This window comes from Streptomyces sp. NBC_01116 (genome assembly GCF_041435495.1).
Classification (GTDB): Bacteria; Actinomycetota; Actinomycetes; order Streptomycetales; family Streptomycetaceae; genus Streptomyces.
In genome coordinates this window covers 2062440-2176680 of sequence record NZ_CP108644.1, presented here as the reverse complement: position 1 = coordinate 2176680, position 114241 = coordinate 2062440, and the positions used below count along the sequence as shown (strand labels likewise).

The following is a 114241-nucleotide window of genomic DNA, read 5'->3' as shown; positions in this document are numbered from 1 at the left end:
TCCGTGATCACCAACTGCGAGGCGATGGCGGCGTTGGAGCGGCCCTGGGCCACCAGCCCCATCACCTCCCGCTCGCGCGGGGTGAGGCCGCCCATCGGCTCGTCCCGCGAACGGCGCGACAGGAGCTGGGAGATGACCTGCGGATCCATCGCCGTGCCGCCCGCCGCCACCCGCCGTACCGCGTCGATGAACTGGTCCGCGTCGAAGACCCGGTCCTTCAGCAGATAGCCGATGCCGCCGTTGCCGTCGGCCAGCAGCTCCCGCGCGTACAACTGCTCCACGTGCTGAGAGAGCACCAGTACCGGAAGCCCCGGCCGCGCCCGGCGGGCGGCCAGGGCGCACTGGAGGCCCTCGTCGGTGTGGGACGGCGGGAGCCGGACGTCGACGACGGCGACGTCCGGCTCCAACTCCGCGAGTGCCTTGGTCAGTTCCGGCCCGGTCTCCACAGCCGCGGCGATCTCGAAGTCGTACGCCTCCAGCATGCGCACCAGGCCGTCGCGCAGCAGGAAGAGATCTTCGGCTAGGACAACTCGCAAGGAATCTCCATGGTCACCATGGTGGGACCGCCCGCGGGACTGCTGACGGCCAGGATGCCGTCGAATGTACCCAGTCGCCGTTCGATTCCGCTCAGCCCCGAGCCCGATCCGACGACCGCGCCGCCCCTGCCGTCGTCCGTCACGGAGATCCGCAGCATCCCCTCCGCGTGGTGCACGTCCACGTGGATCCGCTCCGCCTCCGCGTGCTTCACCGTGTTCGTCAGGGCCTCGCTGACCGCGAAGTACGCCGCCGACTCCACCGGGGCCTGTGCCCGCCCCGACAGCTCCACCGTCACCTCGGAGGCGACCGGCAGCCGCAGGGCCAGCGCCTTGACCGCGTCGCCGAGACCCCGCTCCGCCAGGACCGGCGGGTGGATGCCCCGGACCAGGTCCCGCAGTTCGGTGAGGGCCTCGGCGGAGGACTCCCGGGCCATCGCCAGCATCCTCTTCGCCTGCGCCGGGTCCTTCTCGATCAGCGCCTCGATCGTGCCCAGGTTCATGCCCATCGCGACCAGCCGCGCCTGCGCCCCGTCGTGCAGGTCCCGTTCGATGCGGCGCAGCTCGGACGCGGCGGTGTCCACGGCCTCGTGCCGGGTCTCGGTCAGCCGCTCGACGCGCTGGGCCAGCCTCTCGTCCCGGCTCGGCCCCAGCAGCGTACGGGCGAGCAGGAAGTGCGCCCGCAGCAGCGGTCCGGAGGCCCGCATCCCCAGGTGGAAGAGCACGACCCCCAGCGCCAGGGCCGAGATGCCCGTCGCCTGGCTGTCCACCGGCACGAACCCGTACCAGTACGGATCGTCCCGGAACACCCGCCACAGCCCCGCCGCCAGGACGAGGCCCTCCACCGGGTAGATCATCAGGGCCGCCGCCAGGACCGCCAGCACCGTGCCGGCCGTCATGTCCATCAGCAGCCACAGCAGGTCCCGCCAGGTCGCCGGGTCCTTCAGCATCAGCGTGGTGCGCTCCACCTGACCGGTGACACCCGTCCGCAGATCCTTCGGGAACGGCCGGTACGGGACCGGAATCCGTACGTATGACCACGTCGCCGCCCACAGCCGCCGCTGGTTGGCGTGCTTGCGGACCGCCTCCAGCACGACCGGGGTGGTGAACACGCCGACGCCCAGCAGGACGAAGACGATCGAGAGCACCGCGAGCACGAACAGAGTGATGGACGCCGCCAGCCCGGCCACCGACAGGAACAGTCCGCGCCCCGCCGCCGTCGCCGCCGGCCGCAGCCGTCCAGAGAACACCTTCATCGCGGGTCTCTCCCCCTCACCGGAGCCGGGCCGGTCCCGGTCCGGGTGCCAGTCTCACCCGGCCCCGCCCCGCCGCGTCAGCCGGTCCACCACCCGGCGGGGGTGTACCTGGCACCACCCCCCGACCCGCCCCCTACGCCTCCGCGACCGGGGGTTCCGGCGGCTGGGGCGGGCCGTGTCCGATTCCTAGATTCGAAGCGTCCCGATCACTTACCCGACGCTTACCTCCGGGGGAGAAACGCATGAGGCGCAATCTCGCCGCACGCATCGGCGTGTGGAGCACCCACCATCGCAGGACGGCCGTACTCGGCTGGCTGCTCTTCGTCGTGCTCGCCACGGGCATCGGCGGGGCCACCGGCATGGTCGAGATGACCGACGCGGAGAACGGCGCGGGCGAGTCCGCCCGCGCCGAGCAGATCCTCCTCGACGCCGGACTCGACAAGCCCGCGGGCGAACTCGTCATGGTCTCCGCCCCCGCCGCCGGCGACTGGAAGCCGGCCGCCGACGCCCTCGCCGACGCCCTGCGGGAGACCGGCGAAGCACAGAACATCGCCCCGCCCGTCGCCTCCGAGGACGGCAAGGACGCCCTGATCGCCTTCGAGATGAAGGGCGAGGCCGCCACCTCCTCCGATCGCGTCCAACCCGTCCTGGACGCGGTCGCCGCCGTGGGCGAGGACCACCCGGGCGCCGAGATCCACCAGTTCGGCGAGGCCAGCGCGGGCAAGTGGCTCGGCGACCTGCTGGCCGAGGACTTCAGGAAGGCCGAGTTCACCGCCGTACCCCTGGCCCTCGGCATCCTCCTCGTCGCCTTCGGCGCGGTCGTCGCCGCCCTGCTCCCGGTCGGGCTCGCCCTCACCGCGTGCATGGCCGCCTTCGGCCTCCTGTCCATCGCCAGCCACCAACTGCACCTGTTCCAGACCACGTACTCGGTGATGTTCCTGATGGGCTTCGCCGTCGGCGTCGACTACTGCCTCTTCTACCTGCGCCGCGAACGCGACGAACGCGCCGCCGGACGGGACGCCGAGACCGCCCTGCGCATCGCGGCCGCCACCAGCGGCCGGGCGGTGCTCGTCTCCGGCCTCACCGTGATGGTCGCGATGGGCGGCATGTTCCTCTCCGGGCTCCTGCTGTTCAAGGGCTTCGCGCTCGCCACGATCATCGTCGTGTTCATCGCCATGCTCGGCTCGGTCACCGTCCTGCCCGCCCTGCTCTCCTGGCTCGGCGACCGGATCGACGCGGGCCGCGTCCCGCTGCTGAACCGCCGTGCCCAGCACGGCCGGGCCGGCAGCGGCCGCATCGTCGGCCGGGTCCTGGGCCCCGTACTCGCCCGGCCCCGCGCCTTCGCCGTCGCCGCCGTCGTCCTGCTGCTCGCCCTCGCCGCGCCCGCCCTCGGCATGAAGACCGAATCGCTCGGCCTGGAGAAGCAGTTCGGCTCCGACTCGCAGCTCTCCATCGCCCACAGCCGCATCACCGAGAGCTTCCCCGGCGGCCCCGCCCCCGCCCTCGTCGTCGTCACCGCGCCCGACATCGCCGCCCCCGGGGTGACCGCGGCCCTCGACGGATTCGAGGACGTCACCGTCCACCGCGCCGAGAACGTCGCCGAGATCGAGATCCCCCTCCCGGGCGGCACCGCCGACCTCACCGAACTGCGCGAGAAGCGCCTGCCCGCCGCGTTCGACGGCACCGGGGCGAAGACCCACGTCACCGGGGAGACCGCCGGATCGGTCGACTTCAACGACCAGCTCCGGCGCGGCATCGTCCCGGTCTTCGCCTTCATCACGGCGGTCACCTTCCTGCTGATGCTGTTCTGCTTCCGCAGCTACGTCATCGCCGTGACGTCCATCGTCCTCAACCTGCTCTCGGTGGCCGCCTCCTACGGTGTGATGACCGCCGTCTTCCAGCACGGCTGGGGCGCGTCGCTCATCGGCTCGGAGGGGGTCGGCGCGATCGAGGCGTGGATGCCGCTGTTCGTCCTCGTCGTCCTGTTCGGCCTGTCGATGGACTACCACGTGTTCGTCGTCTCCCGGATCCGGGAGGCGCGCGGCGGCGGCCTGGACAACCGGGCCGCGATCGAGACCGGCATCCGGCGCACCGCCGGGGCGGTCACCGGAGCGGCGGCCATCATGGTGGCGGTGTTCGCGGTGTTCGGCACCCTGTCCATGCAGGACATGCAGCAGATGGGCGTCGGCCTCGCGGTCGCGGTGCTGCTGGACGCCACCGTCGTACGGATGGTGCTGCTGCCCTCCGTGATGCTGCTTCTGGGCGAGCGCAACTGGCGCACCCCGCGCGGCCTTTCGCGCCTGCCGGGCCTGGAGGAGGAGAACCATGAGGGATATGGCGAGCAGGCCGCACCGGTGAGCACCTCCGCCCCGGTGAGTCCCCCCGCTCCGGCGGGCCGGAGGCTCTGAGACGCCCGGACGGCCCCGGACCACGGTGAGGAGGAACCGTGGTCCGGGGCCGCCGGACGTTCCGGGTGGGCCGAGCGGGTCAGGGCGTGTACTTGTACCCGACCCGCCGGACCGTCTGGATCGAACGGCGGTACTCCGCACCGAGCTTGCGGCGCAGCCGGGCGACATGGACGTCGACGGTGCGCCCGTCGCCCACGTGCCCGTATCCCCACACCGTCGTCACCAACTGGTCGCGGGTGTGCACCCGGTGCGGATGCGCCACCAGATGGGACAGCAGCTCGAACTCCAGGTACGTGAGGTCGAGGGCGACGCCGTCGACCGAAGCCGTACGCCGGGTGGCGTCGATCCGGACCGGACCGGCGGGCGCCCCCTCGTCGGCCGCCCGGTCGGGCTCCGGCTGCTGGGGGAACGGCGAGCCGCCCGGCCGGAGCCGGGAGGCCGCGACGGCTCCCGCGAGCGCCGGCTGCTGGTCGGCCGGCACGAGCACCAGGTAGCCGATCATCGGCGGCTGACCGGGCAGGGTGGGCAGGGTGTGCTGCGGGGCGGGCAGCCAGGTGGCCCCGGGCGGGAGGAAGTCCGCCACGTCGGCCGGTGCGGCGACCTCGTCACGGTCGACCGCGCGCAGCCGGTGCCGGTTCGGGTGGGCGGGGAGGGAGCGGGCGGTGGGACGGGCCGCAGCGGCCGCCGGGGGCGCCGCGGTGGCGGCGGACGCGGCGGAGAAGGGACGGGTGTTCGCCATGAGGGTCAGCTCTTTCGCGCGAGGAGTCGTCAGGGACGGACTTGCGTCGTGCGCGCGGACCGAAGGCCGGGGTGAGCGGCTTTAGTGGGCCTGCGCGTTCCACGCGCGGCAACACACCCGGTCGAAATCATGGTGCTGACGGGAAGGCCAGAACGGTTCGAGGTCGCTGCGACCCGACGCGATGTGCTGGTAGCTGGCCATGTGCTCCATTGAAGCAGACATCGCGGCCGTGCATCAGACTCCTCTCACCCGTCGATACGGACCCTTTGCGTAACCTTCCTCACGCCCGGCCGTACGCCCGGCCTCATGCCCGGCCGTCACCGCCCACGCGGAAGGGGCCCGCCGGCGAACCGGCGGGCCCCTCGTCACGTGGTCGGCGTCGGGATCAGACCTGGCCGGCCTTCTCCAGCGCGGTGCAGCAGGTGTCGACCATCAGCCGTGTGACGACGTACGGGTCGACGTTGGCGTTGGGCCGGCGGTCCTCGATGTAACCCTTCCGGTCCTGCTCGACCTGCCACGGGATACGGACCGAGGCGCCGCGGTTGGAGACGCCGTAGCTGTACTCGTTCCACGGGGCGGTCTCGTGCAGGCCGGTGAGCCGGTCGTCGATGCCCGCGCCGTAGTTCTTCACGTGGTCCAGCGGCTTGGAGCCCTCGCCCAGCGACTCGCACGCGGTGATGATCGCGTCGTAGCCCTCGCGCATGGCGCGGGTGGAGAAGTTGGTGTGCGCGCCGGCTCCGTTCCAGTCGCCCTTGACCGGCTTCGGGTCCAGGGTGGCGGACACGTCGAAGTCCTCGGCGGTGCGGTAGAGCAGCCAACGGGCCACCCACAGCTGGTCGGAGACCTCCAGCGGGGACAGCGGGCCCACCTGGAACTCCCACTGGCCGGGCATGACCTCGGCGTTGATGCCGGAGATGCCGAGCCCCGCCGTCAGGCAGTTGTCGAGGTGCTTCTCCACGATGTCGCGGCCGAAGATCTCGTCAGCGCCGACGCCGCAGTAGTAGCCGCCCTGCGCGGCCGGGAAGCCGCCCTCGGGGAAGCCGAGCGGCCGGTGGCCGTCGAAGAAGGTGTACTCCTGCTCGATGCCGAAGATCGGGTCCTGGCCCGCGAACCGCTCGGCGAGCGGGCGCAGCGCGGCACGCGTGTTGGACTCGTGAGGCGTCATGTCGATGTTGAAGACCTCGCACAGGACGAGGATGTCCGCGCCGCCGCGGATCGGGTCCGGACAGGTGAAGACGGGCTTCAGCACCCGGTCGGACGCGTGGCCCTCGGCCTGGTTGGTGCTGGAGCCGTCGAAGCCCCAGATGGGCAGATCCGCCACGTCTCCCGACGGAGCACCGTCCATGATCTTCGTCTTGGAGCGAAGCTTGGCGGTCGGCTCGGTGCCGTCGATCCAGATGTACTCAGCCTTGAACGTCACGGACGCCATCCTTTGCGGGTGCAGCGGTCTATGCGGCGCAGCTTGGCAAGACGCGATTTCCCGTCCGTTGCCCTGATGTGAACCCCGTGTTACCGAGGTTTCCTTCGTTGGAGGAGAGCCGCGTCGGGACCGTCGTCCGCCGCTCGTCGAATCCCTCCGCGTCGTATACGGGGTTCACGTGCACCACTGTCCGCCGCGCCCGGCACACTGGCTCCATGGACTCAGCTCCCGGCACCACCGCACCCCTGCGCATCGGCCTCCTCGGCACCGGCCCCTGGGCACGCGAGACCCAGGCCCCCGCGCTGGCCGCCCATCCCGGCGTCGAGCTGAGCGGGGTGTGGGGCCGCCGGGCCGAGGCGGCCGACGCCCTCGCCGCCGCCCACGGCACTCGCGCGTACACGGGCGAGACGGGCATCGACGCGCTGCTGGAGGCGAGCGACGCGGTGGCCTTCGCGCTGCCGCCGGACGTCCAGGCCCCGCTCGCGGTCCGGGCCGCGGAGGCGGGCTGCCACCTCCTGATGGACAAGCCGGTCGCCACGACGGTGGAGGGGGCCCGTGCGGTCGCCGTGGCGGCGGAGAAGGCGACAGTGGCCTCGGTCGTCTTCTGCACGCTCCGGTTCGCGCCCGAGACCGCCGCGTGGATCGCCGAACAGGCCGCGGCGGGCGGCTGGTTCACCGCCCGCGCCCAGTGGCTGGGATCGCTCTACGCCGAGGGTTCGACCAGCGAGTACGCGGACTCCCCGTGGCGGCGCGAGAAGGGCGGCCTGTGGGACGTCGGCCCGCACGCGCTCTCCGTGCTGATCCCGGTCCTGGGCGACGTCGAGCACCTGACCGCCGCCCCGGGGCCGTCCGGCACCACCCACCTGATCCTGCGCCACACCTCCGGCGCCTCCAGCACGGTGACCCTCGGGCTGGGCGCCCCGCCCGGCGCTGCGGGCGTCGAGATCGAGTTCCGGGGCGAGCGGGGCACGGCGTCGGCCCCCGGCTGGGACGGCGCCCGGACCGCGTTCCGGGGGGCGGTGGACGCCCTGGCCGAAGCGGTACGCACGGGGGTGCCGCACGCCTGCGACGCGCGGTTCGGCCTCCGCCTCACGGAGCTGCTGGTGGCGGCGGAGACGCAGGCGCGGGCGGACTGACCGGCAAAGACGCGGGCACACCGGACTGACCGGCGGAGACACGGGCGCGGGCGGACTGACCGGATAGAGACGCAGGCGCGGGCCGGCTGACCGGTAAAGACGCGGGCACACCGGACTGACCGGCGGAGACACGGGCGCGGGCGGACTGACCGGATAGAGACGTAGGCGCGGGCCGGCTGACCGGCAAGGCCACGGGCGCTGGCGCAGCCGGGCCGACCGGCGGGGGCGCGGGTCTCGGCCGTGCTGCACCCCGCGCCCCCGTCGGCTCACCCCGGCGGCAGGGCCCGGCACAGGGCCTCCAACGCCTCCGGGTAGGCGGACTCGGCGGGCGTCGCGTACCCGACGACGAGCCCGTCCCGGAGGTCCTCCGCCTGCCCCGCCCGGCCCGCGCCCGGGTGCAGGTAGTCGGCGAGGCCCTCCACCGCCAGCCCCTGCCAGGCCGCCGCCCGGACCGCCGAACGCTCGGTGCCGGGCGGCAGCTCCAGCACCGCGTGCAGACCGGCCGCGATCCCGGTGACCCGGACGTGCGGGGCCCGCCGCTCCAGGGCCGTCACCAGCTGGTCCCGGCGGCGGCGGTGGCGCTGCCGCATCCGGCGGACCTGCCGGTCGTACGCCCCCGACTCGACGAAGTCCGCGAGCGTCAGCTGCTCGGTGGCGCTGGAGAACTGCTCCCGCTCGCCCTTCGCCGCGACGACGGGGCCGACGAGCCGCTGCGGCAGCACCAGCCAGCCGATCCGGAGGGCGGGGGACAGGCTCTTGCTCACCGACCCGACCAGCACCACGTGCTCGGGGTCGAGCCCCTGGACGGCGCCCACGGGCTGGCGGTCGTAGCGGAACTCCCCGTCGTAGTCGTCCTCCACGACGAGCCCGCCGGTGGCCCGGGCCCAGTCGACGACGGCCGCCCGCCGCGCGGGGTGCAGCGGCCCGCCGGTGGGGAACTGGTGGGCGGGCGTGAGGAGTACGGCACGGTCGTGGCGGGTGAGCCCGTCGACCCGGGCGCCGTCCGCGTCCACGCCGAGCGGCCGGGTGCCGACGCCGTGGGAGGCGAGCAGCGCGCGGTGGAAGGGCAGGCCGTACCCCTCCGCCGCCCAGGGACCGCCCACCACCTCCGCCAGCAGCCGCAGCCCGTGCGCCGCCCCCGAGCACACCACGATCCGCTCCGGCGCGGCCCGCACCCCGCGCACCCGGGCCAGATAACCGGCCAGGGCCCGCCGCAGCTCGGGCCGCCCGTGCGGATCGCCGGGCCCGAACGCGTCGTCGGGGGCGGCGGCGAGAGCGCGCCGCGCCGAGGCCAGCCAGGCGGTGCGCGGGAAGACCGAGGGGTCCGGCTGCCCCTGGACCAGGTCAAGGACCGGGCGGGCGGCGCGCTCGGGGGTGCGCGGCCGGTGGACGGGGGTGACCGGGACGGCCCGCTCGGCGACCCGCGTCCCCGAGCCCTGCCGGGCGGCCAGCCATCCCTCCGCGACCAGCTCGGCGTACGCGTCGGCGACGGTGTTGCGGGCGAGGCCCAGATCGGCGGCGAGGGAACGGTAGGGCGGCAGCCGGGCGCCGGGGGCGAGCCGTCCGCTGCGCACGGCCTCGCGCAGCGCCGCCATCAGCAGGGCCCGGCGGTTGCCCGTGCCGGAGAGTTCCAGCGGCAGATCGCTGCCCAGGATCTCCGCCGAATTGACCCATGAATCCGTCATCGAAATGCACCCCGTACCCAGTCGCCTGTCGCCCTAGATTCGTACCCATGACGACGACGGAGATCAAGACGAACGACCGCACCACCACCCCGGCCACCACCGTCCGGAGCAACAGCGCCACCGGCCGGCTCGACTTCGCGAAGAGCGCCCCGAAGGTCTTCCGGGCCGTGATCGGCCTGGACGCGGCGGCCCGCGCGGGCCTGGACCCGACGCTGGTCGAGCTGGTCCAGATCCGCGCCTCGCACCTGAACCGCTGCGCGTACTGCCTGCACATGCACACCACGGACGCGCGCAAGGCGGGCGAGAGCGAGGAGCGCCTGCACATGGTCGCGGTGTGGCAGGAGGCGGACCACTTCTTCACCGGGCGGGAGCAGGCCGCCCTGGCCCTCACGGACGCGGTCACCCGGATCGGGGACGCCGGCGTACCGGACGAGGTCTACGACCGGGCGGCGGCCCACTTCGACGAGGAGGAGCTGGCCCACCTGCTGGCCCTGATCCTCACGATCAACACCTGGAACCGCATCGCCCTGGCCACCGCCAGGCGCGCGGGCACGGACGAACGCTGACGCCGTGCCGCTGGAAGCCGGGGCGGCGGCCGGGATCAACCGCCGCCCGGACGCGTTCCTGGACCGGCTGCCGGGCGGCTCCCGGCGCGGGGACGGCGTCCGCTACCGCCCCAACGCGTCCCGCACCGCTTCCTCGCTCCGCGCCACCACGGCCGTACCGTCCTCGGCGGTGATGATCGGCCGCTGGATCAGCTTCGGGTGCTCCGACAGCGCGACGATCCACCGCTCCCGCGAGCCGGCCTCCCGCGGCCAGTCCTTCAGCCCCAGCTCCTTCGCCGCCGCCTCCCGCGTCCGCGTGATGTCCCAGGGCTCCAGACCGAGCCGGTCCAGCACGGCCCGGATCTCCTCGGGCGAGGGCACGTCCTCCAAGTAGCGGCGGACGGTGTACTCGGCCCCTTCCGCGTCGAGCAGGGTGAGCGCGCCGCGGCACTTCGAACAGGCCGGATTGATCCAGATCTCCATGGGGCCGAGGTTACGCGAGGGACTGCCGAAATAGGCTCTGGCCAGGGGCGATTGTCAGTGGGGGGCAGTAAAATGGAGGGAGTTCGTGAGGGTTCCACCACGCTGCCAGGAGGATGCCGAATGGCTGTTGCCACGGTCACGACCGAGCCGCTCGACCGACAGCTCCCGATGCCCTTCCACCCGCCGCTCCCCACCCCGCCGCCGAAGAAGCGACTGCCCGCGGGCCGCCCCCGCGAGTGGTACGTCTCCCACAACCGCCGGCTCAAGGCCATGCGCCTGGCCATCGCCCTGCTCGACAGCGGGGTCTACCAGCCCTCCAGCGCCGGCAACCACCGGATAAGGATCACGGCCGAGCGTCTGGGCATCCACCCGCCGTCCGACACCACCTGCCGCATGGTCCGCGCCCTGATCCGCTACGGACGCTGACCGGACCAGCTCCGGACCCGAGTGGACCGGACCGGCGTAGACCGGACCGGACCGCCGATCGACCTGTACCTCCGGCCTGTTCGTCGGGCCGGAGGTCGCGGGTGTCCCCGGTCGGGGCGGCCCGTGTCGGTCGGACGGCGGTGCGGCCGGGGTGCGTCAGAGGTGGCGCCGGGGTGCGTCAGAGGTGGCGCCCCATCACCTCGGACAGGCGCGTCAGCTCGTCGCCACCGTGGCCCAGGCCGATCGCGCGGCGGGTCAGGCCCTCCGCGGCACGCATGACGCTCGCGTCGATGCCGTGGGCCTCGGAGGCGTGGACGGCACCGAGCACGGGGGCTCCTGACACATCGCACCTCCTCGGTCGTCCGTCGTGCCGGCCGTCCCCCTCGGACCGCCCGGCCCCGCGCTCACAGGTTCTCCCGCGGGCCGCGAGCCGCCAAGTACCCACAAAAAGGTGGCTACTCTCCGGAGGGCGGGACACTCAGGCCTGGTCGCCCTTGCGCGGGCGCAGCATGACGGCCGCCACGGCCGCCGTGACGACCAGGCCGAGCGTCGCGGTCGCCGCCACCGCGGCGAAGCCGCGGTCGTAGGCGTGGCGGGCGGCGGCCAGCACGGCGTCCGCGGTCGCCGGCGGCAGGTGCGCCATGAGTTCCTGGGCCGAGGTGAACGACTCTCCCACCGTCTCCTGCCGGCCGGCGCCGAGGCCGGGCACCGTCGGGACGGCGGTGCCGTACACGAGGGTCATGACGCTGCCGAGGACCGCGACGCCGAGGCCCGCGCCGAGTTCGAAGGAGGTCTCCTGGACGGCGGCGGCCTCCCCCGAGCGTTCGGGCCGGGCCGCGCCCATGATGACGTCGGCGCCCAGCGTCATCACGATGCCCGCGCCGAATCCCGCGACGAGCAGGGCCGGGAGCAGTGTTCCGTACCGGCCCGGGTCGCCGAGGACGGCGATGACCGCGTACGCGAGGGCGAACAGCAGCAGCGCCGCGGTGAGCGTCACGCGGTTGCCCCAACGGCTCGCCGACGCGGGCGCGGTGACGGCGCCGACGGCGTTGGCCGCGGCCAACGGCATCAGGGCGAGTCCGGCGTGCAGGGGCTGGTAGCCGCCCACCTGCTGGAGCCACTGGGTGAGGAAGAACAGCAGGGCGACGTAGCCGCCGAAACAGCCGATCACGCAGAGGACGGCGGCGGAGAAGCGCCGCTCGGAGAAGAGCGAGAGGTCCAACAGTGGTTCTTCCAGGCGTTGTTGACGGCGCACGAAGAGGAGCAGCAGTGCCGTGCCGCCGAGCGCCGTGACCAGGAAGGCGCCGTTGATCCCCGCGTGTTCGCCGGCCTGCTTCAGGGCGTACACGACACCGGCCAGGCCGACGACGGAGAGCACCACGCTCAGCAGGTCCCAGCGTCGGGGCACGGGGTTCCTCGACTCCGGGATCACGCGCGCCCCCACGACGAGGAGGACGGCGGCGACGGGCACGTTCACCAGGAAGACGGCCCCCCAGCCCCACCGTTCGGAGACCAGCCCGCCGATCAGCGGCCCGACCGTCGCCCCGACGCTGTGCGCGGAGGTCCACACACCGATCGCGAAGGCCCGCTCGCGGCTGTCGGTGAAGGTGACCCTGATGATCGCCACCGTCGAAGCCATGATCATCGCCGCGCTGACGCCCAGGGCCGCGCGTGCGGGGATGAGTTGCGCGGTGCTCACCGCGAAGGAGCACGCCAGCGAGGACAGCCCGAAGGCGAGAAGGCCGCTGAGCACCATCCGGCGCCGGCCGATCCGGTCGCCCAGGGTTCCGCAGGTGACCAGCGTGGCGGCGAGCGCCAGGGAGTACACGTCGACGATCCACAGCACCTGCGCCGCACCGGGCCGGAGGTCCCGGCTCACGCTCGGCATGGCGACGTGCAGCACGGTGAGGTCGACCCCGGACAGGAAGAGGCTGCCCGCCACCACGACCAGCACCGCCCACCGGCGCCGTGACGAGGAGGGCGGCCGGCCGGTCTCCGCCGCCGGGCCTTCCGCTGCGGGCGCTTGACTGTTCGGCATGCGGCCAGTCCAGTGGGTACCCACACATGGTGCAAGTACGGTCTTTTCTGTCCCCTACTGCCTGTTCGTATACCGATGGAGGTCAGCGGTGCGCACGACGACCAAGGAGAACCCGGAGTACTGCGCGGTCGAGTCCGCCATGGAGGTGCTCGGGGGCCGCTGGAAGCTGGCCATCCTCAAGACGCTCGTTCCGGGGACTCTGCGCTTCGGCGAGATCCGGCGCGCGCTCCCGGCCATCACCCAGCGCATGCTGACCCGCCAGCTCCGGGAGCTGGAGGCCGACGGTCTGGTGACGCGGACGGTGTACCGGGAAGTCCCGCCGCGTGTGGAGTACACCCTGACCGACGCCGGGCAGCGGCTGGACGCGATCATGGACCAGCTCGACACCTGGGGCCGGTGGTACCAGGAGACGGTCCACCGGCCGGAGTCGGCCGCGGACGTGCCCTGAGACCCGAGGACGGCTGTCCCACCGGGGCCGACAAACGCCTCGAACACCGTGCCGGTTCCCTCTACTGTGACCGGGTGACAACCCAGGTGATCGTGCTCAACGGCGGCTCCAGCTCCGGCAAGTCCGGCATCGTCCGCTGCCTCCAGGCGGAACTGCCGGACCCGTGGCTCGCCGCCGCGATCGACGCTTTCGTCGATGCGATGCCCGCGTCCCTGCGCACGTCGGACGCGGGCATCGCGTTCGCCGAGGACGGCGGCGTGAGCGTCGGGCCGGAGTTCCGGAAGCTGGAGGCCGCGTGGCGCGAGGGTGTCGCGGCGATGGTCCGGGCGGGCGCCCGGGTCATCGTCGACGACGTGTTCCTCGGCGGCCCCGCCTCCCAGGAACCGTGGCGGAGGGCGCTGGCCGGACTGGACGTGCTGTGGGTCGGCGTCCGGTGCTCGGGCGCGGTCGCCGAGGCCCGCGAGACCGCCCGGGGGGACCGCCCCCGGGGCATGGCGGCGGCGCAGGCGGAGACGGTCCACCGGGGCGTGGTGTACGACCTGGAGGTGGACACCACGCACGCGGAGTCCCTGGCCTGCGCGAGAACGATCGCCGCCCACCTCACGTGACCGGCCCGGTCGGCCCGGCCCCACCTCACCCGCACATACCGGCCCCGCACCACCGCACCCGTACACACCGCACCCGTACACACCGGCCCGCGCACGGGCCGCCGAAACAGTGGAGAGCGATGACCGACCTGTGGACCGGCGAGCGAGTACGCCTGCGAGGCGTCGAACCGCAGGACTGGGAGGGCTTCCGGGCCCTGGCCCTGCACACCGTGGACGCCCGCAACGCCGATGTGGTCGAGCCGCCCCGCTCGGACGAGAGCTTCCGCGCCTGGGCCACCGAGCGCGCCGGCCGCCCTCCGAACCCGGCCGCGTACCAACTGGTCATCGAGACCCGCTTCGAGCACGCCTTCGTCGGAGCGGTGTCGGTCGGCGAGACGGACGCCCGGGCGGGCCGCTTCCGTACGGGCATCGAGGTCACCCGGGAACACCGCCGCCAGGGGTACGCGGCCGAGGCCTCCGAACTGGTCCTCACCTACATGTTCGCCGAACAGCGCAGCCACAAGTGCGAGGTGGAGGTCTACGCCTTCAACGACGCCTCCCTGGCCCTCTACCGCAAGCTCGGCTTCGTGGAGGAGGGGCGCCTGCGCCAGCACGAGTTCTTCGCGGGCGCGTACCACGACGTGGTCCTGCTGGGCATCACGGCGGACGAGTACTGGGCGGGGCGGGCGCGGCCTTCGCTGCGGTGAGGGCGGGTGGGGCGACCCGGTCCTGACGAGGGCCGCCCCCGAGCCGGATCCCGCGCGACTGATGGCCGTGGTGGTAGGTGAGCAGCCGGGGCGGCGGTTTGGGGAGGAAGGACGTGGTCTTCTCCGGGACGCGCACGCCCTGGGCGGCCAGCCGCCAGATGTCGTCCTCGGTGGGCGGGGCCAGCAGGACGAGCGTGCCGGAGGCGACGGAGCCGGGTTCGCCGTCGCCGTCGTGCAGATGGCGGACCGGCCGGGCCCCGGCGGGCGGACGCCAGACCCCCTCGATGAACAGGCACTGCAACACCGCCGCGTCCAGCCGCCGCCAGGCGCCGGGACGCCCGGCCAGCGCGCGGAGCAGGGGTTCCGGGCGCGGCCGGGTGAGGGAGTAGCGGCGGCCGTCCCCGACGAGGATCAGCTCCCCGGGCCGCGGGGGCCGGCGCGTCGCCGGGTCCAGCTCCGCCACGTCCGCCACGTCGGCGGCCCGCGCCGCGGCCTCCCGGGGCGTCAGGTCCGGCAGGTAGCGGTGGATGGCCCGCAGCCCGAGCGGGGTGCGGGCGCTGTCGACGACGAGGGCCGGCAGCCGGTCCCAGGGCCCGGGGCGCCCGCCGCGCCGCCGCCGCAGCTCCCACGCCGCGGCGTACCGGTGGTGGCCGTCCGCGATCAGGACGCTGCGGGTAGCCAGATCCGCGGCCAGTTCCCGCTGCTGCCCCGGATCGTGCAGCCGCCACAGGGTGTGCCGGATTCCGTCCGCCCCGGTCACGACGGTGTCCGGGGCCGACGCGGTGGCCCGCCGCAGCACCGCGTCGGTGGCCGGGGCGTCGCGGCAGACCAGCAGGACCGGCTCGGGATTGCCGCCGACGAGCGCGGTGATCCGGTGCTGGGCCCGCACCTTGGCGGCCAGCACGTGCTCGTGCGGCAGCACCGCGGCGTGCGAGGCCGCCAGGTCCAGCGCACCGACCACCCCGCGCTGGAGCAGCGCGTCACCGCGGTGCTGCTCCAGCACGTAGAAGGCGGGTGTGCGGTCGCGGGACAGGGCGGAGGCCGAGCGCCGGATGCCCCGGAAGGGGTGCAGGACCGTGCCGGGCGGGACCGCCCCGCCCGCCGGGCCGGGGGCGGCGCGGTGCGTCGGCCGTGCGGGCGGGCTCGGATGCGTGCTCACGTCAGGGACGCCCGCGTCGCTGTCCGCGCAGTGCGGTGAACGCGTCGTCGATGTGCTTCAGCACGCTCGCCACGTGCGGCAGGCCGAGCGGGTCGTCGGACGCCAGTGCCTCCTCCTGCTCCTCGGCGGTGTCGCCGTACAGCATGCTGGTGGCCGCCTTGAAGCGCAGGGCGCCCTCGTCGTCGCCGAGGTGGTGTCCGGCCAGGACCAGCACGCCGTACGCGTCCAGGAGATGGCGCTGGAGGGAGGGGGAGTCGGTGACGCCGAGCGTGGCCAGCCGCTCCCGGAGCGGCTCGAAGTCGGGGTAGACGTAGAACCCTCCGGTGGGCGGGCGGCAGAGCGCCCCGGCGGCGGTGACGATCCGGTGGACCTCCCGGGCCAGCACCCCGTGCAGCCGGGCACAGGCGGCGAGCCGGGCGCGGATCTCCGGGGGCTCGTCGAAGGCGTACGCCGCGACCTCCTGCATCGGGCCGGCCAGGGTCGACCAGACCTCGCTGGCCACCGAGACCACGCCGTCGCGGATCCGCTCGCCCCACGCGTCGCCCGGCAGCCGGCAGGCGCCGATCCGCCAGCCCCCCAGCGCCAGGGACTTGGAGAGGCCGGTGGTGACGACCGTGCGGTGCGGGGCCACTTCCGCCGGGCTGAGGAACGGGGTGGCCGGATCGTGCACGATGTCCCGGTAGATCTCGTCCGAGACGATGACGAGGTCCAGCTCCTCGGCGACCGCGCAGAGCTCGCGCACCAGCTCCGGCGGGGCGAGGGTGCCCGTCGGGTTGTCCGGCAGGGTCAGGATCACGGTGCGCGGGTCACCTCCCGACGCACGGGCGGCGCGGACGGTCTCGCGCAGGGCGACCGGGTCGGGCACGCCGCCGCACACGGCCGGGATCGGCACGCCGTACGCCTTCCGGCCCGCGAGCCGGGCCTGCGGCGCGTAGGAGTTCCAGGCCGGGCGGGGCAGCAGCACATCGCCGGGCAGCACGTGCTGAAGGGCCATCAGCAGGGGTTTGCTGCCGGGGCCGACGACGATCTGGTCGGCGGTGGTGGGCAGCCCGCGCCGCTCGAAGTAGCCGGCGAGGGCACGGCGGACGTCGGGGCTTCCGGCCACCGGGCCGTAGGCGTTGCGGTGCGCGCCGCGGGCCAGGGCTTCGGCGAGGGGGCCGAAGGCGGGCAGCCGCGACTCGCCGAAGCCCAGGTGCACGATGTCCTCGCCGGCCGCGCGGCGTTCGGCCACCAGCTGGTTGAGGGCGAGGTTGGGCGAGGTGCGCCAGGCCGGTGTCTCAGGCATGGACCAGCTCCTGCTCCAGGATCCGCGCGTCCAGGTCCGCGGAGAAGGGGAGCGGCGAGCCCTTGACGGCCGCGGCGATGTCGGCCGGGGTGTCGGCGGCGAGCCGGAGGTCGTCCAGCCAGGCGGCGCTGTCCGAGTAGTGCGCGCGGAACGGGCGGCCCACGAGCCGGGGGTCGCGGGCCTGGAGCAACCGCAGCTGGAAGAAGCGGCCCTGCGCCGTCTCCTCGACCCCGTCGACCAGGACCTTCCCGGGCGTGGCGGACATGACGGGCCCCCGCACGGTGCGTGCCAGACCGGGGAGCGTGCGGTAGGCGGTGCGGAAGATCTCGTGCGCACGGGCGAGCGGCACCTTGAAGTAGTCGTACGGGCCGGTGTCCCGCTCCACGAACGTGTAGTAGGGCACGGCGCCGACGGCCAGTTCGGCCCGCCACAGGGCGCTCCACGCCTCCGCGTCGTCGTTGACGTGCGCGACCATGGGCGCCTGGCAGTAGGCGAGCGCGCCGGTGGAACGGATCCGGGCCACGGCCCGGCGCGCCGTCTCGGACTCCAGCTCGCGCGGGTGCGTGAAGTGCATCATGACGGCGAGGTTGCGGCCGGAGGCGACGACCTGCTCGAACAGCCGCAGGACCTCGTCGGCGTCCGCGTCGGTGGTGAAGCGCTGCGGCCAGTACGCGACGGACTTCGTGCCGATCCGCACGGTGCGCACGGTGTCCACGGCGAGCAGCGGCTCCAGGTGGCTGCGGAGCCGGTCCGTCGACATGATCATCGGGTCGCCGCCGGTCACCAGGACGTCGTCCACCTCGGGGTGGTGGCCCAGGTACTCGACGAGACCGCCGGGGTCGGGGGCGGCGAAGCGGAGGTCGGCGTCGCCGACGAACTGGGCCCAGCGGAAGCAGTAGGTGCAGTAGGAGTGGCAGGTCTGGCCCTGGCCGGGGAAGTACAGGACCGTCTCGCGGTACTTGTGCTGGATGCCGGGGACCTGGTCGCCGTCGAGGGTCGGTACGTTGAGCTGCTTCTGGCCGGAGGGGTGCGGGTTGAGCCCGCTGCGGATCTGCTGCACGGCCAGGCGCAGCTCCTTCTTGCGGGTGGGGTCGTCGACGAGAGGGGCCAGCCGCTGCTCGTCCTCGCCCGTCAGCATGCCGCTCTGCGGGAACACCATCTGGAAGATCGGGTCGTCCGGAACATTGTCCCAGTCGACGAGTTCCGACAGGACGTATTCGTTGACGCGGAAGGGCAGCACGCTCGACAGGACGCGGATGGAACGAGCGATGTTCCCGGGGATTCCGAACCGGTCGGCGATTTCGTCGACATGGCGTGCACCGAATGCTCGGAAGCGCTCTTTTTCCCATACGGTGGGGGATATCGAGGGCATGCGACTTCCTCCTGCTGGGGTGGTGAGAAGGTTGGTGACTTATCCACCCTAGAAGCCGGCGGCCGACCACCGGTAGGAGAATCGGTGGTCGGCCGATAGGCGCTCGCGATGCCCGAATAACGAATCGCGCGGGGTTTCGCGCGGCGGGGCGTGCGAGACCTCGCGCGGAGCCCGCCCGAGGAGGTCAGGCGTTCGCGCCCTGCCGGTCCACCTCGGCCAGCGCCCTGGGCGTGACGGTCCGCAGGAACGGGACGATGATCACCAGGGTGGCGACGGTGAAGACCATGAAGGCGGCCCGGATGCCGAACCACTCGGCGAGCACGCCCACGAGTCCGGCCCCCACCGGCATGGCCCCCCAGCTGAAGAGGCGGGCCGCGGCGTTGTAGCGGCCGAGCATGCCGCCGTCGACGAGCCGCTGGCTGATGGTGCGGGAGTTGACCGTCCAGAGGATGCCGCCCATACCGCCGAGGAAGGCGCCGGTGGCGACGACCCACAGATCGGTGGAGAAGACGGGCGTGGCCACCATGGCGGCGGTGCCGAGCAGATCGGCGAACATCGACCACCGGCGGCCCAGCAGCCGGTTGATGGTGGTGACGGTGAGCGCGCCGAGCAGGCCGCCGGCGCCCAGAGCGCTGAGCAGGATGCCGTAACCGCGGGCGTCGAGGCCCATGTGGGCCGTGGCGATCAGCGGCATCAGGGCCAGCCAGGCACCCCAGCAGGCGGAGAGCACGGTCAGGGAGAGCGCCATCAGCCGCAGCAGACGCTGCTGCCACAGGAAGCGGACGCCCTCGGCGATGCGCTGGTTGACCGTGCCCGCCGGCTTGGCGTCGTCGCGCTGCGGCTTGAAGCGGCCGACCAGGAAGACCAGGATCGCCGTGCCGATCAGATAGCCCACACCGGTCCAGCCGAGCGCGATGCTCGCCCCGGCGGCGACGAGGAGGCCGCCGACGAAGGGGCCGCAGAACTCGTTGCACGCGGTCTCGGCCCCGGCCACCCAGGCGTTGGCCCGTTCCTGGCCCGCGCGCGGCACGGCGGCCGGCACGAGAGTGGCGGCCGAGGTCAGGGCGACCACCTCGGCGACGCCCAGGGCCAGGCCGGCCGCGTACAGGGCGGTGATGGTCACGGTGCCGGACGTGCTGAGGAGGAGCAGGACGCCCACGACGGCCATCCGCACGCCGTCCGCGAGCCACAGCAGCAGCCGCCGGTCGAAGCGGTCCACCAGCACGCCGACGTGCAGGGCCACCAGCAGCCAGGGGAGGGTCAGCGTGAGGCCGACGCCCGCCACCTGGGCGGGGGAGTCGGTCAGCCGGGTCGCCATCAGCGGCAGCACCACCTTGGTGACGCCGTCGGCGAGGTTGGTGATCGCGGTGAAGCTCACCAGGACGGCGGTGTTGCGCCCGCCTCGGTCCTTGCTCTCCGCGCCGTCAGGGCGGGGCCGCTCGTCGGTGGATGTGTCGACCGCCACGCTGCCGGACGGGTGGGTTGCCGGCGTCTCGTCCATGCCTAACCTCCGAAGGTCTTTAGGTGGTCAGTATGGCATTGATAGGCTGAGGCGACATCCACAACGGCGATTCACCTATCAAGATGATTCAATGGTCGATAGGCATCGTTGATCGGAAGTTGACCGGAAGGTGGCACGCCATGATCGAGACCCCTGTCGCCGCCCGGCTGATCGAGGAGTTCCTCAACACGGTCGACCTGGAGAGCGGCGAGGACGACGTCCAGGAGCCGGCCGACCTCGCCCGCTGGCTGGCCGGGCACCTGCCGACCGGGGACGAACCCCGCCTCACCGCCGCCGAGCACCGCGCCTTCCTCGACCTGCGGGCCGGCTTCCGCGAGGCGCTGGGCGAGACGGACCCGGTGGCCCCGCACCCGCTGGCGCTCGCCGACGCCGTGCTGGCCGAGGTGCCCGTCCTGGTCACGCTGACCGGAGCGCGCCCCGGCGGACAGGCCCTGGTCCCCGACCCCGCGCTGCCGCCCGCCCGGCGGGCGATGGCGCTGCTGGCCGTCGCCTGGGCGGAGCTGGTGCTGACCGGGCAGATCCACCGCCTCAAGAGGTGCGCGGAGCACACCTGCCGCGGCGCGTTCTGGGACGCGTCCAAGAACCACAGCCGCCGCTGGTGCTCGATGCGGCTGTGCGGCAACCGCACGAAGTCCCGGCGCTACACGGCCCGCATGCGCGACCAGTGACACCGCGTGCGCACGCGATCCTGAACGCATGCGTTGCGTATACGTACAGGCTCGCGTGCGCATGCGAAAACCATGACACCGCCGGCCGCACGCCGGTGCCGCGTCGCCCGCTGCGCTCTTCTCCTTTCCCTATGGCCCCATAGGGGATTCGCATAGCCGCTTCGGCCATCGCGCGCCCGAATGAACGGGCCGATCGAATGCGTTGACCGCCCGTGAACGTCTCTCCATAAAATGGCGGTGCTCGTTCGGTCCGAACATTCAAGCGACATTCGAGGAGCCCGCATGCCGGAACCACTTGCTGTCGTCACCGGCGGAACGCGAGGAATCGGACTGGCTCTCAGCCGACGGCTGATCGGCATGGGCCACCGGGTCGTCGCCTTCTACGCCCACGACCGGGAGTCCGCCGAGAAGGCCGAGGTGGACAACCCCGGACTCACCGCCCTCCAGGTCGACCTGGCCGACGGCCCGGCGGTGGCCGACGCCGCCGCCCGGGTCCTGGCGGAGCACGGCGCACCCGCGGTCCTGGTCAACAACGCCGGACGCAACATCGACCGCCCCTTCCTGGAGATGAGCGACGAGGACTGGACCACGGTCCTCGACACCAACCTCACCGGCCCGTTCCGGCTGACCCGGGCCCTCGCACCGGCGATGATCGACGCCGGCGGCGGCTCGATCGTCAACGTCGGCGCGACCACCGGCATCCGGCCCCGCGTCGACGGCATCAACTACTGCGCCAGCAAGGCCGGCCTGCTCCAGTTCACCAAGTGCCTGGCCCTGGAGCTCGCCCCCGCCGTCCGGGTCAACTGCCTGATCCCCGGCATGATCGACACCGAGGAACTGCGCACCCGCTGGCGCCTGGACGACCCGGAGCGCATGGCGCAGACCCTCGACGAGATCCCCACCCGCCGCATGGGAACGGTCGAGGACGTCGCCGACGGCCTCGCCTTCCTCGTCGGCCCGGCAGCCACCTACGTCAATGGTCAGAAACTGATCATCGACGGTGGCCAGTTCATGTGGTGAACGCGCCCATGCCCGAGCAGATCCTCGACCAGGCACGCGCGGCCCTCGACGCCGCCCCGCCGACCGGTGACCCCGCCTACACCCGCTACTGCCACGAACTGGCCGCCCACCTCACCGAGGGCTGGGCCGACATCCGGGCCGCCAACCGTGTCGACATCGACCGCGCCGAGGCCCGCGGCCTTCCGCCCACCCTGGTCGACCGGCTGCGCCTCACCGACGACCACCTCGCGGCCATGGTCGCCCTCACCGGGACCATCGCCCGCGAACTCCCCGTCGTCCTCGCCGACCCACCGGAGATACCGGCCGGCGACTGGGGCGTCCTGCGCCGGGTCCGCAAGCCGCTCGGCGTCGCCTTCATGATCTACGAGGCGCGGCCCACCGTGACCGTCGACGGGGCGCTGCTCCCGGTCTCCGTCGGCAACGCGGTCCTGCTGCGCGGCGGCAAGGAGAGCGCGGCCACCGACGCCCGGCTCGCCGAGACCGCCAAGGCGGCGCTCAGGGCGGCAGGGCTGCCGACGGGCCTCGTCACGGTCCTGGACGACCCCGACCGCTCCCTGATGAAGGGGATCCTGGCCCGCCCCGACCAGGTCGACGTCCTCATCCCGCGCGGCAGCCCCTCCCTGATCGACTACTGCCGCAGCTCCAGCTCCATCCCGCTGATCGCCAGCGGCGGCGGCGTCAACCACCTGTACGTGCACCGCAGCGCCGACCTCGAACTGGCCGCCCGCGCCACGCTGAACAGCAAGATCCCCGAACCGGCCGGCTGCACCTCGGTGGAGATGGTCCTCGTCGACGAGGAGATCGCCGAGGACTACCTGGCCGCCCTGCTCGGCGCGTGCGAACGGGACGCCGCGGACCTCACCGTGCGTCTCGATCCCTCCGTACCGGCCCCGGCCCCGGTCGCGGGCGGGTCCTGGCGCACCGAACCACTGGAACCGTACGACCTGGGGCGGGAGTTCCTCGACCCCGTGATCGGACTGCGTCCGGTCTCCGGCCCGGCGGCCGCCGCCGCGTTCGTCCGCACCCACGGCTCACAGCACACCGAGGGCATCATCGCCCGGGACGGCGAGGTCGCCCGGGAGTTCGCCCGCCGGATCGACGCGGCCATGGTCGTCGTCAACGGGTCCCTGCGTCTGCACGACGGACCCAAGCTCGGCCTCGGCGCCGAGATCGCCATCGCCACCGGCCGGCTGCACGTCCGCGGTCCGGTCACGCTCGGGGCGCTGGTCACCAGCTCCTGGGTGGTCGAGGCCGACGGCCAACTGCGGGACTGACCCGGGCCGGCCCGGCCGGCCACCACCGCACCACCCTCGGCGCACCCCGTCAACGCCCGGCGCCCCGCACCGCGTACACCCCGTCCACGCCACCACCCGCGTACACGCCCGTCCGGATTCCCCCCCCCGCACCGAGTGCTGGGCCCGTCCACGCCACCCGCGTACACGCCCGTCCGGATTCCGCGCCCCGTGCGCCACCCGCCTTACCGATCTTCGAGAGGTTGTCATGACCCAGTCCCACACGACCGAGGCCCTCGCACCGATCACCGAGCGGCTCGACCGAGCGGCGGTCGGCGACACCGTCAAACGCGTCGTCATCGCGGAGTCGCGCCTGCCCATCGGCCCGGAGGCCATCGACGACGCCGAACCGCTCGTCGGCAAGCTGCTGCGGGTCAACTCCCTCGGCTTCGTCGGCATGCTGGTCCGCATCGAGGACGAGCTGGGCATCACGCTGCCCGACGACCTCTTCGTCGGCCGCTCCTTCCAGACCGTCGGCGACCTGATCGACGTCGTCCTCTCCGGAGCCGAGGACGCCCGATGACCGCCACCCTGCCCACCCGCTGGCGCAGCACCCTGCCGTACCTCTCCGCGCCGCTGCCGCCCGACCTCACCCCCGAGACCACCGGCCGTACCGGCGTCGGCGTCAACCTGCCGATGGAACTCGTACGGCAGAGCGTCCTGGAGCGCGAGTACTGGGACATCCCCGCCGAGGTCCTCGCCGCCTACAGCAGGTTCCGGCCGACGCCCCTGTGGCGGGCCACCGGCTTCGAGCAGGCCATCGGCTCCCGGGTGCCCGTCTACATGAAGTACGAGGGCGGCAACATCTCCGGCAGCCACAAGCTCAACACCGCGCTCGCGCAGGCCTATTACTACAAGAAGGCCGGAGTGAAGGAGCTGGTCACCGGCACCGGGGCCGGCCAGTGGGGCACCGCGATGGCGGCGGCCTGCGCGCTGTTCGGCCTGCGCTGCCGGGTCTTCATGGTCGACTCCAGCCTGCGGCGCAAGCCCTACCGCGGAGTCCTCATGCGCATGCTCGGAGCGGAGATCCACCCCAGCCCGAGCGGTCTCACCCAGGTCTCCGGAACCCGGGCCGAGGGCGTCGGCAACAGCCTGGCCATGGCCATCGGCGAAGCGGTCGAATACGCCTCGACCCACGACGACGTGGCCTTCTGCATCGGCAGCGGCGAGACCTACAGCATCCTCCACCAGTCCGTCATCGGCCTGGAGGCGCAGGCGCAGCTCGCGGAGCTGGACGCCGGCATCGACATGGTGGTCGGCGCGGTCGGCGCCGGCTCCAACTTCGGCGGCATCGCCCTGCCCTTCCACGCCGAGGCCGTCGCCACCGGGACCAGGCCGCCCAGGCTGGTCGCCGCCGAATCCTCGACCGCCCCCAAACTCACCCGGGGGGTGTACGCCTACGACAAGACCGACGCCACCGGCACCGGCCCGCTGGAGGCGATGTACACCGTCGGCAGCGACTACCCGATCCCGGACGCGCACTCCGCCGGTCTGCGGTTCCACGGAGCCGCCAAGCTCATCTCCGCGATGCGCCACAGCGGCGACGTGGACGCCACCGCCGTCACCCAGCAGGAGGCCCTGGACGCCGGCCGCCTGCTCACCCGGCACGAGACCGTGCTGCCCGCTCCCGAGTCCGGGCACGCGCTGGCCGCGGCCGCCAAGCTCGCCACCTCCGGAGCGGACGGCATGCGGGCCGAGCGGGGCGTCCTGGTCTGCGTCAGCGGCAGCGGCTACCTCGACCTGGCCGCCTACGAGCAGCTCCTCAACGACGAACTGAGCGACGAGGCCCCGAGCGAACAGGCCCTGCTGGCCGCCGTGTCCGGACTCAGCCCCGCCCTCGGCGGCGCGCCCCTCGGCATCGGCCCGCTCCTCGCGGGCGCCGCGGCCGGACCGGCGGGAGGTCCGCGATGAGCGCCGTCACCGAGAGCGCGACCGCCGCTTGGACCGCGGCGGACCTCGCACCGCCCGCCCCCGGCGCGGCCGTTCCGCCGGTCCTGTCCGGCGAACGGGCCGGACGGCTCGACTGCGTCCAGTCGAACCTGGCCCAGCTCGCCGACGACCTGCACGGCGACGACGCCCACCTCGCCCTCGGCGCGGTCCCGCGCTTCCGGCCCCGGCCCGGCCCGCACGGACTGCCCACCGTCGAACCGGCACTGGAGGACCAGCTCGCCGCGACGGCCCCGGCCGGGCTCGCCGAGACCGCCCGGTGGACCGGGGTCCAGCCCGCCGAACTGGCCGGACTCGCCCGGACACACGGCCGCCTGTACGTGGTCGCGGACTCCTTCGCCATGCCGTGGCTCCCTTACCACGGCCGACGGCACATGGAGCACAGCTACCTGGTCGCCCCGCACGGCGACCGGGCACTGGTCGTCGACGCCTACGCCAGCCACACCCCGTGGGGCGTGGCCGCGCCCGGCCGGTGGGTGACGGACTGGTCGGTGCTGCCGGTCTCCTCGCTCGTGGTGCGCTTCGACGCGGTGCCGGCCGGCCCGGTCGAGCCCGGCCCCGGGGACTTCGGCGGAGCCGAGGAGTACGTGGCCGCCTACGCCGCCCACCCCGACCGGGCGGCCGCCCTGGAGCAGCTGACCACCGAGACCTGGCTGCTGGCCCGGTCGCGCGCCCTGCACGTGGCGTTCCTCGCCACCCGGGGCCCCGTGGGCGATCCGGTCACCGCGCACGTGCTGCGCCTGGCCCGCCTCGCCGAGCAGGCGTTCCTCGCCTACCGGCGGGTCCAGCGCGCCCGCCCCGAACCCGCCGGACTGCTGCCCGCCGTGGCCGCCGCCCTCCACGCCGACCGGGAGCTCTTCGACACCCCGGACCCCGTGCTCGCCGCCGTGACCGAGGTGGTCGCCGAGGTCGTCGGCGTCCCCGCCGAGAAGGTGCGCGAGGCCCCGTCGCTGAGCGAACTGCGCGGCTTCGGCTCCTTCCAGGTCGTCGAGGTCGTCGAGGCACTGGAGGAGCGGTTCGACGTCGAGTTCGACCCCGATGACCTGCTGCCCGAGACCCTGCACCGGCTCGACGGGCTCCGCACCCTGGTCGCCGCCGCCGGCGGAACGGCCGGCTGACACATCACCGCACGGCCCCCGCGTACCTCTCCCCCAGCCCCTAGGAGCATCGTGATGGACACCCGATTCACCGAACTGCTGGCGCCCTTCCTCAAGTACCTCCACGGCCAGGAACTCGACCGGGACTCGGACCTGCGTGAACTGGGCCTGGACTCCATGCAGTCGATCGAGCTGCTCTTCGCCATCGAGGACACCTTCGGCATCGCGCTCGCCGACGACGACCTCAACGACGCCACCTTCGCCACCGCCGGATCCCTGTGGAGCGCGATCGAGGCCGCGCGGGACTCCGGTTCCGCGGCGTCGGAGGCGGCATGAGCACCGTGCTCCCGGCCGAACCGGCCGCCACCAGCGACCTGTTCGCGGGACAGAGCCCCCTGGAGCGGGCCCGCTACGTCGCCGGGATCGCCGCCGACCACGCCCCCCGGCACGACGAGGCCGCCGACTTCCCGGTGGAGGCGCTGGCCGCCCTGCGCGAGACCCGGCTGCTGGGCCTGACCGTCCCCGTCGAGTACGGCGGCCTCGGCGCGAACGTCGACGAACTCCTCGACGTATGCGTCGCACTGGGCCGGGCCGACATGTCCGTCGCCATGATCCTCGGCATGCACTGCCAGCAGGTGGCCGCCGTCGTCGGGCACGCCACCCAGAGCCTGCGGACCGCGCTGCTCCCCGGGATCGCGGCCGGGCGCGTCTACCTGGCGTCCGTCACCACCGAGGCGGGCAAGGGCGGCCACCTGCTGACCGCCGGCTCGCGGACCGACCGGTCCGGCACGGATCTGGTCGTCGACCGGTTCGCGCCGATCGTCACGGGCGGCGCGCACGCCGACGGCTTCCTCATCACCGTGCAGCCGCCGGAGGCGACCTCCCCGAGTCAGGTCTCCCTCGTCTACGCCGGCCGGGACCAGCTCTCCGTCGAGGAGAGCGGCGACTGGCAGCCGATGGGCATGCGGGCCAGCCACAGCGTGGCCCTGCGGCTCCGGGGACAGGTGCCCGCGGACCAGGTCGTCGGCGGGAGCGGCCAGTTCTCCCGGATCGCCGTCGAGGTCTTCGGCCCCCTCGCCCACCTGGCGTGGTCCGCCGCCTGGCTCGGCACGGCCGCCGGAGCCCTGTCGCGGGTGGTGACCCTCCTGCGCACCCCGGCCGGCCGGGGCCGCTTCGACCTCGGCTCCGAACTGCTCCTGGGACGGCTCTCCGCCGCCCGCCAGAAGATCGACACCGTGCACGCCCTGCTGCGCCACACCGAGCAGGCCGTCGCCGCCGCCCCCGACGTCTCCGCGCCCCGGGTGCAACTGCTCTTGAACGCACTGAAGATCACCGCTTCCCAGGAGTGCCACGCGGCCGTCGACCTGCTCGTCGAGACCGTCGGACTGCGCCACGGCTACCTCAAGGACTCCTCCACCCGGCTGGAGGCGGCCCTGCGCGACCTGCGCTCCGCGCCACTGAACTACAGCAACGACCGCCTCCACCAGGCGGACGGCCGGCTCACGTTGATGGACCCGGAGGTGCGCCTTGTCCGATAGCCCGCCGGACCACCCGGCCGAGGACGCCGCCAAGGGCCCGCCCGGCGGCAGGGCCACCCGCCCCCGGCTCGCCCTCGCCGGCCGAGCCGTGCCGTCCGCGCCGCCCGTGGGCGCGGCGGAGCCCCCCGGGCTGCCCGCCGGAGCGGACGGCCGGACGCTCTGGGCCGCCCTCGGCGCCGCCGGCCGGCTCCGCTCCGCCTTCGTCGGCGGCGACCCGGCGGCGGGCGTCGACGTACCGGTGCTGAGCCGGCTGATGGCCGACGCGGACGCGGTCTCCGGCATCGGCACCACGCTCGCCCTGTGCGTCCAGATCGCCACCGCCGTACCGCTGCTCACCCTCGGCGGCGAACAGGCCGCGCTCGTCCTGGACGAGGCGCTGGCCGGGCGTTCGGTCCTCGCCCTCGCCGCCACCGACGAGGGCTCCGGCTCGGACCTCACCGGGCTCTCCACCACCGTGACGATCGAGCAGGGCGGGCTCACGGTGAGCGGCGTCAAACGCTGGATCACCAACGCCACCCACGCCGACCACTTCCTGGTGCTGGCCCGGCATCGCGAGGGAAGCCACTTCACCAACTTCACCTGGGTCCTGGTGCCCGCCACCGCCGAGGGCGTGAGCGTCGAGCCGGCCGACTCGGAGCTGTTCGACGGCTCCGGCACGGGCCACCTGCGCCTCGACGGCGTACGGCTGCCGCGCACCCACCTCGTCGGCCGGGTCGGCCGCGGGATGACGTCCTTCGCCGCCCATATCGCCGTGGAACGGCTCACGGGCACGCTCTGGGCCGTCGCCCTCTGCCGGCGCCAGCTCCAGCAGGCCCGGAAGTCCCTCCAGGAGCGGAGGTTCGGCGACGGGACGCTCTGGTCCCTGGAGAGCGTCCGGCAGCGCTTCGCCGACTGCCTCGTCCGCGCCCACCAGCTGGACGCGCTCACCGAACGGCTGGCCGAACGCGTCGCCCGCCGCCACGACACCGCCGCGGCTTCCGTGCTGAAGGCCTCCGCCGCCCAGACCGTCGCGCATGTGCTCGGCATCTGCGCCCAGTTGCAGGGCTCCGAGGGCTTCGCCACCGGCGGCGCCCAGTGGACCCGGGCCCAGGCCGCGCTGTGGAGCATCGGCGGCGGAGCCACCGAGGTCGTCCTGTCCGCGGTCGCCGGGGCCGCCGAACCGCTCCTCGCGGAGCTGGCGCCGTGACCCCGGCCCGCGCCGCCGCGACGGACGCCGTCGAGTGCGAGCCCGGCATCTGGTTCATGACCCGGCAGGGCACGGCCCCGGCCCCGGGACACCCCGACGACCTCGCGGACGCCTCCGGCCTGGCCGACTGGCGGGCGGCGGAGTTCCTCGCCGGCCGGGCCCTGCTGCGCGAGCTGCTGGCCGCCACCGTGCCGGAGGCCGCCGACGACCGCGTGACCCTCGGCCGCAACGGGAAACCGGGGCTGGCCACCCGCCCCGACCTCGGCATCAGCATCGCCCACGACCGGGGGCACGTCGCCGCCTGCGTCGCCGTCGGCCGGGCCGTCGGCATCGATGTCCAGCTGCCCGCCGAGAAGCTGAGCGACGGTCTGGTGCGCAAGTGCGTACGCCGGGGCCGCGAACGGCTCGACGCGTTGCCGCACGACGACCGGGCCCGGGAGTTCGCCTGGATCTGGACCGTGCAGGAGGCCTGCGTCAAGGCGGAGGGCAGCGGCCTGGCGGGCGGCCCCTGGACCGTGGACGTCACCGTGGGAGAGACGTCCGGCCGATGGAAGGGCTTCCGGTGGCGCAGCCTGCGCGACCGGTCCGACATCCCTCTGAGCTGCGCATGGGAGCTGCTGTGAGCACCGCGACGAACACCGCGACGGACACCACCGTATGGTCCGGGAGTGCCTCGGGCGAAGGCGGCGCCCCGGCCGGAGCCCCCGAACTGAGCTGCTACACCGCCGGGTTGGTGGCGTACCTGGAGGCGGAGCGGCCCGACGCCGCGGAGCTCCTGGCCGACGCCGTCGCCCTCGCCGTCCGCACCGACCTGCCGGCCGGGCGCCTCGCCTTCCGCCACCACCGGCGCATCGACACCGGCGGACCGGACGGCCCGCTCGCCCACCGGGGGGCCGCCGCGTGGCCCGAGGCGCTGGCCGGACTCCGGCACGAGAGCGCCCTGCGCGGACGGGTGCTGGCCGTCGCCAACACCCGCCACGTTCCCTGGTCGCCCGCCTACGGCCGCTCGGCCGTCTCCCACTGGGTCCTTCTGGAGCCCGGCACGGAACACGGCGACCGGTGGCGGGTCACCGACCGCTTCGCCGCACTCCTGCCGGACGGTGAGCAACTGCCCCACACCGGCACCCTGGACGACGACGAGCTGCGCGGGCTGCTGACCCCTCCCGGAGCGCTGCCGTGGCAGAACCGGGCCCGCGACGTCCACGCCCTGGGCGACGCCCAGGAACTGCCCGACCCGGACCACTTCGGCTGGCTGGCCCGCGAGGTGGGCCCGCCCGGGCGGGAGCCGGCCGGGCAGTGGCTCACCGAACCGCTCGACGTCCTGCGCTTCCTCGCCGCCCGGCTCGGCGAGGACCCCGCCGCACTGGCCGCCCACGCCGACGACCTCTGGGCCGCCGCCCGCCACCAGCGGCACCGGCTGGCCGTACTCGCCCGCCGGGGCCGGGTGCCCGCACCGGCCGCCGGCACCGCCGCACACGCCTGGGGCGAACTCCCGCGTTCGCTGCGCTTCGCCGTCACCTCCGCCGAGCGGGGCCGCCCCCGTCCGGGCGTGGTGGCGCAGGCCTTCGCCACCCTGATCGACGCCATGACCGTCCTGCGGCGAGAGGAGCCCACCCGATGAGCGTGACCACGGCCGAGAGCACGGCCGAGAGCACGGCTGAGAGCACGGCCGAGAACATCGCCGCACCTTCCGCGAGCCCGCGACCCGCGCACGCCGAACGGCTCTACGACTGGTTCGCGGCCAGCGCCGCCGCGTACGGCGACACCTGCTGCGCCCTGGAGGTCGACGGGCAGGAGCTGAGCTACCGCGAACTGGAGCGACTGGCCGGCCACCTCGCCGCGGCCGTCGTCGCCCGGCACGGCGGCCGCCCCGCCCGGGTCGGTCTCCTCGCCGCCCGTTCCGTGCTGGCCTACGCCGGGTACCTCGCGGTGGCCCGCCTGGGCGCCACCGTCGTCCCGCTCAATCCGGCCTTCCCGATCGCGCGCGGCGCCGACGTCGCGAGGGCCGCGGGCCTGGACCTGGTCCTGGCGGACGCCGAACTGCCCGGCACGGACGGGCTGCCGGTCCCCGTGCTGCGGTGCGACGCGCGGGAGCCCGCCGCCCCCGCCGAGGCCCCGCCCCGGGCGAGCGCCGGCCCCGAGGACCTCGCCTACATCCTCTTCACGTCGGGTTCGACCGGCCGGCCCAAGGGCGTGCCGGTGACGCACGCCAACGTCTCCGCCTACCTGGACCATGTGATCCGGCGGTACGGGACGGGCCCGGGGGACCGGGTGTCCCAGACCTTCGACCTCACCTTCGACCCGTCGGTGTACGACATGTTCTCGGCGTGGGGCTCCGGCGCCACGCTCGTCGTGCCCACCCGCGAGGAGCTGCTGGCCCCCGTACGGTTCGTCAACCGGGCCCGGATCACCCACTGGAACTCCGTGCCGTCCGTCGCCGCCTTCGCGCAGCGGCTGCGGGCGCTGCGGCCCGGCTCGATGCCCACCCTGCGCTGGAGCCTGTTCTGCGGCGAGGCGCTGAAGCTGCCGCAGGCGCGGGCCTGGCGGGCGGCGGCACCGCACAGCACCGTCGAGAACATCTACGGCCCGACCGAGATGACGGTGACCTGGACGGAGTACCGGCTGCCGCCCGAGGACGCCGACTGGCCGGACACCGTCAACGGGACCGTCCCCATCGGCGTCCCCTACCCGGGGCAGGACCACCTGATCCTGGACGAGAGCGGCCGGCCGGCCGACGACGGCGAGCTGTGCGTGCGCGGCAGCCAGCGGTTCCCCGGCTATCTCGACCCGGCCGACGACGTGGGCCGGTTCCGCGCGCCGACCGCGCCGTACGCCGTCCACGACGGCACCGGGCCGCTGACGCCCGCGCACTGGTACCGCACCGGCGACCGCGTGCGCCTGACGGACGGGGTGCTGGTGCACCTCGGCCGCCTCGACCACCAGGTGAAGATCCACGGCTACCGGATCGAGCTCGGCGAGATCGAATCGCTCCTGATGCGCCAGCCCGGGATCACCGACGCGGTGGTGCTGCCGGTGCCCGGCCGCAAGGGCGAACCGGTCCTGCACGCCGTGTGCGCGGGGGCCTCCCGCGACCCGGACGAACTGCTGGGAGCGCTGGGACAGCGGCTTCCCCTCTACATGGTGCCGGCCGCGGTGACCTTCACCGGGGCCCTGCCGCTCAACGCCAACGGCAAGGTCGACCGCGCCGCGCTCCTCGCATCCCTGACCCAACCGCAAGCGGCCTGAGGGGACAGACAGACATGACCGTCGACATCCAGATACCGCGCGAGCGGCCGGTCACGACGTGGCCGTCCGATGCCGGCCCGTGCCCCGGCACCGCGCCCCGGCCCGCCGCCCCGCACGAGGACCGCTCCGCCGACGCACCGGCACCCGGTCGCGCCGGCGGCCCCCGGGCCGAACCCGCCCTGGACGGGGCGGTCTTCCGACAGGCGATGGGGCGCTTCCCGACCTTCGTCACGGTGATCACCTCCGCCACGCCGGACGGCCCCTCCGGCTGCACCGCCACCGCTGTGCTCTCGCTGTCCCTGGAGCCCGCCAGCGTCCTGGTCTCGCTGCGCACCGCGGGCCGCACCCTCGCGCACATCCGCGCGGCCGGCGCCTTCGCGGTCAACGTCCTCTCCTGGGAGCAGCGTTCCCTGGCCGGCGTGTTCGCGACGGGCGACCCGCGCCGCCGCTTCGACCGGGTCGCCCACTCCCACGCGCACGGTGTGCCCGTCCTGGACGGCTGCACGGCCACCGTCGTCTGCGACCTGTCGGAGGCGGTGGACGTACTCGACCACACGCTGCTGATCGGCACCGCGCGCCACGCGTCCTGGCTGCCGCGGGACCCGATGGTGCTGCTCGACGGCATCGCCCACCGGGCCGCCGAGCCGCTGTCCCGCGGCGCGGCCCGCTGACACCGCGCCGAGCGGCCGGCCCGCCGGGCCGTCGACGCCGCACCGGCCCGCACCGCCCACCCACGCACCCCGAGAGACCCGAGGAGAGCCCCGCCGTGACCATCGCCGCCGAACCGGCCGTCCTGCGCCACTCCGCACACAGTGAGTTCCTGCACTCCTTCCTGCTCGCGGCCGCCCGCACCGCCCCGGACAGTCCCGCCGTGGTCGAGTTCGTGGCCAACGGTGAACTGCGCGAGACCAGTTACCGACGCCTCGCGGAGCTGGCCCGCGACTACGCGGAGGCGCTCGACTCCCTCGGCCTCGACATCGGCGACCGCGTGGTCCTGGAGTCCGACACCTCCACCCAGGCCCTCGCCGTGCTGCTGGCCTGCTCACGGCTGGGCCTGCCCTTCGTCCCGGTCAGCCCGGAGACTCCCGACGAGCGGTTGCACGGCATCATCGAGGTCACCGGCGCGGCACTCCACCTCCAGGCGGACGACGGACGGCGGACCGGGCTGCCGGAGGGCGTCGGCACCGCCCGGTTCGGCGGCGGCCGGCTCGCACCGGAGCGCCCGCCCGCCCGGCGCGTGCGCCGCCGCCGGGAGCTGTGCCCGACCGACACCGCGTACATGATCTTCACCTCCGGCACCACGGGCCGCCCCAAGGGCGTCGTGATGAGCCACCGCGCGGTCACCTCGTTCTACCGGGGCATGTGCGCGGAGGGGCTCGTCGGGCCCGGGGCGCGCGTGGCCTCCACCTCGCCGCTCCAGTTCGACTTCTCGCTGCTCGACATCGGCCTCGCGCTCGGCAGCGGCGCCGCTCTCGTGCCGGTGCCGCGCACGCTGATGCGCTGGCCCACCCGGTTCCTGCGGGTGCTGGCCGACACGGGCGCCACCCAGGTCAACGGCGTACCGTCGATCTGGCGGCAGGCGCTGCGGCACCTCCCGCACGTGCTGGAGACACTCACCGGCATCCGCGGGGTGCTCTTCTGCGGGGAGGAGTTCCCGCTCACCGAACTCCGGCAGCTCCAGCGGCTCCTCCCGGGGGCGCGGCTGGTGAACTGCTACGGCGCCACCGAGTCCATGGCCTGCTCGTTCACCGACGTGCCGGCCCCGCTGCCACCGGACCTGGAGCGGCTCTCCATCGGATACGCGCACCGGGGCGCCGAGATGCTCCTGGTCGACACCGCGGGCCGACTCGTGGACGGACCGGGGGAGACGGGCGAGATCCACCTGCGCACCCCGGCGCTCTTCACCGGCTACTGGGGCGACGCGGCGGCCTCGGCGGCGGCGCGGGTGCCCGATCCGGCCGAGCCGCGCTCGGGCCAACTGGTCCTGCGCACCGGGGACCTGGCGTACCGGGGGCCCGACGGCGAGCTGTACTTCCGCGGGCGTGCCGACTCGCAGGTGCAGCTCCGGGGCAACCGGGTGGAACTCGGCGAGGTGGAGCGCCGGCTGCTGGAGCACGAGGACGTGGCGGCCGTCGCGGTGCTGGTGCGGGAGCGGGACGGCGCCGATCCGGCGCTGGCCGCCTGCGTGGTGGCCCGGGACGGCGCCGGGGCGATCGACGACGGGCGGCTCACCGCGTTCTGCGCCCGGACGCTGCCCGCCTACATGATTCCGGCCGAATTCCACTATCCGGCCGATCTGCCGGTGACCGCCCACGGCAAGGTCGACCGCCGGGCCCTCGCCGCCCGCTTCACGACCGGAGATCATTGAGTGCAGCCCGAGGAGAAGACGACCGGCGAGCATGTGTATCTGACGTACGCCTATCTCAACGCGTCCGAATACGATGACTTCGGATCACTGCTGGACGACGATGTCACCGTGTGGCTTCCCGGAGAAGATCCGGTGCACGGCAAGGAATTGGTCATCCTGCAGGAATACTCACGTGACCTGGTGTATTCGCTGGAGTCCGTGTGGGCCACGCCGGGCGGGGTCTTCGTCACCGGGGTGGTCCATGCGCGACTCGACCCGGCCGATGCGATGGGTTTCGTCGACATACTGACGTTTTCTCCCCATGGACTGCTTCTCGTGCGCAAGCGCTACCATGCCCGGATGTCCGGCGCGAACCAGCCCTTGACAGCCCGTGAATCGTCGGTGTTCCGCCCGGCCTTACGGGGGCGACTCGGTAAGCTTTTTCGGCGGTGGGCGCCGTGCTAGCTTGGGCCTTCTGCTGAGGACCAGGTGATTGCTGACGCGGGGGGGCGAAATTCAGGTGAGGGAATCTGGCCCGATATACCGGATTCTCGGGCCTCTCCAAGTGACCGGGCCGGACGGCGTTGTCTGCCGTATTCCCCGCGGCAGGCAGCAGGTCGTCCTGTGCGCGCTCCTGCTGGAGGCGAACCGGATCGTCAGCACGGAAGGACTCGTCGACGCGATCTGGGGCGCCGCCCCTCCGTCGACCGCCCGCACCCAGATCCAGACGTGCATCTCCGCGCTGCGGACCAACCTCGCGGCCATCAGGGAACACACGAGCCTGATCACCCAGGAGCCCGGCTACCTCCTGCGGGTCGACGACGAGCAGTTGGACGCGAAGCTGTTCGGCCGGCTGACCCGCGAGGCCCAGGCGCTGGCCAGGGAGGGCAGGGCCGAGGAGGCGGCCGACGCGTTCAGAGCCGCGGACGACCTGTGGCGCGGCCCCGCCCTCAGCGGCACCAAGAGCCTGTCGCTCCAGACCGCCGCGGCCCACCTGGACGAACGCCGGCTGGCCGGTGTGGAGGGGCACGCCGCTCTCCAGCTCCAGCTGGGGCGCCACGCGGCACTCGTGCCCGAACTCGCCGCCTGCGTCGCCCGCAATCCCTTGCGCGAGGGGCTGCGGGGCCAGCTGATGCTCGCCCTCTACCGGTCCGGACGGCAGGCCGAGGCCCTGGAGACGTTCCGCGAGGGGCGGTTGCTCCTGGTCGAGCAGCTCGGCATCGAACCCGGCGACGAGCTGCGCCGGCTGGAGGCGGCGATCCTGGCCGGCGACGGCGCACTGCGCGGCCCCGGTCCCGCGACGGCTCCGCCCGCCGCACCGCGGCCCCCCGCGCCCGTTCCGCACACGCCGTCGGACGCCCCGGCGGACCCGCCGGCCGAGATCGCCCGGCCCGAACAGGCCGCGACCGTCATCCCGTGCCAACTCCCCTCGGACATAGCCGACTTCACCGGCCAGGCCGACGCCGTGAACGCCGCCCGCGCGGCGCTGGTGGCAGGGGGCGCCGCGCACGCCACGCCCGTGGTGGTCCTCACCGGGCCGCCCGGCGTCGGCAAGAGCACGCTCGCCGTGCACACCGCGCACCAACTGGTCGAGCACTTCTCGGACGGCCAGCTCTACTGCGACCTCGGCGGCACCCGCGACGAGGCCGCCACCGCCCTCGACGTACTGGGCCGCTTCCTGCGCGCCCTCGGCATCCCCGGATCACAACTGCCCGAGAGCGTCGACGAACGCGCCTCGATGTACCGCGACCTGCTGGCCGCACGCCGCGTCCTGGTCGTCCTCGACAGCGCCGCCGACTCCCGGCAGGTGCGCAGACTGCTCCCCGGCAACGGCGGTTCGGCCGTCCTGGTCACCGGGCGCTCCCGGATGACCGGCCTGCCCGGGGCCCGGTTCGTCCAGGTCGGCGTCTTCCGGACCGACGAGGCGATCGCGATGCTCTCGGCCGTGATCGGCGAGGAACGCGTGAGCACGGAGCCCGACTCGGCACAGGCCCTGGTCCGGCTGGTCGGCCAACTGCCCCTGGCGCTGCGGATCATCGCCGCCAGGCTGCTGGCCCGCCCGCACTGGACCCTGGAGTGGATGCTGAACCGTCTCTCCAACGAGCGCCACAGACTGGACGAACTCGCCCACGGCGAAATGGTGATCCGCTCCAGCCTCGCGCTGACCTACGACGGACTGAGCGAGGAGGCCAGACGGCTGCTGCGGCTGCTCAGCCTGGTCGAAGGCGGCTCCGTCGCGACCTGGACGGCCGCGGCCCTCCTGGACATCGACCTCTTCGCCGCCGACGACCTGCTCGAACTCCTGGTGGAAGCCCAGATGCTGGAGGTCGAGGCCGCCGGCCGGACCGGGCCGCACTACCGCCTGCACTCCCTGGTCCTGCTCTTCGCCCGCGAACAGCAGGAGCGGCACAGCGCCGAGGACGACACCGACGCGGCCCTGCGGCGGCTCGTCGGCGGCTGGCTGGCACTCGTCGACGAGGCGCACCGACGGCTGTACGGGGGCGACTTCACCGTCCTGCACGGCGAGGCCCCGCGCTGGCAGCCCGCCCTCGCCCAGGCCGACCGGCTGCTCGTGGACCCGCTGGCCTGGCTGGAGGAGGAGCGCACCGCCCTCTGCCGCGTCATCGACGTGGCCGCCTGCCAGGGACTGGCCGAGGCGTGCTGGGACCTCGCGGTCACCCTGGTGACCCTCTTCGAGTCCCGCTGCTACTACGAGGAGTGGCAGCAGACCCACCAACGGGCCCTGGGAGCCGTACGCGACGCCGGCCTGTCCCGGGGCCTCGCCGCGGTCATGTGCTCCATCGGCTCGCTCTGCCTGAGCCGCGAACACCTGGGCGCCGCCCGCCGCGCGCTGGAACCGGCCCTGGAGGCCTTCCTCGCCCTGGGCGACACCCACGGCCTGGCCCTCACCCGGCGCAACCTCGCGCTGCTCGCCGTACGGCAGGGCGAGACCGCCGTCGCCCGGGACCTCCACGAGCGGGCGGCCGCCGACTTCCTCGCCGTCGACGACCACGTCGGCCGGACCAACGTCCTGGCCCACCTGGCCCGCCTCGCGCTCGGCGACGAACGCCCGGACGACGCCGAGGCGCTGCTGAACGAGGCGCTGGAGATCTGCCGGACCACCGGCAGCCGCCGCACCGAGGGCCAGGTGCGCCTGGTGCTCAGCGACCTGATGCAGCACCGGGGGCGCTACCGGGAGGCCGAGGAGCTGCTGCGCGAGGTGCTGGAAGTGGTGCGCCTCCGCGGCGACATCGCCGGTGAGTCCCGCATCCTGTGCCAACTGGGCCTGGTGAACGCCCGGCTCGGCCGGACGGGCGCCGCCCAGGCACTGCTGCGGGACGTCGTGGCCATCCGCGAGCAGATCATGGACCCGGTGGGCGCGGCCGAGGCCCGGCTGGAACTGGCCCAGCTGGAGGCGAAGCACCGCGAACGCCTCACCGGCTTCGAGTTCCCGATCACCGCCCTGGGCTGACGCCGCACGCCCCGGAGCGGAGCCGGAGACCGACGGCTCAGGCGCCGGGACCCGGCCAGGGGGTGTCGCCGTCCGCGAGGACCACGGTGCCCCCGCCGCCGGGCCAGGGGGTGTCGTCCTCGGCCGCCGAGGCCTGTTCCGCGCGGGGCCACGGGGTGTCGCCGAGGGCCGCCGCGATCGTCCGGTTCTCCAGGTGCCAGGTGACGGCGCCCGGCAGGGGGAGGAGGGCGCCGGCGGCGATCAGTGCGGCTGCGCTGCTGAACAGGATCTTTCGCACGTGAGTCCATCTCCTCGGTCGGTGGGCGGAGGGTCTCTCCTCCAACTGCCGAGAACGCTAGAAGCGTCCGCTACTCATCCCCTACCGTCCGGCACCTGTCCGGCTGTCACCCGCCCGGATCCACGGGTTCCGCCGCAGTAGCGGGGCGGTAGGACCGGCCCGGAGCATGAGGAGGCGACAGGCAGTCCCGTCCCGTGCCGGAGGAGGATGGAGTGGAAACTCCTCAGCTCAGCGCCTTTGTGGCGGTCTTGGAGATAGGAAGCTTCACCAGAGCCGCAGCCCGTCTGAACCTGTCCCAGCCGACCGTCACCACCCGGGTGAAATCGCTGGAGCAGGGGCTCGGCGTGTCGCTGCTCGAACGCCTGCCCGGCGGAGTGCGACCCACTCCCGCAGGCGCCCAACTGCTCCCGTACGCAAGGGAGATCATCTCACTGACCGCCCGCGCCCGACAGGCGGTCAGCGCCGACGGCGAGCCGCACGGCTGCGTGGAGGTGGGCACCGTCGAGAGCGTCACCAGCTACCGGCTGCTGCCCATGGTCGAGTACCTCTACCGCCGCTACCCCAAGATGCAGGTCTCCCTGCACGCCGGTGCGGACGCCGACGCCATCACCGCGGTCCGCGAGGGCCGCCTCGACTGCGCGTTCGTCGTCGGCTCGCCCGAGGAGCACGAGGGACTGGAGACCAGGGTGCTCTGCCCCGAACCGCTCGTCCTGGTCGGCAGCCCCAGCCACGCCCTGGTCGGGCGGGGACAGGTCGCCGACGCGGAGCTGCGCAACACCCCGATCATCCGCGCGGACAGCCGTGCCGGCTACCACGACCAGTTCGAGGAGGCGCTGGGCACGCGAGCAGAGGTCGACCGCCCCCGCGTCTTCGAGCTGGACTCCGTCGACGCCGCCAAGCGCAGCGTCGCCCTGGGCATCGGCATGGCCCTCATGCCGCTGGTCGCGGTGGAACGCGAACTCGGCGAGGGAGCCCTCGCCGCGATCGACTGGGTGCCGCCCTTCGAGACGTTCACCCAGGTCGTCCGCCGCAAGGCCAGCGTCTCGCACGCCGCGCTGAGCGCACTGGTGGCGGCCGCGCTCGACGTCGCCGCCGAACCGATGGAGCCGCTCGTCCTCGCCGCGAGCTGAGCCGCCCCCGTACGCCGACCGGGGCCCGGACCCATCCCCGTCCACGAAGCCCCCACCTCCGAGCACCCCGCGCCGAAGAAAGGCCCGACATGACAGCGACCCCCGCCCCCGCCCCGACCGACACCCCCGACGGCCCGGCCCCGGACGCGCCGGCCGCCGAGCGGGTCACCGCCGCCATCGCCCGGCGCGTCGGAACCGGCCGGCCGATCACCCCCGCCACGGAGCTGGCCGCCCTCGGTATCGACTCCCTGCTGCTGCTCCGCATCCTCGGCGACCTCGCCGTCGACCCCGCCCAGGAGATCGACCCCTACCGCCTCGCCGACGTCCGCGACGTCGCCGGCCTCGCCGACTTCGTGGAGGACTGGGCATGAGCGTGACGACCACCGGTACCCCGACGCGCCCCCACGCCGCCCCCGCCCCGGACACCGTCCTCCCGGTCACCGCCGCCCAGCGCAGCCTCCTCTTCATCCAGGAGGCCATGGAACGCAAGGACCTCTACAACATCAGCTTCCGCATCACCTTCGACGGTGTGGCCGACGAGAGCTCGCTGCGCCGCTCACTGACCAGGCTGCTCCGGGTGCAGCCCGCCCTGCGCACCGAGTTCGCGCTCGACGGCGGGGTGCCCCGCGCCCGGCTCACCGAACCCGCCGACGTCGACCTGGAGACCAGGGACGTCACCGGGCGGGGGGCCGCCTTCGCGGCCGTCGTCGACGAGGAGAGCCGCCGGTTCGCGAAGCTCGCGGTCGACCTGCGACGGGCCCCGCTCTGCAGGTTCGCCCTGGTCCGCGGGGAGCGGGAAAGCGCCCTCCTCTGCAACATCCACCACTCGGTCAGCGACGGCGTCTCCATGACGGCCTTCCTCGACGAACTGCGCGAGGGCTACCGCTCGGACGACCCCGGCGCCGCCCCCGGCCGCCGCGAGCAGCAGCTCGCCGCCGAACTCGCCGCGCAGGTCCGGGCCACCGACGCCGCCCTCGTCGCCGGAGAGGTGCCCCGGCTCGCCGCGGCCGTCGCCGCCGCACCCGCGACGACGCTCTACCCCACGCCCACCCGGCCGGTCGACACCTCCTTCGCCGGCGGCGACCTCTCCGTCCTGCTCACCGTCGAGGAACGCCGCCGCGTCGAGGCCGCCGCCCGCGAACTCTCCGTCACCCCGTTCGGCTTCCTGCTCGCCTGCTACTCCACCCTGCTGGGCCAGTACGCGGGCCAGGACACGGTCGTCGTCGGCAGCCCCTTCTCCACCCGGCGCACCATCGCCGCCCACGAACTGTGCGGCTTCTTCGTCAACACGCTGCCCCTCGTGCTGCCCGCCGCCGCGCCCACCTTCGACGAGCACTGCACGGCCGTCGCCGGCGTCGTGCGCGAGGCGATGCGCTACCAGGCGGTGCCGTTCGACGCGCTGGTGGCCGAGGTCGCCCCCGAGCGCGTGACGAACCGGAACCCGCTCTTCCAGTGCATGTTCGCCATGCAGGACACCCTGCCCACCCGGCTGGAACTGGCGCCCGGCCTCACCGGGACGGTGGAGTTCGTCTCGCAGGAAGCGGCCCGCTTCGACCTGTGGCTCGGCGCGACGCCCGTCGACGACGGGCTGCTCATCGAGCTGGAGTACGACACGGACCTGCTGCCGGCCCCGTACGCCGAACGCTTCCTCGCCGAGTACCGGCAGCTGGTGCTGGGCGCCGCGGACGAGCCCCGCGCCCCGCTCCGCGAGCTGACCCGTTCCCTGGACACCCGCGCCACGGCCGGCTTCCGCCGCGGCCACGAGGCCCGCGTCGAGGCCGAGGGCGGGCTGCTCGGCCTGGCGGCCGCCGCGGCCGGACGCGACCCGGACCACCCGGCCGTCGTCGACCCGGGCGGCACCGCCCTGACCTACCGCGAGCTGCTGGAGCGCACCCGCCGCGCGGCCGCCGGACTGAGCGGGCGCGGCGTGCGGCGCGGCCACGTGGTCGCGGTGGTGCCCGACAACCTCGCCGACACCGTCGTCGCCATGCTCGCCGTCCTGTGGTGCGGGGCCGCCTACCTGCCCATCGACACCGGACTCCCGGCGGACCGGCTGAGCTACATGCTCGACCACGCGGACTGCACCTTCATGATCGCCAACGCCTCCGTGGTGCCCGGCGAGCCCGAACGGGCCACGGTCACGGAACTGGAGCAGGCCGGCGCGACCGCCGACGCGCCGGAGCCCTCCGACGGCTCCGACCCCGTCTACATCATGTTCACCTCCGGCTCCACCGGCCGCCCCAAGGGCGTCCTGATGGGCCAGCCCGCCCTCGTCAACCTCCTGCACTGGCAGCTGGAGGAGCTGGCGATGGGCCCCGCCACACGCTTCCTCCAGTTCGCACCGCTCGGCTTCGACGTCTCCTACCAGGAGATCTTCCCGACCCTGGCCGCCGGCGGCACGGTGTACGGCCTCGGCCCCACCGACCGCCGGGACCTGCGGGCGGTGGCCGAGCTGGTCGACCGCGAACGACTGACCCACGTCTATCTCCCGGTCGCCGTCCTCGGCGCGTTCGCCGCGGCCGCGGACGACGCCGGGCACACCCTGCGCACCGTCTCCTTCCTCTGCGTGTCCGGCGAACAGCTCCACCTCGACAGCCGCTCCCGCCGACTGCTCGACACCCACGACCGGTTGACCCTGGTGAACCTCTACGGGCCCACCGAGACGCACGCGGTGACCTGGCACGTCCTGCCCGGCGGCCCCGCCGGACGTCCGTCCCACGTGCCGATCGGCCGCACCCTGCCGGGAGTCGACACCCACCTGCTCGGCCCGGACGGCCAGGAGGTACCACCCGGCGCGGTCGGCGAACTGCACTTCGGCGGCGTCTGCCCCGCCCAGGAGTACGTCAACAGCCCCGAGCGCACCGAGGCCGCCTTCCTGCCCGCACCCGGAGGCGGGCGCATGTACCGCACCGGCGACCTGGCCGTGCGCGCGGAGGACGGCGACCTGCTCTTCCTCGGACGCCGCGACTCCCAGGTCAAACTGCGCGGACACCGCGTCGAGCTGGGCGAACTGGAGACCGCGGCCGAGCGGCTGCCCGCTGTCCGGGCCGCCGCCGCGACCGTGCGCGGCACCGGTGAACAGGCCGCCCTGTGCCTCTTCGTGCTGCCCGCTCCCGGCGAGCCGCTCGACGTCGCCCGTCTGCGTGACGCCCTCCGGCAGGACCTGCCCACGTACATGATCCCCCGGCACGTGCTGCGCATCGACCTGATGCCCCTGACCGCCAACGGCAAGGTCGACCGGGTCGCCCTGCTCCGCCGCTACGAGGCGGGCGAGTTCGAGAACGCCGATGAGCGGCCCGCCACGGGCGACTGGAACCCGAGCCCGGCCGAGGCGACGGTACGGGAGCTGTGGACCCGCATCCTCGGCAACGAACCCACCGGCCCCGAGGACTCGTTCTTCGTCCTCGGCGGCAACTCCTTCGACGTCATGCGCCTGTTGAGCGAGCTGGCCGGGGCCACCGGCGTACGCGTGGCGGTGGCGGACTTCTTCCGCTCGCCCACCCTGGGCGCCCTGGCCGCCCACCTGGACACGGCGCCGCGGCAGGCGTCCGCCGGCCCCGCCGACCGCCGGCCCCGCTGACCGGCCCTCCGTTCGACCGACCCCGACCACGGAGACGTACATGACCACCGTCATCGACCTGATCGAGGGATCCGTCCTTCGCCACCCCGACAAGACCGCGCTGCTCTGCGGCAGGGACCGTGTCACCTACCGGCAGCTCTGGGACGGCGCCCACGCCGTGGCGGCACGCCTGCGGGACCTCGGCTGCGAGCGCGGCGACACCGTCATCCTGGCCGGCCCGGGCAACGCGGAGTTCGTCACCGCCGCGCTCGGAGCCTGGCTGTCCGGCGTCGCCTGGGCGCCCATCGACCCGCGGATGCCGGCCGATCGCGTCCGCTACATCGTCGACGACACCCGGGCCCGCCTCGTCCTGCACACCGCCGACGACGGCCCCGAACCGGGCCTGCCCGTCGAGCGGATCAGGCCGGTCACCGAACCGGCGCCCGCCGCCCGCCGCTCACCGCACCGCGCGACCGGGGACGACACCGCCTACCTCATCTACACCTCCGGCTCCACCGGCCGCCCCAAGGGAGTGCAGGTCGGCCATCACGGACTGGCCGAGCATCTGCGGGGCACCTGCGAGGCGTACGGACTCACCGAGCCGGACGTGCTGCTCTCGTTCTCCTCCGCCAGCTTCGACGCGGCCATCGAGGAGATATGGGCCCCGCTGACCTGCGGGGCGACCGTGCTCCTGCGCGGCCCGTCCCTCTGGACCGGCCAGCAGCTCTTCGCCCGGGTGCGACTCCACCAGGTCACCTTCATCGCCTGCACCACCGCCTACTTCGAGGCCTTCTTCGGCGAGGAGCTGACCGAGGACGACCGCGACGCGCTCGCCTCGGTACGCGGGATCGTCTTCGGCGGTGAGGCGGTGCACCCCGGCGTCGTCCGCCGCTGGGTGGCCGGCCCCCTCGCCTCGATCCCGCTCTGCAACGCCTACGGGCCGACCGAGGCGATCATCACGGCCACGCTGTACTGGATCGCCCCCGGCTGGAACGGCGCCTCCGTCCCGATCGGCCACGCCATGCCCGGACACACGACCGTCGTCCTGGACGCCGAGGGCCGCGAGGCCGCCGACGGCGAGAGCGGCGAGCTGTACCTCGGCGGACCGTGCGTGGCCACCGGCTATCTCGGCCGCCCCGACCTCACGGAGCAGCGCTTCGTCGAACTGCCCGGCCGCGAGGGGATCCACTACCGCACCGGCGACCTCGTCGCCGTCGAGGGCGACGAGCTGGTGTTCCTGGGCCGCGCCGACCGACAGGTCAAGATCCGCGGATTCCGCATCGAGCTGGAGGAGATCGAGGTCGCGCTGCGCGGCCTCGACATGGTGCGCACGGCCGTCGTCGGCGTGGAGGAGCGCCCCGGCGGCGGCGAACAACTCGTCGCCCACGTCGTCCCCCAGAACCGGGCCGACCGCGAGGACCCCGACGCCTTCCGCACGGCCCTGCGCACCGCCCTCGGCGCCACCCTGCCCGTGTACATGGTGCCCGCCGAGATCAGGACGCACGAGCAACTGCCCCTGGGCGTCACCGGGAAGATCGACCGGGCCAAGGTGCTCGCGGGCACGGGCGACTGACATGGCGCCGAGCCTGGCGGCGGCCCCCGGGGTCTGGATCCTGTTCTCGGCCGCCTGGAACCCCGCCGCCGGACCGCTCACCGCACGGGACCGCGCCCGGGCGGACCGGCTGACGGGCCCGGCCCGGCGGACCGCGCACCTGGCCGGCCGGAGCGCCCTGCGCGCCCTGCTGACCGAGCGCTTCCCCGAGGCCGCCGCCGCGGACATCGCGTACGGGCCCACCGGCCGCCCCCACCTGCCCGACCGGCCCCGCCTCGGCGTCAGCGTCAGCCACAGCGGCACGGCGGTCGCCGTCTGCGCCGCGTACGACCGCGAGGTGGGCATCGACGTACAGCAGCCGCCCCGGGAGATCGCCGACCCCCTCCTGCGGTGGTGCGCGCCGCGGGGCCGCGGCGCACTGCTGGCTCTGCCGGCGCAGGTGCGGGCACGGGAGTTCGCCTGGCTGTGGACGGTGAAGGAAGCCCTCGGCAAGGCCGCGGGCCCCGGCCTGGCGGGCCCCGCCTTCCACGCCGAGCCCGCACCCGGCGCCACCGGGGGCACCTGGGGCCGCTACACCTGGGCCAGCCTGCGCGCCTCCTCACGCCTCCCGCTCAGCTGCGCGTACGGCCCGATCGCGACGGACGCGCCCGACCACCGGATCGCGACGCACGTGCCCGACGACCGGATCGCGACGCACGTGCCCGACCGCCCGAACTCACCGAAAGGCCAACCGACGTGAACGCCGCCCAGGAGTGGCTGCACCCCTTCGCCACCGCCACCACCGCCCGCCCGCCCGGTGCGACGCCCCGGGCCCGCCTCGTCTGCCTGCCGCACGCGGGCGGCTCCCCGTCGTTCTTCCGCGACTGGCCGCGCCACCTGGCCCCGGACATCGAGCTGAGCGCCGTCTGCTACCCCGGCCGCCAGACGCGCTTCGCGGACCCGGTCATCACCGACATGCGCGTCATGGCGCACCGTCTCGCCGCAGTCCTGGCCACCGGGAGCGACCTCCCGCTGTGGCTGTTCGGCCACAGCATGGGCGCCCTCCTCGCCTACGAGACGGCCCTCGCCCTGCGCGAGGAGTTCGGCCGCCCCGTGGCCGGCCTGCTGGTCTCCGGAGCGGTCCCGCCGCACCGCAACGAGTCCCGGGGCATCCACACCCGGGGCGACGAGGCCATCGTCGCGGACGTCCTGGACATGGGGGCGGCGGAGAGCGAACTGCTCGCGGACCCGGAGTTCCGCGCCTTCCTGCTGCCCGCCTTCCGCGCCGACTACGAACTGATCGAGACGTACCGGCCGACCCCCGGCGCCGCCCCGCTCGACGCCCCGCTGACGGCCTGCTTCGGCACCCAGGACGAGGACGCGCGACGCTGGGTCGACGAGTGGCGCGCGTACGGCTCCGGCCCCACCGCCGTGGTCTCCTACCCCGGCGACCACTTCTACCTCCAGGACGCCGCCCCCGACCTGGTCCCCGACCTGTCCCGCCGCATCCTCGCCCCCCGCCCGGCATGACCCCCGCCCCGACGGCCCGCCGCTGGCTGCTCACCCCGACCGGCGCCACCGCGGGCGCCCCGGACCTGTACTGCTTCCCGCACGCGGGAGGGAACCCGGCCGAGTACGCGCGCTGGGCCGAAGGCCTCGGCGACACCACCCTGCACGTGGTCCGGCTCCCCGGCCGCGCCGGACGCCACCGGGAGCCCCACGCCGCGACCCTGGCCGCCCTGGTGCGGGACTTCATCACCGACGTGCCGCTCGGCAACGGCCCGTTCTCCTTCTTCGGCCACAGCCTGGGCGCCCTGGTCGCGTACGAGATCACCAGAGCCCTGCACACCACCGGCCGCCCGCTGCCCGACCGCCTGATCGTCTCCGCCCTCCCGGCCCCGCACCTGCCGCGCCCCGGACATCCCTTGCACACCCTGCCCGAGGACGCCTTCCTGGAAGCGGTCGCGGCACGCCACGGCGGCATCCCCGAACCGGTCCTGGCCTCGCGCCACCTACGGGCGATGATCAGCGCCCCGCTCCGCGCCGACCTGCGCCTGGCCGAAACCCACCGCCACCACCCCGGCCCCCCGCTCCCCGTCCCCACGACGGTCTTCACCGGCGCCACCGACACCCCGGCCGCCACCGCCCCCGAGGCCTGGCAGCACCACACCTCACCGCCCCTGACCGTCCGCACCTTCCCCGGCGGCCACTTCTACTTCCGCGACAACGAAGCCGCACTCCTGGCGGCCCTGCGCGGGACGCTGACGGCCGCACCGGCGTGAACCCGGTCGTGACAACGGCCGAGGGCCGCCGCCTCCCGGGGGAGGCGGCGGCCCTCGGCCGTGTTCCTGACGCGGGTCAGGAGAGGTGTTCCTAGATGTCGAAGTACAGCTCGAACTCGTGCGGGTGCGGGCGCAGCTGGATCGGGGCGATCTCGTGCGTGCGCTTGTAGTCGATCCACGTCTCGATCAGGTCCGGCGTGAAGACGCCGCCCGCCTGGAGGTACTCGTTGTCCGCCTCCAGGGCGTCGAGCACGGCCGGGAGGGACGTCGGGACCTGCTGGACGCCTGCGTGCTCCTCGGGAGCCAGCTCGTAGAGGTCCTTGTCGATCGGCTCGGCCGGCTCGATCTTGTTCTTCACGCCGTCCAGGCCCGCCATCAGCAGCGCGGAGAACGCGAGGTACGGGTTCGAGGACGGGTCCGGGGCGCGGAACTCGACGCGCTTGGCCTTCGGGTTCGAGCCGGTGATCGGGATGCGCATCGCGGCGGAGCGGTTGCGCTGCGAGTACACCATGTTGACCGGGGCCTCGAAGCCGGGGACCAGGCGGTGGTAGGAGTTGACCGTCGGGTTGGTGAAGGCCAGCAGCGACGGGGCGTGCTTGAGGATGCCGCCGATGTAGTAGCGGGCCATGTCCGAGAGGCCGGCGTAACCCTGCTCGTCGTAGAAGAGCGGCGTGCCGCCCTGCCACAGCGACTGGTGCACGTGCATGCCCGAGCCGTTGTCGCCGAAGATCGGCTTCGGCATGAAGGTCGCGGTCTTGCCGTTGCGCCAGGCGACGTTCTTCACGATGTACTTGAAGAGCATCAGGTCGTCGGCCGCGGCGAGCAGCGTGTTGAACTTGTAGTTGATCTCGGCCTGGCCGGCCGTGCCGACCTCGTGGTGCTGGCGCTCGACCTGGAGGCCGTTCTTGTCCAGCTCCAGGGAGATCTCGGCACGCAGGTCGGCGAAGTGGTCCACCGGCGGGACCGGGAAGTAGCCGCCCTTGTAGCGGACCTTGTAGCCGCGGTTGTTCTCCTCCGACCCGGTGTTCCAGGCGCCGGCCTCGGAGTCGATGTGGTAGAAGCTCTCGTTCGCCGACGTCTGGAAGCGGACGTTGTCGAAGACGTAGAACTCCGCCTCGGGGCCGAAGTACGCGGTGTCCGCGATGCCGGTCGAGGTGAGGTACGCCTCGGCCTTCTTGGCGATGTTGCGCGGGTCACGGCTGTACTGCTCGCCCGTGATCGGGTCGTGGATGAAGAAGTTGATGTTGACGGTCTTGTCACGGCGGAAGGGGTCCACCCGTGCCGTCGACAGGTCCGCGCGCAGCGCCATGTCCGACTCGTGGATGGCCTGGAAGCCGCGGATCGACGAACCGTCGAAGGCCAGTTCCTCGGCCGGGTCGAAGGTCGCTGCCGGGATCGTGAAGTGCTGCATCACCCCGGGCAGGTCGCAGAACCGGACATCGATGAACTTGACGTCGTTGTCCGCTACGTACTTCTGCACTTCGTCGGCGTTCTGGAACATCCAACTCCTCCTACTCCCGGCCCGGGAGGGACGGGGTTGTAGCTCGTGGTGCGGCCAGTGCGGTGGCGCACGATGGACCCGACCATAGGCAGGCGTGATTTCTCAAGCGTGACCCATTTGTTTCGCCCAAGTTAACCGGGGCGGTGGCGGGCGGCATCTCCGCGACTGTTTCCGGTGCCCCGCCCGGCCTCGGGCAAACACCGGCGCAGTACCGTGGACGGGTGGACAACAGGCAAGCAATCGGATCGTGGCTCTCGGGGCCCCGCGCGGCCGCCGAGGAGATGGGCGCCGACTTCGGCTACCGGGGCAAGGGGCTCGGGCTGCCCGAGGAGGGGCCCGGCTCGGTCGCTCCGCTCGGCCGGCGCTTCGGGGCCCTCTTCATCGACTGGACCCTCTGCATGCTGATCGCATACGGGCTGCTCGCCCGCGGTGACCAGCAGGCGGCGGGGAACTGGGCGCTCGGCATCTTCCTCGTGCTGAGCCTGCTGACGGTCGGCACCATCGGCTGCACCCCCGGAAAGCGCCTCCTGGGCGTCCGGGTGGTCGCCGACGACGGCGGGCGGCTCGGGTTCGTGCGGGTCGCCGTGCGGACCGTCCTGCTCCTGCTCGTCATCCCCGCGCTGGTCTGGGACCGCGACGGGCGCGGACTGCACGACCGGCTGTCCCGCGCCGTGCAGGTCCGGATGTGACCTTCCCGACACCGACGCGCTCATGAGAAACGGGGCGGCCCCGGGACCGTTCACCGGTCCGGGGCCGCCCCGTTCTGCGTCACGTCGCAGTCAGCGCATCTTCCCGCCGCGCGGCATCCGCATGCCCTTGGGCATCGGGCCCTTCGGCAGCGGCATGTTGCTCATCAGATCGCCCATCGCGCGCAGCCGGTCGTTGGTGGAGGTCACCTGCGGGCCGGTCAGGACGCGGGGCAGCTTCAGCATCTTGGTGCGGACCTTCTTCAGGGGCACCTGGCCCTCGCCGTTGCCGACGATGATGTCGTGCACCGGCACGTCCACCACGATGCGGGCCATCTTCTTCTTCTCGGACGCCAGCAGGCTCTTCACCCGGTTCGGGTTGCCCTCGGCCACCAGGACGATGCCGGCCTTGCCGACCGCCCGGTGGACGACGTCCTGGCTGCGGTTCATCGCCACCGCGGGGGTGGTGGTCCAGCCGCGTCCGATCCGGTCCAGGACGGCGGCCGCCGCTCCGGGCTGGCCCTCCATCTGTCCGAAGGCCGCCCGCTCGGCGCGCCGGCCGAAGATGATCGCCATCGCGAGGACGGCCAGGACGAAGCCCAGGATGCCCAGATAGACCGGGTGTCCGATCGCGAAGCCGATGCCGAGGAGGACACCGAACGTGACGATTCCGACACCCGCGACGACAAGACCGATCTTGCTGTCGGTCCGCCTGGTCATCTTGTAGGTCAGGGCGATCTGCTTGAGCCGCCCTGCGTTCTCGGCGCTGTCCGCGCCTTCAGTTTTTGCCTTCCTCGCCATGTACCGAAGTTTACGTGGCGAGGGAGCGACCTAGGAACGCTGGTCGGCCACGGCTTCCAGCACGTGCTGGGCCTCCACCCGGTCCTTGGCGCGGCGGCGGTCCTCCAGGACGGCCGTCCAGGCGTTGCGGCGGGCGGTGCGCTGGCCGCTGCTCAGCAGCAGCGACTCGACGGCGCGCAGAGCGGTGGTGACGGACGGTAGTGCGTGGGCGCGGACCGGGGCGGCCTGCATCGTGGTGTTCCCCCTCGGAATGGATGCGCCGGTGGGGCGCGGATGAGTACGGGAAGCAGTGACGGCGGCGGCTGCTGGGGTCGCTGCCGCACGTGTACCCAGGGTCATTGCTCGGTGTTACCAGCGGATGACCGGGTGGTCAAACACCAATGAAGCCTTGATTCCGCCGCCGCGCACGCCGAAGCGGTCCGTACGCGTCCCCGACCTGCGGGGAGCGTCCGGACCGCTTCGATGGCGCGGTTACTGCTCGGCAGTGCTCGTGAGCGGATTCACACGGTCTGTGCTGCCTGGGTGCTCCCGGCGGTGGCGACGCCACGCGCCTCCATCGCCTGCTGGAAGAGACGCCCCGCGCGGTACGAGGACCGCACCAGCGGGCCCGACATCACGCCGGAGTAGCCGATCGCGTCGGCCTCGTCCTTCAGCTCGACGAACTCGTGCGGCTTCACCCAGCGCTCGACCGGGTGGTGCCGTACGGAGGGGCGCAGGTACTGCGTAATCGTGATGAGCTCGCAACCTGCGTCGTGCAGGTCCTGGAGCGCCTCGCTGACTTCCTCGCGGGTCTCGCCCATGCCGAGGATCAGGTTGGACTTGGTGATCAGACCGGCCTCGCGGGCCCGCGTGATGACCTCCAGGGAACGCTCGTAGCGGAAGCCGGGGCGGATCCGCTTGAAGATCCGCGGCACCGTCTCCACGTTGTGCGCGAGCACCTCGGGGCGCGAGGAGAAGACCTCGGCGAGCTGCTCGGGCTCGGCGTTGAAGTCGGGGATCAGCAGCTCGACCTTGGTCGCGCCGGCCTCCCGCTCCGCGGTGAGCGTGTGGATCTGGCGGACGGTCTCGGCGTACAGCCAGGCACCGCCGTCCTCCAGGTCGTCGCGGGCGACGCCGGTGATGGTGGCGTAGTTCAGGTCCATCGTGACGACCGACTCGCCGACGCGGCGGGGCTCGTCACGGTCCAGCGCCTGCGGCTTGCCCGTGTCGATCTGGCAGAAGTCGCAGCGCCGGGTGCACTGGTCGCCGCCGATGAGGAAGGTGGCCTCGCGGTCCTCCCAGCACTCGAAGATGTTGGGACAGCCCGCCTCCTGGCAGACCGTGTGCAGCCCTTCGCCCTTCACCAGCTGCTGCAGCTGCTTGTACTCGGGGCCCATCTTCGCCCGCGTTTTGATCCACTCGGGCTTGCGCTCGATGGGGGTCTGGCTGTTCCGGACCTCCAGGCGCAGCATCTTGCGCCCGTCGGGTGCGACAGCGGACACTCCGGCTCCCCTTTGCTCTCTGCTGCGTTGGATTCGCGTCGGGTTCGCGTGGGATGCGCGAGCGATGCGCGAGGGACTCGCTTTGGATTCTTCGGCTGATACCAGGGTACGCCCGTACATCGAACGGCCTTGCCCCTGCCCAACCTGCGGCCGACGGGGCCTATTCCCCGGCCGGCGGTGGCGGCCGGGCTACTGACCGGTACGGCCGGTGGCCCCTAGGCGGGGGCGGGGGCCGGGGCCGCCTTCGGCTGCTCGACCACGCGCGGTGCGAGCTCCGCGTTCTCCAGGATGTCCCGCAGGTGCTTCTCGGCGACCGGCAGCACCTCCTCGATGGTGATCTCCCGGCCCAGCTCGTTGGAGAGGGACGTGACCCCCGCGTCGCGGATGCCGCACGGCACGATCCGGTCGAACCAGGTGTTGTCCGGGTTCACGTTGAGGGCGAAGCCGTGCATCGTGACGCCCTTGGCGACCCGGATCCCGATCGCGGCCAGCTTGCGGTCCTCGCGGCGCTGGCCGGCGTTGGACGGGGCGTACTCGGGGCCGTTCAGCCGCGGGTCGAACTCCTCGTCCTGGAGCCTCGGGTCGAAGTCCAGCGAGAGCCCGCCCAGCGCCTGGCGCTGCTCGACCGGGTCGCCGAGCACCCAGACACCGCTGCGGCCCTCGACCCGGGAGGTCTCCACGCCGAAGTCGGCGGCCGTGCGGATCAGCGCGTCCTCCAGCCTGCGGACGTGCGCGACGACGTCGACCGGGCGCGGCAGCTTCTGGATCGGGTAGCCGACGAGCTGCCCCGGGCCGTGCCAGGTGATCTTCCCGCCGCGGTCCACATCGATGACCGGAGTGCCGTCCAGCGGACGCTCGCTCTCCGCCGTGCGACGTCCCGCGGTGTAGACGGGCGGGTGCTCCAGCAGCAGACAGGTGTCCGGCACACGGTCCTCGAACCGGTCCGCGTGCACCTCGCGCTGCTTCTGCCAAGCCTCCGTGTATGCGACGGCCTGTTCGCCGAAGCCCAGACGGACGAACCGCAGTTCGCTCACCGATGCCTCCCTACGTGGGCCCCGCGTGCCCGGAGGGGTGTCCCCGGGGTTCACGGCACCCTGCACTGATCGCGCCCCGTCCACTGTACGACCGTCCCCGGAACGGCCCCCCGGCAGGTGCGGGGGCCGGGACCGGAGCCGGGTGCGGGCCCGGGGCCCGGCCGTCCACGGTGCGGACGTTTCCGTCAGCTCCGCCCGGAATCCTCACACGATCGGATGAACGTGGAGCAAAGGGTGGCTGCGACCGCTCCGGCGGCCGCTAAATTCGCGCCGTTCCCATGAGGGCTGCCCGTCCGGCCCCGAAGGCAGGAGACCGTACAGCTGATGTCGGAACGACCCCCGCAGCGCACGCCCAACCGCCGACTCGCCTCACTCATCGCGGAAGCCGGCTTCTCGCACGCCGGCCTGGCCCGCCGGGTCGATCAGCTCGGCCTCGAACACGGCCTCGACCTGCGGTACGACAAGACCTCGGTCACCCGCTGGCTGCGGGGGCAGCAGCCGCGCGGCACCACGCCCGCGCTGATCGCCGAGGTGTTCACCCGGCGGCTCGGGCGGCGGCTCTCCGCGCAGGAGCTCGGGCTCGACGCCTGCGCGCCCGTCTACGCGGGCCTGGAGTTCGCCGCCACCCCCGCCGAGGCGGTCGACATCGTCAGCGGTCTCTGGCGCAAGGACTCCGGCACCCATGTCGAGCTGCGCAAGATCGCCTTCACCCCGGCCGGGCTCGTCGTCCCCAGCCGTGACTGGCTGATCGGCCGGGCCGACGAATGGGTGGCCCGGGACGGCGCCGCCGCCCGCCGGGCCGGGGGAGAGGCCGGGGCCCCCTCGCCCGGCCGCCCCGGCGGGACGCCGCGCGCCGAGGCCCGGGGACTGCCGCGCCCGGCCGTCGGACCGCTGCGGCCCACACCCCCGGGCCCGTCCGGCACGCATCCGCCCGCCGCCCACCCCTCCGTCACGCATCCTCCCGCCCCGCATCCGCCCGCCGCCGGGGCGCCGGCCGGGGCCGGAGCGCTCCCCGTGGTCCCGCGCCAGCGCCAGACGGACCGCGGCCCCGGCCAGCGGGTCGGCGGCGGGGACGTCGCCGCGCTGCGCTCGGTCGGCGAGCTGTTCCGCACCCTCGACCACGCCTACGGAGGCGGCCACGCCCGGCAGGCCCTCGTGCGGTATCTGGAGCACGAGGCCGAGCCGATGCTCCGGGGCACGTACGGCGAGGCCACCGGGCGGCGGCTGTTCGCCGCGGTGGCCGACCTGACCCGGCTGGCCGGCTGGACCTCGTACGACATCGCCGCCCACGGCCTGGCCCAGCGGTACTTCGTCCAGGCGCTGCGGCTCGCCCAGGCCGCCGGGGACCGCGGGTACGGCGCCTACGTGCTGATCACGATGAGTCGCCAGGCGGTCTACCTCGGGCACGGCAGGGAGGCCGTCCAGCTCGCCCGCGTGGCCCAGCAGGGCGTCGGCTCGGCCGCCCCGCTGCTCGTCCAGTCACTGCTGCACGCGGTCGAGGCGCGCGGGCACGCCGTGCTCGGCGAGGCACGCTCCTGCACGGCCGCCCTGACCCGGGCCGAGCACGCCCTGGAGACCGCACGCCCCGGCGACGAGGTGCCGCACTGGGCCCGCGACTTCGACGAGGCGCAGCTCGCCGACGAGCTGGGCCACTGCCACCGCGACCTCCAGCAGTACCGGGCCGCCGCCCAGCACGCCGAGCGGTCGCTCCAGCTGCGCGCACCGGCGTACGCCCGCAGCAGGCTGTTCTGCCGGGTGGTCCTCGCCTCGGCCCGGCTCGGCCTGGGCGAGCTGGACCAGGCCTGCCTGCTGGGCGCGGAGGCCGCCCAGCAGGCGGCCGAGATGCGCTCGGTGCGCGCCACGGAGTACGTACGCGCCTTCGAGCGCAGCCTGGAGCCCTACCGGGACGCCGTCGCCGTACGCGGCTACCGCGACCGGGTCGCCGCCCTCGGCTGAGCCGACGCCCGGCGGAAGCCCCCGGCCGAGATCCTCGGCGGAAGCCCCCGGCCGAGACTCTCGGCACCGCACCGCACCGCACCGCACCGCACCGCACCGCACCGGTCGGGGCGAGCCCCGGGGTGCCTCACGCCGCCTCCGGCAGGTGCGGGCTCCCCTCGTGCGTGCCCGGGACCGCCAGGTCGGTCAGGATCGCCTCGGCCGCCCGCCGCCCCGAGTGCAGCGCGCCCTGGACCGTGCTCGTGTCCCGGTGGTCACCGCACACGTACAGCCCGGCCAGCACCCGCACCGGGCGGCGCGGATCGTGCGGGGCCTCCATCGCGGGCACCGCCTCCGGGTCGTGATGGGCCGCCAGCAGCTCCCAGCCGTCCGTCGGCACCCCGTACAGCGCCGCCAGGTGCGCCCGCACCGAGCGGTCCAGGTCCGGCGGCGGGGTCCCGAGCACGGTCGAGGTGATCAGCGTCCGGCCCTCCGGCGCCCGCGAGGGGTCGACCTCGCTCATCACCGCGGTGTACGCCACCGGGCCCGACCGGTCGCCGTCCAGCACCAGTGATCTGCCCGTGGGCGGCGGGGCGGGCGCGCTGTGGTGAAGGACCGTCACCGGGTGGAAGGACGGCACCCGCAGACCGGGCAGCAGCTCGGCCGCGGCCCCCGCGCCGGTCGCCAGCAGCAGGGAGCGGCACCCCAGCTCACCGTGTTCCTTGGTGCGTACGGAGGTGATGTCGGCGGCCGTCACATGCACCCCGGTCCGGACCGTGCCCGGCGGCAGCGAGGCCGCCAGCAGCTCCGGCAGCGCGGACGACCCGCCCGCCGGAACGCACAGGCCGCCGCGCGCGTAGTCCCGCAGGGCGAGATCGGCGCACCGGCTCGACGTGGCGAGGGCGGGGTCGCTGAGCAGGGTGGTGAGCAGCGGGCGCAGGACGCCGTCCACCGTGCGGGCGGGCAGGCCCAGGCGGGGCAGGGCGCCGACGACGGTCCGCTCCGGGCGGGCCAGGAGCCGGGCCTGCGGGACGGCCGCCAGCCGGGACAGCGCCGCGCCCAGCCGGGCCCGGTCGATCGCGCCGGTCACCGCGCCGCCTCGGCCGCCCCCGCGCGCCGGGGCGCCGTGCTCGTGCCCGTACGCGCCCTGCGCCGCCCAGGGTGCGCGAGGAGCCCGGGGGGCCCGGACGGCTCGGGGGGCGCTCGATCGGGTGCGCACTGCCTTGAGTGCGCCCCTCGCGCTCCGTATGTCGCCGGTGAGCTGGCGACGGCCCTCGCTGTGGACCAGGACACCCGGCGCGAACGCCCGCAGCTCCGGGGCGCCGAGCCCCGGGGTGCCGGTCAGCTCGGGCCAGGACGTGCAGAGGAGCGGGCCGAGCCGGTCGAGCCGGAACCCGTCCACCTCGTCGGTGGCGAGCCGGCCGCCCACCCGGGGCTCGGCCTCCAGGACACTGACCCCGAGCCCCGCCCGGATGAGCAGGTGGGCCGCTGACAGGCCGGCGATTCCGGCTCCGATGATGACCACGTCTGCGTGGTGTGCCGTGCTGCGCACATGCCCCTCCCCGAGTCGGTGCGACTGGTGGGAGGCTCATGCCCCCAACAGACCCCCGGAATGCCGGAGTTCGCAACGAGGCTAGGAGGATGGCTGATACTGCGTCAGACGCGCGCGCCGGGGAGCACCGGGGCACGGGGTCGCACGCGCCGCGCCCGGCGGGGTGGTGGAGGTCGCGCGGCCCCGGCCCTCCGGCGCGGACCAGCGACCCCCGCCGTGCCTCGCCCCGCCGCGTCCTGCCCCGCCCAGACCCGCCCCGCTCAGCGCAGTGCGGCGCGGATCGCCCCGTCGATACCGGGGAAGGCGAACGAGAAGCCGGAGTCCAGCAGCTTCGCCGGGATCACCCGCTGGCTGCCCAGCACGTCCTCCGCGAACTCCCCGAGCGCGAGCCGCAACGCGGGCGCCGGCGCGGGGAACAGCGTCGGGCGGCGCAGCACCCGGCCCATCGCCGCGGTCACCTCGGCGTTGGTGACGGGCTTCGGCCCGGTCAGGTTCACCGGCCCGGTCAGCGACTCGGTGTCCAGGATGTGGCGCAGCGCGGCGACATGGTCGTGCAGAGCGATGAAGCTCCAGTACTGGCGGCCGTTGCCCAGCTTCCCGCCGAGCCCCGCCTTGAACAGCGGGAACAGCCGCCCCCAGGCCCCGCCCTCGCGGCCCACGACCAGCCCGGTCCGCGCGTGCACCGTGCGGACGCCCGCTTCCTCGGCGGCGACGGTGGCCGCCTCCCACTCCTCGCAGACCGACGGCAGGAACCCGTCCCCGGGCGGCGCGCTCTCGTCCACCGGACGGTCCCCGGTGTCGCCGTAGAAGCCGATGGCGGACCCGGCGAGCAGCACGCGGGGCGGGGTGTCGAGCGAGGCGACGGCCTCGGCGACGGCGGCGGTGCCCAGGACCCGGCTGTCCCGGATCTCCTGCTTGTAGGCGTCGGTCCAGCGGTGGTCGCCCACCCCGGCCCCGGCCAGGTGCACGACGGCGTCGCAGCCGACGAGGCCGGCCACGTCCACGTAACTTCGCTTGGGGTCCCACTCGACCTCGTCGCCGGCTCTGGCGGGACGGCGCACCAGGCGGGCCACCTCGTGCCCGTCGGCGCGCAGCGAGCGCACCAGCGCCGCTCCGATGAGTCCTGACGATCCGCTGACGGCGATACGGGAGCTCGGCATGGGCCCATCCTGCCCCATGAAACGCCTCGAACACCGGGAACACCGCGTGGCACAGTGACCCCATGGTCCAACTCACCCTCCGCCCCGTCCGCACCGCCGCGCCCGCCGACGACGACCGGCTCGCCGAGCTCGACCGGTCCACCTGGTCGACGCTGCACGCGGTCCTGCCGAAGCCCGCGCCCCCGTACGAGCCCTTCTTCGGGGAGCGGTATCCGCCGGAGGACTTCCTCGTGGTGGAGGCGGACGCGGAGACGGAGGGCGGCGCGGCCCGGATCGCCGGGTACATACGCCTCGTCCCGCCCACCCCGCTCGCCGCCAACGCCCACGTCCGCCAGATACGGGGCCTCGCCGTGGCGACCTGGGCGCGCGGGGCCGGTGTCGGGCGGATCCTGGTGCGGGCCGCGTGCGCCGAGGCCCGCCGCCAGGGCGCCAACCGGATCACGCTGCGGGTGCTCGCGCACAACGACCCCGCCCGCGCCCTGTACGCCTCCGAGGGCTTCGCCGTCGAAGGCGTGCTGCCCGGGGAGTTCTTCCTGAACGGGCGCTACGTCGACGACGTCTGCATGGGACGCTCGCTCGGCCCCGCCTGAGCGCCGGGGGTCACCGGGGCCCGAAGCGGTCCCACAGTTCGGGGAAGCGGGCGGCGAGCGCCTCCTCGTCCTCGAAGTCGACCGGGGAGCCCAGCGGCTCCGCGGCCTGCGGCGGCAGCCCCAGGTCCGGCGCGACCACGCCGGTGAGCTGCTCGTACGCCTCGTCGGCCGCGTAGCCCAACTCCTCGCCGTCCCCGTCGATCCGCTCGTCGAAGTCCTCCAGCAGCTCCGCCAGGCCGTCCGGATCGTGCAGCGCCCCCTCGAACACCTCCCGGCCCTGGCCGATCAGCCAGCAGCGGAAGTAGTCGAACGCGTCGTCGCTCGCCCCGCCCAGCAGCACGGCCGCCGCACCCCACAGATCCCAGTGGTAGGCGCGGTTGTAGCGGGCCTCGAAGTGCCGGGCGAAGTCCAGCACGGAATCGGGATCGAGCTGCACCAGCCGTTCCACCAGCAGGTCGGCGTGGTCCTCGGGGTCGCCTTCGGCGGCCTCGCGGGTGCTGTCGATGATCTCCCAGAATTCCGTTTCGTCCATCACGGGTCCAGCATCCAGCCTGCGGAGGGCTCCCGCACGCGCTGACACCGAATTGAAGCCTTTCAGCGATACATCTCGCGCAGACGTTCGGCGGCGTCCGCGAACCGGATCCGCAGCGCATCGGGTGCCAGGACCTCCAACTCGGGTCCCAGCGCGAGCAGCTGGCCGTAGGCCACGTCCAGCGATTCCACCGGCAGGTTCAGGGTGCGCCACCCGTCCGGGCCGGGCTCGGAGGCCTCCGCGAGCGCGGTGGCCGCCGCCGCCCGGTCACCGGTGTACGCCAGCATCCGCGCCCCGCGCCCGGACACCCGTACGGTCACCTCACCGCGCAGCAGGGACCGGGCGAACCCGGCGGCCCGCTCCTCCCAGAACCCGGGCAGGTCGAAGGTCTCGTCCCGGTCGAAGCGCTCCTCGGCGGGCTCCACGGCCGTGAACCGGTCGATCCGGTAGACCCGGAAGTCCTCGCCCGCCCGCGCGCAGAGATACCAGACCCCGGCCTTGAGGACGAGACCGTACGGAGCCAGCTCGCGCGCCACCTCCGGCCCCTCCCGCTCGCGGCCCCCGCCCCTGCGGTAGCGGGCCCGCAGCAGCCGGTCGTCCCAGACCGCGTCGGCGATCACGGGCAACAGCCCGGGGGTCTCCGGCTCGTGGTACCAGGAGGGGGCGTCCAGGTGGAAGCGCCGGGCGGCGGAGGAGGAGGCGTCGCGGAGGGAGGGCAGCAGCGCCGCCGACACCTTGAGGCGGGCGGCCGACGCCGCGTCCTCCAGGCCCATCTCGCGCAGCGCGGCGGGCAGCCCGGAGAGGAACAGCGCCTCGGCCTCGTCCCGGGCGAGGCCGGTCAGCCGGGTGCGGTAGCCGCCGACGAGCCGGTAGCCGCCGGCCCGGCCGCGCTCCGCGTACACCGGGACGCCCGCGTCGGAGAGCGCCTGCGCGTCCCGGGTGACCGTACGCTCGGACACCTCCAGCTCGGCCGCCAGCTCGGCGGCGGTCATCGCGGGGCGGGCCTGCAGGAGCAGCACCATCTTGATCAGCCGGGCAGCGCGCATGGGCCCATTGTGGCGGCAGGCGCGCCCCGCGATGACCGCCGCAGCACCCGGGCCCACGCCGGAGCCCCCGGCCGCCGGGCGGGCGCGTTGTCGGACGCGCACGCTCCGGTGACCGGGGGCTCCGGTTGCGTAGAGGAGGGGCTCGTACGGGAGTGGGCTCAGAGCCCGTAGCGCTCCCGGGCCTCCTTGATCGCGGAGGCCGGGACCTCGCCGCGCTTGGCGAGCTGGGCCAGCGAGGCCACCACGATCGACTGGGCGTCGACGCCGAAGTGGCGGCGGGCCGCGGCGCGGGTGTCGGAGAGGCCGAAGCCGTCCGTGCCGAGCGAGGACCAGTCCTGCTCCACCCACTGGCTGATCTGGTCCGGGACCTGGCGCATCCAGTCGCTGACCGCGAGCACCGGGCCCGGCGCGCCGGAGAGCGCCTGCGTCACGTACGGGACCCGCTGCTCACCGCGGAGCAGCGCCTCGTCGGACTCCAGCGCGTCGCGGCGCAGCTCGCCCCACGAGGTGGCGGACCAGACGTCGGCCGTGACACCCCAGTCGGCGGCCAGCAACTCCTGGGCCTCCAGGGCCCAGTGGATCGCCGTACCGGAGGCCAGCAGCTGAAGGCGCGGCGCGTCCGCTTTCGCGGGCGTGCCCTCCTTGAAGCGGTACAGGCCCTTGACGATGCCCTCCTCGACGCCCTCGGGCATCGCGGGCTGGGGCTTCGGCTCGTTGTAGACCGTCAGGTAGTAGAAGACGTCCTCGGCGTCGGGGCCGTACATCCGGCGCAGACCGTCCTTGACGATCACCGCGACCTCGTACGCGAACGCCGGGTCGTAGTTGAGCGAGGCCGGGTTGGTGGCCGCGATCAGGTGCGAGTGGCCGTCCGCGTGCTGGAGGCCCTCGCCCGTCAGGGTCGTCCGGCCCGCCGTCGCGCCGACGATGAAGCCCTTGCCGAGCTGGTCGGCGAGCTGCCACATCTGGTCGCCGGTCCGCTGCCAGCCGAACATCGAGTAGAAGATGTAGAACGGGATCATCGTCTCGCCGTGCGTCGCGTACGACGTGGCGGCGGCGATGAAGTCGGCCATGGCCCCGGCCTCGGTGATCCCCTCGTTGAGGATCTGGCCGTCCTTGGCCTCCTTGTAGTACATCAGCTGGTCGCGGTCGACCGGGTCGTAGGTCTGACCCAGCGGCGAGTAGATGCCGGCGGAGGGGAAGAGGGACTCCATACCGAAGGTACGGGCCTCGTCCGGGACGATCGGCACCCAGCGCTTGCCGGTCTCCTTGTCCCGCATCAGGTCCTTCACCAGGCGGACGAACGCCATGGTGGTGGCCATCTCCTGCTTGCCGGACCCCTTGTACAGGGCCTTGAACGCGCGCTCCTCGGGCTGCGGCAGCGGCGCGGAGGCGTGCATCCGGCGGGCCGGGGCCGGGCCACCGAGGGCGGCACGGCGCTCCTGGAGGTAGCGGACCTCGGGGGAGTCGGCGCCGGGGTGGCCGTAGGGGACGAGACCGTCCTCGAAGGCGCTGTTGGGGATCGGGAGGCCGAGCAGCTCGCGCATGCCCTTGAACTCGTCGATCGACAGCTTCTTCATCTGGTGGTTGGCGTTCTTGGACTCGAAGCCCTTGCCGAGCGTGTAGCCCTTGACCGTCTGGGCCAGGATCACGGTCGGCGCGCCCTTGTGCTCCACGGCCGCCCGGTACGCCGCGTACACCTTGCGGGCCTCGTGGCCGCCGCGCGAGGTGTAGAAGCACTCGCCGATCTTCGCGTCGGTCAGCAGCTTCGCCAGCTCGACGAGCGCGGGCTCGGTGCCGAAGAAGTGCTCGCGGATGTAGGCGACGTCGCGGGTGGCGTACGTCTGGAACTGCGCGTCCGGGACCTCCCGCAGGCGGCGCAGCAGCGCACCCTGGGTGTCCAGCTGGAACAGCTCGTCCCAGGCGTTGCCCCAGAGCGTCTTGACGACGTTCCAGCCGGCCCCGCGGAACTGCGCCTCCAGCTCCTGGACCACGCGGAAGTTGGCGCGGACCGGGCCGTCGAGGCGCTGCAGGTTGCAGTTGATGACGAAGGTCAGGTTGTCGAGCTGCTCACGGGAGGCCAGCGCGAGGGCGGCCGTCGACTCGGGCTCGTCCATCTCGCCGTCGCCCAGGAAGGCCCAGACGTGCGAGTTGGCGGTGTCCTTGATGCTGCGGTTGGCCAGATAGCGGTTGAAGCGCGCCTGGTAGATGGCCGAGAGCGGGCCGAGGCCCATCGACACGGTGGGGAACTCCCACAGCCAGGGCAGCCGCCGCGGGTGCGGGTAGGAGGGCAGGCCCTCGCCACCGGACTCCTGGCGGAAGTTGTCGAGCTGCTGCTCGCCGATCCGGCCGTCGAGGAAGGCGCGGGCGTAGATGCCGGGGGAGGCGTGGCCCTGGATGTAGAGCTGGTCACCGGAGCCGTCCCCCTCCTTGCCGCGGAAGAAGTGGTTGAAGCCGGTCTCGTAGAGCCAGGCCGCCGAGGCGAAGGTGGCGATGTGGCCGCCGACCCCGTACCGGGCGCCCCGGGTCACCATCGCGGCCGCGTTCCAGCGGTTCCACGCGGTGATCCTCGACTCCATCGCCAGGTCGCCGTCGAACTCGGGCTCGGCGGCGGTCGGGATGGTGTTGACGTAATCGGTCTCCAGCAGCTTGGGCAGCGCGAGACCGGCGCCCTCGGCGTGCTGCAGCGAGCGGCGCATCAGGTACGCGGCACGGTGCGGGCCGGCGGCCCGGGTGACGGCGTCCAGGGAGGCCGCCCATTCGGCGGTCTCCTCGGGGTCGCGGTCCGGGAGCTGGTCGAGCTCGCTCGGAAGCTTTCCTACGGGGTCGGTCATGATCGCCGCCTTCCGGGGAGGAGGGGGGTGGAGAAGGCCCTGGCTGGCAGGACAGGGCGATGGGGCCGGTGGGCCCGCGAGATGAACTGTAAGGCGCTGATCGATGATCGATCAAAGGATTGAAGGCAAAACTTCTCGATACGAAGAAAAGTGGCATGGGGTGCCTCGAAATGGGGCACGGAGTGACGCGAAATTGCGCGCAAATAGGGCGCTGACCTGCACGGAAGAGCAGGCTGGGAGCCAGATGATCGGCGCCGGCGGAGGGCTCAGGCGCGCGGAGCGCAGCCCAGCACGTGCGCCTTCACCAGGGCCCCGATCCCCGGGTCCTCGGCGAGGAACGCGTCGATGAGCGCCTGGTGCTCCTCCGCGTACGACTTCTGCACGGTGCCCAGCCAGCGGATCGACAGGGCCGTGAACACCTCGATGCCCAGCCCCTCCCAGGTGTGCAGCAGCACCGCGTTCCCGGCCGCCCGCACCATCTCCCGGTGGAAGCCGACCGTGTGCCGCACCTGCGCCTCGCCGTCGGCCAGCCGGTCCGCCTCGTACAGCGCGGCCACGTGCGGGGCCAGCGCCGAGCAGTCCCGGCCGAGCCGCGGGGCCGCCAGCTCCGCCGCGATCTGCTCCAGGCCGGCCCGGACCGGGTAGCTCTCCTCCAGGTCGGCCGCGGTGAGGTTGCGGACGCGGACGCCCTTGTTGGGGGCCGACTCGATCAGCCGCAGTGTCTCCAGCTCGCGCAGCGCCTCGCGCACGGGCGTCTGGCTGACCTCCAGCTCGGTGGCGATGCGGCGCTCCACGATCCGCTCACCCGGCTTCCAGCGCCCGCTGACGATCCCCTCCACGATGTGCTCGCGGATCTGTTCGCGCAGCGAGTGGACGACGGGCGGGGTCATGGAGGGCTCCTTCAGGGCAGACCGGTGCTGCCTACATCATCACGGCCCCACGGGGGGCCGGTGGTGATTAGACAATACGGCGACGCCCCCGCCCGGATGAGTTCCGGACGAGGGCGTCGCTGGTGAGGCTGGTTACAGCAGGGGTGTTCAGAGGCCGAGCTCGACCTCGAACTCACCGGCCTCCAGGATCGCCTTGACCGACGTCAGGTAGCGGGCGGCGTCCGCGCCGTCCACCAGACGGTGGTCGTAGGAGAGCGAGAGGTAGGTCATGTCGCGCACCGCGATGGTCTCGCCGAGGTCCGGGTGGTCGATGACCACCGGGCGGCGGACCGTGGCGCCGATGCCCAGGATGGCGGCCTGGTTCGGCGGCACGATGACCGTGTCGAACAGGGCGCCGCGCGAACCGGTGTTGCTGATGGTGAAGGTGGCGCCGGACATGTCGTCCGGCGTCAGGCCGCCACCGCGCGCCTTGCCCGCGAGCTCCGCGGTCTTCTTGGAGATACCGGCGATGTTCAGGTCGCCCGCACCCTTGATGACCGGGGTCATCAGACCCTTCTCGGCGTCCACGGCGATGCCGATGTTCTCCGAGTCGAAGTACGTGATGGTGCCCTCGTCCTCGTTGATCCGGGCGTTGACGACCGGGTGGGCCTTCAGCGCCTGGGCCGCCGCCTTCACGAAGAACGGCATCGGGGACAGCTTGACGCCCTCACGGGCGGCGAAGGCGGCCTTCGCCTGGTTGCGCAGCTTCATCAGCTTGGTGATGTCGACCTCGAGGACCGAGGTCAGCTGGGCCTGCGAGTGCAGCGCCTTCATCATGTTCTCGCCGATGACCTTGCGCATGCGGGTCATCTTGACCGTCTGACCGCGCAGCGGGGACGCCTCCAGCTTCGGCTCCTTGGCGGCCGCGGGAGCAGCGGCCGGGGCCGGAGCGGCTGCGGCGGCCTTGGCGGCCTCCGCGGCGGCGACGACGTCCTGCTTGCGGATCCGGCCACCGACGCCGGTGCCCTTGACCGCGCTCAGGTCCACGTTGTTCTCGGACGCGAGCTTGCGGACCAGCGGCGTGACGTACGCGCCGTCGTCACCGGAGGGCGCGGCCGGGGCGGCCGGCGCCGGGGCGGCGGGGGCGGGCTGCGCCGGAGCCGGAGCGGCCGGAGCCGCGGGGGCTGCCGGAGCGGCGGGGGCTGCCGGAGCGGCGGGGGCCGGGGCGGGAGCCGCGGGGGCCTCCTGCTTCGGCTCTTCGGCCTTCGGTGCCTCTGCCTTCGGCTCTTCGGCCTTCGGGGCCTCCTGGGCCGGGGCGGCGGGCTGCGCCGGAGCGGCGGCCGGAGCCGCGCCCGGGGCGCCGATGACCGCGAGCCTGGCGCCGACCTCGGCGGTCTCGTCCTCGCCGACCACGATCTCCAGCAGCACCCCGGCGACCGGGGCGGGGATCTCGGTGTCGACCTTGTCCGTGGAGACCTCCAGCAGCGGCTCGTCCTCGGCCACCTCCTCGCCGACCTCCTTGAGCCAGCGGGTGACGGTGCCCTCGGTGACGCTCTCGCCGAGCGCCGGGAGGGTGACGTCGGTGCCCTCGGCGGAACCGCCGGAGGCGGCCGGGGCCTCGGCCTGGGGGGCCTCCTGGGCCGGGGCGGCGGGCTCCTCGGCGGCCGCGGGGGCCGGAGCCTCGGCGGCCGCGGGGGCCGGAGCCTCGGCGGCCGGGGCCTCCTCGGCGGCGGGGGCCTCGGCCTCGGCCGGAGCGCCCGAGCCGTCGTCGATGACGGCCAGCTCGGCGCCGACCTCGACGGTCTCGTCCTCGGCGACCTTGATGGACGACAGAACGCCGGACGCGGGGGCCGGGATCTCGGTGTCGACCTTGTCGGTCGAGACCTCGAGCAACGGCTCGTCGGCCTCGACGCGCTCGCCCTCGGCCTTCAGCCAACGGGTGACAGTGCCCTCGGTGACGCTCTCGCCGAGCGCCGGAAGGGTTACGGAAACCGACATGGTTTCAGTTGCTCCTTACGAAATTGCGGAAGTGGTCGGTCGTCGCGCCCGGGACCGGGGGATCAGTCGTGGGCGTGGAGAGGCTTGCCGGCCAGCGCCAGGTGAGCCTCGCCCATCGCCTCGTTCTGCGTCGGGTGTGCGTGGATGAGCTGGGCGACCTCGGAGGGCAGCGCCTCCCAGTTGTAGATCAGCTGTGCTTCGCCGACCTGCTCGCCCATGCGGTCGCCCACCATGTGGACGCCGACCACGGCACCGTCCTTGACCTGGACGAGCTTGATCTCGCCCGCGGTCTTGAGGATCTTGCTCTTGCCGTTGCCCGCGAGGTTGTACTTGAGGGCGACGACCTTGTCCGCGCCGTAGATCTCCTTGGCCTTGGCCTCGGTGATGCCGACGGAGGCGACCTCGGGGTGGCAGTACGTCACCTTGGGCACGCCGTCGTAGTCGATCGGGACGGTCTTGAGACCGGCCAGCCGCTCCGCCACCAGGATGCCCTCGGCGAAGCCGACGTGGGCGAGCTGGAGGGTCGGGACGAGGTCGCCCACGGCCGAGATCGTTGGGACGTTGGTCTGCATGTACTCGTCGACCAGGACGTAGCCGCGGTCCATCGCGACGCCCTGCTCCTCGTAGCCCAGGCCCTGCGAGACCGGGCCGCGGCCGATGGCGACGAGCAGCAGCTCCGCCTCGAAGGTCTTGCCGTCGGCGAGCGTCACGCGGACGCCGTCCTCGGTGTACTCGGCCTTGTCGAAGAAGGTGCCGAGGTTGAACTTGATGCCGCGCTTGCGGAACGCGCGCTCAAGAAGCTTGGAGCTGTTCTCGTCCTCGACCGGGACGAGGTGCTTGAGGCCCTCGACGATGGTGATCTCGGTGCCGAAGGACTTCCACGCCGAGGCGAACTCGACGCCGATGACGCCGCCGCCCAGCACGATCGCGGACTTCGGGACGCGGTCCATCTTCAGCGCGTGGTCCGAGGAGATGATCCGGTTGCCGTCGATCTCCAGGCCGGGCAGCGACTTCGGCACGGAGCCGGTCGCCAGCAGCACGTGGCGGCCCTGGACGCGCTGGCCGTTCACGTCCACCGAGGTGGGGGAGGAGAGCTTGCCCTCACCCTCGATGTAGTGGACCTTCCGCGAGGCGATGAGCCCCTGGAGACCCTTGTACAGGCCCGAGATCACCTCGTCCTTGTACTTGTTGACGGCCTCCATGTCGATGCCCTCGAAGGTCGCCTTCACGCCGAACTGGGCCGACTCGCGGGCCTGGTCCGCGATCTCGCCCGCGTGCAGCAGTGCCTTCGTGGGAATGCAGCCGTTGTGCAGGCAGGTGCCGCCGACCTTGCCCTTCTCGATCAGGGCGACGTCCAGGCCCAGCTGCGCTCCGCGCAGGGCCGCGGCGTAACCGCCACTGCCACCGCCGAGGATCACTAGGTCGAAAACGGTGCTGGCGTCGTTCGCCACGTCACGTCCTCCATGCATGTGCGCCGTACGCCGGGCCCCGTCGCTGGGGTGTGACCGGCCGGTCGGCTGGTGTGCGGCCGCTTTTGTCTTCGGCCCTGTGGTGGGGGCCCTGTCCTGCCGAGAACCCATCTTCGCACTTGTCGACGGCGGGCGGGACGCGGGGCCCGGGTCCGGAACGGATGATCGTCCGTTCCGGAGGGTTACTGCTGCGTAGATACCTGCGGATTCGGGCGGTGTTCGTCGAGAGCGAAACCCGCTCGCCCTTGGTCGCTCGACCGCCCTGTGCCGCTCATCCTTGCCGCTTCCGCTCGGAGAACACGTACGGCCCCGGACCTATGCCCGGGGCCGTACGCGACGGAAGGCGGGAACTCAGCCGAGGTCGCCGTCGGCGGTGCGCTCGGCGAGCCGCACCAGGGTGCGGACCGCGGAGCCCGTGCCGCCCTTGGGCGTGTAGCCGTACGGCGCGCCCTCGTGGAAGGCCGGGCCGGCGATGTCCAGGTGCGCCCAGGCGATGCCCTCGCCCACGAACTCCTTCAGGAACAGGCCGGCCACCAGGCCGCCGCCCATCCGCTCGCCCATGTTGGCGATGTCGGCGGTGGGGGAGTCCATGCCCTTGCGCAGGTCGGCGGGGAGCGGCATCGGCCAGGAGGGCTCGCCGACCTCCTCGGCGATCTCGTGGATCGAGGTGCGGAAGGCGTCGTCGTTGGCCATCACACCGAAGGTGCGGTTGCCGAGCGCCAGCACCATCGCGCCGGTCAGGGTCGCCACGTCGACGATCGCGTCCGGCTTCTCCTCCGAGGCGCGGGTCAGCGCGTCGGCCAGGACGAGCCGGCCCTCGGCGTCGGTGTTGAGGACCTCGACGGTCTTGCCGCTGTACATGCGCAGCACGTCACCGGGGCGGGTGGCGTTGCCGGAGGGCATGTTCTCGGCCAGCGCCAGCCAGCCGGTGACGTTGACCCTGAGGCCCAGACGGGCGGCCGAGACGACGGCGGCGAACACGGCGGCGGCGCCGGCCATGTCGCACTTCATCGTCTCGTTGTGGCCGGCCGGCTTGAGCGAGATGCCGCCCGAGTCGTAGGTGATGCCCTTGCCCACCAGGGCCAGGGTCTTCTCCGCCTTCGGGTGCGTGTAGGCGAGCTTCACCAGGCGCGGGCCGCGCTCGGCGCCCTGGCCGACGCCGAGGATGCCGCCGTAGCCGCCCTTGACGAGGGCCTTCTCGTCGAGGACCTGGACCTTGATGCCGTGCTCCTTGCCCGCGGCGGTGGCCACGGCGGCGAAGGACTCCGGGTACAGGTCGTTCGGCGGGGTGTTGATCAGGTCGCGGGCCCGGTTGATCTCCTCGACCAGGGCCAGGGCGCGCTCGACGGCCGCCTTGTACGCCTTGTCGCGCGGCTTGGCGCCGAGCAGGGCCACCTCGGCGAGCGGCAGTTTCGGGCCACTGTCCTTGGACTTCGCGTCCTTGGGGGCCAGCTTGTTCTCGCCACCCTGGTAGGCGGTGAAGGCGTACGCGCCCAGGAGCGCGCCCTCGGCGACGGCGGCGGCGTCCTCGACGGAGGAGGCGGGCAGCGCGAAGCCGGCCTTCTTGGCGCCGGTCAGCGCACGGGCCGCGGTGCCCGCCGCACGGCGCAGCGCCTCGGCGTCGTAGGCGTCCTCCTTGTCCGGGACCGGACCGAGGCCGACCGCGACGACGACCGGGGCCTTGAGGCCGGACGCGGCGGGCAGCTTGGTCAGTTCGCCCTCGGCACCGGTGGCGCCCAGGGTCGCGAGGACGGCGGCGAGCTTTCCGTCGAACGCCTTGTCCACGGCCTCGGAGCCGGGTGCCAGGACCGGTCCCTTGACGCCCTTGGCGACGCCGACGACGAGTGCGTCGGCGCGCAGCGTCGCCGCACCGGCAGTGCTGAGAGTGAGAGCAGTCACGGTGGTGAAATCTCGCTTCCGTTGAGTTCGAGTTCGGTCGAGGGGTGGGCCGACCGTGCCCGGCGCATCGTAGACGCCCCGACGATGTGCCGGGAATGAGCCTACGCGCGCGGTTCCTGCTCCGTGACGGCGGCGGGCTGTTCCGGACTGCTAAGGAGGTCGGTTCCGCCCGCCGCGGCACCGCCCCCGGCGCTGCCGGACCGTCAGGAACCCAGCGCCAGCACCACCAGGGCCGCCGTCGCCGCGGTCTCCTCGACGCCCCCGAAGACGTCCCCGGTGACCCCGCCGAACCGCCGCACGCAGTGCCGCAGCAGCAGTTCGCCCGCGGCGAGCGCGCCGAGCACCGCGAGTGCGTGGTGCAGCGCCCCGTACGGGCCGGACAGCGCGCCCCCCGTCGCGCACAGCGCCACCGTCACCCCCGCCGCGAACAGCGCCCACCCGGCCGGGACCGTGGACGCCACCACCGCGCCGAGCCCCTCGGGCCGGGCCGCCGGGACGCCCTGACGGGACGCCAGGGTCAGCGCGAGGCGGGCGGTGACGCCCGCGACGACGGCCCCGAGGGCCCCGTGCGCCCAGCCCTCCCCGTACAGCTCGAAGAGGACGGCGACCTGGGCCAGCAGCACCAGGAGGAGCGTGATGACACCGAACGGCCCAATGTCGGACTGCTTCATGATCCGCAGCGCGTCCTCGGCCGGCTTCCCGCTGCCGAGGCCGTCCGCCGTGTCCGCCAGACCGTCCAGGTGCAGCCCCCGGGTGAGGGCGGCGGGCACCGCGACGGAGGCGACCGCCGCGAGCAGCGGCCCCGATCCCGCCAGCAGCGACACCGAGCCGAGGGCTCCGGCGAGCAGCCCCACGACGAGCCCGGCGAGCGGGGCGCAGAGCATGCCGGAGCGGGCGGTCGCGCGGTCCCAGCGGGTCACGCGGACGGGCAGCACGGTCAGGGTGCCGAAGGCGAAACGTATGCCGTGGCTGTTCAGGGAGGTCACCGCGCGCAGGCTAGCCGCTGGGCACCGCCGATAGATTGGGCGAAACGCGCCAATCGCCGCGAAACCATACGTAACGGGAGTGGGTGGCATGGGTCACTGGTGGCACGACAACATCGCGGAGCCGGGCAAGCTGCCGCTGCTCCTCGCGCTGGCCGCCTTCGTCCTGACCTTCGCGATCACCCGCACCATCACCCGCATGATCCGCGCCGGGAAGGGCCCGTTCCGCAACATCACCCCGGGCGGGGTGCACATCCACCACGTGGTGCCCGGGGTCGTGCTCTCGGTGGTCGGCGGATTCGGCGCGGTGGCCAGCGGACGGCACGGCGTGGCCGCCGGACTGTTCGCGGTGGTCTTCGGGGTCGGGGCGGGGCTGGTGCTCGACGAGTTCGCGCTGATCCTGCATCTGGACGACGTGTACTGGACCGAGGAGGGCCGCCAGAGCGTGGAGGTGGTCGTGCTGACCGTCTCACTGGTCGGGCTGGTCCTGGCCGGCTTCTCGCCGCTCGGCGTCGACGACGTCACCGACGAGGAGGAACAGGGCAGGCTCAGCCTCATCACGACCTACGTGATCAACTTCTGCTTCGTCCTGATCGCCCTGTTCAAGGGCAAGCTGCGGATGGCCGTGCTCGGCACCCTCGTCCCGTTCGTCGCCCTGGTCGGCGCGATCCGGCTGGCCCGCCCCACCTCGCCCTGGGCCAGGCGCTTCTACCGCCACCGCCACCGGGCCCGCTCCCGGGCCCTGCTGCGGGCCTACCACCACGACGTGCGCTGGGCCGGACCGCGCCGGAAGTTCCAGGACCTCATCGGCGGCGCCCCGGACCGCGTCCCGCCGCCGCCCGCGCCCCGGTCCTGAACGCGCCGCCGCCCGCGCCACTCCCGTACGCGGCACACCACCAGGACGGCGGCGACGGCGGCCAGATGCTCACGGCCCGCCAGGTTGTCCTTGACCAGGACCTCCACCACCATCGCGAGGACCACCAGCGCCCCGGTGAACCAGGCCCGCCGCTGATGGCAGACGTACACCGCGAGCCCCACGACGGCCGCCGAAGGGCCGGTGTCCACCACCTGCGCGTCGGAGGCGGGCAGCCCGAGGAACGTCTCCGGCCCGAGCGCGACGCCGATGCGCGCGTACAGCGTCCCCGCCAGCGTCGCGGCGTACGCCACCGCGAGCGTCCGCCACCGCCCCAGGCAGACCTCCGCGACGCCGAACACCAGCAGGATCTGGGCCAGCGCGCCCCACACCGGCAGATCGAGCGCCGGCACGAACAGGGACAGCGGGGTGCGCAGGAGGGCGAGCGGGAGCGGGTCCTCGGCCCGTACGGCTCCGAGGCCCTGCACCGGCGGGTAGCCCCAGGCCCGGTTCTGCACCACCTGCACGGTCGCGGTCAGCGCCACCGCGCCCGCCGTCAGCGGGAGCGCCCGCACACCGCGTCCGGCGAGCCCCCGCCGTACGGCCGTGGACAGCGGGCCCCACTCCCGGGCCGCCGCCCGCCGCAGGGCCGGGAGACGGCTCATCCGCTCTTCTCGGACAACAGCATGGAACGGGCCCCGGTCGGTCGGTCGGACGTCGGTACGCGGTGCCGGGGAGGATCGTGCCGACACCGCGCTCCCTCTCCAGGACGGACCGGGGCACGGCGACGTTCAGCGACACCCGCGTGATGCCGATCTCGTCCGCGCGGTGGGCCGGGGAGGGAGCCTCAGACCCCGTCGAGGGCCGCCGCCTCCGACGGGGGCCCCGACTCCGCGTCCTCCGCGTCCTCGCCGTCCACGGCCTTCTCCGGTTCCCGCTCCGGCAGCTCGGCGGCCAGCGCCGCCGCCGCCTGCACCAGCGGCAGCGCCAACAGCGCGCCGCTGCCCCCGCCCACCGTCACGCCGTGGTCCAGCAGCGGGGTCAGCGCCATCCGGTCCAGCGCCTTCGTCTGCGCGGGCTCCCCGCTGACCTGGCCGGCCAGCCACCAGTCCGGCGCCCGGAACGCCGCCCGCTGCGCCACCAGCGCGCAGGCCGCCGAGACGACCCCGTCCAGGATCACCGGCATCCGGCGCACCGCGCTCTGCAACAGGAAGCCCGTCATCGCCGCCAGATCCGCCCCGCCCGACGTCGCCAGCAGCTCCAGCTGGTCGCCGAGCACCGGCCGGGCCCGGCGCAGCGCGTCCCTGATCGCCGCGCACTTGCGCATCCACGCCAGGTCGTCGATGCCCGCCCCGCCACGACCGGTCACCACGGAGGCGTCCGTTCCGCAGAGCGCCGCGACCAGGGTCGCCGCGGCCGTGGTGCCGCCCACGCTGAGGTCGCCGAGCACCACCAGGTCGGTGCCGGAATCCGCCTCCTCGTCGGCGATCGCCATGCCCAGGCGGACCGCCTGCTCGACCTCCTCCGCGCTGATCGCGTCCTCGACGTCGATCCGCCCCGAACCCCGCCGCACCCGGTGCCGCACCACGGACTCGGGCAGCAGCTCCGGATCGCAGTCCAGGGAGACGTCCACGATCCGCATCGGCACCGAGAAGCGCCGCGCCAGCACCGCGACCGGGCTCGCCCCGTCGAGGGCGGACCGCACCAGCTCGTACGCGCTTCCCGCGGGCCGGCCCGAGACGCCCAGCTCCGCCACCCCGTGGTCACCGGCGAAGAGCACCAGCCGCGGCTGCTCGACGGCCCTGACCGGCACGGACTGCTGCGCGGCGCTGAGCCACTCGCCCAGCTCGTCGAGCCGTCCCAGTGCCCCCGGGGGCACGGTCTGCCGCTCGCGCCGCTCCTCGGCATCGCGCCGCACACCCCCGTCGGGGCGTTGGATCAGGTCGGAGAAGTCGTCCAGGTTCACGGAGGTCTGCCTCGCGGGTCGTCACGTCGGGTCCGGTCCGGGAACCCGGCGGCGGGCCCCCGGGGCGTGTCCGGCGGATCACGACCGGACAGGCCCCAGCCGGAACAGTACCGGTCGGCCCACCCCGAGAACCGTGCCGCGAACCGGGAGAGGGCGGCAGGCAGGGCGGCCCGGGGCGCCCCCGAGGCCGCCCCTCACCCCCGCAGCACCAGCACCTGCCCCGCCACCACCAGCAGCACCTGCTCGCACTCGGCCGCCACCGCCGCGTTCAGCCGCCCCAGCTCGTCCCGGAACCGCCGCCCCGCCGACGTCGCCGGCACCACCCCGGACCCCACCTCGTTGGTCACCAGCACCACCGGCCGCCGGGTCCCGCGCACCGCGGCGACCAGCTCCACGACCCGCTCCCGCAACGCCGTCCCGCCGCCGTCGTGCCACCGCTCGTCCTCCCAGGCCTCCACCCGGTCCATCGCGTCGGTCAGCCACAGCGACAGGCAGTCGATCAGCAGCGGCGGCCCGTCCGCCCGCAGCAGCTCCGCGATGTCGCAGGTCTCCTCGGTCCGCCAGGCGCCGGGCCTGCGCTCCCGGTGCAGTCCGATCCGGGCCGCCCACTCCGGGTCCCCGTCGCGGCGGCCGCCGGTCGCCACGTACACCACCTCCGGGAACGTCTCCAGGCGCTGCTCCGCCTCCAGCGACTTCCCCGACCGCGCGCCCCCCGTCACCAGCACCCGGCGCGGCACGTCCGGCACCGCGTGGTACCCGCCCACCGCCAGCGTCGTCCCGTCCGGCACCGCCCGCGCACCGGCCGCCGCCAGCCGCCGCTCCAGCGCCGGGCCCGGCGGGGCGTCGTGGTCCAGGTGGACCGCGATCACCTCGGTGGCCGGCCCGACCGCTCCGGCCGACCGCAGCCGGGCCACCGCGTCGGGCCGCCCGATCACATCGCAGACGACCGTGTCCAGGGGCCGGTCCGACTGTTCGGGCAGGCCGGAGGGGGCGGCTCCCGGCGGCAGGTACAGCAGCCGCTCGCCCTCCGGGCCGGTCACCTCGTACCCGGTCCCCGGGGCGTCCATCGCCACCGCCCGCACCCGGTGCCCGCTGATCAGCGTCAGGACCTGGCCGTCCGGCACCCGGCCCGCCGGTGGCAGCAGCGCGGGCAGTTCGACGGCGGGCCCGTCGTGCGGGTGCGTCAGCAGCACCTGCCGGACCGCGCCCAGCGAACGCCCCGCACGGGCGGCGGCGAACACCGCCCCGGGGGTGAGGTCCAGCAGCAGCGCGTCGTCGACCAGCAGCGCCGTCGCGGCCCGCGCCCAGGGGCCGCGGGCCGAGGCGCAGGACGCGCAGGGACAGGAGGGGCGCGGCAGCCCGTCGGGGGCTCCGGTGCCGAGCAGAGTCAGTTCCACACCTTGATCCTCCCGTGTCCCCGCGCGAGGTGCGCGTCCGGCTACGCTTCGGGAAGCAACGTGACTGAAGGAGACTGGCATGGCGTGGACGTGGCGGTTCGAGAAGTCCGACGGTACGGAGACGGAGCCGGCGCTGCAGCCGGAGGAGTTCACCACCCAGGGCGACGCGGAGTCCTGGATCGGTGAGTTCTGGAAGGAACTCCTGGAGGGCGGCGCCGCACAGGTGACGCTCTTCGAGGACACCACCAAGATCTACGGCCCGATGAGCCTGCAGGCCGACAGCGCCTGACCCACGGACCGGAGCGGGCGGCGGAAGGGCGGGTGGTGCGGGAGCCTTCCCGCACCACCCGCCCTTCCGCCGCCCCGCGCCCTCAGATCTCCCCGAGCGTGACCTCCGCCGTCCGGCTGTCGCCGTCGCGCGTGTACGTCACGGTCACCTTCTGACCGGGCTTGTCACCCGCCAGCGCCTCGGACAGCGAGGTGATCGTGGTGACCTCGCTGTCCTCGATCCTCGTGATGGTGTCCCCGGGCCTCAGCCCCGCGTCGTCCGCCGCGCCGCCCCGGTCCACGCTGACCAGCGCCACCCCGGCGGGGCGGTAGTTGTCGTCGACGACCGTGCGGCCCGTGATGTTCAGCGCGGCCCGGCCCGAATCGGTGACCTTGCCGTCCTTGATGATCTGGTCGGCGACCGTCTTCACCATCGAGACGGGGATCGCGAAGCCGATGCCCGGAGCCGCGCTGTCGCCCATCTGCGGGTCGGTCGCCGCGAGGGTCGGAATGCCGATCACCTCGCTGTCGAGGTTGACGAGCGCCCCACCGCTGTTGCCCGGGTTGATCGCCGCGGACGTCTGCACCATGTTGGCGATCGTCGCGCCCGTGCCGCCGCCCGCCCGGCTCTCGCTGACGGTCCGGCCGAGCGCCGAGACGATGCCCTGGGTGACGCTGCTGGACAGGCCGAGCGGCGAGCCCATCGCCAGCACGATCTGCCCCACCTCGACCTTCTCCGCGTCGCCGAACGTCGCCGGCTTCAGCCCGTCGGGCACCTCGTCGAGCTTGATCACGGCCAGGTCCTGGTCCGGGTAGGAGGAGACCAGCGAGGCGCTCAGGACCGCCTCCCCGGTGGCGACGCTGACCTTGAACGTCTTCTCGTCCCCGACCACATGGGCGTTGGTGACGATGTGCCCCTTGCCGTCGTAGACGACCCCGGAACCGAGGCCCTCCGAGGCGTCGATCTGCACCACCGAGGGCAGTACGTCGTTGATGACGTCCTGGTAGGCGTTCTCCAGATCGTCGGGGGCGCGCTTCGCCGAACCCTGCGCCGTACCGGACGCACTGGCCTCGGGGGCGGGAGCCGCCGGACCCGTACCGGAGCAGCCGCCCGCCAGGGCGATGGCGCAGACGGCCGCGGACAGGGGAAGCAGCAGCCCGCGCGCCCGGCCGCGGAAAGGGGATACGTCCATATCCGGAGTCTGGGGCCCGCCCCGTCCGGGTGCCCGAACTGATGAGCCGAACGGGCCCGGCCCCGTGACGTGACCCGCGTCAGCCGCGCACGCCGCACAGGTGCAGCAGCGCCGCCACACCCCGGTAGGGGTCGGTCCGCCCGGCCCGGTCCTCCAGGGTCAGGACCCGCTCCAGCTCCTCGGCCGGCAGCTCCACGTCGTTGCCGACGTTGTCCGTGAAGACCCGCACCCCGTACCAGGCGTGCAGGGGCGCGGCGATGCCCGCGAGCGTGGCCCGCAGCGCGTCGAGCCGGTCGGCCCGCACCGTGAGGCCGAGGCGGTTGGTGTACGTGGCGGTGTCGAAGGCGGTCAGGGCCGTGCCGAAGTCGCCGGCCAGTCCCGGGCGCATCGCGAGCGCGTCCGCGTTCCGCACGAGCAGGGAGAGCAGCCCGCCGGGGGCCAGCATCCGGGCGAGCCCGGCCAGCATCGGGTCGGGCTCCTCGACGTACATCAGCACGCCGTGGCAGAGCACCACGTCGAAGCTGCCGGGCAGGAAGTGCACGCCGGTGTCCCGGCCGTCGCCCTCGATGAGCCTGACCCGCTCCCGGATGCCCTCGGGCTCGGTCGCCAGGGACGCGCGGGCCGCCGTCAGCATCCCGGCGTCCGACTCCAGACCGGTCACCGAGTGACCGGCCCGCGCCAGGCGCAGCGCCTGGGTGCCCTGGCCCATGCCGACGTCCAGGACGCGCAGCCGCCGCCCCACCGGGAACCGTCCGGCTATCTGCTCGTCCAGCTGCCGCGCGACGAGCTCCTGGCGGACCCGGTTGCGTACGCCGCCGAGACCTGCCAGCCACGCCGAGGAGACCCCGGTGAAGCCGGAGGCCTCCGTGCTCAGGGCCGCTCTCCGCGCTTGACCTGCGGCTTCGGAAGCCGCAGCCGGCGCATCTGGAGCGTGCGCATCAGGCCGTACGCCACGGCTCCGCGCTTCGGCGTGTCCGGGAAGCGCTCGCGCAGCTCCTTCTTCAGGCGGATCGAGATACCGATCGAGTCGATCACGATCAGGATGATCACGCCGAGCCAGAGCAGCAGGGAGATGCTCTGGATGTTCTGCACCTGGATCACGCTGAGGATCAGGATGATCACGGCGAGCGGCAGGAACCACTCGGCGATGCAGAAGCGCGAGTCCACGTAATCGCGGACGAAGCGCCTGACCGGGCCCTTGTCGCGGACCGGGAGGTAGCGCTCGTCGCCCGACGCGAGCGCCTCACGCTGCCGGGCCAGGTCGGCGCGGCGCGCTTCGCGCTGGCGCTTCATGGCCGCCTTGCGGTCGGTCGGCGCACTGGACGCGGCACGACGGCGCTGCGTCTGGGCCTCGCTGCGCTTGGGGGTGGGGCGACCCTTGGGAGCCTGCGGGTCGCGGGGCTGCTGGGAGAGGTCCGCCGTCACCTTGTCGGTGGGGGCCTTCTCTGTCTTGGCACGGCTACGGAACACAAAACCCAAGGGTACGGGGTCGCCGCGCGGGCCCGGCGACCCGGGCGGGAACGATCCGGCAACGGACGGCGTCCCCATCGGTGTCCCGACGGGTCGATACGGGTGTCAACCGCCCGTTACCGCGTTCGTCACGGGAATGTTCCGGGCCTCACCTACACCCTGGGCGGGAGTGTCCACGGGGTGCAGTCGTCCTTGGGGAGGAGCACATCGACGTCCGAACAGTGCGGTAATAGAGACAGGGCCCGTACTGTGGGTTCTATCGGGAGTGCTGGAAGCTCAGTCCGTCAGAAGGGGGCGCGCGAAGCCCATGAGCGGTGTCATGAAGCGTATGGGGATGGTCTTCCGCGCGAAGGCAAACAAGGCCCTTGACCGGGCCGAGGATCCGCGCGAGACCCTCGACTACTCGTACCAGAAGCAGCTGGAGCTGCTTCAGAAGGTGCGCCGCGGCGTCGCCGACGTGGCGACGTCCCGCAAGCGCCTGGAGCTGCAGCTGAACCAGCTGCAGGGCCAGTCGTCCAAGCTGGAGGACCAGGGCCGCAAGGCGCTGGCGCTGGGCCGCGAGGACTTGGCGCGTGAAGCGCTGTCCCGGCGTGCGGCTCTCCAGCAGCAGGTCACCGACCTGGAGACGCAGCACACCACGCTGCAGGGCGAGGAGGAGAAGCTCACCCTCGCGGCCCAGCGCCTCCAGGCCAAGGTCGACGCCTTCCGCACGAAGAAGGAGACCATCAAGGCCACCTACACGGCGGCCCAGGCCCAGACCCGCATCGGCGAGGCCTTCACCGGCATCTCCGAGGAGATGGGCGACGTGGGGCTCGCGATCCAGCGGGCCGAGGACAAGACGCAGCAGCTCCAGGCGCGGGCCGGCGCCATCGACGAGCTGCTCGCCTCCGGCGCCCTGGACGACCCGACCGGCACGGCGAAGGACGACATCGCCGCCGAGCTGGACCGGATCTCCGGCGGCAGCGATGTGGAGCTGGAGCTGCAGCGCATGAAGGCCGAGCTGGCCGGCGGCTCCTCGTCCTCGCAGCAGGCCATCGAAGGCGGCGCGCAGGACAGCGCGCAGCAGTCGCAGCAGTCGTCCCCGCACAAGTTCGACAAGCAGTAAGGCAGCGTCATGATCGTACGGATCATGGGGGAGGGCCAGGTCAAGCTGGCCGACAGTCACTTCGTCGAGCTGAACGAGCTCGACGACGTCCTGCTCAAGGAGATGGAGAGCGGCGACGGCCCCGGCTTTCGCGAGACCCTCCACGCGCTCCTGGACAAGGTGCGCGAGCTCGGCACTCCGCTGCCGGACGACTCCCTGGAGCCGTCCGAGCTGATCCTGCCGGCGCCCGACGCCACCCTGGAAGACGTCACCGCCATGCTCAGCGACGACGGGCTCATCCCCAACTGAATCCACGGGCCGGCCCCGCCGCGCCCGTGGAACGCCGCACCAGCACCCCGCACCCCTGCCCCGCGCCCGGTCCGCCGGACGCGGGGCAGGGGCGTTCCCGCCCGCTGCCCCGGGAGGGCTCCGCCCCTCGACGACCGGCCGCGTACCGTAGCTGGACGTGACCACCCTCTCGTCCGGCTTCGCGTGCGCCCGCCGCTGGCTCCGGGACCATCCCCTCGCGTTCGACGCGACCCTCGCCCTCGGCTCGCTCGTCGCGATGATCGCCGGATCGTTCGCGGACCCGGGCACCGGACACGGGCCGACCTTCGGCACCCGGACCCCCGAGCCGTTCAGCGTGCTCCTGATGGTTCTCGCCGCCGTGGCGCTGGTCCTGCGGCGACGGCGTCCGATGGCGGTGCTCGCCGCCACCGGGGCCCTCTCGGCCACCGAGTACAGCCTGATGGACCCGCCCGCCCCGGTCGTCATGAGCACGGTCATCGCCCTCTACACCGTCGCCTCGCGCACCGACCGCCCCACCACCTGGCGGGTCGGGCTGCTGACCATGGGGGCGCTCACGGCGGCCTCCATGTTCTTCGGCTCGACGCCCTGGTACAGCCAGGAGAACCTCGGCGTGTTCGCCTGGACCGGGATGGCGGGGGCCGCCGGGGACGCGGTACGCAGCCGACGGGCGTTCGTCGACGCCATCCGGGAGCGCGCCGAGCGGGCCGAGCGCACCCGCGAGGAGGAGGCCCGCCGCCGGGTCGCCGAGGAGCGGCTGCGGATCGCCCGGGACCTCCACGACGTCGTCGCCCACCACATCGCCCTGGTCAACGTCCAGGCCGGGGTCGCCGCCCACGTCATGGACAAGCGCCCGGACCAGGCCAAGGAAGCGCTCGCCCACGTCCGCGACGCCAGCCGCTCCGCGCTCAACGAACTCCGGGTCACCGTCGGCCTCCTGCGCCAGCAGGGCGACCCCGAGGCGCCCACCGAACCGGCCCCCGGGCTCGCCGTGCTCGGCGAGCTGGTCGACACCTTCCGCAACGCCGGGCTCCCCGTCGAGGTGGCGGGCTCCGACCACGGGAACCGGCTGCCCGCCGCCGTCGACCTGGCCGCGTACCGGGTCATCCAGGAGGCCCTGACCAACGTCCGCAAGCACGCGGGCGCCGGGGCCAGGGCCGAGGTGAGCGTCGTACGGGTGGGCGCCACCGCCGAGGTCACCGTGCTCGACAACGGCCGGGGGAGCGCCGCCCGGCGGCCCGGCTCCGGAGCCGACGACGACCTCGACAGCGGCGGCCACGGCCTGGTCGGCATGCGCGAGCGCGTCACCGCCCTCGGCGGGGCCCTCACCGCGGGGCCTCGGTACGGCGGCGGCTTCCGGGTCCATGCGATCCTTCCGGTCGAGGCCCGCACGGGTGAACCGGAGCGGCCGGGCACAGCGGGCGGGACGGGGCTCTGCCGATGACCCAGCCGACACCGGAACCGACGACGGCACCGGAACCGACGGCCGTGCCGCGGGCTCCCATCAAGGTGCTGCTCGCCGACGACCAGGCGCTGCTGCGCAGCGCGTTCCGGGTGCTGGTGGACTCCGAGCCGGACATGGAAGTGGTCGGCGAGGCCGCCGACGGGGCCGAGGCCGTCGAGCTGGCCCGTGCCACGGGGGCCGGCGTGGTGCTCATGGACATCCGGATGCCGGGCACCGACGGACTCGCCGCCACCCGCATGATCAGCGCCGACCCGGAGCTGTCCGAGGTGCGGGTGGTCATGCTCACCACCTTCGAGGTCGACGAGTACGTGGTCCAGTCGCTGCGCGCCGGAGCCTCCGGCTTCCTCGGCAAGGGCGCGGAGCCGGACGAGCTCCTCAACGCCATCCGGATCGCCGCGGCCGGCGAGGCGCTGCTCTCCCCGGCGGCGACCAAGGGGCTCATCGCCACGTTCCTGGCCCAGGGCGGCAGCTCGGGGGAGGGGCCGGACAGCGCGGAGTACGCCGAGCGGCTGGCGGCGCTCACCGGCCGCGAACGCGAGGTGCTGGTGCTGGTCGCGGGCGGCCACTCCAACGACCAGATCGCCGAGCGGCTCGCGGTCAGCCCGCTCACCGTCAAGACCCATGTGAACCGTGCGATGGCGAAGCTGGGAGCCCGGGACCGGGCCCAATTGGTGGTAATCGCCTACGAATCGGGCCTGGTGCGTCCCCGGGCGGAGTGACCGGGTGGCGTTCCGGCGTACTGCGGCGTACTCCACCTGCGGTATGCGCGGCATAAGAAAGCAGCCCGGGGGGCGACGTTTCGGCGGCGCGGAGCGGAGATCGTAGGACTGGGCTGGAGGTGTCCCTCTGTTTCCCTCCCCGCCCTCTGCCGCGTACGCCACAGAAGAGAGACCCACCCATGTCCTGGCTGTCCAGATTCAGCCTCGCGCAAAGGGCCCTGATCGGGCTGATCTCGATCGTCGCGCTGGTCTTCGGCGCGATAGCGATCCCGCAGCTCAAACAGCAGCTGCTGCCCACCATCGAACTGCCGATGGTCTCGGTGCTGGCGCCCTACCAGGGTGCGTCTCCCGATGTGGTCGAGAAGCAGGTCGTCGAGCCGCTGGAGAACTCGCTCAAGGCCGTCGACGGCGTCGAGGGCATCACCTCCACCGCCAGCGAGGGCAACGCCCTCATCATGGCGACCTTCGACTTCGGCGACGAGGGCACCAAGCAGCTCGTCGCCGACATCCAGCAGGCGGTGAACCGGGCCCGCGCCCAGCTGCCCGACGGTGTCGACCCACAGGTCGTGGCCGGCTCCACGGACGACATCCCGACCGTCGTCCTCGCCGTCACCTCCGACAAGGACCAGCAGGTCCTGGCCGACCAGCTCGACCGCACCGTCGTCCCGGCCCTGGAGGACATCGACGGCGTCGGCCAGGTCACGGTGGACGGCGTGCGGGACCTCCAGGTCTCCGTCGTCCCCGACGACAAGAAGCTCGCCGCGGCCGGTCTGAACGCGGGCACGCTCGCCCAGGCCCTCCAGACGGGCGGCGCCACCGTGCCGGCCGGTTCCTTCTCCGAGTCCGGCAAGAGCCGCACCATCCAGGTCGGCGGCGCCTACACCTCGCTGAAGCAGATCGAGGACCTCCAGGTCGTCGCCAAGGACCCGGCGGGCGGGGAGCCCGGAAAGCCGGTGCGCCTCGGTGACGTGGCCGAGGTGAGGCAGGAGCCGTCCACGGCGGTCTCCATCACCCGCACCAACGGCAAGCCGAGCCTCGCCGTGATGGCGACGATGGACAAGGACGGCAGCGCCGTCACCATCTCGGACGCCGTCAAGGACAAGCTCCCCGACCTCCGCAAGGACCTCGGTGCGGGCGCGGAGGTGACGGTCGTCTCCGACCAGGGCCCCGCCGTCTCCAAGTCGATCTCGGGCCTGACCACGGAGGGCGCGCTCGGCCTGGTCTTCGCGGTCGTCGTGATCCTGGTCTTCCTCGCCTCGATCCGCTCGACGCTGGTCACCGCGGTCTCCATCCCGCTCTCGATCGTCCTCGCGCTGATCGTGCTCTGGACCCGCGACCTGTCGCTCAACATGCTCACGCTCGGCGCGCTCACCATCGCCATCGGCCGGGTCGTCGACGACTCGATCGTGGTCCTGGAGAACATCAAGCGCCACCTCGGCTACGGCGAGGAGCGCCACGCGGCGATCATCACCGCGGTCAAGGAGGTCGCCGGAGCGGTCACCTCCGCCACCCTCACCACCGTCGCCGTCTTCCTGCCCATCGGTCTGGTCGGCGGCATGGTCGGCCAGCTCTTCGGCTCGTTCTCGCTGACCATCACCGCGGCGCTGCTGGCCTCCCTGCTGGTCTCGCTCACCGTGGTGCCGGTGCTGTCGTACTGGTTCCTGCGCGCGCCCAAGGGCACCCCCGAGGACGCGGCCGAGGCCCGCCGCCTCGCGGAGGAGAAGGAAGCGGCCAGCAAGCTCCAGCGGTTCTACGTCCCGGTCCTGCGCTTCGCGACCCGTCGCCGGGTCACCAGCCTCGTCATCGCCGTCGCCGTGCTCCTCGGCACCTTCGGGATGGTCCCGCTGCTGAAGACGAACTTCTTCGACGCCGGTGAGCAGGAGGTGCTGACCGTCAAGCAGGAGCTGACCCCCGGCACCAGCCTGGAAGCCGCCGACGAGGCGGCCCGCAAGGTCGAGAAGGTCATCGCGCAGGACAAGGGCGTCAAGGACTACCAGGTCACCGTCGGCTCCTCCGGCTTCATGGCCGCCTTCGGCGGCGGCACGGGCGCCAACCAGGCTTCCTACCAGGTCACCCTGAAGGACGCCGCGGACTACGAGGACGCCCAGGACCGCATCGACGAGGCCCTCGGCAAGCTCGACGGCATCGGTGACACCACCATCGCCGCCGGCGACGGCTTCGGCTCCCAGGACCTGAGCGTCGTGGTCAAGGCCGCCGACGGCGACGTCCTGAAGAAGGCCGCCGAGGCGGTCCGCACCGAGGTCGACACCATCGAGGACGTCACCGACGTCCAGAGCGACCTGGCGCAGAGCGTCCCGCGCATCTCGGTCACCGCCAACGACAAGGCGGCCGCCGCCGGATTCGACTCCGCCACGCTGGGCGGCGTCGTCGCCGGAGCCGTGCGCGGCACGCCGGCCGGCACGGCGACGCTCGACGACACCGAGCGCGACGTCGTCATCCGCTCGTCCACCCCGGCCGCCACCATGGCCGAGCTGAAGGCCCTGCCGCTCGGCCCGGTCCGGCTCGGTGACATCGCCGACGTGAAGGTGGTCCCCGGACCGGTCTCGATGACCCGGATCGACGGACAGCGATCGGCGACGATCACCGCCAAGCCCGTCGGCGACAACACCGGCGCGGTCAGCACCGATCTCGCCAAGAAGATCGACGCCCTGGACCTGCCGGAGGGCGCCACCGCCACCATCGGCGGCGTCAGCGAGGACCAGAACGAAGCCTTCGCGCAGCTCGGCCTCGCCATGCTGGCGGCCATCGCGATCGTCTTCATGCTGCTGGTGGCCACGTTCCGGTCGCTCGTCCAGCCGCTGATCCTGCTGGTCTCCGTCCCGTTCGCGGCGACCGGCGCGCTGGCCCTCCTGCTCATCACGGGCACCCCGCTGGGCGTCCCCGCGATGATCGGCATGCTGATGCTCATCGGCATCGTGGTCACCAACGCGATCGTGCTGATCGACCTGATCAACCAGTACCGCGCCCAGGGCCTCGGGATCGTGGAAGCCGTCATCGAGGGCGGCCGCCACCGTTTCCGCCCGATCATCATGACGGCACTCGCGACCATCTTCGCCCTGCTCCCGATGGCGCTCGGCGTCACCGGCGAAGGCGGCTTCATCTCGCAGCCGCTGGGCGTCGTGGTGATCGGCGGTCTGATCAGCTCCACGCTGCTGACCCTGCTGCTGGTGCCGACGCTGTACGCGATGGTCGAGCTGCGCAAGGAGCGCCGCGCCAAGAAGAAGGCGGCCAAGCGCGCCGCGAAGACGGGCGTGCCGGACCGGGCGGAGCCGGAGGAGGCCCGCGAGGCCGAGCCGGCGAAGGCCTGACCCGGAAGCCGAGGGGGCCCGTCCCGCGCATGCGCATGGGGCGGGCCCCCTCGCCGTTCCCCGGGTGGTGGCCGGGCCACCGGGGTGCGGCCAGAAACCTTCCCGCACCGTCCTGGTGCGGCTGGAAGGTCCGGCCGCTCCCACCTCGCCCGGTCCGGCCGGCGGGCCCGCCGTCGCCGGCGGGCCGCTGACCCCTCAGACGTCCCCGCCCAGCGCCTGGATGATCCGGTCCCATGTCCTCCCGTGCGGGTCGGGGTGGCGGGCGCCGAGGGCGGCCGTCTCCCGCACCAGCCGGGACCGGGTCTCCTCGGACGCCTTGTGCAGGAGCGCCGCCAGGTCGTCCGGTTCGAAGCCCTCGGTGGCCCCCGCGAGCACCAGGGCCACCTGCGCGTGGGTGAGCGAGGAGAGCCGGTCGCCGAAGACCTGGCCCTCGATGCCCCCGCCGTGCATCAGCGCGACGCCGTTCCCGGCCTCCAACGCCCGGTCCACGTACGCCTGGAGGGCCTCACGGTCCTCGACCAGGCGGTACGCGGCGTCCAGCCCCTCGGTGCGGCCGATGTCCAGCATCGCGACATGGGCCAGCGGGGTGTCGTCGGGCGGCTGGACGGTCAGCAGGCGCGGGTGCTCCTCCAGGTAGGCCCGCGACTCCGTCCAGTCCGCGCACTCCAGCCACTGGGCCAACTGCTCCCGCAGGATCAGCGGATCGTAGGCGGCGGTCACCCCGTGGGCGAGGACGGCCTCACGGAGCAGGGCGTGCCGCCGCGCGCCGTGCGGGTCCAGCACGGCCAGTTCGTCCAGGGCCGACGCCGCCTGTTCACCGCCCAGGGCCTCGGCATGCTCGGACCAGAAGTCGCGTGAGCGCGGCCAGTCGGGCGCGAACATCCACGCGACGACGAGATCCAGCGTCCCCGGCGACAGCGCGAGCCAGTCCGGCACGGGCGTGAAGGTCTCGTCCTCCCAGGCCGTGTGCACCGCCGCCGTGTCACCGTACGCGCGCAGCGCCTGCCGGGCCCGTACGGTCACGGTGTCCGCGCCGCCGGTCCTCTCCGCGTCCTCGTCGAGCCAGTTCACCAGCTCGCTCACCCCGGTCGCGGGCCAGGGGGCCGGGCAGCGCAGCAGGAAGGCGCTCCGCTCCACGACCAGACGCCGGGCGGCCTCCGGGCCGGCCCCGGCGAACTCCTTGACGGTCTCGTCGAACTCCTCGATCGCCGCCGCGTGCTCGCCGGTACGGGCCAGTGCCCGGGCCAGGTCGTCGAGGGCTGAGACCAGGGCGGCGTCGGGGGCGCCGGGGACCTCCAGTGCCAGGGACCGGTGGAGGGCCACCGCCTCCCAGAACGCCTCCACCGCCCCCTCGGCGTCCCCGTTCAGCTCCACGTAGGTGCCGAGCACCTGGAGGGAGTCGGCCAGATCGGCCAGGACCGCGTCCCCCTGTTCACGCAGGAGGTCGACGGCCTCCCGCGCCGGGGGCAGGGCCCCCTGCGGGTCGCCGGTGCCGGCCAGGCACCGGGCGAGGGTGCGCAGGGCGGCGGCGAGGCCGGGCCGGAAGACCGCGGGGCGCCGCGCGGCCGACTCGCGGTACAGGGCGACGGCTTCCTCCGCCACCCGCAGACCCGCCCCCGCCTCACCGGCCTTGTCCAGGTGACCGGCCAGGCCGTCGAGCGCCGCGGCCAGCTCCGGACGGATGACGTCCGGCCGCTCGGCCGGGAGCGCGCGGAAGAGGCCGCAGGCCTCCTCGGCCGCTTCGACCGCCCCGGAGGCGTCGCTCACGGCCGCACGGTGGCCGCCGAGGGCGTGGAGAGCCTCGGCGAGCCGGGGGAGGAAGGCCGCCGGATCCTCCTCGGCGAGGCCGCGGAGGAGGCCGACCGCCTCCTCGGCACGGGGCACGGCCTCCACGACCTCTCCGGCGCCCGCCAGGCGCGTGGCACAGGTCAGGAGGTACGCGGCGAGCGCCGGGACGGACGCGCCCGGCTGCTCCTCCTCGACCAGCTCGCGCTGGAGCCGCACGGCCTGCTTCGCGAACGGCACGGCGGCCGCCGGGTCCCCGGTGTCGGCGACGCGGTCGCCCAGGGCGCCCATGGCCAGGGCCAGCTCCGCCTGGAAGTCGCCGGGGCGCTTCATGCCGAGCTCGGCGTAGATCCGCGCGGCCTCCTTCGCCGGGGGCAGCGCGCCGGTGCGGTCCCCGGCGGCGGAGAGCAGGTTCGAGAGCCGGTGCAGGGCCCCCGCCAGCAGGGGCGTGTCGCCGCCGGGGTCCTGCTCGGCGGCGGCCCGCAGGCCGCGCACCTCCTCCTCCGCACGCGCCAGCTCCGCACGCGCCTCTCCGGCACGCGCCGACGCGTCGTCGGCGGCGTCCTCCCGCCGCACCTCCTGCCGCGCCCCGTGCCCCGCGCCCGCTCCCCGCGCCTCGTCGCCGACGCCCGTCCCGCGGTCCTCGTAACCCATGCCCGCCCCACCGTTCTCGCTGTTCGTTCCGCTCGGCCCCACCGGGCCTCGCCGGTCCCGCCCGCGCGAAGCTTTCGCTGCGGTGAGTAGCAGCGTAGTTACGCGGTGGTGTCGACGGCCGCCGTATGGGAGAACCGGCTCCACCGGAACGTTCCTGCCGGTACGCGGCGCGCGCCGAGGGACAGGCGGTACGCCGGCTCATCCCCGTGTACGCGAAAGTCCCGGTACGCCGACCTGCGGCATACCGGGACTTTCGCGTGACTTCCGGCGCTTCCGGTGTCTCCGGGGCTGCCCTCCCCCTCCGGACCCGCGCGGCCCTACGGCAGCGCGAGCATCCGCTCCAGGGCGAGCTTCGCGTACTTCTCCGTCTCCGGGTCGACCTCGATCCGGTTGACCAGCTTGCCCTCGGCCAGCGACTCCAGGGTCCAGACCAGGTGCGGCAGGTCGATGCGGTTCATCGTCGAGCAGAAGCAGACCGTCTTGTCGAGGAAGACGATCTCCTTGTCCTCCGCGGCGAAACGGTTCGCCAGCCGCTGGACCAGGTTCAGCTCCGTGCCGATGGCCCACTTCGAGCCGGCCGGGGCCGCCTCCAGGGCCTTGATGATGTACTCCGTCGAGCCCACGTAGTCCGCGGCGGCGACGACCTCGTGCTTGCACTCCGGGTGCACCAGCACGTTGACCCCGGGCATCCGGGCGCGGACGTCCTCGACCGACTCGACCGAGAAGCGGCCGTGGACCGAGCAGTGCCCGCGCCACAGGATCATCTTCGCGTCGCGCAGCTGCTCGGCGGTGAGGCCGCCGTTGGGCTTGTGCGGGTTGTAGAGGACGCAGTCCTCGAGGCTCAGCCCCAGGTCCCGCACGGCCGTGTTGCGGCCCAGGTGCTGGTCGGGGAGGAAGAGGATCTTCTCGCCCTGCTCGAAGGCCCACTCCAGGGCCCGCTTCGCGTTGGACGACGTGCAGATCGTGCCGCCGTGCTTGCCGGTGAAGGCCTTGATGTCGGCGGAGGAGTTCATGTACGAGACGGGTACCACCTGATCGGCGACCCCGGCCTCCGTCAGCACGTCCCAGCACTCGGCGACCTGCTCGGCGGTGGCCATGTCGGCCATCGAGCAGCCGGCCGCCAGGTCGGGCAGCACGACCGCCTGGGCGTCCGTGGTCAGGATGTCCGCGGACTCCGCCATGAAGTGGACGCCGCAGAAGACGATGTACTCGGCCTCCGGGCGGGCGGCCGCGTCGCGGGCCAGCTTGAACGAGTCGCCGGTGACGTCCGCGAACTGGATGACCTCGTCGCGCTGGTAGTGGTGGCCGAGGACGAAGACCTTGTCCCCGAGCTTCTCCTTCGCGGCGCGGGCGCGCTCCACCAGGTCCGGGTCGGACGGGGAGGGCAGGTCGCCGGGGCATTCGACGCCGCGCTCGCTCCTCGGGTCGGCCTCACGGCCGAGCAGCAGCAGCGCGAGCGGTGTCGGCTGTACGTCCAGGGGCTGGGCCGTGGTCACGTCACGCACCCTTTCTAGTCTGCGAATGCAAGATCACTCCGCGAACATCCGCGAAGTGCTTCGGCGAACTCGCCTTTTCGTCTATTTGACGCTATCTATCATAGCCGCTTCGTGTCACGTTGACGATGCCGATAGCGTCGATGTGACGCATCCCCCGGGCGGCACGGTGTGCGAGCATGAAAAGGAACAGACAAGCGCTTGGCCCGGAATGAATCCGCGGGTCTGGCGGTTGAACCGTCGGCAAGCAGTCCGTACAACCCGGGAGAGAAGCAGATGTCCGTATCGGACGAGACCACCACCGTGAGCGACGGCATCCTCCTGTCCGACGCCGCCGCCGGCAAGGTCAAGGGCCTGCTGGAGCAGGAAGGCCGCGAGGACCTGGCGCTGCGCGTCGCCGTTCAGCCCGGCGGTTGCTCGGGCCTGCGTTACCAGCTCTTCTTCGACGAGCGCTCGCTCGACGGTGACGTCGTGAAGGACTTCGACGGCGTCAAGGTCGTCACCGACCGGATGAGCGCCCCGTACCTGGGCGGCGCCTCCATCGACTTCGTCGACACCATCGAGAAGCAGGGCTTCACGATCGACAACCCGAACGCCACCGGCTCCTGCGCCTGCGGCGACTCGTTCAGCTAAACGCTGCGCGTACGGAGGCGGCCCCGGGATCAGTCCCGGGGCCGCCTCCGTACGTATGTCCGCTCATCCCGCTCATCCGGCCGTCCCGCTCAGCCGCGCGGCACCGCACCGCCCGACGCCGCGTCGATCACCGTGCGGTCGCCCAGCGGCTTCTCCAGGGTCACCGTCCGCGTCAGCTCCTTGGCGATCATGATGCAGGCCTTCTTGCCCTCCTGCGGCTTCTCCGTCACCGAGATCGCCACCTGGCCCGCGCTCTCCTCCGCGCTCGCCGTGTACGTACTGCACACGCCGCCCCAGAACGTCACCTCAAGGGTCCGCCCGTCCGCGCCGTACGACGTCACCTTCCGGTCCCCGGAGGGTGCGGGCGTCTCCGGCTTCTCGATGAACTCCGGGTCCACGGCGACCTGCGTGACCGTGTTCTCCGGGCCGCCCGGTGCCTGGCGGACCGTGAACAGCCAGGACGGCACCAGCGTCGGCCGGCCGTCCACGTAGTTCAGCGCGAGACCGAACACCGCGTCCTCGACCGTCTGCTCCACCGGCGCCCGCTTGCCGTTCGACGGCACGCACTGCGGGTCCGAGGGCTTCGGCTCGCCCTGGTGCGGTACGGGAGTGGCGCAGCCGCCGATGTCCCGCTCGGCGTCACCCCTGCCCCGGCTCGCCGCGTTCAGCTGCTTCAGCGCCTCGTCCGCGCCGACCGTCGGGTAGGTGTCGCCCTTCTCCAGCGCCTTCAGGTGTCCGCTGCCGCCGGTCACCTCGCCGTCCGGGCCCACCTGGACACCGGTCGACCAGCCGTACGTCGGGAGCCCGTCGATCCTCGGGTCGGCGTTCACCACGCGGACGTCGCCCATCAACTGGCCCGCGTTCAGCGCCGCGTCGTCCTGCCCGGTCGCCTTGAGCACCGGGACCGCGGCCGCCTTCGCCGCCTTCTCGCTCACCGGGTCGCCGCCCGCCTCCGAGGCCGTCCCGTTCGCGCACATCGTCCCCGGAGGGCACGGCTCTGGCGGGGTGCTGCGGGCGAACGTCCAGGTGCCCGGGGCCTGCTTCGTCACCTTCAGGAGGGCGCCGGGGCCGTCGTCGTCGCCGACCACCCAGGACGTGCCCTCGGTGCGCGGCGAGCCGGGGATGCTCAGCGCCTTCGCCAGCCGAGCCACGTCGCCTGACGCGACCGTGCCCTTCGCGCGGTGGACCGCCGCCTCGTCCGGGCCGTCCGGGAGTTCACCGGCGGCCCGGTAGAGCACGGGCGGACCGCCCGGGTCCGGTTCGCCGGGTGCGATGCCCGGGGGAGGGGAGTCCGGGGACGTACGGCTCGGGCCGTCCCCGGCGGGAGCGTCCAGGGCCAGCGGCAGGGCCTCGCCCCGCGCCGACGAGCCGCTGTCCGCCTTGTCGCCGTCGCCCGCGGCGGTCGAGGCCCAGTAGGCCCCGCCGCCTCCGGCCAGCAGCACGGCCGCGGCCACCGAGGCCACCGCGAGCGGCGGACGCCGCCGGGGGCCGGTCACGTCGTTGTCGGGTCGCTCGGTGCTCACCGGATCGCTCCTTCGACTGCGTTGCCGTCGCGGTGCCTACCGCGTGTCCCCGGACGGGGACACCGGTGGGACGGAGCGGAGGAGCGTGCGGTTCCCCGGTGGGGGCGGCCGGACGCGGGCACCGTGCGGTCGCCGCCGGAGTCCGCACGGAAAAGGCCGAAATGTGATGCCGACCGTCCCGTCCCGGCCAGTCCCTCAGTCGCCGTACTCGGACATCGCGTCGATCAGCCGCGCCGACGACGGCGGGACCGTCACCCCGCTGATCAGGGACGGCTTCACCGGGGAGGGAGCGCTCTTCACGGCCGCCGTCCAGTGCGGCGCCATCTGCGCGCAGTCACCGCGCAGTGCGGCCAGGCTCAATTCCGACTCGGGCAATGCGGTGTGCTTCGACATATCCGCACCGTAACCACGGTCGCGCTCAGGTAGAAAGCCCTACTATCGGGTAGTTTTCCCTTTTTCCGGCCGGTCGACTCACCCGGTAGCGTGAACTGTCACGTCGTCCCGGAGGGCGCACTCACGGCCCTTCGCCTTCCGCAGGAGTAGCCTCCCCGTGCGTATTGCAGTCACCGGCTCGATCGCCACCGACCACCTCATGACCTTCCCCGGCCGCTTCGCCGACCAGCTGGTCGCGGATCAGCTGCACACGGTCTCCCTCTCCTTCCTGGTCGACAACCTCGATGTGCGCCGGGGCGGTGTCGCCGCCAACATCTGCTTCGGGATGGGCCTGCTCGGCACCCGCCCGATCCTGGTCGGCGCCGCGGGCTCCGACTTCGACGAGTACCGCGCCTGGCTCGACCGGCACGGCGTCGAGACCGGCTCGGTCCGTATCTCCGAGGTACTGCACACCGCCCGCTTCGTCTGCACCACCGACGCCGACCACAACCAGATCGGCTCCTTCTACACGGGCGCGATGAGCGAGGCCCGCCTCATCGAGCTGAAGAGCATCGCCGACCGCTTCGGCGGCCTGGACCTCGTCTCCATCGGAGCCGACGACCCCGAGGCGATGCTCCGCCACACCGAGGAGTGCCGCACCCGGAACATCCCGTTCGCCGCCGACTTCTCGCAGCAGATCGCACGGATGGACGGCGAGGACATCCGTATCCTCCTCGACGGCGCCACCTACCTCTTCTCCAACGAGTACGAGAAGGGGCTCATCGAGTCCAAGACCGGCTGGAGCGACGAGGAGATCCTCGCCAAGGTCGGCCACCGCGTCACCACGCTCGGCGCGCGCGGTGTCCGGATCGACCGGGCCGGCGAGCCGGCCATCGAGGTCGGCTGCCCCGAGGAGGACAGCAAGGCCGACCCCACCGGCGTCGGCGACGCCTTCCGGGCAGGCTTCCTCTCCGGCCTCGCCTGGGGCGTCGGCCTGGAGCGCGCCGCCCAGGTCGGCTGCATGCTCGCCACCCTGGTCATCGAGACGGTCGGCACCCAGGAGTACACCCTGCGCCGCACCCACTTCATGGACCGCTTCACGAAGGCGTACGGCCACGAGGCCGCCGCCGAGGTCCGGCAGCACCTGGCCTGATCAGCCGAGCCGGCGGACCACATAGGCCGAGCCGCGGTCCGCCGGCTCCTCGCCCACGTACTCCTGGCCCCGCATCTCGCACCAGGCCGGGATGTCCAGTCGCGCCGCCTCGTCATCGGCGAGCACCGTCACCGTGGCGCCCACCGCTACCTCCCCGATCACCTTTGCGAGCTCGATCACCGGGATCGGGCAGCGCCGGCCCAGCGCGTCGACCACCAGGGAGGCGGCGGGCCCGGGGGAGGGGGGCGCGGACACCGGGGCGCCGAGCCGCTCGCGCACCTCGGCGACGACCCCGGGCAGCACCTCCAGGAAGCGGTCCACGTCCGCCGCGGCCGTGCCCGCCGGCAGCGACACCCGCACGTTCCCCTCCGAGAGCACCCCCATCGCCTTGAGGACGTGGCTCGGAACCAGGGTGCTGCTCGTGCAGGACGAGCCGGACGACACGGAGAACTCCCTCCGGTCCAGCTCGTGCAGCAGGGTCTCCCCGTCGACATAGAGACAGGAGAAGGTGACCAGGTGCGGCAGCCGCCGCTCCGGATCACCCACCACCTCGACATCGGGCACCCGCTCGGCCACCACGGTCCGGATCCGGTCCACCAGCGCCCGCAGCCGCACCGACTCCGCCGCCGCCTCGCTCCGTACGGCGCGCAACGAGGCCGCCGCCGCCACGATCGCCGGCAGGTTCTCGAACCCCGCCGCCCGCCCCGACTCCCGCTCCCCGGCCGGTCCTTGGGGCGCGAAGCGCACCCCCTTGCGGACCGCGAGCAGCCCGACCCCGGCCGGACCGCCCCACTTGTGCGCGCTCGCCGTCAGCAGCGACCAGCCCCCCGGGACCGGCCCCCAGCCGAGCGACTGCGCCGCGTCCACCAGCAGCGGCACCCCGGCCTCCGCACAGCGCGCGGCTACCTCGGCGACCGGCTGCGCGGTGCCCACCTCGTGGTTGGCCGACTGGAGGCAGGCCAGCGCCGTGTCCGCCCGCAGCGCCCCGCCGTACACCTCCGGGTCCGCCGCCCCCGTGCGGTCCACCGGGACCTCGGTGACCGAGCCGCCCGCCGCCTCGTGGGCCGCCGCCGAATGGAGTACCGACGAGTGTTCGACCGCGGAGAGGGCCAGATGGCGGCCGACACGCCGACGCCCCGAAAGGGCCCCGGCAATTCCCGCGTGCACCGCCGTCGTCCCGGAGGAGGTGAAGACCAGCTCGTCGGGGCGGCAGCCGACGGCCTCCGCGGCGGCCTCCCGGGCCGCGTCCAGGAGCAGCCTGGCCCGCCGCCCCTCCCGGTACAGACGGGCGGGATCGGCCCAGCCCTCGTCGAGCGCGGCAAGCAGCGCCTGGCGTGCGACGGGGTGCAGGGGGGCGGCGGAGGCGGTATCGAAGTAGGGCACCCGGCCACGCTAGCCCGCACCCGGCCCCACCTCGCCGGGGGCCGTTCCTCCCGGACGGGCGAGTGGGCGTCAGATGGGGGCCGGAGGCCCGGATTCCACTCCATGGGGGTGTCGGGCGGCGCGTTGGGCACCCTCCCCGCGCGACCCCAAATAGCGTCCAGTAGGGTTTGGTCCGCATAAACATCCAAACCCCTGCCCGCGTCAGGGCCGGCGACCGACCAGAGACATACGGGCGCGCCGACCGTGCGGGCGAGACTCTCGGGAAGGCGCTACGTGAGTCCCAACGGCTCCGACCGCTCGTCGCGGCGCCCGATGCGGCGGAAGCTGCCGCAGGTGCTGACTGCGGGCCTGGTCCTGGCGACGGCCTCCGGTTGTTCATACAACTGGGAGGATTTCCCCCGCCTCGGAATGCCCACTCCGGTTACGGAAGAGGCCCCTCGGATCCTCTCCCTCTGGCAAGGCTCGTGGGCGGCAGCGCTCGTCACGGGTGTCCTTGTCTGGGGACTGATCCTCTGGAGCGTCTTCTTCCACCGGCGCAGCAGGACCAAGGTGGAGGTACCTCCGCAGACCAGGTACAATATGCCCATCGAGGCGTTGTACACAGTGGTTCCCCTCATCATCGTCTCGGTGCTCTTCTACTTCACCGCGCGAGATGAGTCGAAGCTCCTAGAGCTCTCCGAAAAGCCCGCCCACACCATCAACGTGGTCGGCTTCCAGTGGAGCTGGGGCTTCAACTACATCGAGAAGGTGGATGGCCAGCCCGCGGCGGGCCCCGAGATCCCCAAGGAACTCGACGCCATCCCCGACCGGTTCCACAAGGACTTCCCCGAGGGCGCCGGCGGCGTCTACGACGTGGGCATCCCCGGAACCCGCAACCCGCAGAACGGCAACCCGGGTCCGACCCTGTGGCTGCCGAAGGGCGAGAAGGTCCGTTTCATCCTCACTTCGCGTGACGTCATCCACTCCTTCTGGGTGGTGCCGTTCCTCATGAAGCAGGACGTCATCCCGGGCCACACCAACGCGTTCGAGGTGACTCCCAACCGGGAGGGCACCTTCATGGGCAAGTGCGCCGAGCTCTGTGGCGCCGACCACTCCCGGATGCTCTTCAACGTCAAGGTCGTCTCCCCGGAGCGTTACCAGCAGCACCTCAAGGAGCTGGCTGAGAAGGGTCAGACGGGCTACGTGCCGGCAGGCATCGCGCAGACGGACCCGGCCAGGAATGCGGAGAAGAACCAACTGTGAGCATCCTCAACGAATCTCAGGGTGCCGCTCCGGCAGACGACTCGTACGAGGACGAGCTGCCCGTGCGGCGCAAGCAGCCGGGAAACATCGTCGTCACGTGGCTGACCACCACTGACCACAAGACGATCGGTACGCTCTACCTGGTCACGTCGTTCGTGTTCTTCTGCATCGGCGGACTCATGGCGCTCTTCATGCGCGCCGAGCTGGCCCGTCCGGGCACGCAGATCATGTCGAACGAGCAGTTCAACCAGGCGTTCACGATGCACGGCACGATCATGCTGCTGATGTTCGCGACGCCGCTGTTCGCCGGATTCGCGAACTGGATCATGCCGCTGCAGATCGGCGCGCCCGACGTGGCGTTCCCGCGGCTGAACATGTTCGCCTACTGGCTGTACCTCTTCGGCTCGCTCATCGCGGTGGCCGGCTTCCTCACCCCGCAGGGTGCGGCCGACTTCGGGTGGTTCGCCTACTCCCCGCTCTCGGACGCGGTCCGCTCGCCGGGCGTCGGCGCCGACATGTGGATCATGGGTCTGGCCTTCTCCGGCTTCGGCACGATCCTCGGCTCGGTCAACTTCATCACCACGATCATCTGCATGCGCGCACCCGGCATGACGATGTTCCGCATGCCGATCTTCACCTGGAACGTCCTGCTGACCGGTGTCCTGGTCCTGCTGGCCTTCCCGGTCCTCGCCGCCGCGCTCTTCGCACTGGAGGCGGACCGTAAATTCGGTGCGCATATCTTCGACGCGGCCAATGGCGGCGCATTGCTCTGGCAACACCTCTTCTGGTTCTTCGGCCATCCAGAGGTGTACATCATCGCGTTGCCATTCTTCGGAATCATTTCCGAGGTCATCCCGGTATTCAGCCGCAAGCCGATGTTCGGCTACATCGGTCTGATCTCCGCGACGATCGCCATCGCCGGCCTTTCCGTGACGGTGTGGGCACACCACATGTACGTCACGGGCGGTGTGCTGTTGCCGTTCTTCTCCTTCATGACGTTCCTCATCGCCGTACCGACAGGCGTGAAGTTCTTCAACTGGATCGGCACGATGTGGAAGGGGTCGTTGTCCTTCGAGACACCGATGCTCTGGGCCGTCGGCTTCCTGATCACCTTCACCTTCGGTGGTCTGACCGGCGTCATCCTCGCCTCGCCCCCGATGGACTTCCACGTCTCGGACTCGTACTTCGTCGTCGCGCACTTCCACTACGTCATCTTCGGCACCGTGGTCTTCGCGATGTTCTCCGGATTCCACTTCTGGTGGCCGAAGTTCACCGGCAAGATGCTGGACGAGCGGCTCGGCAAGATCACGTTCTGGACGCTGTTCGTGGGCTTCCACGGCACGTTCCTGGTGCAGCACTGGCTCGGTGCCGAGGGCATGCCGCGTCGTTACGCGGACTATCTCGACGCCGACGGCTTCACCGCGCTGAACACGATCTCGACGATCTCCTCGTTCCTGCTCGGCCTGTCGATGCTGCCGTTCTTCTACAACGTCTGGAAGACCGCGAAGTACGGCAAGAAGATCGAGGTCGACGACCCGTGGGGTTACGGCCGTTCGCTGGAGTGGGCGACCTCCTGCCCGCCGCCGCGGCACAACTTCCTCACGCTGCCGCGGATCCGTTCGGAATCCCCGGCGTTCGACCTGCACCACCCGGAGATCACGGCGCTCGAACAGCTCGACCACCTCTCCGAGTCGGACAAGGCCCTCGCCGGCGGCAAGGAGGCAGGCAAGTGAAGATCCAGGGACAGATGTTCATCTGGCTGAGCGTCTTCATCCTCGCCATGGCCGTCGTGTACGGCGTGTGGTCCAAGGAGCCGGTCGGCACCACGGCCCTCTTCCTGGCCTTCGGGCTGTCCATCATGATCGGCTTCTACCTGGCCTTCACGGCCAACCGGGTCGACGCCATGGCCCAGGACAACAAGGAAGCGGACGTCGCCGACGAGGCGGGCGAGCTGGGGTTCTTCTCCCCGCACAGCTGGCAGCCCCTCTCCCTGGCGGTCGGCGGAGCCTTCGCCTTCATGGGCGTCGTCTTCGGCTGGTGGCTGATGTACTTCTCCGCACCCCTGCTCCTGATCGGCCTCTTCGGCTGGGTCTTCGAGTACTACCGGGGCGAGAACCGCACCCAGTGACACCGCACCCCGTGACACCGCACCGCCGGTGACACGCGCTACACCACGAAGGGCCCGCGTCGCCGGCAGCGACGCGGGCCCTTCGCTCGTTCGGAGTCACTGAACGCGCTGGAACGGATGAATCTTCTTAGCGTGGACGGCATGAACCACACGCCGCGCATCCGCACCGTAGTGAGCTGCACCCTGCTGGTCGTGACCCTCGCCGCGGGTGCGACCGCCTGTGGCTCGCCCGACGGCCACCCGCTCTCCACGAAGCCTTTCGACGCGGGCGACCAGGTCTCCTTCAACGGCCCCTCCGACAAGGAGAAGGCCGACCCCGACAAGCCCCTGGAAGTCACCGTCAAGGGCGACGACGGGCGCATCACCGACGTCAGCGCCGTGGACACCGGCGGCCGCCATCTGGCGGGGGAGCTCTCCGCCGACGGGAGGCGCTGGCGCTCCACCGCCCCGCTCGCGGCCGGCACCGGTTACACCGTCAGGGTCGCCATGGAGAACGGCGACGGCGCTCCAGGGGTCCGTACGCTGTCCTTCGGCACCTCCTCGCCCAAGAAGTTGCTGAAGGTAGCCTTCGGCCCGGAGGCGGGCACCTACGGCGTCGGACAGCCCATCACGGCGGAACTCAGCGCTCCGATCACCGACAAGGCGGCCAGGGCCACCGTCGAGCGCGCCCTGAAGGTCCGCTCCACCCCGGCCGTCACCGGCTCCTGGTACTGGGTCGACGACAAGAAGCTGCACTACCGCCCGAAGGAGTACTGGCCCGCGAACGCCTCCATCGAGGTCCGCTCCAACCTGGCGGGCATCAAGGTGACCAACGCGCTCTACGGAGCCGAGGCCAAGCCGCTGAAGCTCGCCACCGGCGACCGGATCGAGGCCGTCACCGACGCCGCGGACCACACCCTGACGGTGCTCCGCAACGGAGAAGTGATCAACACCATTCCGGTCACCACCGGCAAGCCCGGCTTCTCCACCCGCAACGGGGTCAAGGTGGTGCTCGCCAAGGAGCAGTTCGTCCGTATGCGCGGCGAGAGCGTCGGCATCGCGGCCGGCTCCTCGGAGTCGTACGACCTGCCGGTCTACTGGGCCACCCGGGTGACCTGGAGCGGCGAGTACGTCCACGCCGCCCCGTGGTCCACCGGCTCCCAGGGCAACGCCAACGTCAGCCACGGCTGCACCGGCATGAGCACCAGCAACGCCGAATGGTTCTTCGACACGGTGCGCGAGGGCGACATCGTCACGGTCGTCGGCAGCGAGGGCGAGGACATGGACCCGTTCGGCAACGGGTTCGGCGACTGGAACCTCTCCTGGGAGAAGTGGCAGAAGGGCAGCGCCCTCCACGAGGGGGCGCCGGACAGCCCGCAGACGCTCCAGGCAGCCCGGCTGCGTCCCCACGTCTGACCCGGGCACCGGAAGCCCCGGACAGGTGCCGTACGGCGCCGGAAGCCCCTCGGCGGGCCGTGGGGGCCCCTCAGGCCTCCACGGCGAGCCGCTGCCGCAGCAGTGCCGCCAGCGCGTCGGCGAACTCCACCGGGTCGACCGGGAGCGTCACGGCGGCCTCCGCCCGGCTCCAGGTGGCCAGCCACGCGTCCTGCGGGCGGCCGATCAGCAGGAGCACCGGCGGGCAGCGGAAGATCTCGTCCTTGATCTGGCGGCAGACGCCCATGCCGCCGACGGGAGCCGTCTCCCCGTCCAGCACGCAGACGTCGACGCCGCCGCCGTCCAGCGCCTTGAGGACGGCCGGGAGCGTCGCGCACTCCAGGAACTCCACCGGTGGGACGTCCGCGGCAGGCCTGCGACCGGCTGCCAGCCTCACCTGCTCGCGGATGTTGGCGTCGTCGCTGTAGACCAGGACCGTGGCGGTCGCCTGCATTGTTCCTCCGTGACATCGACGTCGTCGGGGCTCTCGGGGCATGAACCGATGCGCGGATCGTACTCCGCCCGACCGGCCGTCAGCACCGGTAATGACGACCTTCCGATGGGCCGTTCGGCGCAGGGTGCGACCCCTGCAGACGGTACGGACACACCGAACGGCACCCCCCGGGGTGAGGGCGGGATAAGCGACCGACATAATGTCGGTCGTGGCGACAGCAACGACAGTAGAAACCGGGCACGCGCACCCGTCGGTCAATCGACCGAACCTCACCAGCGTCGGAACCATCATCTGGTTGAGTTCCGAGCTGATGTTCTTCGCGGCCCTCTTCGCGATGTACTTCACCCTGCGATCGGTGATGGGACCCGATTACTGGAAGGAGATGTCCGATCATCTGAACTTCCCGTTCTCGGCGACGAACACCACGATCCTGGTGCTCTCCTCACTCACCTGCCAGCTCGGCGTTTTCGCAGCCGAGCGGGGCGATGTGAAGAAGCTCCGCACCTGGTTCATCATCACGTTCGTGATGGGTGCGATCTTCATCGGCGGCCAGGTCCTGGAGTACACCGAGCTGGTCAAGGACGCGGGGCTCTCCCTCTCGTCCGACCCGTACGGCTCGGTGTTCTACCTGACCACCGGCTTCCACGGTCTGCACGTGACAGGCGGTCTCATCGCCTTCCTGCTGGTCCTCGGCAGAACGTACGCAGCCAAGAGGTTCACCCACGATCAGGCCACCGCCGCCATCGTCGTGTCCTACTACTGGCACTTCGTCGATGTCGTATGGATCGGCCTGTTCGCAACGATCTACATGATCAAGTAACCGGGCTCGCACCCGCCCACCATCGACGCAGAAGATCCTGACACCGGGGTAATCCGTGAAAAAGCTCTCCGCACGACGACGCCATCCGCTGGCGGCGGTCGTCGTACTACTCCTCGCGCTGGCGGCTACCGGGGGGCTGTACGCCGCGTTTGCGCCTGCGGGCAAGGCGCAGGCCGATGAAACCGCCCAGTCCCTCGCCATCGAAGAGGGCAAGAAGCTCTACGCCGTAGGCTGCGCCAGCTGCCACGGAACCGGCGGTCAGGGCACCACCGACGGGCCGTCCCTCGTGGGCGTGGGCTCCGCCGCCGTCGACTTCCAGGTCGGTACGGGCCGTATGCCCGCGCAGCAGCCGGGCGCCCAGGTACCGAAGAAGAAGGTCATCTACACCCAGGCGGAGATCGACCAGCTCGCGGCGTACGTCGCGTCGCTCGGCGCCGGTCCCATCACGCCGACCGACAAGCAGGTCGACCCCGCGGGCGCCGACGTCGCCAACGGCGGCGAACTGTTCCGCACCAACTGCGCCCAGTGCCACAACTTCACCGGTAAGGGCGGAGCCCTGACGGAGGGCAAGTACGCCCCCGACCTCGAAGGCGTGAGCCCGAAGCACATCTACGAGGCCATGCAGACCGGCCCGCAGAGCATGCCCTCCTTCCCCGACACGACGATGCCGGAGCAGGAGAAGAAGGACATCATCGCGTACATCGAGACCGTGAACGGTGACGAGTCGGAGAGCCCCGGCGGCCTGGCCCTCGGCGGTCTCGGCCCGGTCAGCGAAGGTCTGTTCGCGTGGGTCTTCGGACTCGGCGCGCTCGTCGCAGTCGCCGTTTGGGTCGCGGCCCACACCGCTAAGGCCAAGAAGTCATGAGTAGCCAACAGATTCCAGAAGACAACCTGCCTGTGGTGCAGGAGACCGCGCACGGCGCGGTGGAGCGTCACGACGACCCGTTCGCCGACCCGGGGCTGCCGGCCCACCAGCCGCGCATCCAGGACCTCGACGAGCGCGCCGCGAACCGCTCGGAACGCGCCGTCGCGTTCATGTTCACCCTCTCGATGCTGGCGACGGTGGGCTTCATCGCCTCCTACGTCATCTTCCCGGTGGACAAGATCGTCTACATCTGGCCCTTCGGCCATGTGAGCGCGCTCAACTTCTCCCTGGGTCTCACCCTGGGTGCGGCGCTCTTCTTCATCGGCGCGGGAGCCGTCCACTGGGCGCGCACCCTGATGTCCGACGTCGAGGTCGCGGCCGACCGCCACCCGATCGAGGCCCCGCCCGAGGTCAAGGCGCAGGTCCTGGCCGACTTCAAGGCCGGTGCCGAGGAGTCCGCGATCGGCCGTCGCAAGCTGATCCGCAACACCATGTTCGGTGCGCTGGCCCTGGTGCCGCTCTCCGGTGTGGTCCTGCTGCGCGACCTCGGTCCGCTGCCGGAGAAGAAGCTCCGCACGACCCTGTGGGCGGAGGGCAAGCAGCTCATCAACATGAACACGATGAAGCCGCTGCGCCCCGAGCACATCACCGTCGGGTCGCTGGCCTTCGCCATGCCCGAGGGGCTCGACCCGGAGTCGCACGACTTCCAGACGCAGATGGGCAAGGCCGCCCTGATGATCGTCCGCATCGAGCCGGACGACATCAAGGACAAGCGCCAGCGTGACTGGGCCCACGAGGGCATCGTCGCGTTCTCCAAGATCTGCACCCACGTCGGCTGCCCGATCAGCCTGTACGAGCAGCAGACGCACCACGTGCTCTGCCCGTGCCACCAGTCCACCTTCGACCTCTCCGACGGCGCTCGCGTCATCTTCGGTCCGGCCGGCCACCCGCTTCCGCAGCTGCGGATCGGTGTCAACAGCGAGGGCAACCTCGAGGCGCTCGGCGACTTCGACGAGCCCGTCGGTGCTGCCTTCTGGGAGCGCGGATGAGTACTGCGACAAAGAACCCCTCCGCCGCCGGACCGGCGGACGAGCGCAAGGCCCCGGCCGGCGAGCGGGTGGCCGACTGGGCGGACGGCCGGCTGGGCATCTACGGCCTCGCCAAGGCCAACATGCGCAAGATCTTCCCGGACCACTGGTCCTTCATGCTCGGTGAGGTCGCGCTCTACAGCTTCATCATCATCATCCTCACGGGCGTGTATCTGACGCTGTTCTTCCAGCCGAGCATGGGCGAGATCGTCTACCACGGTCCGTACGAGCCCATGCAGGGCATCCGGATGTCCGAGGCCTACGCCTCGACCCTGAAGATCAGCTTCGAGGTCCGCGGCGGTCTGCTCGTCCGGCAGATCCACCACTGGGCCGCGCTGATCTTCCTGGCCGCGATGTTCGTGCACATGATGCGCGTCTTCTTCACGGGCGCGTTCCGCAAGCCGCGCGAGATCAACTGGCTCTTCGGCTTCCTGCTGTTCGTGCTCGGCATGTTCACCGGGTTCACCGGCTACTCCCTCCCGGACGACCTGCTCTCCGGTACGGGTGTCCGCTTCACCCAGGGCGCGATCCTGTCCGTGCCGATCGTCGGTACGTACATCTCGATGTTCCTGTTCGGCGGCGAGTTCCCCGGCCACGACTTCGTGGCCCGGTTCTACTCGATCCACATCCTGCTGCTGCCGGGCATCATGCTCGGCCTGCTGGTGGCGCACCTGATCCTGGTCTTCTACCACAAGCACACGCAGTTCGCGGGTCCCGGCCGGACGAACAAGAACGTCGTCGGCATGCCGCTGCTGCCCGTGTACATGGCGAAGGCCGGAGGGTTCTTCTTCCTCGTCTTCGGCATCATCGCGGCCATCTCCGCCATCGCCACGATCAACCCGATCTGGGCCATCGGCCCGTACCGGGTCGACCAGGTCTCCACCGGCGCACAGCCCGACTGGTACATGGGCTTCGCCGAGGGCCTGGTGCGTGTGATGCCGGGCTGGGAGATCAACCTGTGGGGCCACACGCTCGCCCTGGGCGTGTTCATCCCGCTGGTCGGCTTCGGCGTGGTCCTCACCGCGATCGCGGTGTACCCGTTCATCGAGTCCTGGGTCACCGGCGACAAGCGCGAGCACCACATCCTGGACCGCCCGCGCAACGTCCCGACCCGTACGGGCTTCGGCGTCGCCTGGATCACGGCGTACTTCATCGGCCTCGTCGGCGGTGGAAACGACCTGTGGGCCACGCACTTCCACCTGTCGATCAACTCGATCACCTGGTTCGTCCGGATCTTCTTCTTCGTCGGACCGGTCATCGCGTTCATCGTCACCAAGCGGATCTGCCTCGGCCTCCAGCGCCGCGACCGGGAGAAGGTGCTGCACGGTCGCGAGACCGGCATCATCAAGCGCCTGCCGCACGGTGAGTTCGTCGAGATCCACGAGCCGCTCAGCCCCGGGCAGCTGCACACGCTCACGGCGCACGAGCAGTACCAGCCGATCGACCTCGGCCCCGCGGTCGACGAGAACGGCGTGAAGCGCAAGATCTCCCCGGTGCAGAAGCTGCGCGCCAAGCTCAGCAAGGGGTACTACGCCGACGGGAACCAGATCCCCAAGGCCACCCCCGAGGAGTACAAGGAGATCAGCGAGGGCCACGGCCACCACTGATCACCTGAACCGATCGCCACCGTGAGAGCCCCGTCCATCCGATGGACGGGGCTCTTCGCGGTCCGCCCGGCTGGATAGGGTGGAGCCATCTTTCCTGACCGGCTGTGGACCCTGGAGCGGACCATGAACGTTGTGACCCCGAACGGCGGCGACAGCGTGGCGGACCGTTCCTGGCCCGGCCTCCTGAACCCCCTCCTGCGCGGCGAGGACCTCAGCTCCGAGGAGACCGCCTGGGCCATGGACCGCATCATGAGCGGCGAGGCCACCGACGCGCAGATCGCCGGGTTCGCCGTCGCGCTGCGGGCCAAGGGCGAGACCGTCGACGAGGTCACCGGCCTCGTCCGCGCGATGTACGCCCACGCCAACACCATCGAGGTGCCGGGCCGGACCGTCGACATCGTCGGCACCGGCGGCGACCTCGCCAAGACGGTCAACATCTCGACCATGTCCGCGATCGTCATCGCCGGCACCGGTGCCAAGGTCGTCAAGCACGGCAACCGCGCCGCCTCCTCCGCGAGCGGCTCCTCCGACGTGCTGGAGAAGCTCGGCGTCAACCTGGAGCTGACCCCGCGGCGGGTCGTCGAGGTAGCCGAAGCGGCGGGCATCACCTTCTGCTTCGCCGTGAAGTTCCACCCCGCCCTGCGGTACGCCGCCAAGGCCCGCAAGGAACTCGGCGCGCAGACCACGTTCAACATCCTGGGGCCCCTCACCAACCCGGCCCAGGTCCGCGCGCAGGCGGTCGGCGTCGCCGACGCCCGGATGGCGCCCATCGTCGCGGGCGTGCTGGCGGACCGGGGGAACTCGGCGCTGGTCTTCCGCGGCGACGACGGACTCGACGAGCTGACCACCACCGCCACCTCCCGGGTCTGGGTGGTGCGCGACGGCGCGGTCCGCGAGGAGCCCTTCGACCCGCGCGACGTCGGGCTGCCCATCGTCCCCGTCGAGGCGCTGCGCGGCGCCGACGCCTCGTACAACGCCGATGTGGCCCGCCGCCTGCTGGACGGCGAGGCGGGCGCGGTACGCGAGGCGGTGCTGCTCAATTCGGCGGCGGCCCTGGTCGCCCTGGACCCGGGCCCCGGCACGCTGACCGAACAGCTCGCGGCGAAGATCCTCGTCGCGGCCGAGGCCATCGACTCCGGGGCCGCCAAGCGGGCACTGGGGCGCTGGGTGGCGGCCAGCAACGCTTGAGCGCGCCCCGGGGACGGCTCCGGGGCACACGGTGTGACACAGGGCGCAGTCCGGATGCCGGACTGCGCCCTTGCGCGTGTGCGCACGTATGGCAAGATGCTGCGCAGGTCATGAGTGACAGCGACTACGGCCCCGGCCCGCTGTCCGGCAACCCTCCGTCCGTGGCGGGGTGCCCCGGGTGAAGACCAGGCCGCAGGCAGCGAGGTCTGCGGCAAGCGCGGGCCCCTCGGCATCCAGCGGATGCCAGCCCCCGGGGTCCTGGTCCCTAGGGAGTCTTCTGTGAGCAAGCGAATGCGCTAGGGCTTATCGCCCTCCTTCCGCGCACCCTTTTCCTTTCCTCCTCCTGCGCTGCCGCGTATCCGCCGGCGCCGGATTTCGCCTGCCTGTTACGGGAGTTCGCCATGTCTGTCCCCACCGCTGCCCTCGACTCGTCGGTTTGTGCCCCGCTGCCCGTTCTGGGGCAGAACGTCACGGTTCCGCTCGTCACCGGCGGTGAGGTCACCTACGCCGCGCTCGACTACGCCGCCAGCGCCCCGGCCCTCCAGCGGGTCTGGGACGACGTCGCCGCGTACGCCCCGTACTACGGCAGCGTCCACCGCGGTGCCGGCTACCTCTCGCAGCTCTCCACCGACCTCTTCGAGAACAGCCGCCGCACGGTCGCGGAGTTCCTCGGCTGCCGCGCGGACGACCAGGTGGTCTTCACCCGCTCCACGACCGACTCCCTCAACCTGCTGGCCGCCGCGATCCCCGCCGACTGCCAGGTCTTCGTCTACGAGACCGAGCACCACGCGTCCCTGCTGCCCTGGCGCGACGCCCGGGTCACCTACCTCAACGCGCCCCGCACCCCGGCCCAGGCCGTCGAGGCCCTGGAGCGCGCGCTCGCCGACCGCGACCCCTACGGCCCCGCCCTCGTCTGCGTCACCGGCGCGTCCAACGTGACCGGTGAGCTGTGGCCGGTGAGGGAGCTGGCCGCGGCCGCCCACGCGCACGGCGCCCGCATCGTCCTCGACGCCGCCCAGCTGGCCCCGCACCACCCCGTGGACATCGCCGAACTGGACGTCGACTGGGTCGCGTTCTCCGGCCACAAGCTGTACGCGCCCTTCGGCTCCGGGGTCCTGGCCGGCCGCGCCGACTGGCTCCAGGCCGCCGAGCCGTACCTCGCCGGCGGCGGCGCGTCCCGCAAGGTCGCCCGGCGCGCCGACGGCGGCGTGGACGTCGACTGGCACACCACGGCCGCCCGCCACGAGGCCGGTTCGCCCAACGTCATCGGCGTCTACTCCATCGCCTCCGCCTGCAAGGCCCTGACCGAGGCCGGCTTCGAGGGCCTGGTCGCCCGGGAGCAGGAGCTCGTGGGCCGGGTCCGCGAGGGGCTCGCCGAGGTGCCCGAGGTGCAGGTGCTCTCGCTGTTCGGCGACGACGCCCCCCGGGTCGGCGTCATCTCCTTCGTGGTGCGCGGCTGGAACAGCTCGCACTTCGCCGCCGCGCTCTCCGCGGAGTACGGCATCGGCGTGCGCGACGGCCTCTTCTGCGCCCACCCGCTGGTGCGCACCCTGCTCGGCAGCGACCCGCAGGACCCGGGCGAGTGCGGAGCGCCGGAGGCCGAGCCGGGCGAACGCTCGCTCAACGCGATCCGTGTCAGCTTCGGCGCCGGTACGCCCGACGAGCACATCGACCGGTTCCTGCGCGCGGTCTCCGAGCTGGTCCGCGAGGGAGCCCGCTGGAACTACCGCACCGAGGAAGGCCGTTGCGTGCCCGACCGGGGCGAGGCCGCCCGGGTCCGGGACACGTTCTGATGAAACACCCCGGCCGGGGACGGGCGCGCCGCCCGTCCCCGGCCGAGGTGCGACGCCGGTGTGTCCCTGGTCCGTCCTCAGGCCCTCGTCAGGCCCTACGCGTCGAGGCCGATGGCGAAGGCCGCTTCCAGGTCGTGCTGGGAGTACGTACGGAACGCCACGTGGGTGTCGGTGCCCTCGACGCCCGGGATCTTGCTGATCCGGCCGGGGATGACATCGGCGAGGTCGTCGTGCCTGGCGACCCGGACCATGGCGATCAGGTCGTAGGTGCCGGTGACGGAGAAGACCTCGCTGACACTGTCCAGCGCGGCGATGGCCTCGGCGATCTCCGGAATCCGGTCCACGCTGGTCTTGATGAGCACGATCGCGGTGATCACGGCTGGCTGTCTCCCTCGGTGGCCGTGGCTGGAACCTTCACTCTAGCCCCACCCCGACAGCCCACCCAGGCGCAGAGGAACCCGGCCGCGAAGCCCGCCACATGCGCCAGGTACGCCACCCCGGGACCGCTGCCCGCACCCTGCGCAGCCGCCCACTGGAGCCCGAACCAGAAGACCAGCACCATCCAGGCGGGGAAGCGCAGCGGCAGGAAGAAGAGGAACGGGAACAGGCTGGTCACCCGGGTCTTCGGGAAGAGGTACAGGAACGCGCCGAGCACCGCGGAGATCGCCCCCGACGCACCCACCAGCGTCTGCCCGGAGTCCGCGTGCGCCGCCGCGTAGCAGACCAGCGCCACATAGCCGCAGCCCACGTAGAACAGGGCGAACCGCACCCGGCCCATGCGCTCCTCGGCCATCGCGCCGAACACGTACAGGAACAGCAGGTTCCCCAGCAGGTGCAGCCAGCTGCCGTGCACGAACAGCGCGGTGAACGGGGTCAGCAGCGCATGCGCCGACCCCTCCCACAGCTCGGCGGGGATCACCCCCCACCGCTCGAAGTACGCGGCCTGCGCGGCGAGCAGCGCGTCCTCGCTCCCCTGGGCGGCGCCGCCGAACCCGGAGAGCGGGCTGATCAGGAAGATCACACCGCAGACGCCGATCAGTCCGTAGGTGACCGGGGCGCCGCTCGACACCGCCGCGTCCCGGATCCTCCCGGCCGTGGTCCGCCCGTCGGCCTGCCGCCCATCGATCATGTACAGAGCATGACGTACCGGTGGAGAACGGGATGGAGCGCCTCGCCGTGCCGATGCCTATACGCGAGGCCGTAGGGTTACGCCAGGACTTCCGCAGTTCGACGGCGCACCGCGAGATCCTTGGCGTAGACAGGTGGAGACGCGGCGGCGCGCCCGGCGCGGGCTCCTGGAGACGACGAAAGAGGACGCAACGATGACGACGGTTCCCCTGCCGACCGACTCGACCCGCTGGCGCTGCACCCTGTGCGGCAACCTCACGCGCTTCGACGTGACCCGTTCCTCCAAGGTCGTGGAGTACGTGCACCTCGACCTGGCCGGTGAGTCGAGTGTCGAGGAGCGGGAGGTCGTCAGTGAGACCATCGAGTCGGTCCGCTGTCGTTGGTGCAACGCGGTGGACCAGATCGAACTGGTGGACAGGCCGGGTGCCGCTTCCTGAGGAAGCGCACCCATCACATATCTATGGGGTGACGGACGGTGGATCAGCCGACCAGCGGCGCCGGACCGGCCGATGAGGCCGACGGCGGTGCAGAGGCGCTCGGCCGTCCGCTGCCCGAGGGTGTCCGGCGGCGGGTGATCGCGCTGGTCTCGGACGCCTTCGGCGGCCTGACCGTCTCCGAACTGCCCGCCCAGCTGCGGCAGTACGCCCGGTTCACCCCGACCCGGCGGGCGAAGTTCGCGGGGAACGCGATGGCCGCCGCGCTGGAGGGCGACGCCCTCTTCCGGCAGCGCATCGGAGAGCGGCTCTCCCAGTCCCAGCCCGAGCTGACCGGAGCGCTGGAGGCCGGTTCGCCGCCCGCCGCCGCCGATCCCCTCGATGTGGCCGCGGCCGCCTATGTGCTGCGCCCGGTCGGCTGGGTCAAGCTGGTCGAATCGGCCGGCGAGGAGGTCCAGCGCGCCGACGCGGAACGCGCCGACGAGGAGGCCCGGCGCGAACTGGAGCACCTGCGCGAGGAGCTGGAGCGGGCCCGCGCCCACACCCGCGCCGAGACCGAGCGGCTGCGCACCGAGCTGGAGGCGGCCCGCAAGGAGGCCGAGTCGCTGCACCGCAAGCTGCGCAGCGCCCTGAGCGAGGTGAAGCGCGGCGAGGCCGCCCTGCGCCGCGGAGCCGCCGAGGCCGAGGCCCAGCGCGCCGAGTCGGCCGCCCAGCTCTCCGTCGCCGAGAGCGAGTCCCGCCGGCTCAAGGGGCGGCTGGGGGAGGCCGAGGCGGCCCTGGAGGCGAGCCGCCGGGCCGCCCGCGAAGGCCGCTCGGTGGAGGACATGCGGCTGCGGCTGCTCCTGGACACCGTGCTGGACGCGGCCTCCGGGCTGCGGCGGGAGCTGGCGCTTCCCCCGGCGACGACGCACCCCGCCGACACCGTGGACGCGGTGGAGCCCGGCCGGATGTCGCCCAAGGACATCGCGGCCAGGGCCCTTTCGGAGACCGATCCGGCGCTGCTGGACCAGCTGCTGGCGCTGCCGCAGGCCCACCTCATCGTGGACGGCTACAACGTCACCAAGACCGGCTATCCCCAGATGCCGCTGGAGAAGCAGCGGTTGCGGCTGCTGGGCGGGCTCTCGGTGCTCGCGGCGCAGACCGGCGCCGAGATGACCTGTGTCTTCGACGGGGCCGAGCTGGCCGCCCCGGTGCTGCTGGCCCCGCCCCGCGGCGTGCGGGTGCTGTTCAGCAAGGCCGGGGTCACGGCGGACGAGCTGATCCGTCAACTGGCCCGCGCGGAACCGCCGGGGCGGCCCGTGGTGGTCGTCTCCACCGACCGGGAGGTGGCGGACGGTGTGGCCAAGGCCGGTGCGCGGCCGGTCGCGTCCGTCTTGCTCCTCAAGCGCCTTTCGCGTGTCTAGCGGAATATGCACGGCATGTGTGACATGCCGGATTTCTGGGAACGTACCGTCAAGTCGCCGCTACACGCGGTGGGGTGAGAGTAAAGAAGTGCCCGGTGTGACGAGAAAATTCCTGTGAGGATTTGAACTGATCACAAGATGGTCACTAGGGTCAGGCCTCGAACCTTCGCACGGTTGATCACCCATTGGGGGTGACGGCGAAGGAACCGCCGAGTCCGTCATGTGCACGGAGCCGGGGAATCTTTTCCCCCACAGCCCGGTAGGCGGCTCTGAGGAAGAAGGAGCTCGCCTTCGTGGCGTCCCACCGTCGTCCCAAGCAGCCGAGCCGCGCCCGCGTGACCGTGCTCACCGCGACCGCCGCCGCGGCCGTGGCCCTGACCTCCCAGGCCGCACATGCCGACCCCAAGCCGAGCAAGAGCGAGGTCAAGGCGGAGGTCGACAAGCTCTACCACGAGGCCGAGGAGTCCACCGAGAAGTACAACGGGGCCAAGGAGCAGCAGGACAACCTGAAGAAGGAAGTCGACGCGCTCCAGGACAAGGTCGCCCGCGGCCAGGCCGAGCTCAACACGCTGCGCACCGAACTCGGTTCGATCGCCACCGCGCAGTACCGCTCCGGCGGCATCGACCCCTCCGTGGCCCTCTTCCTCGCCTCGGACCCGGACAGCTTCCTCGACCAGGCCTCCGCGCTCGACCAGCTGACGGTCAAGCAGACGGAGTCGCTGCAGAAGATCCAGTCCAAGCAGCGCACCCTCGCCCAGCAGCGCAAGGAAGCCCAGGACAAGCTCGGCGACCTCGCCGACGTCCGCAAGGCGCTCGGCGCGAACAAGAAGAAGTCCCAGGACAAGCTCGCCGAGGCCCAGCAGCTGCTCAACACGCTGACCCAGGCCGAGCGCGCCAAGATGGTCCAGGAGGAGCAGCGCGCCAGCCGCGCCGCCGGAGACCGGGTCGAACTCGGCAACGAGGCCCCCGCGTCCGGTCGCGGAGCCGCCGCCCTCAGCGCGGCGGCCACCCAGATCGGCAAGCCGTACGTCCCCGGTGGCTCGGGCCCCAACTCCTACGACTGCTCCGGGCTGACCCAGTGGGCCTTCGCCCAGGCCGGCGTCTCCATCACCCGGACCACGTACACCCAGCAGAACGACGGCCAGAAGATCGGCCGCAGCCAGCTCAAGCCGGGCGACCTGGTCTTCTTCAACGGCCTGTCGCACGTCGGCTTCTACGCCGGCAACAACCAGATCCTGCACGCCCCGAAGCCGGGCACCGTCGTCCGCTACGAGTCGATGGACTACATGGGCACCTTCCAGTTCGGCGTCCGCATCTGACGTCACGGCATGCCCGCGGCGCGCCCGAACGAGGGAATCGCCGCACACCGCACTGACGCCCCGCCCCGCCGGAGACCCGAGGTCACCGGCGGGGCGGCGGTGTTTGCCCCGACGCCGCCACCGGCGCGGTCTTTTGCCGGTGCGTAGTCGCCCGATTACTGTCTGGCTGCCGCGCAGCTCCCGGTCACCGTCCGCCCGCCCGGGCGGCAGGGGCTGCGCACTACCGCGTCAGCGGAAGGGAGTGCGGCTTCCTGTGGTGTCCCATCGCCGTTCCACACAGTCCGGCTTCAACAGAGGCGTCCGGGTCACGGTCATCTCGGCGGCCGCCGCCACCGTGGCCGCGACGCTGACCGGGGCCCCGGCGAGCGCCGACCCGAAGGACACCCGGGAGAACGCCAAGGCAGCCGTCGACCGCCTCTACGGGGAGGCGGAGCAGGCCACCGAGCGCTACAACGAGGCCGGGGAGCGCGTCGACCGGCTGCGCGGCGAGGCGGACCGCTCCCAGGACGCCACGGCCCGGGGCCAGGAGCGCGTCAACCGGATGCGCGACGTGCTGGGCGCGATGGCGGGCGCGCAGTACCGCACCGGCTCCATCGACCCGGCGCTCGCCCTGCTGCTCTCCGCCGACCCCGACACCTACCTGGAGCGGGCCGCCGCCCTCGACCGGGCCGGCGCCCGCCAGGCGCTGACCCTGGACAAGCTGCGGCACGCGCAGCGGCGGCTCGCCCAGACCCGCGCGGAGACCACCCGCGCCCTGACCGAGCTGGAGCGCAACCGGGCCGCCGTCACGCGCCACAAGCAGGCCGTCGAGGGCAAGCTCCGTGAGGCCCGCCGGCTGCTGGAGTCGCTGCCGCCGGAGGAACGCGCCACCTTCGCGCGGGCCTCGCGCTCCGGCCGTGAGGGACCGCCCGACCTCTCCGGCGTCGCCCCGGGCTCGGCCCGCGCGATGTCCGCCGTGGCCGCCGCCCACCGGGCGCTCGGGAGACCCTACGTCTGGGGCGCCAACGGGCCCTCGGGATTCGACTGTTCCGGCCTGATGCAGTGGGCCTACGCCCAGGCCGGGGTGAGCCTGCCCCGCACCTCCCAGGCCCAGCGCCACGCGGGCCGCATGGTGCCCCTCTCCCAGGCGCAGCCGGGCGACCTGGTCGCCTACCGCGCGGACGCCAGCCACATCGGCATGTACGTCGGCAACGGCCAGGTCATCCACGCCCCCTACCCGGGCGCCCCGGTCCGCTACGATCCGGTCGGCATGATGCCCGTCTCCTCGGTGACCCGGATCTGACCGTACGATCGGCAGGGTGGCCGTACGAGGACGTGACGCGCGAGGGGGACGCCCCCGGGGACGCCGGTGTGCGGCGGGCCTGTCGCTCGCCGCGCTGCTGACCGCGTCCGCCTGCACGGCCCCCGCGGACCCGGACACCGTGCTCACCGAGGGTGTCCTCGACGCCGCCCTGGAGCGCCGCGCCGCGGCCGTCCTCGCCCACGATTCGGCGGGGTACGTCGAGGGCATCGCCCCGGACGCCGCGAAGCTGCGGGCCGCCCAGCGCACCGAGCTGGACCGGCTCGCCGACGTGCCGTTCAAGTCCTGGAGCTACGACGTCGAGGACATCACCGAGCAGGACGGGCAGTGGGCCACCGCCGATGTGGAGCTGCGCTACCGCATCGACGGGTACGACACCGCCCCGGCCGCCACCCGCCGCGTCCTGGAGCTGATGCGCGACGGCGATCGCTGGTACATCACCGCCGACCGGCCCGCCAAGGGCGCCTCCGGGCAGCTGTGGCAGCAGGGGGACGTCGAGGTCGTCGAGGGCGCCCACAGCATCGTCCTGGGCGTCGGCCGGAGCGCCGGGGAGCTGCGCCAGGTCGCCGACACCGTGGACCTCGCCGTACCGGCCGTCTCCGACGCCTGGCCGCGCCCCTGGACCCGCCGGGTGGTCGTCCTCGTCCCGGACTCCGTCGAGGACATGGCGGGACTGCTGGGCTCCCCGGAGGCCAGCTACCGGGGCATCGCCGCCGTCACCACCGGCGAGGTCGGCGGCACCGGCGAGCGCCCGGCCATCGCCGACCGGGTGATCGTCAACCCGCAGGCGTACGCCACCCTGGGGAGCTTCGGACAGCGGATCGTCCTGACCCATGAGACGACCCATGTCGCCACCCGGACCAGCACCTCCACCGCCACCCCGGTCTGGCTCTCCGAGGGCTTCGCCGACTGGACCGCCTACCGGGGCGAGGACCGGGCCGCCGACACCATCGCCCCGGAGCTGGCCGAGGCCGTCCGCGGCGGCCGGACCCCCGCCGGACTCCCCGCCGACCCGGACTTCGGCTTCGACGGCGACCCCGCGAAGCTCGCGGCGGCCTACGAGGGCGGCTGGCTGGCCTGCGAGCTGATCGCGGAGCGGTGGGGCAAGGAGAAGCTGATCGCCTTCTACGAGACCGTCGGAGCGCACGACGGACGCGAGGGAGCGGTGGAACAGGCGATGAAGGCGGTGCTCGACACCACCTCCGAGCAGTTCACCGCCGACTGGCGCGACTACCTCGCCACCCGGCTCGGCTGACCCCCGCCCGCGAGCGGGGCGCCCTCCTCACGCGCCCTCCCCGGCACCGTCGACCGCCACAGCCGCCGCGCCGCGACCAGCGAGGCCGCCACCAGCAGCCCGTTCCGTACGAGGAGGAGCGTCACGCCCCACGCGTCGCTCGCCACCACACGGCCGAAGCCGACCGGGAACTCCAGCAGCGTCACCCCCGCCGCCACCAGCACCAGGACGGCCGGAAGCGTCATCGCCGCCCCGCGGAACACCAGGCACACCGCGGCCAGTCCGACCAGCCACACCACGTACTGCGGGCTGATCACCCGGCTGGTGACCGTGAACAGCAGCACCGCCGTGAACGCCGCCTCGGCCGGGGTGTGCGCGGCGAACGTCCGGGCCCGCAGCCGCCACAGCAGCAGCCAGCCCAGCGCCAGGACGCCGAGCCCCAGCGCCAGCGTCGACACCAGCTCCACGTGCGGGCCGAGGAACTCCAGCGAGCCGTAGCGCAGCTCCACCCGCCCCTCCCAGCCGAAATGCCGCGCGATGTGGAAGACCAGCGCCCCCAGGGACTCGACCTCGGTGCCCCGGTCCCGCTGGAAGGCCAGGAACGCGAACGCCCCTGGCATCCACAGCGCGAACGCCGCCGCCAGCCCCGCCGCCGTCAGCGCCGCCGACGTCCACGCGGCCCGCGTCCAACGCCCCTTGCGCACCCCCACGAGCAGCAGCACCGGCCAGCCCTTCAGCAGCGCCCCGAACGCCGCAAGCGCCCCCAGCGCCCGGGGCCGGCGCACCCCCGCCAGCAGCGCGGCCACCGCCACCGCCGTCACCATCAGGTCGTAGCGGGCGTAGACCGTCGGACCCAGCAGCGGCACCCCCGCGATCCACACCCACGCGCCCGCCGCCCTTGTGCCCGGCCGCCGCCCCGCGTGCAGCAGCAGCCCCAGCACCAGCGCGTCGCAGAGCAGCACCAGCACGAAGAACGCGGTCGCGTACTCCAGGAACGGCAGCAGGGCGGGGGAGAGGATCGCCAGGGCCGCCCCGGGCGGGTACTGCCAGGTGACGTCGTCCAGCGGATACGTGCCGGTGAGCAGCACCTCGTACCAGCTCCGGTAGATCACCGACACGTCCACCGTGACGTCCGGTCCGGGCACCGTGAACACCTTGAACACGCAGGCCAGCAGCCAGGCCCGGGTCAGCGCCCACAGGGCGTACGGCCACGGCCCGGCGCCGATGGGTCCTGCTCCCGCCATCGCCGCCTCCTCGTCGCTCGTGCCCGGCCGGGTTCCCGGCGGCTCATGATGCCGTCGGGAGAGCGCGTCAGCGGTGAAGCGCGGCCGTTCGGTACTGTCGGCGACGATGGACAAGACCTTGATCGTGACCAACGACTTCCCGCCCCGCCCCGGTGGCATCCAGGCGTTCCTGCACAACATGGCGCTGCGCCTGGATCCCGACCGGGTCGTCGTCTACGCCTCCACCTGGAAGCGCGGCGAGGAGGGCGCGGCGGCCACCGCCGCCTTCGACGCCGAACAGCCCTTCCCCGTGGTCCGCGACCGGACGACGATGCTGCTGCCGACCCCGCGCGTCACCCGCCGGGCCGCCGGTCTGCTGCGTGAACACGGCTGCACCTCCGTCTGGTTCGGCGCCGCCGCCCCGCTCGGCCTGATGGCCCCGGCGCTGCGCCGCGCGGGCGCCCGGCGGCTCGTCGCCACCACCCACGGCCATGAGGCGGGCTGGGCGCAACTGCCCGCCTCCCGACAACTGCTGCGCCGGATCGGCGAGGGCACGGACACGATCACCTATCTCGGTGAGTACACCCGCTCCCGGATCGCCGGGGCCCTCACTCCCGAGGCCGCCGGGCGCATGGTCCAACTGCCGCCCGGCGTCGACGAGAAGACCTTCCACCCGGCGTCCGGCGGGGACCGGGTCCGGGCCCGCCTCGGGCTCTCCGACCGCCCCGTGGTCGTCTGCGTCTCCCGCCTGGTGCCGCGCAAGGGCCAGGACACGCTGATCCTGGCCATGCCCGCGATCCTCGCGCGGATCCCGGACGCGGTGCTGCTGATCGTCGGCGGCGGACCGTACGCCGAGGAACTGGAGCGGCTCGCGGCCCGGACCGGGGTGCAGGACTCGGTGCGCTTCACCGGTCCGGTGCCGTGGGCCGAGCTGCCCGCGCACTACGGCGCCGGGGACGTCTTCGCGATGCCCTGCCGCACCCGTCGCGGCGGCCTCGACGTGGAGGGACTCGGGATCGTCTACCTGGAGGCGTCCGCGACCGGGCTGCCCGTGGTGGCCGGCGACTCGGGCGGCGCCCCGGACGCGGTGCTCGACGGCGAGACCGGATGGGTGGTGCGCGGTGGCAGCGCCGAGGAGGCGGCGGACCGGATCGTGACGCTGCTCGGGGACCCGGAGCTGCGGCAGCGGATGGGGGAGCGCGGCCGGGCCTGGGTCGAGGAGAAGTGGCGCTGGGACCTGCTGGCGGAGAAGCTCAAGACCCTGCTGTGAACACGCCGTACGACCAAGGGGCCCGCGCCTGATCACCAGGCGCGGGCCCCTCCGTACGCGTCACACCGCTCAGGTGCGGTAGATCGACTCCACCTCGTCCGCGAAGTCCTTCGCCACCACGTTCCGCTTCAGCTTCAGCGACGGTGTGATGTGGCCCGCCTCCTCGGTGAACTGGGCGGGCAGGATACGGAACCTGCGCACCGACTCGGCCTTGGAGACCGCCGCGTTGCCGTCGTCCACCGCCCGCTGCACCTCGGCCAGCAGCTCCGCGTCCTCGCGCAGCGACAGGGCCGTCGAGCCGGCCGGCTTGCCGTGCTCCTCGGCCCAGCGGCCCAGGAACTCCTCGTCCAGCGTGACCAGCGCGCCGACGAACGGACGGCCGTCGCCGACCACCATGCACTCCGCGACCAGGGCGTGCGCGCGGATGCGGTCCTCGATCACCGCGGGGGCGACGTTCTTGCCGCCCGCCGTCACGATGATCTCCTTCTTGCGGCCGGTGATCGCGAGGTAGCCGTCCTCGTCGAGCGTGCCGATGTCCCCGGTGTGGAACCAGCCGTCGGCCAGCGCCTCGGCCGAGGC

The 114241-nt window shown here is 72.7% G+C and carries 102 protein-coding genes and 1 riboswitch (2 of these 103 only partly in view); of the genes, 58 read left to right on the top strand and 44 right to left on the bottom strand.

Features of this window, described 5'->3' with window-relative positions; all coding sequences use genetic code 11:
• Together OG245_RS09500 and OG245_RS09495 are read right to left on the bottom strand one after the other, a co-directional pair.
• Positions 1-536, bottom strand: partial view of a LuxR C-terminal-related transcriptional regulator gene (locus OG245_RS09500; protein ID WP_371623083.1) — the 5' portion only. The gene continues 112 nt to the left of window position 1, outside the view; the window shows 536 of its 648 coding nt (coding positions 1-536); it begins with the start codon at positions 534-536; the stop codon falls past the left edge of the window.
• Positions 521-1789 carry a sensor histidine kinase gene (locus OG245_RS09495; RefSeq protein WP_371623082.1) on the bottom strand — a complete coding sequence of 423 codons (1269 nt, stop codon included), beginning with the start codon at positions 1787-1789 and terminating at the stop codon, positions 521-523. Before OG245_RS09495 ends, OG245_RS09500 begins: the two co-directional genes overlap by 16 nt.
• 242 nt (positions 1790-2031) lie before the next feature.
• Here OG245_RS09495 and OG245_RS09490 point away from each other — a divergent pair, with 242 nt between their 5' ends.
• Positions 2032-4197, top strand: a complete 2166-nt coding sequence (locus OG245_RS09490) for an MMPL family transporter (RefSeq protein WP_371623081.1) — start codon at positions 2032-2034, stop codon at positions 4195-4197.
• 79 nt (positions 4198-4276) lie between these two features.
• On the opposite strand, the gene OG245_RS09485 is transcribed toward OG245_RS09490, so the two are convergent.
• Together OG245_RS09485 and glnII are read right to left on the bottom strand one after the other, a co-directional pair.
• Entirely contained in the window at positions 4277-4936 is a 660-nt protein-coding gene (locus tag OG245_RS09485; protein ID WP_371623080.1) for a winged helix-turn-helix domain-containing protein, read from the bottom strand.
• Between the two features lie 385 nt (positions 4937-5321).
• On the bottom strand, positions 5322-6356 hold the full coding sequence (glnII, locus tag OG245_RS09480) for a glutamine synthetase (protein ID WP_371623079.1): 1035 nt from the start codon (positions 6354-6356) through the stop codon (positions 5322-5324).
• A gap of 215 nt (positions 6357-6571) precedes the next feature.
• Between glnII and OG245_RS09475 the strand changes: the two genes are divergently transcribed.
• On the top strand, positions 6572-7492 hold the full coding sequence (locus OG245_RS09475) for a Gfo/Idh/MocA family protein (RefSeq protein WP_371623078.1): 921 nt from the start codon (positions 6572-6574) through the stop codon (positions 7490-7492).
• Positions 7493-7758: 266 nt separating this feature from the next.
• Here the strand turns inward: OG245_RS09475 and OG245_RS09470 are convergent, their stop codons facing one another.
• Positions 7759-9177: a PLP-dependent aminotransferase family protein gene (locus OG245_RS09470; RefSeq protein ID WP_371623077.1), complete on the bottom strand. Its 1419-nt coding sequence runs from the start codon at positions 9175-9177 to the stop codon at positions 7759-7761.
• 47 nt (positions 9178-9224) lie between these two features.
• Here OG245_RS09470 and OG245_RS09465 point away from each other — a divergent pair, with 47 nt between their 5' ends.
• Positions 9225-9743 carry a carboxymuconolactone decarboxylase family protein gene (locus tag OG245_RS09465; RefSeq protein WP_371623076.1) on the top strand — a complete coding sequence of 173 codons (519 nt, stop codon included), beginning with the start codon at positions 9225-9227 and terminating at the stop codon, positions 9741-9743.
• Between the two features lie 102 nt (positions 9744-9845).
• Here the strand turns inward: OG245_RS09465 and OG245_RS09460 are convergent, their stop codons facing one another.
• Positions 9846-10205 carry an arsenate reductase family protein gene (locus OG245_RS09460; RefSeq protein WP_371623075.1) on the bottom strand — a complete coding sequence of 120 codons (360 nt, stop codon included), beginning with the start codon at positions 10203-10205 and terminating at the stop codon, positions 9846-9848.
• A gap of 120 nt (positions 10206-10325) precedes the next feature.
• Here OG245_RS09460 and OG245_RS09455 point away from each other — a divergent pair, with 120 nt between their 5' ends.
• Entirely contained in the window at positions 10326-10631 is a 306-nt protein-coding gene (locus OG245_RS09455; protein ID WP_371623074.1) for a hypothetical protein, read from the top strand.
• Between the two features lie 178 nt (positions 10632-10809).
• Here OG245_RS09455 and OG245_RS09450 read toward each other — a convergent pair whose 3' ends face one another.
• Positions 10810-11076, bottom strand: a complete 267-nt coding sequence (locus tag OG245_RS09450) for a hypothetical protein (RefSeq protein WP_371623073.1) — start codon at positions 11074-11076, stop codon at positions 10810-10812.
• 33 nt (positions 11077-11109) lie between these two features.
• Positions 11110-12669, bottom strand: a complete 1560-nt coding sequence (locus OG245_RS09445; RefSeq protein WP_371623072.1) for an MFS transporter — start codon at positions 12667-12669, stop codon at positions 11110-11112.
• Between the two features lie 88 nt (positions 12670-12757).
• Between OG245_RS09445 and OG245_RS09440 the strand changes: the two genes are divergently transcribed.
• The 3 genes from OG245_RS09440 (at position 12758) to OG245_RS09430 (ending at position 14411) form a co-directional block, all read left to right on the top strand.
• On the top strand, positions 12758-13117 hold the full coding sequence (locus tag OG245_RS09440; protein WP_371623071.1) for a winged helix-turn-helix transcriptional regulator: 360 nt from the start codon (positions 12758-12760) through the stop codon (positions 13115-13117).
• A 74-nt stretch (positions 13118-13191) separates the two neighbouring features.
• Positions 13192-13725 (top strand): chloramphenicol phosphotransferase CPT, encoded by a 534-nt coding sequence (gene cpt / locus OG245_RS09435; RefSeq protein WP_371623070.1) that lies wholly within the window; start codon positions 13192-13194, stop codon positions 13723-13725.
• A 119-nt stretch (positions 13726-13844) separates the two neighbouring features.
• Positions 13845-14411: a GNAT family N-acetyltransferase gene (locus tag OG245_RS09430; protein ID WP_371623069.1), complete on the top strand. Its 567-nt coding sequence runs from the start codon at positions 13845-13847 to the stop codon at positions 14409-14411.
• Here OG245_RS09430 and OG245_RS09425 read toward each other — a convergent pair.
• The 4 genes from OG245_RS09425 to OG245_RS09410 all read right to left on the bottom strand — a co-directional run bounded on the left by OG245_RS09425 (position 14362) and on the right by OG245_RS09410 (position 19728).
• Positions 14362-15570 carry a DUF1015 family protein gene (locus OG245_RS09425; RefSeq protein ID WP_371623068.1) on the bottom strand — a complete coding sequence of 403 codons (1209 nt, stop codon included), beginning with the start codon at positions 15568-15570 and terminating at the stop codon, positions 14362-14364. The genes OG245_RS09430 and OG245_RS09425 overlap by 50 nt on opposite strands.
• A 1-nt stretch (position 15571) precedes the next feature.
• The gene (locus OG245_RS09420; protein WP_371623067.1) at positions 15572-16855 is read right to left on the bottom strand and encodes a pyridoxal phosphate-dependent aminotransferase; all 1284 of its coding nucleotides are present in this window, start codon (positions 16853-16855) and stop codon (positions 15572-15574) included.
• Positions 16848-18227, bottom strand: coding sequence for a KamA family radical SAM protein (locus tag OG245_RS09415; protein ID WP_371623066.1), 1380 nt, complete (start codon positions 18225-18227; stop codon positions 16848-16850). The genes OG245_RS09420 and OG245_RS09415 overlap by 8 nt, the downstream gene beginning before the upstream one ends.
• Positions 18228-18411: 184 nt before the next feature.
• Positions 18412-19728: an MFS transporter gene (locus OG245_RS09410; RefSeq protein WP_371623065.1), complete on the bottom strand. Its 1317-nt coding sequence runs from the start codon at positions 19726-19728 to the stop codon at positions 18412-18414.
• A gap of 140 nt (positions 19729-19868) precedes the next feature.
• On the opposite strand from OG245_RS09410, the gene OG245_RS09405 reads away from it, so the two are divergent.
• The 16 genes from OG245_RS09405 to OG245_RS09330 all read left to right on the top strand — a co-directional run bounded on the left by OG245_RS09405 (position 19869) and on the right by OG245_RS09330 (position 37562).
• Positions 19869-20417: a CGNR zinc finger domain-containing protein gene (locus OG245_RS09405; protein ID WP_371623064.1), complete on the top strand. Its 549-nt coding sequence runs from the start codon at positions 19869-19871 to the stop codon at positions 20415-20417.
• Positions 20418-20699: 282 nt separating this feature from the next.
• Positions 20700-21437: an SDR family NAD(P)-dependent oxidoreductase gene (locus OG245_RS09400; RefSeq protein WP_371623063.1), complete on the top strand. Its 738-nt coding sequence runs from the start codon at positions 20700-20702 to the stop codon at positions 21435-21437.
• Between the two features lie 8 nt (positions 21438-21445).
• A complete protein-coding gene (locus tag OG245_RS09395) occupies positions 21446-22711 on the top strand; it encodes a glutamate-5-semialdehyde dehydrogenase (RefSeq protein WP_371623062.1) in 1266 nt (421 codons plus the stop codon).
• 226 nt (positions 22712-22937) lie between these two features.
• The gene (locus OG245_RS09390; RefSeq protein WP_371623061.1) at positions 22938-23252 is read left to right on the top strand and encodes an acyl carrier protein; all 315 of its coding nucleotides are present in this window, start codon (positions 22938-22940) and stop codon (positions 23250-23252) included.
• The gene (locus tag OG245_RS09385) at positions 23249-24640 is read left to right on the top strand and encodes a TrpB-like pyridoxal phosphate-dependent enzyme (protein WP_371623060.1); all 1392 of its coding nucleotides are present in this window, start codon (positions 23249-23251) and stop codon (positions 24638-24640) included. Before OG245_RS09390 ends, OG245_RS09385 begins: the two co-directional genes overlap by 4 nt.
• On the top strand, positions 24637-25794 hold the full coding sequence (locus OG245_RS09380; RefSeq protein ID WP_371623059.1) for a phosphopantetheine-binding protein: 1158 nt from the start codon (positions 24637-24639) through the stop codon (positions 25792-25794). The genes OG245_RS09385 and OG245_RS09380 overlap by 4 nt, the downstream gene beginning before the upstream one ends.
• A 54-nt stretch (positions 25795-25848) precedes the next feature.
• Complete coding sequence (locus OG245_RS09375; RefSeq protein WP_371623058.1) at positions 25849-26109, top strand: phosphopantetheine-binding protein; 261 nt, start codon at positions 25849-25851, stop codon at positions 26107-26109.
• Positions 26106-27311, top strand: a complete 1206-nt coding sequence (locus OG245_RS09370; protein ID WP_371623057.1) for an acyl-CoA dehydrogenase family protein — start codon at positions 26106-26108, stop codon at positions 27309-27311. The genes OG245_RS09375 and OG245_RS09370 overlap by 4 nt, the downstream gene beginning before the upstream one ends.
• Complete coding sequence (locus OG245_RS09365; protein WP_371623056.1) at positions 27301-28497, top strand: acyl-CoA dehydrogenase family protein; 1197 nt, start codon at positions 27301-27303, stop codon at positions 28495-28497. The genes OG245_RS09370 and OG245_RS09365 overlap by 11 nt, the downstream gene beginning before the upstream one ends.
• Positions 28494-29120, top strand: coding sequence for a 4'-phosphopantetheinyl transferase superfamily protein (locus OG245_RS09360; RefSeq protein ID WP_371623055.1), 627 nt, complete (start codon positions 28494-28496; stop codon positions 29118-29120). The genes OG245_RS09365 and OG245_RS09360 overlap by 4 nt, the downstream gene beginning before the upstream one ends.
• On the top strand, positions 29117-30118 hold the full coding sequence (locus OG245_RS09355) for a hypothetical protein (protein WP_371623054.1): 1002 nt from the start codon (positions 29117-29119) through the stop codon (positions 30116-30118). Before OG245_RS09360 ends, OG245_RS09355 begins: the two co-directional genes overlap by 4 nt.
• Positions 30115-31743 (top strand): amino acid adenylation domain-containing protein, encoded by a 1629-nt coding sequence (locus OG245_RS09350; protein ID WP_371623053.1) that lies wholly within the window; start codon positions 30115-30117, stop codon positions 31741-31743. The genes OG245_RS09355 and OG245_RS09350 overlap by 4 nt, the downstream gene beginning before the upstream one ends.
• Positions 31744-31757: 14 nt before the next feature.
• On the top strand, positions 31758-32414 hold the full coding sequence (locus OG245_RS09345; protein WP_371623052.1) for a flavin reductase family protein: 657 nt from the start codon (positions 31758-31760) through the stop codon (positions 32412-32414).
• Positions 32415-32509: 95 nt separating this feature from the next.
• On the top strand, positions 32510-34111 hold the full coding sequence (locus tag OG245_RS09340; protein WP_371623051.1) for an AMP-binding protein: 1602 nt from the start codon (positions 32510-32512) through the stop codon (positions 34109-34111).
• Complete coding sequence (locus OG245_RS09335; protein WP_371623050.1) at positions 34112-34555, top strand: nuclear transport factor 2 family protein; 444 nt, start codon at positions 34112-34114, stop codon at positions 34553-34555.
• Positions 34556-34655: 100 nt separating this feature from the next.
• On the top strand, positions 34656-37562 hold the full coding sequence (locus OG245_RS09330; protein ID WP_371623049.1) for a BTAD domain-containing putative transcriptional regulator: 2907 nt from the start codon (positions 34656-34658) through the stop codon (positions 37560-37562).
• A gap of 37 nt (positions 37563-37599) precedes the next feature.
• Here the strand turns inward: OG245_RS09330 and OG245_RS09325 are convergent, their stop codons facing one another.
• Positions 37600-37839, bottom strand: coding sequence for a hypothetical protein (locus OG245_RS09325; protein WP_371623048.1), 240 nt, complete (start codon positions 37837-37839; stop codon positions 37600-37602).
• A 212-nt stretch (positions 37840-38051) separates the two neighbouring features.
• Between OG245_RS09325 and OG245_RS09320 the strand changes: the two genes are divergently transcribed.
• The 7 genes from OG245_RS09320 to OG245_RS09290 all read left to right on the top strand — a co-directional run bounded on the left by OG245_RS09320 (position 38052) and on the right by OG245_RS09290 (position 46341).
• Positions 38052-38969, top strand: coding sequence for a LysR family transcriptional regulator (locus OG245_RS09320; protein WP_371623047.1), 918 nt, complete (start codon positions 38052-38054; stop codon positions 38967-38969).
• Positions 38970-39058: 89 nt separating this feature from the next.
• Positions 39059-39340: a phosphopantetheine-binding protein gene (locus OG245_RS09315; RefSeq protein ID WP_371623046.1), complete on the top strand. Its 282-nt coding sequence runs from the start codon at positions 39059-39061 to the stop codon at positions 39338-39340.
• Positions 39337-42549 (top strand): amino acid adenylation domain-containing protein, encoded by a 3213-nt coding sequence (locus OG245_RS09310; protein WP_371623045.1) that lies wholly within the window; start codon positions 39337-39339, stop codon positions 42547-42549. Before OG245_RS09315 ends, OG245_RS09310 begins: the two co-directional genes overlap by 4 nt.
• 40 nt (positions 42550-42589) lie before the next feature.
• Positions 42590-44101, top strand: a complete 1512-nt coding sequence (locus tag OG245_RS09305; RefSeq protein WP_371623044.1) for an amino acid adenylation domain-containing protein — start codon at positions 42590-42592, stop codon at positions 44099-44101.
• Position 44102: 1 nt separating this feature from the next.
• Complete coding sequence (locus OG245_RS09300; RefSeq protein ID WP_371623043.1) at positions 44103-44819, top strand: 4'-phosphopantetheinyl transferase superfamily protein; 717 nt, start codon at positions 44103-44105, stop codon at positions 44817-44819.
• The gene (locus tag OG245_RS09295; protein WP_371623042.1) at positions 44816-45589 is read left to right on the top strand and encodes a thioesterase II family protein; all 774 of its coding nucleotides are present in this window, start codon (positions 44816-44818) and stop codon (positions 45587-45589) included. Before OG245_RS09300 ends, OG245_RS09295 begins: the two co-directional genes overlap by 4 nt.
• Entirely contained in the window at positions 45586-46341 is a 756-nt protein-coding gene (locus tag OG245_RS09290; protein ID WP_371623041.1) for a thioesterase II family protein, read from the top strand. Before OG245_RS09295 ends, OG245_RS09290 begins: the two co-directional genes overlap by 4 nt.
• A gap of 91 nt (positions 46342-46432) precedes the next feature.
• Here the strand turns inward: OG245_RS09290 and glnA are convergent, their stop codons facing one another.
• Complete coding sequence (glnA, locus tag OG245_RS09285) at positions 46433-47842, bottom strand: type I glutamate--ammonia ligase (protein ID WP_371623040.1); 1410 nt, start codon at positions 47840-47842, stop codon at positions 46433-46435.
• Between the two features lie 281 nt (positions 47843-48123).
• On the opposite strand from glnA, the gene OG245_RS09280 reads away from it, so the two are divergent.
• Positions 48124-48531 carry an RDD family protein gene (locus OG245_RS09280; RefSeq protein ID WP_371627846.1) on the top strand — a complete coding sequence of 136 codons (408 nt, stop codon included), beginning with the start codon at positions 48124-48126 and terminating at the stop codon, positions 48529-48531.
• Positions 48532-48621: 90 nt separating this feature from the next.
• On the opposite strand, the gene OG245_RS09275 is transcribed toward OG245_RS09280, so the two are convergent.
• From OG245_RS09275 to lipB, 4 genes are all read right to left on the bottom strand, one after another.
• Complete coding sequence (locus OG245_RS09275; protein WP_371623039.1) at positions 48622-49329, bottom strand: DUF4191 domain-containing protein; 708 nt, start codon at positions 49327-49329, stop codon at positions 48622-48624.
• 30 nt (positions 49330-49359) lie between these two features.
• A complete protein-coding gene (locus tag OG245_RS09270) occupies positions 49360-49560 on the bottom strand; it encodes a hypothetical protein (RefSeq protein WP_018958119.1) in 201 nt (66 codons plus the stop codon).
• A gap of 269 nt (positions 49561-49829) precedes the next feature.
• Entirely contained in the window at positions 49830-50810 is a 981-nt protein-coding gene (gene lipA / locus OG245_RS09265; protein WP_371623038.1) for a lipoyl synthase, read from the bottom strand.
• A 215-nt stretch (positions 50811-51025) separates the two neighbouring features.
• Complete coding sequence (gene lipB / locus OG245_RS09260; RefSeq protein ID WP_371623037.1) at positions 51026-51844, bottom strand: lipoyl(octanoyl) transferase LipB; 819 nt, start codon at positions 51842-51844, stop codon at positions 51026-51028.
• 324 nt (positions 51845-52168) lie between these two features.
• Here lipB and OG245_RS09255 point away from each other — a divergent pair, with 324 nt between their 5' ends.
• Positions 52169-53800, top strand: coding sequence for a regulator (locus OG245_RS09255; RefSeq protein WP_371623036.1), 1632 nt, complete (start codon positions 52169-52171; stop codon positions 53798-53800).
• 127 nt (positions 53801-53927) lie between these two features.
• Here the strand turns inward: OG245_RS09255 and OG245_RS09250 are convergent, their stop codons facing one another.
• Positions 53928-55331, bottom strand: a complete 1404-nt coding sequence (locus OG245_RS09250; protein ID WP_371623035.1) for an FAD-dependent oxidoreductase — start codon at positions 55329-55331, stop codon at positions 53928-53930.
• A gap of 260 nt (positions 55332-55591) precedes the next feature.
• Positions 55592-56491 carry a TIGR01777 family oxidoreductase gene (locus OG245_RS09245; protein WP_371623034.1) on the bottom strand — a complete coding sequence of 300 codons (900 nt, stop codon included), beginning with the start codon at positions 56489-56491 and terminating at the stop codon, positions 55592-55594.
• Positions 56492-56553: 62 nt separating this feature from the next.
• Between OG245_RS09245 and OG245_RS09240 the strand changes: the two genes are divergently transcribed.
• Positions 56554-57081, top strand: coding sequence for an N-acetyltransferase family protein (locus tag OG245_RS09240; protein ID WP_371623033.1), 528 nt, complete (start codon positions 56554-56556; stop codon positions 57079-57081).
• A 10-nt stretch (positions 57082-57091) separates the two neighbouring features.
• On the opposite strand, the gene OG245_RS09235 is transcribed toward OG245_RS09240, so the two are convergent.
• The 8 genes from OG245_RS09235 to OG245_RS09200 all read right to left on the bottom strand — a co-directional run bounded on the left by OG245_RS09235 (position 57092) and on the right by OG245_RS09200 (position 68711).
• On the bottom strand, positions 57092-57613 hold the full coding sequence (locus tag OG245_RS09235; protein ID WP_371623032.1) for a DUF4240 domain-containing protein: 522 nt from the start codon (positions 57611-57613) through the stop codon (positions 57092-57094).
• A 62-nt stretch (positions 57614-57675) separates the two neighbouring features.
• Positions 57676-58659, bottom strand: a complete 984-nt coding sequence (locus tag OG245_RS09230) for a helix-turn-helix transcriptional regulator (RefSeq protein WP_371623031.1) — start codon at positions 58657-58659, stop codon at positions 57676-57678.
• 158 nt (positions 58660-58817) lie between these two features.
• Positions 58818-61490 (bottom strand): pyruvate dehydrogenase (acetyl-transferring), homodimeric type, encoded by a 2673-nt coding sequence (gene aceE, locus OG245_RS09225; protein ID WP_371623030.1) that lies wholly within the window; start codon positions 61488-61490, stop codon positions 58818-58820.
• A gap of 266 nt (positions 61491-61756) precedes the next feature.
• Positions 61757-62380, bottom strand: coding sequence for a GntR family transcriptional regulator (locus OG245_RS09220; RefSeq protein ID WP_007452799.1), 624 nt, complete (start codon positions 62378-62380; stop codon positions 61757-61759).
• A 147-nt stretch (positions 62381-62527) separates the two neighbouring features.
• Complete coding sequence (gene sucB / locus OG245_RS09215) at positions 62528-64357, bottom strand: 2-oxoglutarate dehydrogenase, E2 component, dihydrolipoamide succinyltransferase (protein WP_371623029.1); 1830 nt, start codon at positions 64355-64357, stop codon at positions 62528-62530.
• Between the two features lie 62 nt (positions 64358-64419).
• Positions 64420-65808 (bottom strand): dihydrolipoyl dehydrogenase, encoded by a 1389-nt coding sequence (lpdA, locus tag OG245_RS09210; protein WP_007451187.1) that lies wholly within the window; start codon positions 65806-65808, stop codon positions 64420-64422.
• A 369-nt stretch (positions 65809-66177) separates the two neighbouring features.
• On the bottom strand, positions 66178-67725 hold the full coding sequence (locus OG245_RS09205; protein ID WP_371623028.1) for a leucyl aminopeptidase: 1548 nt from the start codon (positions 67723-67725) through the stop codon (positions 66178-66180).
• Positions 67726-67928: 203 nt separating this feature from the next.
• On the bottom strand, positions 67929-68711 hold the full coding sequence (locus OG245_RS09200; RefSeq protein ID WP_371623027.1) for an adenosylcobinamide-GDP ribazoletransferase: 783 nt from the start codon (positions 68709-68711) through the stop codon (positions 67929-67931).
• A gap of 88 nt (positions 68712-68799) precedes the next feature.
• On the opposite strand from OG245_RS09200, the gene OG245_RS09195 reads away from it, so the two are divergent.
• The gene (locus tag OG245_RS09195; protein ID WP_371623026.1) at positions 68800-69564 is read left to right on the top strand and encodes a hypothetical protein; all 765 of its coding nucleotides are present in this window, start codon (positions 68800-68802) and stop codon (positions 69562-69564) included.
• Here the strand turns inward: OG245_RS09195 and OG245_RS09190 are convergent.
• From OG245_RS09190 to OG245_RS09180, 3 genes are all read right to left on the bottom strand, one after another.
• On the bottom strand, positions 69462-70226 hold the full coding sequence (locus OG245_RS09190; protein ID WP_371623025.1) for a hypothetical protein: 765 nt from the start codon (positions 70224-70226) through the stop codon (positions 69462-69464). The two genes, OG245_RS09195 and OG245_RS09190, sit on opposite strands and share 103 nt — an antisense overlap.
• A gap of 182 nt (positions 70227-70408) precedes the next feature.
• Entirely contained in the window at positions 70409-71527 is a 1119-nt protein-coding gene (gene cobT, locus OG245_RS09185; protein ID WP_371623024.1) for a nicotinate-nucleotide--dimethylbenzimidazole phosphoribosyltransferase, read from the bottom strand.
• Positions 71528-71721: 194 nt separating this feature from the next.
• Positions 71722-72924, bottom strand: a complete 1203-nt coding sequence (locus OG245_RS09180; RefSeq protein WP_371623023.1) for a bifunctional adenosylcobinamide kinase/adenosylcobinamide-phosphate guanylyltransferase — start codon at positions 72922-72924, stop codon at positions 71722-71724.
• Between the two features lie 79 nt (positions 72925-73003).
• Between OG245_RS09180 and OG245_RS09175 the strand changes: the two genes are divergently transcribed.
• Positions 73004-73213 (top strand): hypothetical protein, encoded by a 210-nt coding sequence (locus tag OG245_RS09175; RefSeq protein ID WP_356569109.1) that lies wholly within the window; start codon positions 73004-73006, stop codon positions 73211-73213.
• 82 nt (positions 73214-73295) lie between these two features.
• Here the strand turns inward: OG245_RS09175 and OG245_RS09170 are convergent, their stop codons facing one another.
• The 3 genes from OG245_RS09170 to OG245_RS09160 form a co-directional block, all read right to left on the bottom strand.
• The gene (locus OG245_RS09170) at positions 73296-74384 is read right to left on the bottom strand and encodes a S1C family serine protease (protein WP_371623022.1); all 1089 of its coding nucleotides are present in this window, start codon (positions 74382-74384) and stop codon (positions 73296-73298) included.
• Positions 74385-74463: 79 nt separating this feature from the next.
• A complete protein-coding gene (locus OG245_RS09165) occupies positions 74464-75156 on the bottom strand; it encodes a methyltransferase domain-containing protein (RefSeq protein WP_371627845.1) in 693 nt (230 codons plus the stop codon).
• Positions 75157-75254: 98 nt separating this feature from the next.
• A complete protein-coding gene (locus OG245_RS09160) occupies positions 75255-75854 on the bottom strand; it encodes a DUF3043 domain-containing protein (RefSeq protein ID WP_371623021.1) in 600 nt (199 codons plus the stop codon).
• Between the two features lie 319 nt (positions 75855-76173).
• Between OG245_RS09160 and OG245_RS09155 the strand changes: the two genes are divergently transcribed.
• The 5 genes from OG245_RS09155 (at position 76174) to OG245_RS09135 (ending at position 82757) form a co-directional block, all read left to right on the top strand.
• Complete coding sequence (locus tag OG245_RS09155) at positions 76174-76959, top strand: PspA/IM30 family protein (protein WP_371623020.1); 786 nt, start codon at positions 76174-76176, stop codon at positions 76957-76959.
• 9 nt (positions 76960-76968) lie between these two features.
• A complete protein-coding gene (locus OG245_RS09150; RefSeq protein WP_371623019.1) occupies positions 76969-77247 on the top strand; it encodes a hypothetical protein in 279 nt (92 codons plus the stop codon).
• A 157-nt stretch (positions 77248-77404) separates the two neighbouring features.
• Positions 77405-78688 (top strand): sensor histidine kinase, encoded by a 1284-nt coding sequence (locus tag OG245_RS09145; RefSeq protein ID WP_371623018.1) that lies wholly within the window; start codon positions 77405-77407, stop codon positions 78686-78688.
• The gene (locus tag OG245_RS09140) at positions 78685-79428 is read left to right on the top strand and encodes a response regulator (protein WP_371623017.1); all 744 of its coding nucleotides are present in this window, start codon (positions 78685-78687) and stop codon (positions 79426-79428) included. The genes OG245_RS09145 and OG245_RS09140 overlap by 4 nt, the downstream gene beginning before the upstream one ends.
• Before the next feature lie 179 nt (positions 79429-79607).
• The gene (locus OG245_RS09135) at positions 79608-82757 is read left to right on the top strand and encodes an efflux RND transporter permease subunit (RefSeq protein WP_371623016.1); all 3150 of its coding nucleotides are present in this window, start codon (positions 79608-79610) and stop codon (positions 82755-82757) included.
• Positions 82758-82952: 195 nt separating this feature from the next.
• Here the strand turns inward: OG245_RS09135 and OG245_RS09130 are convergent, their stop codons facing one another.
• Both OG245_RS09130 and nadA read right to left on the bottom strand, forming a co-directional pair.
• Positions 82953-85196 (bottom strand): tetratricopeptide repeat protein, encoded by a 2244-nt coding sequence (locus tag OG245_RS09130; protein WP_371623015.1) that lies wholly within the window; start codon positions 85194-85196, stop codon positions 82953-82955.
• Positions 85197-85513: 317 nt separating this feature from the next.
• Positions 85514-86701 carry a quinolinate synthase NadA gene (gene nadA / locus OG245_RS09125; protein ID WP_371623014.1) on the bottom strand — a complete coding sequence of 396 codons (1188 nt, stop codon included), beginning with the start codon at positions 86699-86701 and terminating at the stop codon, positions 85514-85516.
• Positions 86702-86965: 264 nt separating this feature from the next.
• On the opposite strand from nadA, the gene OG245_RS09120 reads away from it, so the two are divergent.
• Complete coding sequence (locus tag OG245_RS09120; RefSeq protein ID WP_371623013.1) at positions 86966-87322, top strand: HesB/IscA family protein; 357 nt, start codon at positions 86966-86968, stop codon at positions 87320-87322.
• Between the two features lie 89 nt (positions 87323-87411).
• On the opposite strand, the gene OG245_RS09115 is transcribed toward OG245_RS09120, so the two are convergent.
• Entirely contained in the window at positions 87412-88845 is a 1434-nt protein-coding gene (locus tag OG245_RS09115; RefSeq protein WP_371623012.1) for a hypothetical protein, read from the bottom strand.
• 195 nt (positions 88846-89040) lie between these two features.
• Complete coding sequence (locus OG245_RS09110; RefSeq protein ID WP_371623011.1) at positions 89041-89238, bottom strand: hypothetical protein; 198 nt, start codon at positions 89236-89238, stop codon at positions 89041-89043.
• A 157-nt stretch (positions 89239-89395) separates the two neighbouring features.
• On the opposite strand from OG245_RS09110, the gene OG245_RS09105 reads away from it, so the two are divergent.
• Positions 89396-90370 carry a carbohydrate kinase family protein gene (locus tag OG245_RS09105; protein WP_371623010.1) on the top strand — a complete coding sequence of 325 codons (975 nt, stop codon included), beginning with the start codon at positions 89396-89398 and terminating at the stop codon, positions 90368-90370.
• On the opposite strand, the gene OG245_RS09100 is transcribed toward OG245_RS09105, so the two are convergent.
• Entirely contained in the window at positions 90371-91753 is a 1383-nt protein-coding gene (locus tag OG245_RS09100) for a cysteine desulfurase/sulfurtransferase TusA family protein (RefSeq protein ID WP_371623009.1), read from the bottom strand.
• A gap of 273 nt (positions 91754-92026) precedes the next feature.
• Between OG245_RS09100 and coxB the strand changes: the two genes are divergently transcribed.
• The 4 genes from coxB to OG245_RS09080 all read left to right on the top strand — a co-directional run bounded on the left by coxB (position 92027) and on the right by OG245_RS09080 (position 96518).
• Complete coding sequence (gene coxB, locus OG245_RS09095; RefSeq protein WP_371623008.1) at positions 92027-92995, top strand: cytochrome c oxidase subunit II; 969 nt, start codon at positions 92027-92029, stop codon at positions 92993-92995.
• On the top strand, positions 92992-94728 hold the full coding sequence (gene ctaD, locus OG245_RS09090) for a cytochrome c oxidase subunit I (RefSeq protein WP_215102942.1): 1737 nt from the start codon (positions 92992-92994) through the stop codon (positions 94726-94728). The genes coxB and ctaD overlap by 4 nt, the downstream gene beginning before the upstream one ends.
• A complete protein-coding gene (locus OG245_RS09085) occupies positions 94725-95123 on the top strand; it encodes a cytochrome c oxidase subunit 4 (protein ID WP_003969632.1) in 399 nt (132 codons plus the stop codon). Before ctaD ends, OG245_RS09085 begins: the two co-directional genes overlap by 4 nt.
• A 141-nt stretch (positions 95124-95264) precedes the next feature.
• The gene (locus OG245_RS09080; protein ID WP_371623007.1) at positions 95265-96518 is read left to right on the top strand and encodes an Ig-like domain-containing protein; all 1254 of its coding nucleotides are present in this window, start codon (positions 95265-95267) and stop codon (positions 96516-96518) included.
• A 70-nt stretch (positions 96519-96588) separates the two neighbouring features.
• On the opposite strand, the gene OG245_RS09075 is transcribed toward OG245_RS09080, so the two are convergent.
• On the bottom strand, positions 96589-96990 hold the full coding sequence (locus tag OG245_RS09075) for a hypothetical protein (protein WP_371623006.1): 402 nt from the start codon (positions 96988-96990) through the stop codon (positions 96589-96591).
• 199 nt (positions 96991-97189) lie between these two features.
• On the opposite strand from OG245_RS09075, the gene OG245_RS09070 reads away from it, so the two are divergent.
• The 6 genes from OG245_RS09070 to OG245_RS09045 all read left to right on the top strand — a co-directional run bounded on the left by OG245_RS09070 (position 97190) and on the right by OG245_RS09045 (position 104351).
• Positions 97190-97810: a heme-copper oxidase subunit III gene (locus OG245_RS09070; RefSeq protein ID WP_003969635.1), complete on the top strand. Its 621-nt coding sequence runs from the start codon at positions 97190-97192 to the stop codon at positions 97808-97810.
• A 55-nt stretch (positions 97811-97865) separates the two neighbouring features.
• Positions 97866-98675 (top strand): c-type cytochrome, encoded by an 810-nt coding sequence (locus OG245_RS09065; RefSeq protein WP_371623005.1) that lies wholly within the window; start codon positions 97866-97868, stop codon positions 98673-98675.
• Positions 98672-99724, top strand: coding sequence for a ubiquinol-cytochrome c reductase iron-sulfur subunit (locus OG245_RS09060; RefSeq protein ID WP_215102947.1), 1053 nt, complete (start codon positions 98672-98674; stop codon positions 99722-99724). Before OG245_RS09065 ends, OG245_RS09060 begins: the two co-directional genes overlap by 4 nt.
• Positions 99721-101370 carry a cytochrome bc complex cytochrome b subunit gene (locus OG245_RS09055; protein WP_371623004.1) on the top strand — a complete coding sequence of 550 codons (1650 nt, stop codon included), beginning with the start codon at positions 99721-99723 and terminating at the stop codon, positions 101368-101370. The genes OG245_RS09060 and OG245_RS09055 overlap by 4 nt, the downstream gene beginning before the upstream one ends.
• A 123-nt stretch (positions 101371-101493) precedes the next feature.
• On the top strand, positions 101494-102558 hold the full coding sequence (gene trpD / locus OG245_RS09050; RefSeq protein WP_371623003.1) for an anthranilate phosphoribosyltransferase: 1065 nt from the start codon (positions 101494-101496) through the stop codon (positions 102556-102558).
• A gap of 106 nt (positions 102559-102664) precedes the next feature.
• Positions 102665-102782, top strand: a riboswitch (SAM riboswitch).
• Positions 102783-102959: 177 nt separating this feature from the next.
• Positions 102960-104351 (top strand): aminotransferase class V-fold PLP-dependent enzyme, encoded by a 1392-nt coding sequence (locus OG245_RS09045; protein ID WP_371623002.1) that lies wholly within the window; start codon positions 102960-102962, stop codon positions 104349-104351.
• A gap of 95 nt (positions 104352-104446) precedes the next feature.
• Here OG245_RS09045 and OG245_RS09040 read toward each other — a convergent pair whose 3' ends face one another.
• Together OG245_RS09040 and OG245_RS09035 are read right to left on the bottom strand one after the other, a co-directional pair.
• Positions 104447-104728 (bottom strand): Lrp/AsnC family transcriptional regulator, encoded by a 282-nt coding sequence (locus OG245_RS09040; protein WP_003969641.1) that lies wholly within the window; start codon positions 104726-104728, stop codon positions 104447-104449.
• Positions 104725-105480 carry a rhomboid family intramembrane serine protease gene (locus OG245_RS09035; RefSeq protein ID WP_371623001.1) on the bottom strand — a complete coding sequence of 252 codons (756 nt, stop codon included), beginning with the start codon at positions 105478-105480 and terminating at the stop codon, positions 104725-104727. Before OG245_RS09035 ends, OG245_RS09040 begins: the two co-directional genes overlap by 4 nt.
• Positions 105481-105673: 193 nt before the next feature.
• Here OG245_RS09035 and OG245_RS09030 point away from each other — a divergent pair, with 193 nt between their 5' ends.
• From OG245_RS09030 to OG245_RS09010, 5 genes are all read left to right on the top strand, one after another.
• Positions 105674-105916 carry a hypothetical protein gene (locus OG245_RS09030; RefSeq protein ID WP_003969643.1) on the top strand — a complete coding sequence of 81 codons (243 nt, stop codon included), beginning with the start codon at positions 105674-105676 and terminating at the stop codon, positions 105914-105916.
• Between the two features lie 38 nt (positions 105917-105954).
• On the top strand, positions 105955-107316 hold the full coding sequence (locus OG245_RS09025; protein ID WP_371623000.1) for an NYN domain-containing protein: 1362 nt from the start codon (positions 105955-105957) through the stop codon (positions 107314-107316).
• A gap of 293 nt (positions 107317-107609) precedes the next feature.
• Complete coding sequence (locus tag OG245_RS09020; RefSeq protein WP_371622999.1) at positions 107610-108635, top strand: NlpC/P60 family protein; 1026 nt, start codon at positions 107610-107612, stop codon at positions 108633-108635.
• 253 nt (positions 108636-108888) lie between these two features.
• Entirely contained in the window at positions 108889-109917 is a 1029-nt protein-coding gene (locus OG245_RS09015) for an NlpC/P60 family protein (RefSeq protein WP_371622998.1), read from the top strand.
• Positions 109918-109933: 16 nt separating this feature from the next.
• On the top strand, positions 109934-111190 hold the full coding sequence (locus OG245_RS09010; RefSeq protein ID WP_371622997.1) for a hypothetical protein: 1257 nt from the start codon (positions 109934-109936) through the stop codon (positions 111188-111190).
• On the opposite strand, the gene OG245_RS09005 is transcribed toward OG245_RS09010, so the two are convergent.
• Entirely contained in the window at positions 111166-112413 is a 1248-nt protein-coding gene (locus tag OG245_RS09005; protein ID WP_371627844.1) for a glycosyltransferase 87 family protein, read from the bottom strand. The genes OG245_RS09010 and OG245_RS09005 overlap by 25 nt on opposite strands.
• A gap of 106 nt (positions 112414-112519) precedes the next feature.
• On the opposite strand from OG245_RS09005, the gene OG245_RS09000 reads away from it, so the two are divergent.
• A complete protein-coding gene (locus OG245_RS09000) occupies positions 112520-113662 on the top strand; it encodes a glycosyltransferase family 4 protein (RefSeq protein WP_371622996.1) in 1143 nt (380 codons plus the stop codon).
• 69 nt (positions 113663-113731) lie between these two features.
• Here the strand turns inward: OG245_RS09000 and OG245_RS08995 are convergent, their stop codons facing one another.
• Positions 113732-114241, bottom strand: the 3' portion of a protein-coding gene (locus OG245_RS08995; RefSeq protein WP_371622995.1) for a long-chain fatty acid--CoA ligase. 1287 nt of this gene lie beyond the right edge of the window; 510 of the gene's 1797 nt are visible here — the last part of the coding sequence; the start codon falls outside the window, past its right edge; its stop codon occupies positions 113732-113734.

What these genes read in the sequence shown, in the direction of transcription:
- OG245_RS09495 (WP_371623082.1), bottom strand. Translation starts at nt 1,789, where the DNA reads ATGAAGGTGTTCTCTGGACGGCTGCGGCCGGCGGCGACGGCGGCGGGG.
- OG245_RS09490 (WP_371623081.1), top strand. Translation starts at nt 2,032, where the DNA reads ATGAGGCGCAATCTCGCCGCACGCATCGGCGTGTGGAGCACCCACCAT.
- OG245_RS09485 (WP_371623080.1), bottom strand. Translation starts at nt 4,936, where the DNA reads ATGGCGAACACCCGTCCCTTCTCCGCCGCGTCCGCCGCCACCGCGGCG.
- OG245_RS09475 (WP_371623078.1), top strand. Translation starts at nt 6,572, where the DNA reads ATGGACTCAGCTCCCGGCACCACCGCACCCCTGCGCATCGGCCTCCTC.
- OG245_RS09470 (WP_371623077.1), bottom strand. Translation starts at nt 9,177, where the DNA reads ATGACGGATTCATGGGTCAATTCGGCGGAGATCCTGGGCAGCGATCTG.
- OG245_RS09465 (WP_371623076.1), top strand. Translation starts at nt 9,225, where the DNA reads ATGACGACGACGGAGATCAAGACGAACGACCGCACCACCACCCCGGCC.
- OG245_RS09460 (WP_371623075.1), bottom strand. Translation starts at nt 10,205, where the DNA reads ATGGAGATCTGGATCAATCCGGCCTGTTCGAAGTGCCGCGGCGCGCTC.
- OG245_RS09455 (WP_371623074.1), top strand. Translation starts at nt 10,326, where the DNA reads ATGGCTGTTGCCACGGTCACGACCGAGCCGCTCGACCGACAGCTCCCG.
- OG245_RS09445 (WP_371623072.1), bottom strand. Translation starts at nt 12,669, where the DNA reads ATGCCGAACAGTCAAGCGCCCGCAGCGGAAGGCCCGGCGGCGGAGACC.
- OG245_RS09430 (WP_371623069.1), top strand. Translation starts at nt 13,845, where the DNA reads ATGACCGACCTGTGGACCGGCGAGCGAGTACGCCTGCGAGGCGTCGAA.
- OG245_RS09420 (WP_371623067.1), bottom strand. Translation starts at nt 16,855, where the DNA reads ATGCCTGAGACACCGGCCTGGCGCACCTCGCCCAACCTCGCCCTCAAC.
- OG245_RS09415 (WP_371623066.1), bottom strand. Translation starts at nt 18,227, where the DNA reads ATGCCCTCGATATCCCCCACCGTATGGGAAAAAGAGCGCTTCCGAGCA.
- OG245_RS09410 (WP_371623065.1), bottom strand. Translation starts at nt 19,728, where the DNA reads ATGGACGAGACGCCGGCAACCCACCCGTCCGGCAGCGTGGCGGTCGAC.
- OG245_RS09405 (WP_371623064.1), top strand. Translation starts at nt 19,869, where the DNA reads ATGATCGAGACCCCTGTCGCCGCCCGGCTGATCGAGGAGTTCCTCAAC.
- OG245_RS09400 (WP_371623063.1), top strand. Translation starts at nt 20,700, where the DNA reads ATGCCGGAACCACTTGCTGTCGTCACCGGCGGAACGCGAGGAATCGGA.
- OG245_RS09395 (WP_371623062.1), top strand. Translation starts at nt 21,446, where the DNA reads ATGCCCGAGCAGATCCTCGACCAGGCACGCGCGGCCCTCGACGCCGCC.
- OG245_RS09390 (WP_371623061.1), top strand. Translation starts at nt 22,938, where the DNA reads ATGACCCAGTCCCACACGACCGAGGCCCTCGCACCGATCACCGAGCGG.
- OG245_RS09385 (WP_371623060.1), top strand. Translation starts at nt 23,249, where the DNA reads ATGACCGCCACCCTGCCCACCCGCTGGCGCAGCACCCTGCCGTACCTC.
- OG245_RS09380 (WP_371623059.1), top strand. Translation starts at nt 24,637, where the DNA reads ATGAGCGCCGTCACCGAGAGCGCGACCGCCGCTTGGACCGCGGCGGAC.
- OG245_RS09375 (WP_371623058.1), top strand. Translation starts at nt 25,849, where the DNA reads ATGGACACCCGATTCACCGAACTGCTGGCGCCCTTCCTCAAGTACCTC.
- OG245_RS09370 (WP_371623057.1), top strand. Translation starts at nt 26,106, where the DNA reads ATGAGCACCGTGCTCCCGGCCGAACCGGCCGCCACCAGCGACCTGTTC.
- OG245_RS09350 (WP_371623053.1), top strand. Translation starts at nt 30,115, where the DNA reads ATGAGCGTGACCACGGCCGAGAGCACGGCCGAGAGCACGGCTGAGAGC.
- OG245_RS09345 (WP_371623052.1), top strand. Translation starts at nt 31,758, where the DNA reads ATGACCGTCGACATCCAGATACCGCGCGAGCGGCCGGTCACGACGTGG.
- OG245_RS09315 (WP_371623046.1), top strand. Translation starts at nt 39,059, where the DNA reads ATGACAGCGACCCCCGCCCCCGCCCCGACCGACACCCCCGACGGCCCG.
- OG245_RS09310 (WP_371623045.1), top strand. Translation starts at nt 39,337, where the DNA reads ATGAGCGTGACGACCACCGGTACCCCGACGCGCCCCCACGCCGCCCCC.
- OG245_RS09305 (WP_371623044.1), top strand. Translation starts at nt 42,590, where the DNA reads ATGACCACCGTCATCGACCTGATCGAGGGATCCGTCCTTCGCCACCCC.
- OG245_RS09300 (WP_371623043.1), top strand. Translation starts at nt 44,103, where the DNA reads ATGGCGCCGAGCCTGGCGGCGGCCCCCGGGGTCTGGATCCTGTTCTCG.
- OG245_RS09290 (WP_371623041.1), top strand. Translation starts at nt 45,586, where the DNA reads ATGACCCCCGCCCCGACGGCCCGCCGCTGGCTGCTCACCCCGACCGGC.
- glnA (WP_371623040.1), bottom strand. Translation starts at nt 47,842, where the DNA reads ATGTTCCAGAACGCCGACGAAGTGCAGAAGTACGTAGCGGACAACGAC.
- OG245_RS09280 (WP_371627846.1), top strand. Translation starts at nt 48,124, where the DNA reads ATGGGCGCCGACTTCGGCTACCGGGGCAAGGGGCTCGGGCTGCCCGAG.
- OG245_RS09275 (WP_371623039.1), bottom strand. Translation starts at nt 49,329, where the DNA reads ATGGCGAGGAAGGCAAAAACTGAAGGCGCGGACAGCGCCGAGAACGCA.
- OG245_RS09270 (WP_018958119.1), bottom strand. Translation starts at nt 49,560, where the DNA reads ATGCAGGCCGCCCCGGTCCGCGCCCACGCACTACCGTCCGTCACCACC.
- OG245_RS09255 (WP_371623036.1), top strand. Translation starts at nt 52,169, where the DNA reads ATGTCGGAACGACCCCCGCAGCGCACGCCCAACCGCCGACTCGCCTCA.
- OG245_RS09245 (WP_371623034.1), bottom strand. Translation starts at nt 56,491, where the DNA reads ATGCCGAGCTCCCGTATCGCCGTCAGCGGATCGTCAGGACTCATCGGA.
- OG245_RS09240 (WP_371623033.1), top strand. Translation starts at nt 56,554, where the DNA reads ATGGTCCAACTCACCCTCCGCCCCGTCCGCACCGCCGCGCCCGCCGAC.
- OG245_RS09235 (WP_371623032.1), bottom strand. Translation starts at nt 57,613, where the DNA reads ATGGACGAAACGGAATTCTGGGAGATCATCGACAGCACCCGCGAGGCC.
- OG245_RS09230 (WP_371623031.1), bottom strand. Translation starts at nt 58,659, where the DNA reads ATGCGCGCTGCCCGGCTGATCAAGATGGTGCTGCTCCTGCAGGCCCGC.
- aceE (WP_371623030.1), bottom strand. Translation starts at nt 61,490, where the DNA reads ATGACCGACCCCGTAGGAAAGCTTCCGAGCGAGCTCGACCAGCTCCCG.
- OG245_RS09220 (WP_007452799.1), bottom strand. Translation starts at nt 62,380, where the DNA reads ATGACCCCGCCCGTCGTCCACTCGCTGCGCGAACAGATCCGCGAGCAC.
- sucB (WP_371623029.1), bottom strand. Translation starts at nt 64,357, where the DNA reads ATGTCGGTTTCCGTAACCCTTCCGGCGCTCGGCGAGAGCGTCACCGAG.
- OG245_RS09195 (WP_371623026.1), top strand. Translation starts at nt 68,800, where the DNA reads ATGGGTCACTGGTGGCACGACAACATCGCGGAGCCGGGCAAGCTGCCG.
- OG245_RS09190 (WP_371623025.1), bottom strand. Translation starts at nt 70,226, where the DNA reads ATGAGCCGTCTCCCGGCCCTGCGGCGGGCGGCGGCCCGGGAGTGGGGC.
- OG245_RS09175 (WP_356569109.1), top strand. Translation starts at nt 73,004, where the DNA reads ATGGCGTGGACGTGGCGGTTCGAGAAGTCCGACGGTACGGAGACGGAG.
- OG245_RS09170 (WP_371623022.1), bottom strand. Translation starts at nt 74,384, where the DNA reads ATGGACGTATCCCCTTTCCGCGGCCGGGCGCGCGGGCTGCTGCTTCCC.
- OG245_RS09155 (WP_371623020.1), top strand. Translation starts at nt 76,174, where the DNA reads ATGAAGCGTATGGGGATGGTCTTCCGCGCGAAGGCAAACAAGGCCCTT.
- OG245_RS09150 (WP_371623019.1), top strand. Translation starts at nt 76,969, where the DNA reads ATGATCGTACGGATCATGGGGGAGGGCCAGGTCAAGCTGGCCGACAGT.
- OG245_RS09140 (WP_371623017.1), top strand. Translation starts at nt 78,685, where the DNA reads ATGACCCAGCCGACACCGGAACCGACGACGGCACCGGAACCGACGGCC.
- OG245_RS09135 (WP_371623016.1), top strand. Translation starts at nt 79,608, where the DNA reads ATGTCCTGGCTGTCCAGATTCAGCCTCGCGCAAAGGGCCCTGATCGGG.
- OG245_RS09130 (WP_371623015.1), bottom strand. Translation starts at nt 85,196, where the DNA reads ATGGGTTACGAGGACCGCGGGACGGGCGTCGGCGACGAGGCGCGGGGA.
- OG245_RS09120 (WP_371623013.1), top strand. Translation starts at nt 86,966, where the DNA reads ATGTCCGTATCGGACGAGACCACCACCGTGAGCGACGGCATCCTCCTG.
- OG245_RS09110 (WP_371623011.1), bottom strand. Translation starts at nt 89,238, where the DNA reads ATGTCGAAGCACACCGCATTGCCCGAGTCGGAATTGAGCCTGGCCGCA.
- OG245_RS09080 (WP_371623007.1), top strand. Translation starts at nt 95,265, where the DNA reads ATGAACCACACGCCGCGCATCCGCACCGTAGTGAGCTGCACCCTGCTG.
- OG245_RS09075 (WP_371623006.1), bottom strand. Translation starts at nt 96,990, where the DNA reads ATGCAGGCGACCGCCACGGTCCTGGTCTACAGCGACGACGCCAACATC.
- OG245_RS09070 (WP_003969635.1), top strand. Translation starts at nt 97,190, where the DNA reads ATGTCGGTCGTGGCGACAGCAACGACAGTAGAAACCGGGCACGCGCAC.
- OG245_RS09060 (WP_215102947.1), top strand. Translation starts at nt 98,672, where the DNA reads ATGAGTAGCCAACAGATTCCAGAAGACAACCTGCCTGTGGTGCAGGAG.
- OG245_RS09055 (WP_371623004.1), top strand. Translation starts at nt 99,721, where the DNA reads ATGAGTACTGCGACAAAGAACCCCTCCGCCGCCGGACCGGCGGACGAG.
- trpD (WP_371623003.1), top strand. Translation starts at nt 101,494, where the DNA reads ATGAACGTTGTGACCCCGAACGGCGGCGACAGCGTGGCGGACCGTTCC.
- OG245_RS09045 (WP_371623002.1), top strand. Translation starts at nt 102,960, where the DNA reads ATGTCTGTCCCCACCGCTGCCCTCGACTCGTCGGTTTGTGCCCCGCTG.
- OG245_RS09035 (WP_371623001.1), bottom strand. Translation starts at nt 105,480, where the DNA reads ATGATCGATGGGCGGCAGGCCGACGGGCGGACCACGGCCGGGAGGATC.
- OG245_RS09030 (WP_003969643.1), top strand. Translation starts at nt 105,674, where the DNA reads ATGACGACGGTTCCCCTGCCGACCGACTCGACCCGCTGGCGCTGCACC.
- OG245_RS09005 (WP_371627844.1), bottom strand. Translation starts at nt 112,413, where the DNA reads ATGGCGGGAGCAGGACCCATCGGCGCCGGGCCGTGGCCGTACGCCCTG.
- OG245_RS09000 (WP_371622996.1), top strand. Translation starts at nt 112,520, where the DNA reads ATGGACAAGACCTTGATCGTGACCAACGACTTCCCGCCCCGCCCCGGT.